General features: G+C 70.9%; 87 protein-coding genes (2 of these 87 cut by a window edge). 47 read left to right on the forward strand and 40 right to left on the reverse strand.

What is annotated here, in order from left to right; all coding sequences use genetic code 11:
- Positions 1–886, reverse strand: the 5' portion of a protein-coding gene (locus ACFO60_RS04625) for a phosphotransferase (protein ID WP_380837319.1). Its footprint begins 182 nt before the window's first position; only the first 886 of its 1,068 coding nucleotides appear in the window; its start codon is at positions 884–886; its stop codon lies beyond the left edge, outside the window.
- Positions 887–957: 71 nt separating this feature from the next.
- Here ACFO60_RS04625 and ACFO60_RS04630 point away from each other — a divergent pair, with 71 nt between their 5' ends.
- Positions 958–3,372 carry a GcvT family protein gene (locus ACFO60_RS04630; protein ID WP_380837322.1) on the forward strand — a complete coding sequence of 805 codons (2,415 nt, stop codon included), beginning with the start codon at positions 958–960 and terminating at the stop codon, positions 3,370–3,372.
- A 182-nt stretch (positions 3,373–3,554) separates the two neighbouring features.
- The gene (locus ACFO60_RS04635) at positions 3,555–4,865 is read left to right on the forward strand and encodes a cytochrome P450 family protein (protein ID WP_380837325.1); all 1,311 of its coding nucleotides are present in this window, start codon (positions 3,555–3,557) and stop codon (positions 4,863–4,865) included.
- Here the strand turns inward: ACFO60_RS04635 and ACFO60_RS04640 are convergent.
- Entirely contained in the window at positions 4,860–5,402 is a 543-nt protein-coding gene (locus ACFO60_RS04640) for an SRPBCC family protein (protein WP_380837328.1), read from the reverse strand. The genes ACFO60_RS04635 and ACFO60_RS04640 overlap by 6 nt on opposite strands.
- Positions 5,402–5,716: an ArsR/SmtB family transcription factor gene (locus ACFO60_RS04645; RefSeq protein WP_380837331.1), complete on the reverse strand. Its 315-nt coding sequence runs from the start codon at positions 5,714–5,716 to the stop codon at positions 5,402–5,404. The genes ACFO60_RS04640 and ACFO60_RS04645 overlap by 1 nt, the downstream gene beginning before the upstream one ends.
- A 412-nt stretch (positions 5,717–6,128) precedes the next feature.
- Between ACFO60_RS04645 and ACFO60_RS04650 the strand changes: the two genes are divergently transcribed.
- Entirely contained in the window at positions 6,129–6,491 is a 363-nt protein-coding gene (locus ACFO60_RS04650; RefSeq protein ID WP_380837334.1) for a peptidase inhibitor family I36 protein, read from the forward strand.
- 68 nt (positions 6,492–6,559) lie between these two features.
- On the opposite strand, the gene ACFO60_RS04655 is transcribed toward ACFO60_RS04650, so the two are convergent.
- From ACFO60_RS04655 to ACFO60_RS04665, 3 genes are all read right to left on the reverse strand, one after another.
- The gene (locus ACFO60_RS04655; protein WP_380837336.1) at positions 6,560–7,447 is read right to left on the reverse strand and encodes a sugar kinase; all 888 of its coding nucleotides are present in this window, start codon (positions 7,445–7,447) and stop codon (positions 6,560–6,562) included.
- A 257-nt stretch (positions 7,448–7,704) separates the two neighbouring features.
- Positions 7,705–8,253: a type 1 glutamine amidotransferase domain-containing protein gene (locus ACFO60_RS04660; protein ID WP_380837339.1), complete on the reverse strand. Its 549-nt coding sequence runs from the start codon at positions 8,251–8,253 to the stop codon at positions 7,705–7,707.
- An 88-nt stretch (positions 8,254–8,341) separates the two neighbouring features.
- Entirely contained in the window at positions 8,342–9,250 is a 909-nt protein-coding gene (locus ACFO60_RS04665; RefSeq protein WP_380837342.1) for a helix-turn-helix domain-containing protein, read from the reverse strand.
- Between the two features lie 263 nt (positions 9,251–9,513).
- Between ACFO60_RS04665 and ACFO60_RS04670 the strand changes: the two genes are divergently transcribed.
- Positions 9,514–10,041 (forward strand): ATP-binding protein, encoded by a 528-nt coding sequence (locus ACFO60_RS04670; protein ID WP_380837344.1) that lies wholly within the window; start codon positions 9,514–9,516, stop codon positions 10,039–10,041.
- Between the two features lie 338 nt (positions 10,042–10,379).
- On the opposite strand, the gene ACFO60_RS04675 is transcribed toward ACFO60_RS04670, so the two are convergent.
- Entirely contained in the window at positions 10,380–13,280 is a 2,901-nt protein-coding gene (locus ACFO60_RS04675; RefSeq protein ID WP_380837345.1) for a helix-turn-helix transcriptional regulator, read from the reverse strand.
- A 274-nt stretch (positions 13,281–13,554) separates the two neighbouring features.
- On the opposite strand from ACFO60_RS04675, the gene dnaK reads away from it, so the two are divergent.
- The 7 genes from dnaK to ACFO60_RS04710 all read left to right on the forward strand — a co-directional run bounded on the left by dnaK (position 13,555) and on the right by ACFO60_RS04710 (position 21,648).
- Positions 13,555–15,495 (forward strand): molecular chaperone DnaK, encoded by a 1,941-nt coding sequence (dnaK, locus tag ACFO60_RS04680; protein ID WP_380837347.1) that lies wholly within the window; start codon positions 13,555–13,557, stop codon positions 15,493–15,495.
- 10 nt (positions 15,496–15,505) lie between these two features.
- Positions 15,506–16,075 carry a nucleotide exchange factor GrpE gene (locus ACFO60_RS04685; protein ID WP_380837349.1) on the forward strand — a complete coding sequence of 190 codons (570 nt, stop codon included), beginning with the start codon at positions 15,506–15,508 and terminating at the stop codon, positions 16,073–16,075.
- Positions 16,075–17,106, forward strand: a complete 1,032-nt coding sequence (locus tag ACFO60_RS04690) for a DnaJ C-terminal domain-containing protein (RefSeq protein ID WP_380837352.1) — start codon at positions 16,075–16,077, stop codon at positions 17,104–17,106. Before ACFO60_RS04685 ends, ACFO60_RS04690 begins: the two co-directional genes overlap by 1 nt.
- Positions 17,103–17,450: a chaperone modulator CbpM gene (locus ACFO60_RS04695; protein WP_380837354.1), complete on the forward strand. Its 348-nt coding sequence runs from the start codon at positions 17,103–17,105 to the stop codon at positions 17,448–17,450. Before ACFO60_RS04690 ends, ACFO60_RS04695 begins: the two co-directional genes overlap by 4 nt.
- Positions 17,432–20,095: an ATP-dependent chaperone ClpB gene (gene clpB / locus ACFO60_RS04700; protein WP_380837357.1), complete on the forward strand. Its 2,664-nt coding sequence runs from the start codon at positions 17,432–17,434 to the stop codon at positions 20,093–20,095. The genes ACFO60_RS04695 and clpB overlap by 19 nt, the downstream gene beginning before the upstream one ends.
- A 285-nt stretch (positions 20,096–20,380) precedes the next feature.
- Complete coding sequence (locus tag ACFO60_RS04705) at positions 20,381–20,947, forward strand: ATP-dependent Clp protease proteolytic subunit (protein ID WP_380838083.1); 567 nt, start codon at positions 20,381–20,383, stop codon at positions 20,945–20,947.
- 41 nt (positions 20,948–20,988) lie between these two features.
- On the forward strand, positions 20,989–21,648 hold the full coding sequence (locus ACFO60_RS04710) for an ATP-dependent Clp protease proteolytic subunit (protein WP_380837360.1): 660 nt from the start codon (positions 20,989–20,991) through the stop codon (positions 21,646–21,648).
- A gap of 81 nt (positions 21,649–21,729) precedes the next feature.
- On the opposite strand, the gene glnII is transcribed toward ACFO60_RS04710, so the two are convergent.
- From glnII to ACFO60_RS04740, 6 genes are all read right to left on the reverse strand, one after another.
- Positions 21,730–22,743, reverse strand: coding sequence for a glutamine synthetase (gene glnII / locus ACFO60_RS04715; protein ID WP_380837363.1), 1,014 nt, complete (start codon positions 22,741–22,743; stop codon positions 21,730–21,732).
- 312 nt (positions 22,744–23,055) lie between these two features.
- Positions 23,056–24,069, reverse strand: a complete 1,014-nt coding sequence (locus tag ACFO60_RS04720) for a DNA polymerase ligase N-terminal domain-containing protein (RefSeq protein WP_380837366.1) — start codon at positions 24,067–24,069, stop codon at positions 23,056–23,058.
- 134 nt (positions 24,070–24,203) lie between these two features.
- A complete protein-coding gene (locus ACFO60_RS04725; protein WP_380837369.1) occupies positions 24,204–24,566 on the reverse strand; it encodes a DUF6114 domain-containing protein in 363 nt (120 codons plus the stop codon).
- A gap of 338 nt (positions 24,567–24,904) precedes the next feature.
- Positions 24,905–25,501, reverse strand: a complete 597-nt coding sequence (locus ACFO60_RS04730; protein ID WP_380837372.1) for a DUF6230 family protein — start codon at positions 25,499–25,501, stop codon at positions 24,905–24,907.
- Between the two features lie 385 nt (positions 25,502–25,886).
- Complete coding sequence (locus tag ACFO60_RS04735) at positions 25,887–26,354, reverse strand: VOC family protein (RefSeq protein WP_380837375.1); 468 nt, start codon at positions 26,352–26,354, stop codon at positions 25,887–25,889.
- Positions 26,351–26,599, reverse strand: a complete 249-nt coding sequence (locus ACFO60_RS04740; RefSeq protein WP_380837378.1) for an SRPBCC domain-containing protein — start codon at positions 26,597–26,599, stop codon at positions 26,351–26,353. Before ACFO60_RS04740 ends, ACFO60_RS04735 begins: the two co-directional genes overlap by 4 nt.
- Before the next feature lie 231 nt (positions 26,600–26,830).
- Here ACFO60_RS04740 and ACFO60_RS04745 point away from each other — a divergent pair, with 231 nt between their 5' ends.
- The 4 genes from ACFO60_RS04745 (at position 26,831) to ACFO60_RS04760 (ending at position 31,827) form a co-directional block, all read left to right on the forward strand.
- Positions 26,831–27,652 carry a class I SAM-dependent methyltransferase gene (locus ACFO60_RS04745; protein ID WP_380837381.1) on the forward strand — a complete coding sequence of 274 codons (822 nt, stop codon included), beginning with the start codon at positions 26,831–26,833 and terminating at the stop codon, positions 27,650–27,652.
- 863 nt (positions 27,653–28,515) lie between these two features.
- Entirely contained in the window at positions 28,516–29,841 is a 1,326-nt protein-coding gene (locus tag ACFO60_RS04750; RefSeq protein WP_380837383.1) for an MFS transporter, read from the forward strand.
- A gap of 12 nt (positions 29,842–29,853) precedes the next feature.
- On the forward strand, positions 29,854–30,177 hold the full coding sequence (locus ACFO60_RS04755) for a small ribosomal subunit Rsm22 family protein (protein ID WP_380837386.1): 324 nt from the start codon (positions 29,854–29,856) through the stop codon (positions 30,175–30,177).
- Positions 30,178–30,237: 60 nt separating this feature from the next.
- The gene (locus tag ACFO60_RS04760) at positions 30,238–31,827 is read left to right on the forward strand and encodes a flavin monoamine oxidase family protein (RefSeq protein ID WP_380837389.1); all 1,590 of its coding nucleotides are present in this window, start codon (positions 30,238–30,240) and stop codon (positions 31,825–31,827) included.
- 83 nt (positions 31,828–31,910) lie between these two features.
- Here ACFO60_RS04760 and ACFO60_RS04765 read toward each other — a convergent pair whose 3' ends face one another.
- The 4 genes from ACFO60_RS04765 to ACFO60_RS04780 all read right to left on the reverse strand — a co-directional run bounded on the left by ACFO60_RS04765 (position 31,911) and on the right by ACFO60_RS04780 (position 36,048).
- On the reverse strand, positions 31,911–33,752 hold the full coding sequence (locus ACFO60_RS04765) for an FtsX-like permease family protein (protein ID WP_380837392.1): 1,842 nt from the start codon (positions 33,750–33,752) through the stop codon (positions 31,911–31,913).
- 5 nt (positions 33,753–33,757) lie between these two features.
- Positions 33,758–34,504: an ABC transporter ATP-binding protein gene (locus tag ACFO60_RS04770; protein WP_380837394.1), complete on the reverse strand. Its 747-nt coding sequence runs from the start codon at positions 34,502–34,504 to the stop codon at positions 33,758–33,760.
- Positions 34,501–35,028: a PadR family transcriptional regulator gene (locus tag ACFO60_RS04775; protein WP_380837397.1), complete on the reverse strand. Its 528-nt coding sequence runs from the start codon at positions 35,026–35,028 to the stop codon at positions 34,501–34,503. The genes ACFO60_RS04770 and ACFO60_RS04775 overlap by 4 nt, the downstream gene beginning before the upstream one ends.
- Before the next feature lie 99 nt (positions 35,029–35,127).
- The gene (locus tag ACFO60_RS04780; RefSeq protein ID WP_380837399.1) at positions 35,128–36,048 is read right to left on the reverse strand and encodes an SMP-30/gluconolactonase/LRE family protein; all 921 of its coding nucleotides are present in this window, start codon (positions 36,046–36,048) and stop codon (positions 35,128–35,130) included.
- A gap of 128 nt (positions 36,049–36,176) precedes the next feature.
- Between ACFO60_RS04780 and ACFO60_RS04785 the strand changes: the two genes are divergently transcribed.
- Together ACFO60_RS04785 and ACFO60_RS04790 are read left to right on the forward strand one after the other, a co-directional pair.
- Positions 36,177–36,629 (forward strand): Lrp/AsnC family transcriptional regulator, encoded by a 453-nt coding sequence (locus ACFO60_RS04785; RefSeq protein ID WP_380837402.1) that lies wholly within the window; start codon positions 36,177–36,179, stop codon positions 36,627–36,629.
- 236 nt (positions 36,630–36,865) lie between these two features.
- Positions 36,866–37,831, forward strand: coding sequence for a DUF6454 family protein (locus ACFO60_RS04790; protein ID WP_380837404.1), 966 nt, complete (start codon positions 36,866–36,868; stop codon positions 37,829–37,831).
- Here the strand turns inward: ACFO60_RS04790 and ACFO60_RS04795 are convergent.
- Positions 37,828–38,568: a response regulator gene (locus ACFO60_RS04795; RefSeq protein WP_380837407.1), complete on the reverse strand. Its 741-nt coding sequence runs from the start codon at positions 38,566–38,568 to the stop codon at positions 37,828–37,830. The two genes, ACFO60_RS04790 and ACFO60_RS04795, sit on opposite strands and share 4 nt — an antisense overlap.
- Positions 38,565–40,625 carry a sensor histidine kinase gene (locus ACFO60_RS04800; RefSeq protein ID WP_380837410.1) on the reverse strand — a complete coding sequence of 687 codons (2,061 nt, stop codon included), beginning with the start codon at positions 40,623–40,625 and terminating at the stop codon, positions 38,565–38,567. Before ACFO60_RS04800 ends, ACFO60_RS04795 begins: the two co-directional genes overlap by 4 nt.
- 277 nt (positions 40,626–40,902) lie before the next feature.
- On the opposite strand from ACFO60_RS04800, the gene ACFO60_RS04805 reads away from it, so the two are divergent.
- The gene (locus tag ACFO60_RS04805; RefSeq protein WP_380837413.1) at positions 40,903–41,634 is read left to right on the forward strand and encodes a hypothetical protein; all 732 of its coding nucleotides are present in this window, start codon (positions 40,903–40,905) and stop codon (positions 41,632–41,634) included.
- A 140-nt stretch (positions 41,635–41,774) separates the two neighbouring features.
- Here the strand turns inward: ACFO60_RS04805 and ACFO60_RS04810 are convergent, their stop codons facing one another.
- Entirely contained in the window at positions 41,775–42,431 is a 657-nt protein-coding gene (locus ACFO60_RS04810; RefSeq protein ID WP_380837416.1) for an enoyl-CoA hydratase-related protein, read from the reverse strand.
- 133 nt (positions 42,432–42,564) lie between these two features.
- On the opposite strand from ACFO60_RS04810, the gene ACFO60_RS04815 reads away from it, so the two are divergent.
- Positions 42,565–43,719: a methyltransferase gene (locus tag ACFO60_RS04815; RefSeq protein WP_380837418.1), complete on the forward strand. Its 1,155-nt coding sequence runs from the start codon at positions 42,565–42,567 to the stop codon at positions 43,717–43,719.
- A gap of 102 nt (positions 43,720–43,821) precedes the next feature.
- A complete protein-coding gene (locus ACFO60_RS04820) occupies positions 43,822–45,921 on the forward strand; it encodes a BMP family ABC transporter substrate-binding protein (RefSeq protein WP_380837421.1) in 2,100 nt (699 codons plus the stop codon).
- A 31-nt stretch (positions 45,922–45,952) separates the two neighbouring features.
- On the opposite strand, the gene ACFO60_RS04825 is transcribed toward ACFO60_RS04820, so the two are convergent.
- A complete protein-coding gene (locus ACFO60_RS04825) occupies positions 45,953–48,190 on the reverse strand; it encodes an Orn/Lys/Arg family decarboxylase (RefSeq protein WP_380837424.1) in 2,238 nt (745 codons plus the stop codon).
- 402 nt (positions 48,191–48,592) lie between these two features.
- On the opposite strand from ACFO60_RS04825, the gene ACFO60_RS04830 reads away from it, so the two are divergent.
- The 3 genes from ACFO60_RS04830 (at position 48,593) to ACFO60_RS04840 (ending at position 51,477) form a co-directional block, all read left to right on the forward strand.
- Complete coding sequence (locus tag ACFO60_RS04830) at positions 48,593–50,656, forward strand: BMP family ABC transporter substrate-binding protein (RefSeq protein ID WP_380837426.1); 2,064 nt, start codon at positions 48,593–48,595, stop codon at positions 50,654–50,656.
- A 168-nt stretch (positions 50,657–50,824) separates the two neighbouring features.
- A complete protein-coding gene (locus ACFO60_RS04835) occupies positions 50,825–51,085 on the forward strand; it encodes a type II toxin-antitoxin system Phd/YefM family antitoxin (protein ID WP_380837428.1) in 261 nt (86 codons plus the stop codon).
- A complete protein-coding gene (locus ACFO60_RS04840) occupies positions 51,070–51,477 on the forward strand; it encodes a PIN domain-containing protein (protein WP_380837431.1) in 408 nt (135 codons plus the stop codon). Before ACFO60_RS04835 ends, ACFO60_RS04840 begins: the two co-directional genes overlap by 16 nt.
- Positions 51,478–51,550: 73 nt before the next feature.
- On the opposite strand, the gene ACFO60_RS04845 is transcribed toward ACFO60_RS04840, so the two are convergent.
- Both ACFO60_RS04845 and ACFO60_RS04850 read right to left on the reverse strand, forming a co-directional pair.
- A complete protein-coding gene (locus tag ACFO60_RS04845) occupies positions 51,551–51,958 on the reverse strand; it encodes a hypothetical protein (RefSeq protein ID WP_380837434.1) in 408 nt (135 codons plus the stop codon).
- A 167-nt stretch (positions 51,959–52,125) separates the two neighbouring features.
- Positions 52,126–53,595 carry an ATP-binding protein gene (locus ACFO60_RS04850; RefSeq protein ID WP_380837436.1) on the reverse strand — a complete coding sequence of 490 codons (1,470 nt, stop codon included), beginning with the start codon at positions 53,593–53,595 and terminating at the stop codon, positions 52,126–52,128.
- 1,034 nt (positions 53,596–54,629) lie between these two features.
- On the opposite strand from ACFO60_RS04850, the gene ACFO60_RS04855 reads away from it, so the two are divergent.
- Positions 54,630–55,442: a DUF6551 family protein gene (locus ACFO60_RS04855; protein ID WP_380837439.1), complete on the forward strand. Its 813-nt coding sequence runs from the start codon at positions 54,630–54,632 to the stop codon at positions 55,440–55,442.
- 465 nt (positions 55,443–55,907) lie between these two features.
- On the forward strand, positions 55,908–56,099 hold the full coding sequence (locus ACFO60_RS04860; protein WP_380837441.1) for a hypothetical protein: 192 nt from the start codon (positions 55,908–55,910) through the stop codon (positions 56,097–56,099).
- Between the two features lie 33 nt (positions 56,100–56,132).
- Here the strand turns inward: ACFO60_RS04860 and ACFO60_RS04865 are convergent, their stop codons facing one another.
- From ACFO60_RS04865 to ACFO60_RS04875, 3 genes are all read right to left on the reverse strand, one after another.
- Positions 56,133–57,074, reverse strand: a complete 942-nt coding sequence (locus ACFO60_RS04865; RefSeq protein WP_380837444.1) for an HNH endonuclease — start codon at positions 57,072–57,074, stop codon at positions 56,133–56,135.
- 603 nt (positions 57,075–57,677) lie between these two features.
- Complete coding sequence (locus ACFO60_RS04870) at positions 57,678–57,875, reverse strand: DUF397 domain-containing protein (RefSeq protein ID WP_380837446.1); 198 nt, start codon at positions 57,873–57,875, stop codon at positions 57,678–57,680.
- A complete protein-coding gene (locus ACFO60_RS04875) occupies positions 57,872–58,732 on the reverse strand; it encodes a helix-turn-helix domain-containing protein (protein WP_380837449.1) in 861 nt (286 codons plus the stop codon). Before ACFO60_RS04875 ends, ACFO60_RS04870 begins: the two co-directional genes overlap by 4 nt.
- Before the next feature lie 214 nt (positions 58,733–58,946).
- Between ACFO60_RS04875 and ACFO60_RS04880 the strand changes: the two genes are divergently transcribed.
- From ACFO60_RS04880 to ACFO60_RS04900, 5 genes are all read left to right on the forward strand, one after another.
- Positions 58,947–59,483, forward strand: coding sequence for an ATP-binding protein (locus tag ACFO60_RS04880; protein ID WP_380837452.1), 537 nt, complete (start codon positions 58,947–58,949; stop codon positions 59,481–59,483).
- Positions 59,484–60,631: 1,148 nt separating this feature from the next.
- A complete protein-coding gene (locus ACFO60_RS04885; protein WP_380837454.1) occupies positions 60,632–60,856 on the forward strand; it encodes a hypothetical protein in 225 nt (74 codons plus the stop codon).
- Positions 60,857–61,414 (forward strand): DUF6879 family protein, encoded by a 558-nt coding sequence (locus tag ACFO60_RS04890; protein ID WP_380837457.1) that lies wholly within the window; start codon positions 60,857–60,859, stop codon positions 61,412–61,414.
- 18 nt (positions 61,415–61,432) lie between these two features.
- Positions 61,433–63,553: an ATP-binding protein gene (locus ACFO60_RS04895; RefSeq protein WP_380837459.1), complete on the forward strand. Its 2,121-nt coding sequence runs from the start codon at positions 61,433–61,435 to the stop codon at positions 63,551–63,553.
- The gene (locus ACFO60_RS04900; RefSeq protein WP_380837462.1) at positions 63,550–64,116 is read left to right on the forward strand and encodes a GNAT family N-acetyltransferase; all 567 of its coding nucleotides are present in this window, start codon (positions 63,550–63,552) and stop codon (positions 64,114–64,116) included. Before ACFO60_RS04895 ends, ACFO60_RS04900 begins: the two co-directional genes overlap by 4 nt.
- 23 nt (positions 64,117–64,139) lie before the next feature.
- Here ACFO60_RS04900 and ACFO60_RS04905 read toward each other — a convergent pair whose 3' ends face one another.
- Positions 64,140–64,535: a histone-like nucleoid-structuring protein Lsr2 gene (locus ACFO60_RS04905; protein ID WP_380837465.1), complete on the reverse strand. Its 396-nt coding sequence runs from the start codon at positions 64,533–64,535 to the stop codon at positions 64,140–64,142.
- A 333-nt stretch (positions 64,536–64,868) separates the two neighbouring features.
- On the opposite strand from ACFO60_RS04905, the gene ACFO60_RS04910 reads away from it, so the two are divergent.
- A complete protein-coding gene (locus ACFO60_RS04910) occupies positions 64,869–65,813 on the forward strand; it encodes an endonuclease/exonuclease/phosphatase family protein (protein WP_380837468.1) in 945 nt (314 codons plus the stop codon).
- A 110-nt stretch (positions 65,814–65,923) separates the two neighbouring features.
- On the opposite strand, the gene ACFO60_RS04915 is transcribed toward ACFO60_RS04910, so the two are convergent.
- The 3 genes from ACFO60_RS04915 to ACFO60_RS04925 all read right to left on the reverse strand — a co-directional run bounded on the left by ACFO60_RS04915 (position 65,924) and on the right by ACFO60_RS04925 (position 70,401).
- The gene (locus ACFO60_RS04915) at positions 65,924–67,492 is read right to left on the reverse strand and encodes a hypothetical protein (RefSeq protein WP_380837471.1); all 1,569 of its coding nucleotides are present in this window, start codon (positions 67,490–67,492) and stop codon (positions 65,924–65,926) included.
- Between the two features lie 204 nt (positions 67,493–67,696).
- Entirely contained in the window at positions 67,697–68,341 is a 645-nt protein-coding gene (locus ACFO60_RS04920) for a response regulator (protein WP_380837473.1), read from the reverse strand.
- A 77-nt stretch (positions 68,342–68,418) separates the two neighbouring features.
- The gene (locus ACFO60_RS04925) at positions 68,419–70,401 is read right to left on the reverse strand and encodes a sensor histidine kinase (protein ID WP_380837476.1); all 1,983 of its coding nucleotides are present in this window, start codon (positions 70,399–70,401) and stop codon (positions 68,419–68,421) included.
- A gap of 139 nt (positions 70,402–70,540) precedes the next feature.
- On the opposite strand from ACFO60_RS04925, the gene ACFO60_RS04930 reads away from it, so the two are divergent.
- Together ACFO60_RS04930 and ACFO60_RS04935 are read left to right on the forward strand one after the other, a co-directional pair.
- Entirely contained in the window at positions 70,541–71,107 is a 567-nt protein-coding gene (locus tag ACFO60_RS04930) for a hypothetical protein (RefSeq protein WP_380837479.1), read from the forward strand.
- Positions 71,108–71,267: 160 nt separating this feature from the next.
- The gene (locus ACFO60_RS04935; RefSeq protein WP_380837482.1) at positions 71,268–72,146 is read left to right on the forward strand and encodes a M23 family metallopeptidase; all 879 of its coding nucleotides are present in this window, start codon (positions 71,268–71,270) and stop codon (positions 72,144–72,146) included.
- Between the two features lie 307 nt (positions 72,147–72,453).
- On the opposite strand, the gene ACFO60_RS04940 is transcribed toward ACFO60_RS04935, so the two are convergent.
- From ACFO60_RS04940 to ACFO60_RS04960, 5 genes are all read right to left on the reverse strand, one after another.
- Complete coding sequence (locus tag ACFO60_RS04940) at positions 72,454–73,428, reverse strand: AraC-like ligand-binding domain-containing protein (protein WP_380837484.1); 975 nt, start codon at positions 73,426–73,428, stop codon at positions 72,454–72,456.
- Between the two features lie 463 nt (positions 73,429–73,891).
- Positions 73,892–74,497, reverse strand: coding sequence for a GTP-binding protein (locus ACFO60_RS04945; protein ID WP_380837487.1), 606 nt, complete (start codon positions 74,495–74,497; stop codon positions 73,892–73,894).
- Complete coding sequence (locus tag ACFO60_RS04950) at positions 74,478–74,828, reverse strand: DUF742 domain-containing protein (protein ID WP_380837489.1); 351 nt, start codon at positions 74,826–74,828, stop codon at positions 74,478–74,480. Before ACFO60_RS04950 ends, ACFO60_RS04945 begins: the two co-directional genes overlap by 20 nt.
- Positions 74,825–75,250, reverse strand: coding sequence for a roadblock/LC7 domain-containing protein (locus tag ACFO60_RS04955; protein WP_380837492.1), 426 nt, complete (start codon positions 75,248–75,250; stop codon positions 74,825–74,827). Before ACFO60_RS04955 ends, ACFO60_RS04950 begins: the two co-directional genes overlap by 4 nt.
- 30 nt (positions 75,251–75,280) lie before the next feature.
- Positions 75,281–77,659: a sensor histidine kinase gene (locus ACFO60_RS04960; protein ID WP_380837495.1), complete on the reverse strand. Its 2,379-nt coding sequence runs from the start codon at positions 77,657–77,659 to the stop codon at positions 75,281–75,283.
- Between the two features lie 418 nt (positions 77,660–78,077).
- Here ACFO60_RS04960 and ACFO60_RS04965 point away from each other — a divergent pair, with 418 nt between their 5' ends.
- Both ACFO60_RS04965 and ACFO60_RS04970 read left to right on the forward strand, forming a co-directional pair.
- Positions 78,078–79,253, forward strand: a complete 1,176-nt coding sequence (locus tag ACFO60_RS04965; RefSeq protein WP_380837498.1) for an FAD-dependent monooxygenase — start codon at positions 78,078–78,080, stop codon at positions 79,251–79,253.
- Positions 79,254–79,608: 355 nt separating this feature from the next.
- A complete protein-coding gene (locus ACFO60_RS04970; protein ID WP_380837500.1) occupies positions 79,609–80,787 on the forward strand; it encodes a macrolide family glycosyltransferase in 1,179 nt (392 codons plus the stop codon).
- 198 nt (positions 80,788–80,985) lie between these two features.
- On the opposite strand, the gene ACFO60_RS04975 is transcribed toward ACFO60_RS04970, so the two are convergent.
- Positions 80,986–82,155, reverse strand: a complete 1,170-nt coding sequence (locus tag ACFO60_RS04975) for a BMP family lipoprotein (protein ID WP_380837502.1) — start codon at positions 82,153–82,155, stop codon at positions 80,986–80,988.
- A 289-nt stretch (positions 82,156–82,444) separates the two neighbouring features.
- Between ACFO60_RS04975 and ACFO60_RS04980 the strand changes: the two genes are divergently transcribed.
- Both ACFO60_RS04980 and ACFO60_RS04985 read left to right on the forward strand, forming a co-directional pair.
- Positions 82,445–97,108 (forward strand): hemopexin repeat-containing protein, encoded by a 14,664-nt coding sequence (locus ACFO60_RS04980; RefSeq protein WP_380837504.1) that lies wholly within the window; start codon positions 82,445–82,447, stop codon positions 97,106–97,108.
- Positions 97,109–97,135: 27 nt separating this feature from the next.
- The gene (locus ACFO60_RS04985; RefSeq protein WP_380837507.1) at positions 97,136–99,337 is read left to right on the forward strand and encodes a hypothetical protein; all 2,202 of its coding nucleotides are present in this window, start codon (positions 97,136–97,138) and stop codon (positions 99,335–99,337) included.
- A gap of 64 nt (positions 99,338–99,401) precedes the next feature.
- On the opposite strand, the gene ACFO60_RS04990 is transcribed toward ACFO60_RS04985, so the two are convergent.
- On the reverse strand, positions 99,402–100,832 hold the full coding sequence (locus ACFO60_RS04990; protein ID WP_380837510.1) for an aldehyde dehydrogenase family protein: 1,431 nt from the start codon (positions 100,830–100,832) through the stop codon (positions 99,402–99,404).
- Positions 100,833–100,884: 52 nt separating this feature from the next.
- Positions 100,885–101,055: a VOC family protein gene (locus tag ACFO60_RS04995; RefSeq protein ID WP_380837513.1), complete on the reverse strand. Its 171-nt coding sequence runs from the start codon at positions 101,053–101,055 to the stop codon at positions 100,885–100,887.
- A 128-nt stretch (positions 101,056–101,183) separates the two neighbouring features.
- Between ACFO60_RS04995 and ACFO60_RS05000 the strand changes: the two genes are divergently transcribed.
- Genes ACFO60_RS05000 through ACFO60_RS05015 form a run of 4 tightly spaced genes read left to right on the forward strand, consistent with a single transcriptional unit; the run spans position 101,184 to position 107,306 of the window.
- Entirely contained in the window at positions 101,184–101,927 is a 744-nt protein-coding gene (locus ACFO60_RS05000; protein WP_380837516.1) for a beta-phosphoglucomutase family hydrolase, read from the forward strand.
- Positions 101,924–104,278, forward strand: coding sequence for a glycoside hydrolase family 65 protein (locus ACFO60_RS05005; protein WP_380837518.1), 2,355 nt, complete (start codon positions 101,924–101,926; stop codon positions 104,276–104,278). The genes ACFO60_RS05000 and ACFO60_RS05005 overlap by 4 nt, the downstream gene beginning before the upstream one ends.
- A gap of 51 nt (positions 104,279–104,329) precedes the next feature.
- Complete coding sequence (gene pgi / locus ACFO60_RS05010; RefSeq protein WP_380837521.1) at positions 104,330–105,961, forward strand: glucose-6-phosphate isomerase; 1,632 nt, start codon at positions 104,330–104,332, stop codon at positions 105,959–105,961.
- Between the two features lie 52 nt (positions 105,962–106,013).
- The gene (locus tag ACFO60_RS05015) at positions 106,014–107,306 is read left to right on the forward strand and encodes a serpin family protein (protein WP_380837523.1); all 1,293 of its coding nucleotides are present in this window, start codon (positions 106,014–106,016) and stop codon (positions 107,304–107,306) included.
- A gap of 73 nt (positions 107,307–107,379) precedes the next feature.
- On the opposite strand, the gene ACFO60_RS05020 is transcribed toward ACFO60_RS05015, so the two are convergent.
- The gene (locus ACFO60_RS05020) at positions 107,380–110,271 is read right to left on the reverse strand and encodes a helix-turn-helix transcriptional regulator (RefSeq protein ID WP_380837525.1); all 2,892 of its coding nucleotides are present in this window, start codon (positions 110,269–110,271) and stop codon (positions 107,380–107,382) included.
- Positions 110,272–110,508: 237 nt separating this feature from the next.
- Between ACFO60_RS05020 and ACFO60_RS05025 the strand changes: the two genes are divergently transcribed.
- The 5 genes from ACFO60_RS05025 to ACFO60_RS05045 all read left to right on the forward strand — a co-directional run bounded on the left by ACFO60_RS05025 (position 110,509) and on the right by ACFO60_RS05045 (position 114,595).
- Positions 110,509–110,970 carry a PPOX class F420-dependent oxidoreductase gene (locus ACFO60_RS05025; protein ID WP_380837528.1) on the forward strand — a complete coding sequence of 154 codons (462 nt, stop codon included), beginning with the start codon at positions 110,509–110,511 and terminating at the stop codon, positions 110,968–110,970.
- Positions 110,971–111,087: 117 nt separating this feature from the next.
- Complete coding sequence (locus ACFO60_RS05030; RefSeq protein WP_380837531.1) at positions 111,088–112,068, forward strand: glycosyltransferase family 2 protein; 981 nt, start codon at positions 111,088–111,090, stop codon at positions 112,066–112,068.
- Positions 112,052–112,534: an HIT family protein gene (locus ACFO60_RS05035; protein WP_380837535.1), complete on the forward strand. Its 483-nt coding sequence runs from the start codon at positions 112,052–112,054 to the stop codon at positions 112,532–112,534. Before ACFO60_RS05030 ends, ACFO60_RS05035 begins: the two co-directional genes overlap by 17 nt.
- Before the next feature lie 198 nt (positions 112,535–112,732).
- Positions 112,733–113,590: an SAM-dependent methyltransferase gene (locus ACFO60_RS05040; protein ID WP_380837537.1), complete on the forward strand. Its 858-nt coding sequence runs from the start codon at positions 112,733–112,735 to the stop codon at positions 113,588–113,590.
- Positions 113,591–113,665: 75 nt separating this feature from the next.
- Complete coding sequence (locus ACFO60_RS05045; RefSeq protein ID WP_380837540.1) at positions 113,666–114,595, forward strand: NAD(P)-dependent oxidoreductase; 930 nt, start codon at positions 113,666–113,668, stop codon at positions 114,593–114,595.
- Here ACFO60_RS05045 and ACFO60_RS05050 read toward each other — a convergent pair.
- Positions 114,592–115,239 (reverse strand): dienelactone hydrolase family protein, encoded by a 648-nt coding sequence (locus ACFO60_RS05050; protein ID WP_380838085.1) that lies wholly within the window; start codon positions 115,237–115,239, stop codon positions 114,592–114,594. The two genes, ACFO60_RS05045 and ACFO60_RS05050, sit on opposite strands and share 4 nt — an antisense overlap.
- 17 nt (positions 115,240–115,256) lie before the next feature.
- Between ACFO60_RS05050 and ACFO60_RS05055 the strand changes: the two genes are divergently transcribed.
- Positions 115,257–115,343, forward strand: the beginning of a protein-coding gene (locus ACFO60_RS05055; RefSeq protein WP_380837543.1) for an ArsR/SmtB family transcription factor. Its footprint extends 489 nt past the window's final position; 87 of the gene's 576 nt are visible here — the first part of the coding sequence; it begins with the start codon at positions 115,257–115,259; the stop codon falls past the right edge of the window.

Consider the following 115,343-nt stretch of genomic DNA (forward strand, 5'->3'; position numbering starts at 1 on the left):
GGCCGAACCCGGGATCGTCGAGATCACGGACGGCTTGGGCGAACTTGTCGGCGGCCTCGGCCTCGTAGTCGAAGTCGGCCGCCGCGGCCTGCTCGGCGAGCAGGCCGTGATGGACGCTGAACCACAGCGTCCAGGTGAAGTTGGACATGATCAGGTAGAGCTGGACCCTTGCCGCGGGATCTTCGTCCCCGAAGTAGGCCCGCGTCAACCGTCTGACCATCGCGGGTTCGTAGTCGGCCTCGGCCGCGATGTCGCCCAGCTCGAACGCCGGGTCGTTGTTGCCCGACAGCTGGTAGTCCACGATGCGGACGGCGGTGCCGTCGAAGATGAAGTTCTCCGGCAGCAGGTCGTTGTGGCAGGGGACGGCCGGCAGGGGCCGCGCGGCCATCGCGGCCTCGATCTCGGCGACCACGGGCAGCCGGTCCTCATACCCGGCCGGGACGCGCAGCGCGTGGGCGCGGCACAGGGCGAGCAGTTCGTCGAGCTTGCGGAAGATCGAGAAGTCGGTGGCGAAGGGCGGCCCCGCGTGCAGGCGGCGGCAGGCCTCGGCGATGCCCTCGGTCATCTTCGGGTCGCGCACCGCCGTGGCGTCGAGGGTGACCCCGTCGATGTACTCCAGCAGCACCGCGCCGGGCAGGCGCAGCAGCACCTGCGCGCCCACCCCGGCCTGGGCGGCCCTGACCGTGTTGACGATCTCCAGGTCGAGCGGGATGCCGAGCCCGGCGGAGGAGACCCGCGGGTCGAGGACGCGCAGCAGCCAGCGGTCGCCGCCCTCGGCGTCGAGGCGGACGATGTGGTGGCTCAGACCGCCCTTGATCTGGGTAGGGGTGACGGGCCGGCCCGCCCAGGCCGCGACGAGTTCGAGCGCGGAGCCGAGGTCTGGCACGCGGGCCTCCTTTGGTCTACCTTCAGACCATTGATCCGATTCTGTGGGCCGGTTGTTACACGGGGGTACCGATGGTGAAACTTCCCGCCGAGGCGCAGGCCGTGGTCGTCGGCGGCGGCGTCGCCGGGTGCAGTGTCGCCTACCACCTGGCACGACTCGGCTGGACCGATGTCATCCTGCTCGAACAGCACGGGCTGACGGAAGGCACCACGTGGCATTCGGCCGGATTCGTCGGCCAGCTCAGGTCGACGGTCACCCAGACCCGCATGATCATGTATTCGGCCGGGCTGTACCCGGAGCTGCGCGAGCTGACCGGGCTCGACCCCGGCTGGCACGGCGTGGGCGGCCTGCGGCTGGCCACCACGGCCGAGCGGCACGAGGAACTGCTGCGCCAGGCCGGCGCGGCCGAGACCTACGGGCTGGACCTGGACCTCGTCTCGGCGCGCGAGGCGCAGGCCATGCTGCCGTCGCTGGAGGTCGGCGACGTGCGCGCGGCCCTGTGGCTGCCGGGTGACGGCTGGCTCGATCCGGCGAGCCTCGCCCGCGCCCTCGCCGCCGGCGCCGAGAAACTCGGCGTGCGCATCGTCACCGGCGTCCAGGTGACCGGCTTCGACGTCCGGGACGGGCGGGTGCGCGGCGTCCGGGCGGGAGAGCAGCTCATCGCCACCGAGACCGTCGTCAACGCGGCGGGAGCTGCGGCCGGCAGGCTCGGGCGGATGGCCGGGGCCGACATCCCCATCGTGCCGATCAAGCACCAGTACGTCGTCACCCGGCCGTTCGGCGTCCCGGCCTCGACGCCCACCGTCCGCGACCCGGACAACATCGTGTACTTCCGGGAGGAGGACGGCGGCATCCTCGTCGGCGGGTACATCCGCACGCCGCGGGTCTGGGAGGCGGCCACGCCGCTCGCCGAGCCGCGGACGCTGTTCGAGCCCGACATGGCCGAGTTCGCCGAGTCGTGGCGGTCGGCGCGGCGCAGGCTCCCCGGCCTGGCCGGCGCCGGCGGAGACGACGCGGCGGACTTCGCCAAGGTGGTGCACGGGCCGGAGGCGTTCACCCCCGACGGGGAGTTCCTCCTCGGCGAGACCTCGGTCGCGGGCCTCTGGGTCGCGGCCGGGTTCTGCGTGCACGGCCTCGCGGCGGCGGGCGGCGTGGGCAAGGTCATGGCCGAATGGATCGTGGACGGCACACCCGAGTACGACGTCTTCGGCATGGACGTCCGCCGGTTCGGCGCGCACGCCCGCGGCTCCCGGTGGGCTCGCGCCAAGGCGCTGGACTCCTACAGCAAGTACTACGACGTGGTCTATCCCGGCGAGGAGCGCACGGCGGCGCGCCCGCTGCGCCGGTCGCCCGCCTGGCCCCGCCACGCCGAGCTCGGGGCCGAGTTCGGCGAGAAGGCCGGCTGGGAACGGGTGAACTGGTTCGCCGGCGTGCCGGCGCCCGAGGAGGACGAGCGGTTCCGGCCGGCCGGGTGGGCCGGCCGATTCTGGTCGCCCGCCGTCCGGGCCGAGTGCCTGGCCGCCCGCGACGCCGCCGCGCTGTTCGACCAGACCTCGTTCGCCAAACTGGAGGTCACCGGGCTGGCCGGCCTGCAGCGGCTGTGCGCCAACGACCTCGACCGGCCCGCCGGCTCGGTCGTGTACACCCAGATGCTGAACGAGCGCGGGGGCATCGAGGCCGACGTGACCGTCACCCGCCTGGCCGCCGACCGCTTCCGCGTGGTCACCGGGACGGCGTTCGGGGTGCACGACGCCGCCTGGCTGCGCCGCCACGGGCTCGACGTGCGGGACGTCACTTCGGCGTACGCCTGCTACTGCCTGTGGGGCCCGAAGGCGCTCGACGTCCTCGGAGAGCTCAGCGACGACGACCTGACCTTCGGCTACATGCGGGCGCGCGAGATCAGCGTCGCGAACGTGCCGGTGCTGGCCCAGCGGGTGACCTTCGCCGGCGAGTTCGGGTGGGAGCTCTACTGTCCCTCCGAGTACGGCCTCACGTTGTGGGACGTGCTCATGGAGGCGGGCGCGCCGCACGGCGTGCGCCCGGCCGGCTACCGGGCCCTCGACTGCCTGCGGCTGGAGAAGGGGTACCGCGTCTGGGGGCTGGACATCACCCCGGAGACCACGCCGCTGGAGGCCGGTCTCGGCTTCGCCGTCGCGGCGGGCAAGGACTTCCTCGGGCGCGACGCGCTCACCGCCCCCCGCCGCTCGCTGCGCTGCCTGGTGCTCGCCGACCCGCGGCAGGTCTGCCTGGGCGGCGAGCCGGTGCGGGTCGGCGGCGTCCCCGCCTCCCGGGTCACCAGCGGGGGGTACGGCCATCGCGTCGACCGTTCGATCGCCTACGCCTACCTGCCGGCGGGCGAGCAGGAGGCGGGGGCCGCCGGGCCGGTCGAGGTGGGGGTCAACGGCGGCTGGGTGCCGGCCGAGATCGCGGCCGAGCCGCTCTACGACCCGGGCAACAAGCGGGTGCGCCACCTGCCCGGATCCTGAGGTCTGTTCACAACCGTTCCACAGTTGCGGTGCGGCAGGGTTGAAAAGCGCTCCCAGCGCGCAAGATGTACGCGGTCCTCCTGATTCCGCCGCGTCCCGACCCGGGGGTCGCCGAACACGCGGAGCGGTCGACGAGGAGGAGCCCACCACGCGTGACACCACCCGACGCCCGAGGAGGCGGCATGGGCACTGGCGCAAGCACGTCCGGCACCGGCATCACCGGCACCACGCGCGCGGCGGACCCCGCCGGCGCGGGCGAGACGGTGAACCTGATGGACGTCGAGCTCATGCGGGACCCGTTCGGCGGCTACGCGCGGCTGCGCGAGCGGGCGCCCCTGGTCCGCGGCACCTTCTTCGGGCGCGGCACGCCCATCTGGGTGGTCACCCGGTACGACGACGTCAAGAGCGTCCTCGGCGACACGCGCTTCGTCAACGACCCGACCGGCGTCCCCGGCCTGGACGTCGGGAACCTCCGCGAGCGCGAGGCGGAGGCGCGCGGCATCCCCGAGGAGTACGCGCGGTACATCTTCGACGGCATCCTGGACACCGACGGCGAGGACCACCTGCGGCTGCGCAGGCTGGTGTCGCGCACGTTCACCGCGCGCCGGGTCCTCGCGCTCAGGCCGCGCGTCGAGGAGATCACCGAGTCCCTCCTCGACCGGCTCCCCGGCCTCGCGCGAGACGACGTCGTCGACCTGATCGAGCACTTCGCCTACCCGCTGCCGATCACGGTCATCTGCGAGCTGGTCGGCATCCCGCAGGAGGACCGCCGCCAGTGGCGCGAGTGGGGCAAGGCGCTGGTGGCCCTGGAGGCGGGCGGCATGGCCGCCGCCCTGCGCGAGATGGTGGACCACATCCACGAGCTGATCGCGCGGCGCCGCGCCGCGCCCACCGGCGACCTGCTGACCGGGCTCATCCGCACCCACGACGAGGACGGCGACCGGCTCGGCGACACCGAGATGGTCACGCTCGTGCTGACCCTGGTGCTGGCGGGGCACGAGACCACCGCCCACCTGATCGGCAACGGGGTCGCCGCGCTGCTCGCCCATCCCGGCCAGCTCGCGCTGCTGCGCGAGGAGCCGGCGCTGATGCCCCGCGCCGTGCACGAGCTGATGCGCTGGTGCGGGCCCGTCCAGGGCACCCGGCTGCGGTACGCGAAGGAGGACGTCGAGATCGGCGGCATGCCGGTGCGCAAGGGCGAGGCGGTGATGGCGGTGCTGGTCGGCGCCAACCACGACCCGCGCGTGTTCGCCGAGCCGGGACGGCTCGACATCACCCGCGAGCCGGACGGCCGCAGGGAGACCCACGTGGGGTTCGGCAGCGGCCTGCACTACTGCCTGGGCGCCGCGCTCGCGCGCCAGGAGGCCGAAGTGGCCTTCGGCGGGCTGCTGCGGCGCTACCCCGGCCTCGCCCTGGCCGTCGCCCCCGAGGACCTGGACCGCGAGCTCATGCCGGGCTCCTGGCGGCTCGCCCGGCTGCCCGTCCGCCTATGAGCCCGTGACCGGGCCGTCCTCCGCCGGCATGCCGGGGACGGCGGCGCCGGACGGCATGCCCGAGGCGACGTACGCCTCGTACAACGGCTTCCACGACAGGGCGGTGGCGCTGTGCGGCCCGTGGGCCTCGGCGCCGGCCAGGTGCTTGTCCAGCTCGGCCAGGCAGACGCTCCAGCCGGCCGCGTTCCGGGCGGCGGCGTCGGTCTCGCCGAGGACGTTGACGAGCGTCAGCCGGCAGCCGTGGTCGCCGGCCGGTTCGAGGCCGAAGCGCAGCTCGTCGCCGCCCCAGGTGAAGGCCAGGAGCCGCGGCGGTTCGAACGCCACGACGGTGCCGGTCGTCGGCTCCATGTTCGGGTCGCCGGAGAAGGTGATCGTCCCTCCCTCGCGCGGTTCGAGCTCAACGGCCGACGGGAACCAGTGCGCCAGTCCTTCCGGAGTGGCGACGGCCTGCCAGACGCGTTCCACCGGATGGGCGTAGACGCGCTCGAAGCGCACGGCCGGGCGGCCCTGGTGTTCGCCGTAGGTTCCGAGATCCATCAGGTCTCCTTCGTGGTGTCGAGGTGATGCCCGAGGGCGTCGAGCCGTTCGTTCCACAGCCGCCTGTAGGGGGCGAGCCATGCGTCCAGCTCGGCCAGCGGCGCCGGCTCGATGGTGTACACCCGGCGCTGCGCGTCGCGGGCGACCCGGACGAAGCCGGCGTCGCGCAGCACGCGCAGGTGCTTGGACGTGGTGGGCTGCGACAGGCGCAGCGCGTCGACCAGTTCGCCGACGGTGCGCGGACCTTCGCGGAGAAGGTCGAGCATCGCGCGGCGGTGCGGATCTATCAGCACGGACCAGATGACATCGGGCACACCAGTCAGTATGCCGCATGAGGTATATGCCTCGCAAAGCATACAAGCGGAATGGGACGCGCGGCGGGGAGGGCGTCCCGGTCGCGGGCCGGGCGGGGGAGCGGCGGGGAGGGGGCGGGGAGGGGGCGAAATATTCATGGCGGGCGGCGCCGGTCGGCGCGCCGGCCATGGACGACACGCCGCCCGCCCGGCGGAGGCTTGACCGCCTCCGCGGCGGGTGCGTTGATGCGGAGAGCGAACCGGCTCCGAATGTGCGCATGGAGCCGGCGGCGGAGCGGCCGGAGCAAGGGGTGCGGCCGCTCCGCTTCTCGTCCGGTCGCCTTCGCCGGGCGGCGCCAGGAGACCGGGGGCGCCGATCGGGCCCGGTGGTGTGGCCGGAACAGTCCGTGATCATTTGAGAAGGGGGTACTCGATGTCCGTACGCCTAGGCGCGCGTCTCGTCTCGCTGGCCGTCGTCGCGGGAGCCGCGGTGCTGTCGCTCGCGCCGCAGGCGGCGAACGCCGCCGAAGAGGCCTGCAAGCCGGGGTCCATCTGCGCTTACAGCGGTTACAACTTCACCGGCAAGATGATCTATCTGCGGGCCGGCGCCGGATGCGTGAACACGCCGTTCCCGGTCGCCTCGATCAAGAACACCTACGGCTCGCCCGGCATCCCCGCGACGGCGGCGGTGTACTCCGCCGCCGGCTGCACGGGGAAGATCGTCGTCATCGCCGGCCAGTCGAGTTCCCAGCCGGTGGTGTGGCCGAACGGCCTCAGCGTCGGCCTGGCCTGGTAGCCCGCGGCGCCGGCCCGGCCCGGCACCCCGCGGCGCCGGCCCGGCCTTGTAGCTCCCGGCACGTCGTGTCAGAAGGTGAGCGGAGGCAGCTCCGAGCGGGTCGGCAGGCCCTGCCAGGGGCTGTGTCCCGCGATGGTGAAGGCGGCGAGGGCGGAGCCGCGGCGCAGCCGGTCGGTGGGATGGAGCTCTTCCAGCATCCCGCTGAGGTAGCCGGCGGCGAAGGCCGCGCCCGCGCCCACGGGGTCGACGACGGTCACCGGGGCGGCCTGGGCGTCGTAGCGCATGCCGTTGACGGTGGCGCTCGCGCCCTTGCCGCCGCGGGTCACCACCAGCTCACGGACCGTTCCAATGGCCGGCTCGATGAGCTGCAGCTCGTCCTGGTTCGCGAAGAGGACGTCGGCGCCGGCCGCCAGCTCGGTGAGCGCCTCGACGGCCTCCTGGCGGTCGACCCAGAGCTGCGGGCGGTGGTTCACGTCGACCGACACCGCGACCCCGGCCTCCCTGGCGAGCTTGATCGCGTGGTGGGCCGCGCTCCACGCGGTGCCGCTGAGTGCCGGGGTGATGCCGGTGACGTGCAGCACCTTGGCGGCCTGCAGGGCGCGCGCCGGGATGTCGCCCGGCCCGAGCCGCGAGCCGGCCGAGCCGCCCCGATAGTGGACGACGTGCCCAACCCGGCCGATGCGCCGCTGCCTGACGGCCAGACCGGTCGGCGCGGCGGGGTCGGTCTGCGCGTGCGAGACGTCCACCCCCTCGCCCCGCAGCACGGTGAGGATGCGGGCGCCCAGCTCGTCGGCGCCGACGCGGCCGAGCCAGGTCACGGAGTGGCCGAGCCGGGCCAGGCCGATGGCGGCGGTGAACTCGGCGCCCGCGACGTCGAGCCGGACATCGGTGTCGTGCCGGAGGCGGTCGGCGGAGACGACGCCCAGCGCCTCGCCGAGAGTGAATATCTCGGTCATGTCAGTTCTTTCGTGCCAGGCGACATGCCCATCTGCCGCTGATGGCGGCAAGCATGGCAGAGACCGATATCACTCACAACGAGATGACAGGTTTCGCTTCGCTCGTCCTCGGGCGACGCGCTGCCGTCCTCGGGCGACGCGCCGCGGGCCGGCGGCGCGGGCCCCGTGCGCCGGTCGCGGGCCGACGGGCGGGGCCTGTGCACGGGCCGCGAGCCGGCGGCGCGGGCTCTGTGCGCGGGCCGCGCCGCCGATCGGGGTCAGTTTCCGCCGAAGGCGTCGATCGCCGCCTGGCAGAAGGCCTTGAGGTCGTCGGGCTTGCGGCTGGTGATCAGCTTGTTCGGCCCGTTGGCGCAGACCACGACCTCCTGGTCGGCCCAGGACGCGCCCGCGTTGCGCAGGTCGGTCTTCAGGCTCGGCCACGACGTCACCGCGCGGTCGCCCACGACACCGGCCTCGATCAGCGTCCACGGCGCATGGCAGATCGCGGCGACCGGCTTGCCGGCGTCGAAGAAGCCGCGGGTGAACCGTACGGCGTTCTCGTGCATCCGCAGGGTGTCGGGGTTGGCGACGCCGCCGGGCAGCACCAGTCCGTCGAAGTCGTCCACGCTCACCTCGTCGACGGTCGCGTCGACGTCGAAGGCGTCGGCCTTGTCGAAGTGGTTGAACGCCTGGGCCTTGCCGTGCTGGGTGGAGATCAGGCGCGGAGTGCCCCCGGCCTGTTCGACGGCCCTCCACGGCTCGGTCAGCTCGACCTGCTCGATGCCCTCTGGGGCCACAAGAAAGGCGATCGTCTTGCCCTGGAGCATGCTGCCTCCTCTGAGCTGCGTTTTCTTCCTTCCTCGCTTTCCCGTGCCCGGCGATCGGACGAATATGCCAAGCGATATGCGGAGCGGCTCAGATCTCCTGGCGCAGCGCCTCAAGGAAGCGCCTGGACTCGGCCACGCTCGCGGCCTCCACACAGAGGCGGTCCATGACCTTCATGTACGGGTCGGTCTCTTCGCGCTTGTCCAGGTAGAGGGCGCTGGTGAGCTGCTCCATGTACACCACGTCGGGCAGGTCGCGCTCGTTGAAGCGCAGGATCGTGAAGGGGCCGCCCGCGGCCGCGTGGCCGCCCTGGCCGAAGGGCACGACCTGCACCGTGATGGTCGGCGACTCGGTGAGCTCGAGGAGGCGGTCGACCTGGGCGCGCATGATGTTCCTGCCGCCGAGCGGGCGCCGCAGCGCGGCCTCGTCCACGAGGGCCCACAGGCGCGGGCCGTCCGGGGAGATCACCTGCCGCTGCCTGGCCATGCGCAGCGCCACCCGCCGGTCGATCTCTTCGGGGGAGGCCTCGAAGTGCCCGAGCATGATCACCGAACGGGCGTAGTCCTCGGTCTGCGCGAGGCCGGGAACGAACTGGATCTCGTAGGTGCGGATCACCGAGGCGGCCTCCTCGAGGCCGACGTAGAGCTCGAACCACGTCGGCAGCAGGTCGCCGTACTTCTGCCACCAGCCGGGGGCGTTGGCCTGCTGGGCCAGCTTGAGGAACGCGGCGCGCTCTGCGGCGTCGGTGACGCCGTAGAGGGTGAGGAGGTCGGTGATGTCACGCGTCTTGAAGCCCACCCGGCCGAGCTCAAGGCGGCTGATCTTGGCGTGCGAGGCGCGGATCGCGTCGCCCGCCGCCTCGCGCGTGATGCCCCGCGAGATGCGCAGCCGACGGAGGTTGGCGCCGAGCACGATGCGCAGGGCGGTCGGCCCGCCCCGCGAGTAGGCGAGGATATGTCCGTCAGGTACTTCGTCGTCTTGTCCGAGGGCCGTGATCATGCGAGCTCCTGGAGCCACGGATGAATGAGCAGCCGACAGTGTCTCATCCCCGGCGGGTGTGCGTACACCGCGTATAACTAGCGAGGGTTTCGGCCGTCCCTTTGCGCGAAAAGGGTCGTTACCGGCTAAATGTCTGAGTTCTGTGTGAAAAAAGGTGATTTGCACGTGCATCCGTACTTGCATCGGAACGGGCGTTGAAGAAAGATTGACTGGCCCCGTCATGTCCGGACCGCGTGGACGGCCCCAACGTAGTGAGGACCTTGATGACCGCACACCAGGCACGCCGCCAGTCCGTTGTACGGGGTGAGGCTCCTTGGTGGATGCTGCCCGCGATGGAGGCCGACTCCTGGGAGCCGGTGGCGGCCGAGCTGTGCGCCCTCGGATGCACCGGTGCGACGATCAAGATGGCGCGAGACTTCACTGTAGCGACTCTGAACAACTGGGGTCTTGGCGAGCTGGCGTACGACACCCGGCTGGTGGTGTCCGAGCTGGTGACCAACGCCATGCGGCACGCCGGTGAACCCACCCGGCTCCGCCTGCTCCACCGGGCCTCCCACCTGGTCTGCGCCGTCTCCGACCCGCACGACCTGCCGCCCGTCATCACCCGCGCCGACTACTTCGCCGAGAGCGGCCGCGGGTTGCACCTGATCGAGAGCCTGAGCTGCTCGTGGGGCTGGAGGGTGACCGAGGGCCACGGCAAGCTGGTCTGGGCGGCCTTCAAAGCTCCCGTGACCGCCCCCGTCGCCTTCGGCCGCGGCCGCGCCTACGGTCCGAACCGCGCCTCCGCGTGACCCGCGCCCCCGCCTGCACCCCACCCCGCGTGAACCACATCCCCGTCTGAACCGCACCCTCGCCAGGGCCTGCGCACATCCCCGCCACGGACTGAATCACATCCCCGCGGCGCCTGAGCCGCACCCTCGCGATGCCTGAACGCGCCCCCGCCACGCCTGAACGCACCCCGTCACGCCTGAACGCACCCCGTCACGCTCGAACGCACCTGCACCGGAACGTGCAGCTGCGCCTGCAGCTGCACCGGAGCCGCGTTCCTGCCAGAGCCGGCGCGCCCCGAACCGCGCTCCGCGTCCGGGCGCCTCGGTCTCGCCCGCCCGGACGCGCGCCGCTGTAGGGCCTACTCTTGCCGGCCTGGCAGGGGGTCCTCGTGGTGCTGCTCCAGGACGAGCCGCGTCAGTTCCACGCGCGACCCGATGTCCAGCTTGCGGAAGATCTGGCGCAGATGGAAGGCGACCGTGTGGACGCTGATGAACATCTGGTCGGCGACCCGCCGATTGGTCCACCCCTGGGCGACCAGCAGGGAAACCGCGCGTTCTGTGTCGGTCAGGCTGGCCCAGCCGGTGACGGGGCGTTCGGTCGTGGCCCAGTGGCGGTGCCGCACTCCCATCCTGCGCAACCTGCGCCGCAGCCGGGCCGCGTCCCGGGCCGATCCGGCCTCGTCGTAACCGGCCAGCGCGTGGTCCAGGCTCCGCACGCACCCCTGGCGGTCGCCGGCGGCGGCCAGCGCCACGCCGAGATCCTCCGCGGCCGACGCGCGGCCCCAGGGGTCCGCGGCCTTCTCGGCGGCCGGCGCCAGCGCTTCGGGATCCCCCTCCAGCAGGCCGCGCGCGTGCGCGGCGGCGACGGTCACGACGGTGAGCCCGGGTGCCCGGCCCGCCAGGGACTCGGCCGCGGCGACCGCGAGCCGGGCGCTGGAGCGGTCTCCCGCCGCCAGGGCGACCCGGACCAGCCACGGCGACGCCGCCGGTTCCGCCGCAAGGACGCGGGGCCGTTCCCCCACCTCGCCGTACAGCGCGCCGAGCCGCTCCACCGCGGCGGCGGGGCCGTCCCGCGCCTCGGCGACCTGGGCCGTCGCGATCGCGCACCAGCCGCCGAACGTCCCGCCGTCGCAGGCCCACCGAGTGCGGCAGGCCTCGGCGTGGCCCTCCGCCGCGCGCAGGTCACCTTGGCGCAGGGCGACGGTGGCGAGGACGGCGTCGGCGGCGGGGCCGAACAGATGGGCGCCCGTCGCCTCGCTGAGCCGCGCTGCCCGCCGTGCCAGCGCCGCGGCCTCCTCCAGATGCCCGGCGACCAGTTCGACCCGCGCGGACAGCACCGCGGGGCCCGCGGCCCACGCGCCATGGCCGAGCGCGCCGGCCTCCTCCGCGGCCTCCTTGAGCCGCGCGCGGGCCTCGTCGAGCCGGCGGACGCCGGTCAGCATCGAGGCGAGCGCGAGCCGCGGGTAGACGCCGGACGCCGGCCGGCGAGGCCGTCCACGGGGTGCGGAGCCGGCCCGCGTCCGATGGACGGCCTCCTGGGCCAGCCGCAGGCCCTCGGCGAGGTGCCCGGAGTCCCACCGGACCGTCGCCAGCACGGCCGTCGCCCCCACCACGACGGCCTCCCCTCGCCGATCGGCGTCCGCGTGCTGATCGGCGTCGGCGAGGATTCTTGACGCCTCCCGCTCGGCTCGCCGCTGGTCGGGCAGGCTGGCCAGGCCGTACAGCAGGCCGAGCGTGGCGCGGTCGCGCCGGCGGGCGGGCAGCGTCGGCTCGCCGAGCGCCGCCTCGGCCACCGCGACCGCCTCGGCGGGGCGCCCGGCCAGGAACAGGATGCCGCAGAGCGCGCAGCGCACGACGGCGGCGATCGAGGCCGGCACAGGCGAGGCCGCCGCCGAGCGTGCCAGCCGTTCGGCCTCGGCGAGCCGCCCGGCCTCCGCGGTCGCCTCGACGGCCGTGACCACGCGGGCGAGCCGGCACGGGTCGGCGAGGTCGCTCAGATCGACCGCCTGGACGGCGAGGTCGGCCGCGGCGTCCGGCGAGGTGGCGAGGACTTCGGCGACCGCGTGGTCCAGGCCGGCGAGAGTGCGCGCGTCGCCCGGCCTGGTGCCTTCGAGCAGATGCCCGGCGGCCCGCACCGCCGAACCGCCCCGGTCGAGCATGGCGCGGCCGATCTGGTGGTGCAGCGCGTGCCGCATCGGCGTGGGCAGGTCGGCGACGACGGCCAGCCAGACCAGCTCGTGCCTGAACTCCAGCGTGTCGCCGGCGACGAGGACGAGCCCGGCGTCCAGGGCCTCCTCCACCGCGGGGAGCAGCGCCGCCGCGGTCGTCCCGAGCAGCTCGCCCGTGTCCTCGGGAGAGAAGCGCCGGCCGAGCACCGCCGCCACCTCGACGAACTGCCGCGCCTCCCGGCTCAGCGCGCCGAGACTCGACCGCACGAAGGCGCGCACCCGTTCGGGCGGCGCGGGCGGGTCCTCCGCCGGGCACCGGCCTCGGGGGCTCCCGCCCGCGCCGTCGTGGTCCGGTGGCCCCAGCAGGGCCCGGCCGCCGATCTCGGCGGCGGGCCGCGGCAGCGCCCGCCCGTCGCGGATCTCGGCGGCGGGCCGCAGCAGGGCCTGGCCGTCGCGGATCTCGACGGCGTTCTCCTCTCGCAGTCCTGTCAGCAGCTCCACCAGCAGGAACGGGTTGCCGTCCGCGCAGGCGGCGAAGGTCAGCAGATCGGGATCGGGCATCGCGCCCAGCACGTCGGCGGCCACCGCCGCGACCACGTCGTCCGGCAGCGGGCGCAGCCCCAGGCGGGTCGCTCCATGGTTCTCCAGGAACCGGAACAGATTCTCCGCGCCCTCCTCGGCCCGCGTTGCCGGGCACGGGCTCCTGGCGGTCGTCACCGACCGGGACAGCAGCCACACGACTTGGCGGGACCCGAGATCGCGATGCAGGGCGCGCAGCGCGGCGAGGGTCGCGGTGTCGGCCCGCTGGAGGTCGTCCAGGCCCACCAGCACGGGCCTTCCGGCCGCGTCCCGGCTCAGCCGTACGCGCAGACGGTCGACGGCGCACGTCCCGGGCGGTTCGGGCCAGGGCCGTTCGCCGCTGCCGGTGGCGAGCGCGAACCCCCGCCGGGACGCCTGCGCGGCGGCCTCGGCGAGCAGCAGGGTCTTGCCCGTGCCGGGCTCGCCCTCGATGAGCAGCGTTCCGCCGCCCCCCTGCTCGGCCGCGCTCAACAGGCGGCCGACGATGTGCCACTCGGGCTCGCGTCCACGCATTCGTCCCCCTCGGCAAGGGCCTGCGTCCTCGAGGCGGGATCTGCCGAAGCAGGAGCCGCCGTCACCGCGCCGCATGCCCCCGTGGCGGGCGGCACCTGGCTTCACCTGCTCTTTCAACACTACACAGCGGGCTTGGGCGGCCAACGACTACCCGTATTGAGGATGTGCGGACGCTCCGCGCTGACCAGTGTCGAAGGTGTGGGCGTGCACGCTGCGTGCCAGCGCCGTTAGCGTGCACGCCGCCAGTCGGGCACCTGCCCTGAGGGAGGTAGCGATGGCCAAGGCAGTCGGCATCGATCTCGGTACGACGAACTCCGTGATCGCAACGACGGAGGATGGGCAGCCGGTGGTCATCCCCAACGCCGAGGGGCAGCGGACGACGCCGTCCGTGGTCGCCTTCACCGACACCGGCGAGAGGCTCGTCGGGCAGCTCGCGCGAAGGCAGGCCATCCTCAACCCCAAGGGCACGATCTACTCCGTCAAGCGCTTCATCGGGCGCCGGTTCGACGAGGTGCAGAGCGAGCTCAACGCCGTGTCGTTCGATGTGGTGCCGGGGCCCGACGACGCGGTGCGGTTCAAGGTGAAGGACAAGCTCTACGCGCCGGAGGAGATATCCGCTCTGGTGCTGCGCAAGCTGGTGGCGGACGCCGCCAAATTCCTCGGCGAGAAGATCACCGAAGCCGTGATCACGGTGCCGGCGTACTTCAACGACGCCCAGCGGCACGCCACCCGGGACGCCGGGAAGATCGCCGGCCTGGAGGTCATGCGGATCATCAACGAGCCGACCGCGGCCGCCCTCGCCTACGGGCTCGACAAGAAGGGCAGCGAGACGGTCATGGTGTTCGACCTCGGCGGCGGCACCTTCGACGTCAGCATCCTGGACATCGGCGAGGGCGTCATCGAGGTGCGCTCCACCTCCGGCGACACCCACCTGGGCGGCGACGACTTCGACCGCCGGGTGGTCGACCACCTGGCCGACGAGTTCCAGAACCAGACCGGCATCGACCTGCGGCGCGACCCGCAGGCCCTCCAGCGGCTGTTCGAGGCCGCCGAGAAGGCCAAGGTGGAGCTGTCGTCGGTGACCCAGACCACCGTCAGCCTGCCGTTCATCACCGCGGACGCCAACGGCCCGAAGCACCTGAACGCCACCCTGATGCGCTCCACGTTCGAGGAGATCACCCGGGACCTCGTCGAGCGGACCATGGGCCCGGTCGAGCGGGCCATGGAGGACGCCAAGCTCTCCGCCGACGACCTGGACGAGGTCATCCTGGTCGGCGGTTCGACGCGCATCCCGGCCGTGCAGAGCCTCGTCCGCCGTCTCACCGGCGGCAAGGAGCCCAACATGACGGTCAACCCCGACGAGGTGGTGGCCGACGGCGCGGCGGTGCAGGCCGGCGTGCTCAAGGGCGAGGTCAAGGACGTGCTGCTGCTGGACGTCACCCCGCTGTCGCTCGGCATCGAGACGCTGGGCGGAGTGATGACCAAGGTCCTGGAGCGCAACACGACCATCCCCGCCCGCCGCACGGAGACCTTCAGCACCGCCGAGGACGACCAGAACGCCGTGGACGTGGTGGTCCTGCAAGGGGAGCGCGAGCGCGCGGCCGACAACCGCGCCCTCGGCCGGTTCCGGCTGGAGAACATCCGCCCGGCGCCCCGTGGAGCGCCGCAGATCGAGGTGACCTTCGACGTGGACGCCAACGGCATCCTGAACGTCACCGCCAAGGACAAGGACACCGAGGCCCAGCAGCGCATCACGATCAGCGAGAGCTCCAACCTGGACAAGGGCGAGATCGACCGGATGGTGCAGGACGCCGAACGGCACCGCGGCGAGGACGCGCGGGTCCGCGAGGCGATCGACGCGAGGAACGAGCTGGACTCGGTCGCCTACCAGGTCGAACGCAGGGTCGGCGAGCTGGGCGAGGCGGTCCCCGTACACGAGAAGGCGCGCGCCGAGCAGCTCGTCGCCGACGCGCGTCAGGCGATCAAGGAGGAGGCGCCGGTCGAGCGGCTGCGCGACCTCGCCTCGGAACTCCAGCAGGTCTACCACGGCCTCGCCGCCGTGTCCGCCCAGCAGGAGCGGCCCGCGGGCGCGGAGCAGGGCGCCGGGGCGTCCGCGTCCGGGGACGCTTCGCAGGGGGCCTCTCAGGGGGCCGCGCAGGGCGGTGCCAAGGGCGGTGACGACGTCATCGACGCCGAGTTCACGACGTCGGACTGAAGGAACGGACATGGCCGAGGAACGCGGCGAGCCGCCGCCGGGCACGGGGCGCCCGCCGCCCGCGGAGACACTCGTCGACCCGCTCGCGGGACCGCCCGCCGAGGACGTCGACGCCAAGATCGCTGACCTGGAGGACCGCTGGCTGAGGTCCGCCGCCGAGCTGGACAACCTGCGCAAGCGCGTGGCCAGGGACGCCGAGCGCATCCGCTCCGAGGAGCGCGCGCGGACCGTGCGGGAAGTGCTGCCGGTCGTGGACAACCTGGACCTCGCCCTGCGGCACGGCGACGCCGAGGCGGGCGCCGTCGTCGAGGGGGTGCGCGCGGTGCGCGACCAGGCCGTCGCCACCCTCGCCCGCCTGGGGTTCGAGCGCCACGAGGAGCTGGGCGTGCCGTTCGACCCCGTCCACCACGAGGCCGTGGGCACGGTGGCCGACCCCGGAGTCCCGGCTGGGACCGTCGCGGGCGTCGTGCGGCCCGGGTACGGCGACGGGGAGCGCCAGCTCCGCCCGGCCGCGGTCATCGTCGCCGTGGCGCCCGACCGGCCGGATGAGCAGGCGCCGCCGGACCGGCCGGGCGAGTGATGGCGGCCCGGGACTTCTACGAGGTGCTCGGGGTGCCGAGGACGGCCACCCAGGACGAGATCCAGCGCGCCTACCGCAAGCTCGCCCGCGCCTACCACCCCGACGTGAACAAGGACCCCGGCGCCGAGGAGAAGTTCAAGGACGTGTCGGAGGCCTACGACGTCCTGTCCGACCCCGGCAAGCGGCGGCGCTACGACGCGTTCGGCGCGGACTGGCGGTCGGTGCCCGAGGACGTCGACCCGGACGCCTGGCGCAGGGCCCGCGCGGGAGCCGGCGCGGGCCGCGGAGCGGGCGCACCGTGGGGGACGCAGGCCGGCGCGGGGGCCGGAGGGGGCTTCCGGTTCACCTCCGACCAGGCGGACATGGACATCGACCTGGAAGAGCTGCTGGGCGGCATGTTCGGACGAGGCCGCGGAGCTCGCGGAGCTCGCGGAGCCGGTGGAGCTCGCGGAGGGCGCGGAGCCCGCGGAGACCGGCGTGGCTGGGGTCCGGTCCCGGGGGCCGACCAGGAGGCCGAGATCACGCTCACCGTGGGCGAGGCCTACCACGGCGGGCGCCGCGCGATCACCATCCAAGGGCCGGGCGGGCCGCGCACCCTGCAGGTGACCATCCCCCCGGGGGTGACGGAGGGCCAGCGCATCAGGCTCGCGGGCCAGGGCGGGCACGGGGACGACGGAGGCCGGGCGGGGGACCTGTACCTGATCGTCCGCATCTCCGACCCGCGCTACCGGCTCGAGGGCCGCGACATCCACGTGACGTTGCCCCTGACCCCGTGGGAGGCGGCGCTCGGGGCGACCGTGCCGATCGACACCCCGGGTGGGGAGGCCAAGGTCAAGGTGCCGCCGGGCACCTCCTCGGGCCGCCGGCTGCGGCTGCGCGGGCGCGGCCTGCCGAACCCCAAGGGCGCGCCGGGCGACCTGTACGGCGAGGCGCGCGTCATGGTGCCGCCGACGCTCACCGACGAGGAGCGCGCCGCCTTCGAGAACCTGGCGACGGTCTCCCACTTCGACCCGAGGAAGGGGACGCCGTGACCTCGCGAAGGAGTTCGAGGGACGCCACGACGGCGCTGATCCCCGTCCCCGGCATCGGCCTGGAGTCGTTCGCGCGGGCGGGCGGCCTGCATCCGGAACTCGTGCGCAGGCTGGTCGCCCTCGGCCTGCTGGAGCCCATCGACCGGTACGGCGAGGAGCTGAGGTTCCCGCCGTCGCAGCTCGCCGTGCTCGGGCGCATCGAACGCCTGCACGCGGGCCTTTGCCTCAACTACGCCTCGCTCGGCGTGGTGCTGGACCTGCTCGACCGCATCGCGGAGCTGGAATCGGCTCTGCGCCGGCGCGTGACACCGACGGGAGAGTCATCGTGGACCCGAACCGACTGACCCAAAGATCACAGGAAGCCCTGCACGACGCGCAGACCAAGGCGATGCGTCACGGGCACACCGAGGTCGACGGCGAGCACCTGCTGCTCGCCCTGCTCGGGCAGCACGACGGGCTCGTCCCGCGGCTGCTGTCGGCGGCGGGCGGCGACCCCGACAAGCTGACGCTGGAGCTGGAGGCGGAGCTGCAGCGGCGTCCCCGGGTCAGCGGGCCCGGCGCCGCGCCCGGCGAGGTGTACGTCACGCGGCGCTTGTCGCGCCTGTTCGACGAGGCGGAGCAGGAGGCACGGCGGCTCAAGGACGAGTACGTCTCGGTCGAGCACCTGCTGCTCGCCCTGACGGGCGAGGGGATGGAGACCGAGGCCGGACGTCTTCTGCAGGGGCACGGCATGACCCGCGACCGCCTGCTGGAGGTGCTGACGCAGATCCGCGGCAACCAGCGGGTGAGCTCGGCGCATCCGGAGGTGGCCTACGAGGCGCTGGAGAAGTACGGCATGGACCTGGTCGCCGCGGCCCGGGCCGGGAAGCTGGACCCGGTCGTCGGGCGGGACGCCGAGATCCGCCGGGTCGTGCAGATCCTTTCGCGCAAGACCAAGAACAACCCGGTGCTCATCGGCGACCCGGGCGTCGGCAAGACGGCGATCGTCGAGGGGCTCGCCCAGCGCATCACCCGGGGCGACGTCCCCGAGGGGCTCAAGGACAAGACGATCTTCAGCTTGGACATGGGCTCGCTCATCGCGGGCGCCAAGTACCGCGGCGAGTTCGAGGAGCGGCTGAAGGCCGTGCTGACCGAGGTCAAGGCGTCCGAGGGCCGCATTTTGCTGTTCGTCGACGAGCTGCACAACGTCGTGGGGGCCGGGGCCTCCGAGGGGGCCATGGACGCCGGCAACATGCTCAAGCCGATGCTGGCCCGCGGCGAGCTGCACCTGATCGGCGCGACCACGATCATCGAGTACCGCAAGCACATCGAGAAGGACGCCGCCCTGGAGCGCAGGTTCCAGCCGGTCTTCGTGGAGGAGCCGTCCGTCGAGGACGCCGTGTCGATCCTGCGCGGCCTGCGGGAGCGCCTGGAGGTGTTCCATGGCGTCAAGATCCAGGACGGCGCGCTCGTGGCGGCGGTCGTCCTCAGCAACCGCTACATCTCCGACCGGTTCCTGCCGGACAAGGCGATCGACCTGGTGGACGAGGCGTGCGCGATGCTGCGCACCGAGATCGACTCGATGCCCGCCGAGCTGGACGAGCTGACGCGCCGGGTGATGCGGCTGGAGATCGAGGAAGCCGCGCTGGCAAAGGAGGACGACCCGGCGAGCGTCCAGCGTCTGGACAGCCTGCGGAGAGAGCTGGCCGATCTTCGCGCCGAGGCCGACGCGATGCGCGCGCAGTGGGAGGCCGAGCGGCACGCGCTGAAGAAGGTGCAGCAGCTCCGCCAGGAGATCGAGGCGGTGCGGCGCGAGGCCGAGGAGGCCGAGCGCGGGTACGACCTCAACCGGGCCGCCGAGCTGACGCACGGCAGGCTGCCTGAGCTGAACAGGAAGCTCCGCGCGGCCGAGGAGCAGCTGGAGGCCAAGCAGGGCGCCCGCCGGCTGCTGCGCGAGGTGGTGACCGAGGACGAGATCGCCGGCATCGTGGCCCGGTGGACCGGCATCCCGGTGCGGCGGCTGAAGGAGGGCGAGCGGGAGAAGCTGCTGCGCCTGGACGAGATCCTGCACGAGCGGGTCATCGGCCAGGACCAGGCGGTGCGGGCGGTGGCGGACGCGATCATCCGCGCTCGATCGGGCATCAAGGACCCGCGCCGGCCGATCGGCTCGTTCATCTTCCTCGGCCCGACCGGCGTCGGGAAGACCGAGCTGGCCAAGGCGCTGGCGCAGGCGCTGTTCGACACCGAGGAGAACATGGTCCGCGTCGACATGAGCGAGTACCAGGAGCGGCACACCGTCAGCCGGCTGGTCGGCGCCCCTCCCGGGTATGTCGGTTACGAGGAGGGCGGCCAGCTCACAGAGGCGGTGCGGCGCAAGCCGTACTCGGTCGTGCTGTTCGACGAGATGGAGAAGGCGCACGCGGACGTGTTCAACATCCTGCTCCAGGTGCTCGACGACGGACGGCTGACCGACGCCCAGGGCCGCACGGTCGACTTCCGCAACACCGTGATCATCATGACGTCCAACATCGGGTCGCAGTTCCTGATGGACGGCGTGACCGCCGAGGGGGAGATCGAGCCGCCGGCGCGCGACCTGGTCATGGCCGAGCTGCGCGCCCACTTCCGCCCGGAGTTCCTCAACCGGGTGGACGACACCGTGCTGTTCAAGCCGCTGACCGAGGCGGAGATCGAGCAGATCGTCTCGCTGATGTTCGACGACATCAGGGTGCGGCTGGCCGACCGGATGATGACCCTTGAGGTCACCGAGGCGGCGCGGCGCTTCATCGCCGAGCAGGGCTTCGACCCGGTCTACGGCGCCCGGCCGCTGCGCCGGTTCATCGCCCGCGAGGTCGAGACGCGCGTGGCCCGGGCGCTGATCGCCGGGGACGTCCGGGACGGGGCCGTCATCCGCGTCGACGTGACCGGCGGCGACCTCACCGTCTCCTACGACAACCCCGACGGCGGCGGCGAGGGCGTCGCGGAGCCAAGCGCCGGCGCGGACGGGAAGTGAACCGTCGGGGAATTTCGTTCCCAGCGAAATGTGGGCCCGCGTGATCCGCTGACAGCGGAAAATGCGCGGCGGGTGACGCCGACAGTGAAAAAAGCTGTCAACCGGTCGGGACGCCTGGCACCGTTGAAGATGTATTTCGCCGCGCGAAAAGGCGCGGCGATCGTGCGACCGATTCGGGAGCAGGTGGCAACGGTGACCTCCAGCATTTCTTCCATCGACCCCTTCGCGTCTTTGGGGACGGGCCGCGTCGTCGGCTCGCGCCCCACCGAAGCCCCTCCGCTGGCGATGTTCGACCCCCTCAGCCAGCGGCTGCTGCGCGAGCGCATCATCTTCCTCGGAAAGGAGGTCGATGACGAGATTGCGAACACGATCTGCGGCGAGCTTCTTCTGCTGTCCGCCGAGGACGCCAAGCGCGATATTTTCATTTACATCAACTCGCCCGGCGGCTCGGTTTCAGCGGGCATGGCAATTTATGACATCATGCAATATGTCCCGAATGACATCTCGACCGTGGCGATGGGCCTCGCCGCCTCGATGGGGCAGTTCCTCCTCTGCGCCGGAACGCCGGGCAAGCGGTACGCGCTGCCGCACACACGCATCATGATGCACCAGCCTTCCGGCGGCATCGGCGGCACGGCCGCCGACATCGCGATCCAGGCCGAGCAGATGCTCTACACCAAGAAGCTCCTGGCCGAGCGCATCGCCTTCCACACCGGCCAGTCCGTGGAGCAGATCGAGCGCGACTCCGACCACGACCGGTGGTTCACCGCCGACGAGGGCCGCGAGTACGGCTTCGTCGACCAGGTGGTGAGCAGCGCCGCGCTGGTGACCTCCGCCGGCCCGGTCTCCTGACCGCGCGACCGTCCCGACGACAGATGAGGAAGGGAAGCACAATGCCCGAACGCCGACCCGCGTTTCCCGGCCGCGTGGCCCCCATCACCGACCGCTACATCATGCCGTCCTTCACCGAGCGCACGTCGTACGGCGTCAAGGAGATGAACCCGTACAACAAGCTGTTCGAAGACCGCATCATCTTCCTCGGCGTGCAGATCGACGACACCTCGGCCAACGACGTGATGGCCCAGCTCCTGACGCTCGAGTCGCTCGATCCCGACCGCGACATCAGCATCTACATCAACTCGCCGGGCGGGTCGTTCACGGCCATGACGGCGATCTACGACACGATGCAGTTCGTCCGCCCCGAGATCCAGACCGTCTGCATCGGCCAGGCGGCCTCCGCCGCGGCCATCCTGCTGGCGGCCGGCACCCCGGGCAAGCGGGGGGCGCTGCCGCGGTCGCGCGTGCTGCTCCACCAGCCGTCCATGGAGGGCAGCTTCGGCCCTTCCAGCGACATGGAGATCCAGGCTCGCGAGATCATCCGCACGCGCGCCCTGCTCGAAGAGCTCGTCGCCAAGCACTCGGGCCGGACGCCCGAGAGCGTGCGCGCCGACATCGAGCGCGACAAGATCCTCACAGCGGAGGAGGCCAGGGCGTACGGCCTGATCGACGACGTCTTCGCCAACCGCAAGCGCACCCCCGCCCTGGCGCGCTGACCACCCGGTGAACGGAAACGGCGCCGCCCGCGGGGGAGACCCCGTGCGGGCGGCGCCGTCGCCGTGTCCTGGTGGCGCGGATCAGACCTGGCCGGCCTTCTCCAGGGCCTCGCAGCAGGTGTCCACGATGAGCCGGGTGACCACGTACGGGTCGACGTTGGCGTTCGGGCGGCGGTCCTCGATGTAACCGTGCTTGTCCACCTCGACCTGCCACGGGATGCGCACCGACGCGCCGCGGTCGGAGACGCCGTAGCTGAACTCGCTCCACGGGGCGGTCTCGTGCATGCCGGTGAGGCGGTGCTCGATGTCGGCGCCGTAGCCCTTGATGTGCTCCTGGGCCTTGGTGCCGAGCGCCTCGCAGGCGGTGATGATGGCGTCGTAGCCCTCGCGCATCGCCTTGGTCGAGAAGTTGGTGTGCGCGCCGGCGCCGTTCCAGTCGCCCTTCACGGGCTTGGGGTCGAGCGTGGCCGACACGCCGTAGTTCTCGGCGATGCGGTAGAGCAGCCAGCGGGCGATCCAGAGGTGGTCGGCCACCTCGACCGGGCCGGCCGGGCCGACCTGGAACTCCCACTGGCCGGGCATGACCTCGGCGTTGATGCCGGAGATCGCCAGGCCGGCGGTGAGGCAGGCGTCGAGGTGGGCCTCGACGATCTCGCGGCCGTACACCTCGTCCGCGCCCACGCCGCAGTAGTAGAAGCCCTGCGGGGCCGGGAAGCCGCCGACGGGGAAGCCGAGCGGGCGGCCGTCCTTGAAGAAGGTGTACTCCTGCTCGATGCCGAACCAGGAGTCCTGGGCGGCGAAGCGCTCGGCGATCGGGGTGAGCTGCGCCCGGGTGTTGGTCGGGTGCGGCGTCATGTCGGTGAGAAGGACCTCGGACAGGACGAGCACGTTGTCGCCGCCGCGGATCGGGTCCGGGCAGGAGAACACCGGCTTGAGCACGCAGTCGGACGCCTTGCCCGGAGCCTGGTTGGTGCTCGACCCGTCGAAGCCCCAGATCGGGAGCTCGGCTCCGTCGGCAAGAATCCTGGTCTTGGACCTGAGCCGCGCGGTCGGCTCGGTGCCGTCGATCCAGATGTACTCGGCCTTGTAGGTCACGACGATCCCTTCAGGAAGGCAGACTCCACACGTGTCCGCAACGCCGAGGTTTCCAACGAGCCGTTTCCGAGCTGTTGCCCGTTTATGAACGCCATGTGAAATGGTGCGTTGACAGGCGTGGTTTACCTCACACATCATAGCTGGTCAGCGCGTTGATCCACGTTTCGGCCTCTACATTTCGGGGCCGGCCGTGGCGGACGGACCCGAATCCGCGGCCTCGCCGAGACCGGACCCGACGGCGACGCCGCAGGAGGGTTTCCGGGGTACGGACAGAAGCCTGTCCGCCGGCTCGGGGCCGCCGGCCGGGGGCCGTCAGCCGGCCGGGGGCACAGGGATGCGGAGCCAGTACGGGGAGCGGGCGCCCGGGAGGTAAGGGCTGTCGAGACGCTTGGCGAGGACGGCGGGGATGCCCTGATCCCTCGCCACCTTCAGCACCGGCTTGCCGTCGCCGGGAAACCACGGCGTCGGCTGCCAGCGGCGGTCGCGCAGGGACAGGTGGTCGAGCGTCCGGCGCCGGTCCTGGTAGGTCCTGCCGAGCAGGTCGCCGGTGTTCAGCCGCAGTATGTCGAAGATCATGTAGATCGGAGCGCCGCCGACGTCGGCGATCCGTCCGTCCAGCACGGCGGGCAGGCCCCAGGCGGCCTTGCCGAGACCGTCCAGTTCCTCCAGGCCGGGGGTGGACTCCGGGGTGAGCGGCGCGCCGTCCGCGCCGATGAACCTGACTTTCCCCCCGCCAAGGATCGCCAGGGCGCGCGTCCCGCCGAGGTCGAACTCGAACCCGTAAGCCTCCTGGTCGCGGGGCAGCCGCTTGCGGTCCTCCGCCGGCATGGGACGCAGGTCGGCGGCAGGCGGCAGCCCGTCCTCCGGCGGCGGGTCCATCCGGTGGATCATCCAGTTCTTGCCGTCGGTCGGGAACAGCACGTACCGGCCGGAGACCCGGGAGCCATGGAGCACGAACATGACCTCGCGGTCGGTCCACTTCTCGGTCTCGTAGGTGCCCCGGTCCCAGATGAGCATCAGGCCGCCGCCGTACTCGCCCTGGGCGATCTCCCCCTCGAAGGTCGCGTACTCCAGGGGGTGGTCCTCGGTGTGCACGGCGAGGTGGTTGGTCTTGCGGTCGAGCGGCAGCCCCTTCGGAATCGCCCAGGACGCGAGGACGCCGTCGCGTTCGAGCCGGAGATCCCAGTGCAGGCGGCGCGCGTGGTGCTCCTGAATGACGAAGGTGTCGTCGTGCCCGGAGGGAAGCGGCCCCGGCTCGGGCACGGGCTCGGGGGTGCGGGCGGCGTCGCGCTTACTCCGATAGATATCCAGCTTGTCGGCCGACATTGCCATTTAGTACCCACACTCGGGTGGCGACGCACCCCTCTCATTGCCGTTGAATGGTGCCCCTTCGGCCGTGACGCACCCTCTCATTGCCGTTCAATACGGCCTTCCGGTGGTGAAGCACCTCTCGGTGCCGTTCAACGGCCGTTCTCCGGTGGTGGCGCGGTCTCCGGGACGGGTGTCCAGGCGGCGGTCAGCGCGCCGCCGAGCAGGCCCATGATCAGTCCGAGTAGGAAGCCGCCGACGTTCGCGTAGACGACGGAGGCGATGGACATCAGGATGGCGACGACGCCGAGGAAGACGCGTTGCGCGGGCTGGAACAGGATCAGCAGCCCAAGGACGATCATCGTGATGGCCAGCAGGTAGGCCAGCCCCGCCTCGACCGAATGGATGATCAACGGCAGCGCGTCCAGCGAGAAGGGGATGCTGAGCAGCTCCGTCCCGGCCATCAGGGTGAGCAGGCCGCCCCAGAAGGGCCGCGAGCGCCGCCACGCCTTCATGGCTCCGCGTCCACGCGGCCGCCCGGCGCGCGCGTCGGGCGCGCGGTCATGGGCGTCCGGCAAATCGCCATCGTCGCGACGGCCAGAAAGGAGGCGGTCGCCGGTCACGGCGGCATCACCGGTCACGGCATCACCGGACACGCCGGGTCCGCCGGAGGTGCCGGACGCGGACGCCCCGGACGTGGAGGAGCCGGACGCGGACGTGCTGACCGTGGAGGTGCCGGACGTGGAGGTGCGGCACGCGGACGCGCCCGACGCGGAGATGCCGTGATCGCTGGACGCGCTGGACGACCGGTGTCCGCGCTCGCGCTCGGGCCGGGGATGGGGGTCATCGGTGGTCAGAAGCATTCGTGGTCACCGAGCAGGATGCGAAGTGTCACGTCCGGCAGTTCGAGCCTGGCGGCGCTCAGCGCGAGGAAGACCTGCCTGCTGTTGCGCGAGACCACCTTGGTCGCCTGGACGCCGGGCGTCCCGGGCGGGCCGGAGACGCCCGGGACCGTGTCGAGCGTGCTGGCGTCCCTGCCGAGTTCGATGTTGGTGTAGGTCAGATCGCCGGAGAGCATGGTCGTCTTGATGACCTGCTGCTTGGCGACGACCGGCTTCCCGTTCGCGCCGGCGGTGGTCCTGACGGTCACGGGTCCGATGGGGGTCCGCAGGAGATAGCTCTGGCACAGGTTGAAGGTCTCGACGCGCCGGTTGGCGATGATGTACACGGGGATCTTCTGGCCGTCCCTGGTCTCCACGAAGCCGCCGAACTCCTCGTCGCCGTACGCCTTGATCAGGTCGGCCGACGCCTTGATCGGTGTGCCCGCGACGACGAAGGACGCGCCGACGGCGCCCTGCACCGTCGCGCCGACCAGCAGCGCCGCCGCCGCCATCGAGGGGATGAAGACCAGTCCGAAGCGCCTCCACCGCACGCGACCCTGTTCACGCATGGTCACACTCCATGTCGCCGGCAAGCCATGGCTCCTGCCGTGACGATCCGCACGGCCACCAGGCGAGCATGAAGATCTACCCCACTGCCGATCAACCGGCCACGCCGGATATCGTCGTACGTTTGCCCTGATCAGGGGCCGGTCAGTGAGAAATGGCCCGGACCGGCGAAGACCTTGACGGCGGACCGAGTTGGTCGTGACGCGACTCCAGCACGATCGCACCGGCCGCCGTCAGCCGACCACACCGGCCGCCGTCAGCCCGACCGCACCCGGTCACCGTCAGCCCGACCGCACCCGGTCACCGTCAGCCGACCGGCGCGGTGACGCCGCCCCCCGACCCGCTCCTTGGTCACCTTCCGGATGACCACCTGCGAGGGCGCCGCGTTCAGGCGCGCCAGGGCATGTGCTGGAGGGTCCAGGTGTTGCCGTCCGGGTCGGCGAAGTAGGCGTAGTAGACGCCGCCCATGTCCTCGACGGGTCCCACCTCGGTGCCGCGCGCGATGAGCGCCGCGCGCGCCTCCTCGATGTCGCTCACCACCAGATGCAGGCCGCGCAGCGAGCCGGCACGCATGTCGACCTGCGGGATGCCTTCGGTCAGGGTGATCGAGCAGGCCGAGCCGGGCGGGGTGAGCTGGACGACCCGCACGCCGTCCGCCGGCCGGACGTCGAGGTCCACGTTGAAGCCGACCTGGTCGGAGTAGAACGCCTTGGCCCGGTCGATGTCGGAGACCGGCACCGGCACCAGCTCGAGCAGCAGCGCACCAGGAAGCACAGCCAACGTGACCCCCTCGACCGTGGCCCCGTCGACCGCGACCCCCTGCGCAGCGGCACTCTCGTCCGTGGTTTCCATCATCGTGATGCACCTTTCGTCATCTCGTCGAGCAGCTCGGCGAGGCGGTCGTACGCCTCGCCCGCTCCGCGTTCCATGGGGGTGCGCAGCACACTGTCGCGCACTTCCCGCGAGGGGTGGCGCACGGTGGTCGTCATCGTGGTCCGGCCGTCCCGCTCGTCCAGGACGGTGGTGACCACCGCTTCGCCGGCGTCCCACCCGCCGTGGACCAGACCGGCTTGGACCGGCTGTTCTCCTGGTGCTCGCATGGCGAGGTGGCGACCCCCTCGTCCGGCCCGGACCGGCTGACTTACCGTACCTCGGCGGCCACGGCCGACTACTTACGCGACATGATGGACAACACCGGCGCCTGTGTGGTGTGCCGGCGGCTGTACGCGGCCCTCCGCCACGCCCCATGCGGCGGGACGGGGGAACGGGCGGACAGGTGATGCGCATGCGGCCGGAAGCCGTGCCGCGTGCCGCTGGGTGATACTTGCGGCATGGGACACGAAGGGCTCGCCGTGGAGTTCGACGCATTCGAGCGGGCCGGCTGGCGCGGTCGCAGCGAGGCGTACAGCCGAGGGGTGGCCCCGCTCACCGCCCACCTCATCGAACCGCTGCTGGACGCGGCGCGGGTCGGCGCCGGCGGCCGTGTCCTGGACGTCGGCTGCGGCCCCGGCGGGGTGAGCGCGGCCGCCGTGGCGCGCGGCGCGGACGTGACCGCCGTCGACGCCGAACCCGAGATGGTCGCGGCGACCGCGCGGCGCCTGCCGGAGGCGCGGGTCGAGCACGCGACCCTGCCGGTCCTTCCCTTCAGGGACGGCGAGTTCGACGCGGCCGTCGGCAACCTCGTCATCAACCACGTCGGCGACCCGCCCGCCGCCGTACGGGAGCTGCGCCGGGTCGTCCGCCCGGGCGGCCGGGTGGCGCTGACCTCCTGGTACTACCCGGGCATGCGCGCCACCGCCGTCTTCGACGAGGCGGTCGCCACGGTGGGGGTCGCGCGCCCGGCCGACGTCCCCGAGAGGGCCCCCTTCCAGGCGTACGGCACACCGGAGTCGTTCGCCGGGCTGCTCGAGGACGCCGGTTACACCGAAGTCCGCGCGCGGATGCTCGTATGGGAGCACAAGGTCGATCCGGCGGCATGGTGGACCGCCATCGTCACCGGAACCGCGCGCACCGCCGCCGTGATCACCCGCCAGGACCCCGCCACCATCGAACGCGTCAAGGCCGCCTACCACGCCATCCTCGCCCCCCACCTCACCGAAGACGGGCAAGCGTCCCTCCCCGCCGCCGCCCTCCTCACCTCGGCGACCGCCTGACGGCGCGCGCGGTGGGGGAAGAACGTGGTGATGTGAAGTGTGGTCACCATTGCTTCTCACCTCACACCGAAGACGGGCGGGCGTCCTTCCCCGCCGCCGCCCTCCTCACCTCGGCGACCGCCTGACGGCGCGCGCGGTGGGGGAAGAAACCTGGTGACGTGACGCGTGATCATCATTAGCCTTCTGGGCGTGTCATCCGCCCGCGTCTCGGAGGTACTCATGAGCCAGAGCAAGGTCACGGCCACCCCTTCGGCGCGAGGATGCTCCTGCTAGCACCCACCTTCGCCGGGTAGCCACCACTTTCCACCCGCGCGGCTCCCTGCCGGGAAGCCGTCCGGTTCGATGCCGCATGGCGCTTCTCAGGTCAGGCAGTCACCCATCCCAGGTGACGCTGTTCTGGCCGGGTGGCCATCTGGTTCGGTTCCGCGTGGCGCTTCAGGCCAGGTAACCACCCTCTCCACTGCCGTGGTGCCTTCTGGCCGGAAGCCATCTGGTTCGGTTCCGCGTGGCGCTTCAGGCCAGGTAACCACCCTCTCCACTGCGGTGGTGCTTTCTGGCCGGAAGCCGCCTGGTTCGGTTTCGCGTGGTGCTGCTCTGGCGGGGTAGCCGCCGCCTTCCGGTACGTACGGTGCCCTTTGTCGGCGCCGGGTCGGCGGGAGGCGGTACGGCGATGGCGGCGCCGCCGTACGGCGGGTCACCTGGCGAACGTTCGTGGACAGCGCACCTGTGGTGCCCGGTCACGGCCGTGCCCCTGCTCGGTGACGTTCGCGGACATCGCCAGGTGATCTCGTAGGCAGTCGCAGGCTCCTCGTTTCGAAGCGGTCTTCGGCCCATGACCACTTCGCTCGCTCAGGAGCTCTGTTTTGCGTGCCTTCTTGTCCGCGCGGCTCGGCGCGGACTTCCACAAGCTGTGGACCGCTTCGGCGGTGTCCAACGTCGGCGACGGCATCACCATGGCGGCGGGGCCGCTGCTCGTCGCCTCGCTCACCGGCGATCCCGCCGCCGTCGCGGGCGCCGTGTTCGCCCAGCAACTGCCATGGGTGCTCATCGCCCTGATCAGCGGCGTGTACGTCGACCGGCTCGACCGGCGGCGCCTGGTCATCGTCGTCAACGTGCTGCGCGGTCTCGCGCTGGCCGTCCTGGCGGCCGCCGTGGCCGCCTCGGCGGTGTCGCTCCCATTGATCTACGTGGTGTTCTTCTTGCTCGGCGTGGGCGAGACCCTGGCCGACACCGCGTTCTTCGCGCTGCTGCCGGCCACCGTGCGACCCGAGCAGCTCGCCACGGCGAACTCCCGGCTCGCGTCCACGACCGTCCTCGGCAACCAGATTCTCGCCAAGCCGCTGGGAGGGTGGCTGTTCGCGGTCGGCGCGGCCCTGCCGTTCGCCGCCGACGCTCTGACCTTTCTCGTCGCCGCGGTCCTCACCTCGGCGGTACGCACAGCCCGGCCAAAGCGCGTCCCCGCGTCGGATCGCGTCCCCGTCGTGGACCCCGTCCCCGTGTCGGACCGCGTTCCCGTTTCGGACCGCGCCGCCGTGGTGGATGGCATCGCGGCGCCGGACAGCGACGAGCCTGCCACGGCGACGGCGACGGCGCCCGCCGGCGTGCGCGCGGAGATGATCGCGGGGATCCGCTGGCTGTGGCGGCATCGTGTGCTCCGTACGCTCGCGGTCGTCATGGGTGTGGCCAACATCGCGTTCTGCGCCCCGTTCGCGGTATTCGCGCTTTACGTCCAGCAACGGCTGGACCTGTCCGAAGTCGGATACGGCGTCCTGCTCACCGCCTTCGGGATCGGCGGCTTGGCGGGCAGTACGCTCTCGCCCTGGCTGCAGGCGAGGTTCGGGGCGCCGGCGCTGTTGCGCGGAGGTCTGGTGGTCGAGGTCGTCACCCACGCCGTCCTGGCCGCCACGACCTGGCCCTTCGCCGCGGGGGCGATCCTCGTCGTCTTCGGCCTGCACACGGTGAACTGGGGCGTCACCGTCTCGACCCTGTTCCAGCGAGCCGTTCCTGACGAACTGCGCGGGCGGGTCGGCAGCGTGTACGCGTTCGTCCAGGTCGGCGGAGCGGCGGTCGGCTCGCTGCTGGGCGGCTTGATCGCCTGGGCGGTGACGATCACCACCCCGTTCTGGGTGGCCGCCGCGGCCATGGTGGTGGTCACCGCGGTCGCCTGGCGTCCGCTGCGCGCGGCCTGAACGGGGAACAGGATGCTCACTCCGTCGTCGAGCGCGACCCTCGGGCCGTCGCCTTCGGCCGGAGTCTGGCCGCCGCGGCGCCTCACCCGGCTGTCGGACAGGCCACCTGGCGTCATCCGTCACCCGCGCGGCCGCAAGGGGCTGATCACGCTCACGCTGTGCGCGGACGGCGTAGAGGAGAGGTGCGTCTCCAAGCGCCACGGCGACCTCTACCGTGCCGCCCGTGCCGCCACCTGGGGTGATCCCTGGCCATGGCCGGCAGGTCTCAGCGGTCACCCGGTAGCCGCAATTCACCGCAAACCCTCGCACATACGGAGAAATATGGACGAAACGTGATCGTCGGACGGCGGCAATAGATCACGCTCAGACTTTCCTCCAGAGATCTTGGAGGTGTCTGTGGACTACAGCAGGCGTGGATTCCTCACGGCCGTCGGTGCGTCAGGAGGCGCCGGCGCGCTCCTCGCCACGATGGGCGCGCTCGGCCTCGCACCCACCGCGGAGGCGGCGACCCGCACTCGCTTCGACCCACCCCAACCGTCCGACTTCACCCTCACCGGCCGGCGCGCGAAGAAGGTGATCGTCCTCGGTGCGGGCGTCGCCGGCCTGGCCACCGCCTACGAACTGGGCAAAGCGGGCTACGACTGCACCGTACTGGAAGCGCTCGACCGGGTCGGCGGCCGCAACTGGACCATCAGAGGAGGTGATCGGATAACCGAGCTGGACGGTTCCACGCAGATCGCCCGCTTCTCCGACGGCATCTACATGAACGCGGGCCCCGCACGGCTCGCGCAGTGGATGGTCACCATGGACTACTGCCGCGAGTTGGGCGTCGATCTGGAGGTCTTCACCAACTCCAACGCGCAGACCTACATCTTCAACGCCTCGGCCGGGATGACGGCCCCGGTCACCTGGCGCACCGCCAAGGCGGACGTCTACGGCTACATCTCAGAGCTCCTCGCGACCGCCACCGACGGCGGCGCGCTCGACGCCAAGCTCACCGCGCAGGACAAGGAGCGGCTCCTCACCTTCCTGCGCGGCTTCGGCGCGATCGGCACCAAGGCCAACGGCTACGCCTACACCGGCGGCGAGCGCCGGGGCTACAGCACCGACCCCGGGGCGGGGGAGCAGCCCGGCACCCCCCTCGGCCCCGTTCCCTCCCTGTCGGACGTGCTCGCCAGCGGCGTCGGCCAGCGCTTCTCCTTCGAGCTGGGCTACGACCAGGCGATGCTGATGTTCCAGCCGGTCGGCGGCATGGACGCCATCCCCAAGGCGTTCGCCGAGGCCGTGGGCAGGCACAAGATCTTGCTGCGGTCGAAGGTCACGAAGATCACCGACCTGCCTGACGGCGTCGAGGTCGAGTACCAGGACAAGCACGGCAAGACTCGCACTCTCAAGGGGGACTTCTGCGTGGCGGCCATGCCGCCGCACATTCTCGCCAAGACCCCGCACAACCTCGGCTCCGACGTCCAGGCCGCCCTGTCCACGCCGACCGTCACCTCGTCCGGCAAGATCGGCCTGGAGTACCGCCGCCGCTGGTGGGAGATGGACGAGAACATCTACGGCGGCATCACCAACACCGACCTGGACCTGTCCGTCGTGTGGTACCCGTCCTACGGATACGGCAAGCGGCGCGGCCTGGTCATCGGCTACTACAACAACGGCTCCAACCAGGACGCCTACGCCGCGCTCCCGCATCCGCAGCGGGAGAAGCGCGCCATCGAGCAGGGCGTGAAGATCCACGGCGCGAAGTACCGCGACGAGTTCGTCACCTCCGTGTCGGTGTCGTGGAGGCTCCAGCCGCACATCGAGGGCGCCTGGGTCGGCTGGCCGTCCCGCACCGGCGCCTACCAGCTCCTCAACAGACCGGCCGGTCATGTCCACTTCGCCGGCGACTGGCTCAGCTACATGATCGCCTGGCAGGCCGGCGCCCTGGAATCCGCCCGCAAGACCGTCACCGACCTCCACCAGCGCGTTCTCGCCCACTGACGGACGGTGGCGGCGGACGGGAGCTGAAGTTCGTGTGATTTGAGTAGAACGCACCATGTGTCCTACTCAAATCACACGCCCACTCAGAGACTCTCGGTCACCGGACGGCGGGCGCTGAGGCGGGCGGGAACAGCGGTGAGCGCCGCCACCACGAGCACGGTCGCCAGCACCACGACGAGCAGCTGCCCGAGCGAGGGAAGCGTGGCCCGGTCACCGTCGCCGCCGGTGATGGCGTTTATCGCGGCGAACAACAGGAAGCCTCCCGGGAAGACGCCCAAGACGGCGCCGAGGAGCGCGGGCAGCACCTGCGCGGCCGCCATCGCCACACTCACCTCACGAGGGGTCGCGCCAAGGGCGCGCGCCAGCGCCGACGAATGCCGGTTGTCGAGCACCGTCGCCCAGGTGATGACGATGGCGTTGACCGCCGCCAGGGCGAGCAGTATGACCGTCCAGACCAGGAGCACCTGGCGCAGCACCTCCACCTGAGCATCGTCATACCCACCCGTGAGTGGTTGGGCGGTGAGGAAGGCGTTGAGCACCAGCAGGACGAAGACGCCGCTGACCGTGATCGCGATGCTGACCACACCCAGCACGACCCGTCGCGGCCGGCGGGCGGCGGCCCGCAAGGCGAGAAGCAGCGGGACGGGCAGTCGTGCCGAGATCGCGATCAGCCAGCCGATGCGGCAGGGCGGGCGTGGCGAGTCGGCCAGCGCGTCGACGGTGCTGGAGCGGGCGGCGCGCACGGCCGGGACGACGGTCGCGACCACCGCGACTCCGAGGGCCACGGCGGTCACCGAACCGACCGTGGACATGGTCATCGACGGCACGCCCGCGCCGCCGACCAGGCCGGCACTGGACTCGGTGAGCAAGGGAGCCGCCAGCGATCCGACCGCCAACCCTGCCGCCGCCGCGACGATGGCCACCAGGACATACTCCGCGAGCAGCACGGCAGCGACCAGGCTCGGTGTGCCGCCGACCGCTTTCAGGAGTCCGACGCGCCTGGTCTGATCGGCCATCCGGCCGCCGACCAGCACCGACAGACCGGCCACGGCGAGCAGACCGAGCAGCCAGGCTCCGATCATCAGAAGGATCTGGGAGTCTTCGGCCAGCTCGGTGGCGTCGTCGAGGATGTTCTCCCACGTCTGCATGAACAGAGCGCCGCGTTGTTCACCGTGGTGCGCACCGGCGAACGCCTGAGCCTCGTCCGGGTCGGCCAGCTTCACGTTCATCACGTAGGACAGGGAGCCTGGATCCGGGGTGAGACTCCGCACGTCCGCCCGGGTGAGCCAGACCAGGCCGGGGTCGCGCAACAACCCCGTGGGCACCCCGGCGGCGGCCGGATCGTCGGGAACGGGGCCGCTCATGCAGCCGACCGAGACGACCAGGCAGGACGCCCCCGGATAGGGCGACGCGGCGGCGGTGACCGCGATGCCGACGACCTCGAACGACCGGCCGTCCAGGGTGACCGGATCACCGACGCGCACATGGAGCGCGCCGGCGAAGGCGGCCTCGACCACCACGCCGCCATCGCCGACCCAACCACCCTGTGTCACCTTGGGCTGGTCGACCGACGCGGGCGCGACGTCGCGCCCCACGACCTGCACATCCGAGGTTCGATCCGACGCCTGAAGCTTCGCCGGGATGACCGGGTACGGTCCGCTGTGGTCGATGACGCCGGGAGCGCCGGCCAGTTTCTCGAGCTCAGGGAGGAACTGCGCGGGCCGGCCGACGCCGGCGACCACGTCGGGTCCGTTGGTCGCCTCCCGGGTGCTCTGGTAGGGGTCGCGGGCCGCGTCGCGCAGGACGAGCCCGAGCGTCAGCGTCGTGGTGGCCGCCATGATGGCGAGCAGGAGAAGCGCGGCCTCGGTGCGGCGCCGCCGGAGGTCACGCACGGCGAGGCGGCCCGCGAGCAGGATGCGGCCCATCGCCCTCAGTCCTCCAGCCCGGCGAGGGCGCCGAGCTGCCCGGTGGCGCCACCGGTCAACCTGGTCTCGTCCACGAGCACGCCGTCGCGCATCGAGATCATCCGGTCCGCGGTGGCCGCGATCCGCACGTCGTGGGTGACGATGACCAGCGTCTGGCCGGACTCGTGCAGGCTCTCGAAGAGCCGGAGGACGTCCAGGGTGGCGGCGCTGTCCAGATTGCCGGTCGGTTCGTCGGCGAGAACGACCAGCGGTTCGTTGCTCAACGCCCGGGCGACCGCGACCCGCTGCCGTTGGCCGCCGGACAGCGCCGAGGGCAGGAAACGCGCCCGGTCCGCGAGCCCGACCCGCTCCAGCAGCTCCTCCGCACGCCGTCTGGCGTCCCGCGGCGAGCGTCCGGCCAGCAGCGCCGACAGCTCGACGTTCTCCACGGCGGTGAGCTCCTCCATCAGGTGGAAGGACTGGAAGACGAAGCCGACGGCGGTCCGTCGCATCCGGGCCAGGGCCTTCTCGCCGATGTCGTCGATGCGACGGCCGTTCAGCGACACCTCTCCACCCGAGGGCCGGTCCAGTCCTCCGAGCATGTGCAGGAGCGTGGACTTCCCACAGCCGCTGGGCCCCATGATCGCCACGGTCTCTCCGGAGCCGATGTCGAGATCGACCCCGTCGACGGCGCGCACCAGCCCTTCCGCCTTGCCGTACTCCTTTCGCAACCCGCGGGTGCGAAGCACGGGCGTTTCGGCGGCGTTGCTCACGAGCCACTCCTTCGGTGGGTCCAGTTCTTCTCACATGCCTCGAGCCAGCGCAGGTCCGCCTGAAGCCGGAGCACGATGCCCTCCAGCAACAGCGCCGCATCCGAGTGATCAGGTTCGGCCATGGCGGCGCGCTGGGCGTCACGCAGCCGGCGCAGCAGCTCGCGGCGCTGGGTGTCGACGATGGTGAGCGGGTCGGCCAGCCGGGCCGACGCGGCCGCGATCAGCTTGAGATGGAACTCCGCGAGGTCGGGTCGTGGCCAGCTCACTTCGGCGATCCACTCGGCGACTCGCTGCTGGCCGTCGGGGGTGAGCGCGTACACCTTGCGGTCCGACCTGTCGGCGCCATCGGCGGACCTCTCGACCGCCAGCAGGCCGGCCTTCTCCAGCCGGGTCAGCGTGACGTAGATCTGCCCGGCGTTCATCGCGTCACCGAGCGGGCCGAGCGCGTCGCGAAGCCGCGCGCGCAACTGGTAGCCGTGCGCGGGCTCCTTGGCCAGCATCGCCAGGACCACTTCTTGCCGCATGGGACCCCCTAACCGTTAGCCCATACGTCTAACGGTTATCCCCATCGCCGTCAAGCCCGCGCGGGACCGGTCGTGGAGAGCGTCCGCCGATGGAGTGGATCACCCACCGGTCGCCGGCGCGTAGGCGGGGCGGGCTCCGCGGACGTTGAGCATGATGGCGTAGACCGAGGTCGAGGCGGTCATGAACAGCCAGTTGCGCTTGAGCCCGCCGAAGACCAGGTTGGACGTCTTCTCGGGCAGCCGCAGCCTCCCGATCAGCGTGCCGTCGGAGGCGAAGCAGTGCACACCGTCGTGCGTGGCCGCCCAGATGCGCCCGGTGTCGTCGAGCCGGATGCCGTCGAACGAGCCGGCCGTGCACTCGGCGAGGACCTCGCCGCCGGACAGCGTGCCGTCGTCGCGCACGTCGAACACCCTGAGATGCCTCCGCCGGGTGTCCACGACGTACAGCAGTCGCTCGTCCAGCGAGAAGGCCAGGCCGTTGGGGCGCTCGAAGTCGCCCGCCACCACGCGCACCTCGCCGGTGACGGGATCCACGCGGTACACCTGGTCGGCGCCGATCTCGCTCTCGGCCCGGTGGCCCTCGTAGTCGCTGGTGATGCCGTAAGACGGATCGGTGAACCAGATGGAGCCGTCGGACCTGACGACCACGTCGTTGGGGCTGTTGAGCCGCTTGCCCTGCCAGCGGCCGGCGATGGTGGTGATCGACCCGTCGTGCTCGGTACGCGTCACCCGGCGAGTGCCCTGCTCGCACGAGATGAGCCGTCCTTGGGCGTCCAGGGTGTGCCCGTTCGTGTACCCGGCCGGCGACCGGAACGGTGCCACCGTGCCCGTCAGCTCATCCCACCGCAGCATGCGGTCGTTGGGGATGTCGCTCCACACCAGGTATCGCCCCGCGGGCACGTACACCGGCCCTTCGGCCCATCGGCAGCCCTGGTAGATGCGCTCGACGCGCTCGTCACCTCCCACCAGGGCGAACCGCTCGTCCAGCTTCTCCAGGTCGGTGGCGATGCTCTCCGTCATGTCCTCAAGCAAAGCCCACCGAACACGATCACGTCAAACGCCGATCTGGCGTGATGAAACGCTGTACATGGCCCGATACGCCGAACGATGTTCGTCGGGGCCGGGTTCGTGCCTGATATCGTCCCCTCATGGACGACATCGACAGGGTGCTGATCGGCCTCCTCCAGCAGGACGCCACCCAGTCCTACGCCGCGCTCGGCGCCGCCGTCGGCCTGTCGGGCGGAGCCGCCCACGAGCGTGTCCGCAAGCTGCGCGAGCGGGGCGTCATCCGGCGCACCACCGTGGACGTCGACCCGGTCGCCGCCGGCCGGGGCGTGCTGGCGTACGTCATGGTCGACGGCTCCACCTGGATGGGCGACACCCGCCAGGCCCTCAGTGCCATCCCCGAGGTCGAAGAGGCCCATGTCATCGCCGGCCCCGCCTCTCTCCTGCTCAAGGTACGGGCCGCCACCACCCAAGATCTCCAGGCGGTGCTACGCAAGATCTTCGAGGTCGACGGCGTGACCAGCACCCAGACCATCGTCGCGCTGGAGACCTTCTTCGAGCGGCCCCTCCACGTCCCCGCCGCGACCGCCCCGTGACCCTGCCGCCGGACGCCCGCACGTGATAGACGGAAACGGCCCGGCGCGGGTACCGGGGAGCCCTCTTCCGTAATGGCCGACCTTGCGGCGATACATGCCCTTTGAGAAATTACCGCCACAGAGTCCAACTAAGTGAACTATGCGGATAAACAAGTTCATTTAGACGTAGATGGGCATTCATTCCTATCTGTTCTACTAGCCGGCGTCTTGATGGGTTCACTGCAGGAAGGTCGATCATGCGTCTCCGCATGCCGCGACGGCTGGTGCTGTCGCTCTCTGTCGCCGTCGCCGTCGTCACCGGTACCACGGCTCTCGCGGCCGCCGCCGACAGCGGGGACGCGCAGGAACGTCACAACCGTGACAGCGCCACGGCGCAGCTCCTGACCAAGGTGGCCCGTGGCACCACCTGGACGCAGAGCGCGGCGCCGCTGGACCTGCAGTTCGACACCTTCCACCCCCAGGGCATGCTCCGGGTCGGCGACCGCTACTACATGTCGTCCGTGGAGATCATCAAGGCGACCACTCCTTGTAACCCCGCCTGCGGCGGCTACGACCGCACTCCCGGCGAGGGCATGGGGCACCTGTTCGAGTTCGACCTCGCGGGCAACCTGCTGCGCGACCTCAAGCTGAAGGACGGCGACGCCTACCACCCCGGCGGCATCGACTACGACGGCCGGTACCTGTGGGTGCCGGTCGCCGAGTACCGCCCGAACAGCAAGGCGGTCGTCTACAAGGTGGACCCGGCCACGTTCAGGGCCTCCGCGGTGATGCACGTCGACGACCACATCGGCGGCATCGTGCACGACCTGAAGAACAAGCGCCTGGTCGGCGTGAGCTGGGGCTCGCGCACGTTCTACACCTGGAACATGGACGGTCGGCTCAAGCGGACGGCGAAGAACCCCGAGCAGTTCACCGACTTCCAGGACTGCGACTACCTCGCCGAGGGCAAGGCCGCCTGCACCGGTGTCGCGAGCCTGAACGTCGGCGGCCAGTCGTTCCAGCTCGGCGCGGTCTCGCTGCTCGACCTGGACTCGCTCACCGCGATCAACACCATCCCGGTGACCGCGCTCAGCGCGGCCGGGAACTCGATCACCCGCAACCCGACCTGGCTCCAGGCGAACGGGAACGCGCTCCAGCTGTTCTCCGTCCCCGACGACGGCAAGTCCACGCTGCTCACCTACACCACCCCCGCCCTCTCCTAACAGCCGGGCGACGGGCGGGCGGAAGACGAGGGCGCGGGGGACGGCTGCGCGGGCGACGGGGCGGGACCTGGGGCGGTCGAGTGCCCCAGGCCCGCCTGGCGGGCGCGGACGATGGCCTCGGCGCGGTCGGCGACCTGGAGCTTGGCGAAGATCGCCGAGATGTGGTTGCTGACGGTCTTGGGGCTGATGGTCAGACGCCGCGCGATGTCGGCGTTGGCCCGGCCGGCGGCGATGAGATCGAGGACCTCGCGCTCGCGGCCGGTCAGATCGGGGAAAGGCTCGTCGGCCGGGACGGCGTGGGCTCCACCGGCGAAGAAGGCGATGATCCGGCGCGCCACGGTCGGGCCGAAGATGGCCTCCCCGGCGGCGACCGACCGGATCGCACGGACGATCTCGTCCTGCTGGGCGCCCTTGACGAGGTAGCCGGAGGCGCCGGCGCGCATGGCGGCGAACACCGACTCGTCGTCCTCGAACATGGTCAGAACGAGGACCCGGGTCCCGGGCACGGACCGCAGGATCGCACGGGTCGCGTCCACGCCGTTGGCGCCGGGCATGTGCAGGTCCATGATGACGACGTCGGGACGTGCGAGCTGGGCCTCCCGGTGTGCTTCGTCGCCGTCGGCGGCCTCGCCCACGACCTCGACATCGCCCAGCGACGCGATCAGGGCGCGAAGCCCCTCGCGCATCATCGGATGGTCGTCGACGATGAGGACCCGGATCGGGTCGGGCGCGGTCATCTACCCTCCAGCGGCAGCAAGGCGTGGACGCGTCCGCCTTGGTCGGTGGGCCCCGCGGTGAGCGTGCCGCCCAGCTCCGCCGCTCGTTCGCGCATGGAGCGCAGTCCGACGCCGTGCCGCCAGGGGGCGCGCCCGGACCCGTTGTCGGTGATCTCCAGGTGCAGCGCGCTGTCCATCCGCAACGTCACCTGGCAGGACGCGGCGTCGCCGTGGCGCAGCGTGTTGGTGACCGCCTCGGTCGCGATCCGGTACGCAGCGACCTCCACCGCCGCGGGCAGCGACGGCAGCGGGTCCGGAGCGTCGACGGTGACGGCGAACGGGGTGGCCTCGCGCCGCCACGACTGCTCGGCCCGCTGCCGCAGCGCAGCGACCAGGCCCAGCTCGTCGAGGTCGGGCGGGCGCAGGTCGTAGACCAGGCGGCGGATGTCGGCGATGGCGCTGGACAGGTCGGCGCGCAGGTCAAGCAGCAACTGGGACGTCCGCGGCGGATCGCTCGCCTGCAGGTTGTGCGCGGCGTCGGCTTTGAGCGTCACCGCGGTCAGCGCCGTGCCGAGGCCGTCGTGCAGATCGCGGCGTAGCCGGCGGCGCTCCTCCTCCCGGGCGGCGACGATCCGCGTACGGGACTCGCGTAGCTGCTCCGAGAGGCGCACGGCCTGCAGCGCGAGACCGATCGGGGCGGCCAGCAGGTTCAACGCCCGGCCGTCGGCGGCGGACAGGCGCGACTCGCCGGTGCGCAGACCGACCAGCAGATCCGCGGGAGGCCCGTCCGCGACCTCCAGGGCCACGGTGTGGCGCACTTCGGGACGCTCGCCGTAGGTGGCGATGAGCCTGCCGTCGGCGCTGACCGCCGCGTACGGCAAGCGCAACGCCTCGCACACCGCGCGCAGCACGCCGTCCAGGCCCGTGCCCAGGCGCACCCCGACCTGCGCCGCCGCCTGCGCCGGGTCGTGGCGCCGGCCGTACATCAGGCGATCCACCAGCGCCTGCAGCGCCGAGCGGGCCGGGGCGAACGCCACCGCGATCACCCCCGTCGCCACCAGCGAGTCGACGGACAGGCGGTCGCGCGCCAGCGCGCCGAGGCCCGCCACGATGCCCAGGTACAGGCCGATGCCGCCTAAGGTGAGCAGGCCGTAGACCAGGGACCGGTTGACGATCAGTCGGATGTCGTACAGCCGGTGCCGCACGATCGCGACCGTCGCGGCGGCGGGGATCAGCGGCAGCGTCAGCAGGAACAGGATCGGCCCCTCGGTGGTGACGATCCGCTGCGCGTTCAGGACGACGAAGACGCCCACCGCCCACAGGAGCCACAGAACCTGGAGCCGCTGCTCCCCCCGGGAACGGTAGGCCCGCAACCCGAGCGCGACGAGCGCGGCCAGCAGCACCAGCAGGTCGGCGCCGACGAACACCGGCACCAGCGCCCCCACGACGCGACCCGCGGCCTCCGGCAGCAGCGGGCTCCGGTCGGCGATCGGCTCGCCGTTGATCGCCCCCGGGGCGAGCGTCAACGTCGGGGTCAGCGCGAGCAGCGCGACCGTCGCGACGGCCACCGGCCGCCACCGGGGGGACAGCGGCCGCCCGTCCGGGAACAGCTGCAGGATCAGCGGCAGGCACACGCAAACGGCCGGAAGCCACACCGAGATGCCCACGACGTCGACCGCCCGCTCCCACGCCGGCGACAGCGCGAACACGCCCGACAGCGCACCCAGGCAGGCCACGCTCACCGCGTAGCAGGCGCCGTACGCGACGAACAGCGACCCGATGCGGTGCCGCGGCCGATGAGTCAGCACGATGGCGCCGAACGCGGTGAACGTCACCGCCATCGCACTGTTGGTCAGCAGGTACGACTCGGCCGCGTCCCCCACGGTGTAGCCGCCCGCCAGCCACGACACCCAGGCCCCAATGATCATCACCAGCACGAGGGCGAACACGACCACCGGCCAGACCCGCCCGGCTGAGTCGCCCTTCCGCCCGGCCCGCCCGGCCCGCCCGGTCAAGGTGCGCTCTGTCCCGGCTCCTTCGGCCGAGGGGTGTTCAGGCTCGGCCCCCTTGACTGACATGTGCTCATCATCAGGCACCACCACCCCGGCGGTCATGGGTGCGCACTCCCATACCGCCTAGGAGCGGCGGGAACGAGATGGGACCCCACCCTCGCGACGCCGGGGCTCCGCCACGTCCACCCTCTGACCTGACGGCACCACGGCGGCGCCTCGGACGACGCCATGACGCACGGCGCCGCGACGGCGAACCCGGACGACGCTCCACGACGCCCCACGACGCCACCAAGACGCGCCTCGGACGAGGCGGCGGACCCCGGCACGCACCTCGGAGGACGACATGAGAACCCCTGACACGGCGACGGCCGTCGACAGCCCGCGAGCCACCGGGCCGCTGCGGGACGTGCGCGGCTTCTGGCGCATCCTGCTCGCGGTCATCGCGCCGCTGCCCATGCTCGCCAAGGGCATCTACTACCTGCTCAGCCCGATCGAGGGCGGCGCCGCGTTCAAGGACGCCGTGGCCGCGTTCACGACCCGTCAGCAGCTCGCCGGCTCCCTGGTATGGCTCGACGTCGTGTTCGTCGCCGGGCTCGTCCCTGCCACCTTCGCGGTCGCCTGGGTGGCGCGGCGAGGCGCGCCGCGACTCGCCACCGCGGGCGCGGTCGTCGCGCTGCTGGGCTTCCTGACCGGCGTCAGCCTGCTCGGCGGCGTGCTGACTCCCGCCTACGTCACTGTGCGGCACGGCCTCGACATCGCCGCGATGGCGAGGCTGGACGAGGCACTGAACGGCGAGCCGCTGATACTCGTGGCAGGCCTGCTGTTCATCGTGGGCGTCGTCTTCGGCCTCGGCCTGCTCGGAGCCGCGCTATGGCGCAGCCGGGCGGTGCCCGCATGGGCGGGCATCGCTCTCATGGCCGGAGGCATCACCCACCCGTTCGTCCCCACCACCATCGGCCAAGGGGTCGGCCTCCTGATCGCCGCCGTCGGCTTCGCCGGCGCGAGCATCGTGCTCGTGCGCATGTCCAACGACGCGTTCGACCTCCCGGCCGTACGCGCGTCCGCGAAAGCGTGACGCGACCACCCGCGCAGCGACCGCGACGGCTCCCGGCCGGGCGGTCGGCGGTGACCGCCGACCGCCCGGCCTCGTGGTCGGCAGTGACCGCCGGCCGCCGACCGCCGGCCGCGTGGTCGGCGGTCGCCGCCGATGATGCCTCAGCGTGCGGTGAGCGCGGTCGCGATGGTGCCGTACATGGTCGACTTGATGCCGCCGAGCGTGGCGCGGTCCTTGCCCACCAGCGGCCGGACCCGTTCGATCGCGGCCTGGACCAGGGCGGCCTCGTCGGCGACGTCGTCGACCAGGCCGAGAGCACGGGCCTCCACCCCGCCGAAGCGCTTCCCGGTGGTCATCGAGGCGACCGCGGCGGCGGGGGTCAGCTTCCCCTGGACGAGCGCGGCCATGCCGGGGGCGAAGGGAAGCGGGATGTCGATCTCCGGGAAGCAGAAGTAGCCGCGATCGGCCCGCATGATCCGGAAGTCGTGCGCCAGCGCGAGCATCGCCCCCGCCCCGAACGCGTGCCCGTTGACCGCGGCGATCGTCGGGACGGGCAGGGTGAGCACCCTGGCCAGCAGCGCCTGCACGTCGGCGACATAGGGAACGAGCTGGTCGCCGTGGCCGGCGAGCCAGTCCAGGTCGAGCCCGTTGGAGAAGAACTTCCCCCGTCCGGCGGTGACCAGCGCCGCCGGCCCCGGGTGGTCGACGACGGAGTCGAGCAGGGAGTGGACGTTCTTCAGCCAGTCCGGCGAGAGGCGGTTCTCCTCGTCGCCCAGGTCCAGCACGAAGACGCCGTCATCCTGCCGCAGTTCAGGCATGGTCGATCCTCTCCGAAACGATTTCTACAGTGACAAGTCCCAGAACTATATTCTAGTCCGCTGGCGGGCATACGCCGATGCGGCCGTCGGGATGTGACCTGGCATGCCACGCGACTCGCTAGCCTTGGCCGCGATGAACCGTTTGACGACGTCGACAGGTGAGTTCGACCTCACCCGCTTCCCCGAGAACCCCCGCGACCCGCTGCGCGCGTGGGACGCCGCCGACGAATATCTGCTGCGGGCGCTCGAGGGGATCGACGGCGAGCCGACCGACCTGTCGGGCACCGTGGTCGTGCTGGGTGACCGGTGGGGTGCCCTGGTCACCGCGCTCGCCGATCACCGTCCCGTGCAGGTCACCGACTCCTTCCTCGCCCAGCAGGCGACCCTGGCGAACATGGGGCGCAACGGGGTCGCCGACGGCACGGTGCGGCTCCACACGACCAGGGACGCGCCTCCGGACCGCATCGACGTGCTGCTCGTCCGAGTGCCGAAGAGCCTCGCGCTCCTTGAGGACCAGCTACACCGCCTCGCGCCCCACGTGCACGCGGGCACCGTGGTCGTCGGCGCCGGGATGGTCACCGAGATCCACACCTCGACGCTGAAGCTGTTCGAACGCATCCTCGGGCCGACGAAGACGTCGCTGGCCGTGAAGAAGGCACGGCTCATCTTCTGCTCGCCCGATCCTGAGCTGCGCCGCGGCGACAACCCCTGGCCGCGGAGCTACGCGCTGCCCGAAGGCGTCGGAGCCGTCTCGAATCTGACCGTCACCAACCACGCGGGCATCTTCTGCGCCGACCGCCTCGACGTCGGCACCCGCTTCCTCCTGCGGAACCTGCCGCGGCGCCGCGGACCCGAACACGTCGTGGACCTGGGCTGCGGCAACGGGGTGATCGGACTCGCCGCGGCACTCGCCAACGGCGAAGCCCAGGTGACCTTCATCGACGAGTCCTACCAGGCGCTGGCGTCGGCGCAGGCCACGTTCCAGGCGAACGCGGACGCGAGCACCGCCGCGACGTTCCTCGCGGCCGACGGCATGGCCGGCGTGCCCGCGGCATCGGTGGACCTGGTGCTGAACAACCCGCCGTTCCACACGCACCGCGCGACGACCGACGAGACGGCCTGGCGCATGTTCAACGGCTCACGCTCCGCGCTCCGGCGCGGTGGCGAGCTGTGGGTCGTCGGCAACCGCCACCTCGGCTACCACGCCAAGCTGCGCCGCCTCTTCGGCAACTGCGAGGTCGCCGCCAGCGACCCCAAGTTCGTCGTCCTGAGAGCCGTCAAGCGCTGACGCCGGCACTCGCGTGCCCGGCGGCTCACGAGGGTGTCCGGCGACTTCCCGCGCGAGAATCACGGGATCCCCTATCGTCGGATCGACACGCTGGAGGCGTAGATGTCCGACCTATCTCCGTTACGCTCCGGTGAGCCCACCCGGTTCGGCGACTACAGAGTGCTCGGCCGCATCGGTCAGGGCGGACAGGGGACGGTGTACCTCGCCGAGTCGCCCGCGGGGGACCGGGTCGCGATCAAGGCCCTGCACGCGCACCACGCGATGGACCAGAACGCGGAGCGCCGGTTCCTGCGCGAGGTCGCCACCGCGCGGCGGGTGGCGACCTTCTCCACAGCACGGGTCATCGAGGTCGGTACGGCGGATCACCAGCCCTACATCGTCAGCGAGTACGTCCAGGGCGCCTCGCTGGAGCAACGGGTCCGGGAACGCGGGCCGCTCACCGGCGACGAACTGGTACGACTGGCGCTGGGCACGGCCGGCGCACTGGCCGCGATCCACCAGGCGGGCGTCGTGCACCGCGACTTCAAACCGAGCAACGTGCTGCTCGGCCCCGACGGCCCGCGCGTGATCGATTTCGGCATCGCCCGCGCCCTGGACTCCCTCACGGCCACCGGCAGCGGCGTCGCCGGCACCCCGACGTACATGGCGCCCGAGCAGATCGCCGGCGAGCAGGTCGGCCCGCCGGCGGACGTGTTCGGGTGGGCGGTGACCATGGTGTTCGCGGCCACCGGCCGCCGTGCCTTCGGCGGTACCAGCGTGCCGGCCGTCCTGCACGCCGTCCTCACCGCCGAACCCGACCTCAGCGAGGTGCCAGAGTCGCTGCGTTCGCTGCTCGGCCGATGCCTGGTCAAGAATCCGCAGGCCAGGCCCACGGCCGCCGAGATCATGCTCCAGTTGGTGGGGCACGGCGCCGCCCGGCCGCCCGGGCCGGCGACCAGCGAGCCGGCCCCAGCACCGTCCTCCGCCGCCTCCGCCGCCTCCGCCGCCTCCGCTCCCGCCTCCGCCGCCTTGCCGGTTCCGGTGCACGGGACCGTGCCACGCGCGGCGGCGGCCGTCACCGCTGCGGGGACGACGGGCAGTGCACCCCGGACCGGCCGCTTCCGTCGTGTCGTGTCGCGCGCGACGGTCCCCCTGCTGAGCGTGCTGCTCGCTCTCGCGGTCACGGCCGGCATCTGGCTCTGGAACTCGTCCGGCAAACACCCCTCCACCTCTGCCGGTTCCCTCACCACTCCCTCCGGCCGATCCACCTCTTCCCCCGCCGTCGTGAACAAGCTGGACAAGGTCGGCGTCGCCCTGGACATCGGCGGCCGTGGTGATCTCTGGTTCAACGATTCGGCCGCACGGGGCCTCGAACGTGCCAAGAAGGAGCTCGGCGCGGGCGAGATCAAGGAACTGGCGGCCAGTGCCGGTGAGACGGAGGAGCAGAAGGCTCAACGGCTGCGAGCGCTCGCCCGGGGCGGACACAACCCGATCGTCGCGATCGGCTACCCCTACACCATGGCGGTCAAGAGCGTCGCGGCCGAGTTCCCGAGCACCACGTTCGCGATCGTCGACAGCGGAGAGAAGGCAGGAGACAACGTCTCGAACCTCGTCTTCGCCGAGCCGGAAGGCGGGTTCCTCGCCGGTGCGGCGGCGGCACTGGCGTCCGAAAGGGGGCGTGTGGGCTTCATCGGTGCGGTCAAGGACGGGGGCCCCATCGAAAGAGCCGCCGCGGGCTTCGCCGCGGGCGCCAGGTCGATCAAGCCGGACATCGAAGTCGACGTCAAGTATGTGACCCGCGCTCCTGATTTCAGCGGCTTCGACGACCCCGCCAAGGGCAAGCTCGTTGCGACGGGCATGTTCGGCGAGGGCGCCGACGTCGTCTTCCAGGCGGCGGGCGGCTCCAACCTCGGCGTCATGCAGGCAGCCAAGGCGGCCGACGGGCACGTCATCGGCGCCGAAGGCGACGAGGCCCGCACCGCGGACGACACATTGCGGGGCGTCGTGCTGACCTCGATCATCAAGCGGGTCGACACGGTCGTCTTCGACTACCTCAAAGACTTCTCCACCGGCTCCGCCAAACCCGGCCTCACCGTCTACGGCGTCAAGGCCCACGCCTTCGCCTACACCACCACCGGCAACCAGATCGACGACATCAAGACCCGCCTGGACGAGGTGCAACAGCGCATCGCCGACGGCCGGATCACCGTCCCGAGCTCGTGATCGGTCATGTCGATGGCCGACGCTCCGGGCATCAGTCCGCCATGACCTCCACCCAGTAGCGGCCGGCGCCGTCCCGATGGGCCCCGTGGATGTCGGTGGCGAGGTCGGGGAACGCCCGGTCGAAGTCCTCCAGCGCTCGCAAGTACGTCATCAGGGGTCCGTCGGCGGGCCCGGTCGCCTCGCCCGGCATCAGCATCGGGATGCCGGGCGGCGTGACCACAACCGTGGCGGCGGCGATCCGGCCCGATAGGTCGACGAGCGGGACGCGTTCGGTCCGGCCTCGGATCAACGCCTGGTAGCAGCCGGCCGGGGTCAGGACGGGCTCGGGCAAGGTGGTGAAGACCTGGTCGAGCAGCTTGCCCGCACCGGAGTCGCGCAGCTTGTCGTGGGCTCGCGCGCAGAACCGCCGCAGCGAGATCGCGGGCGGCCCGAAGCCCGGCAGTACCTCGGCGAGGGGCAGGTCGTCGTCGTAGGCCTTCTTGAAGTCGGTGAGCGCGTCGAGCAGTGTGCCCCATTTGCCCTTGGTGATGCCCATCGAGAACAGCACCAGCAAGGTGTGGTCGCCCGTCTTCTCGACCACGATGCCGCGCCGCTCCAGGTAGGCGGCCACGATGCGGGCCGGAATGCCCCACTCGAGAGTCCCCGCGGCGGCGTCCGCGCCGGGGCAGGTGATCGTCACCTTGACCGGGTCCAGCAGGCAGTACCCCTCGGCGAGCCCGTCGAACCCGTGCCAGGCGGCGCCGGGCTCCAGCGTCCAGCATGCGGGCTCGGCGCACAGCAACGCCAGGTCCGCCTGCGCGAACGGGACGGTCTGGCCGGTGTGCGGGTCGGTGACCGAGGGGGGCTGCCAGACGCCGAAGAACCACTCCGGTCGCCGGCCGTCGTCGCGGATGCGGGCGGCAAGTCGCACCATGGCCTGCCGGAAGCGGACCGCCTCGACGATCGCCTCCTCGGTCAGGAACCGCCCGGACGGGCCGTCCATCATCGCCGCCGCCACGTCCAGCGAGGCGATCATCGGGTACAGCGGCGAGGTGGAGGCGTGCATGAGGTAGGTCTCGTTGAACCGGGCGTAGTCCACCGGCGCTCGCCCGGCGGGGCGCACGTGCAGCATCGCCGACTGCGAGAGCGCCGCCAGGAGCTTGTGCGTGGACTGGGTGGCGAACACCGTCGGACGGTCCGGGCCCGGCAGCGTGCGCTCGTCGACCGCCATGCCGTACCGGCGGTCGTAAAGCGGATGAAACCGGCCATAGGCGAACCACGCCTCGTCGAAGTGCAGCCGTGGGACGCTGGCGCCCAGCAACTCGCCGACCCGCACCGTGTCGTAGCACAGCCCGTCGTACGTCGAGTTCGTGATCGCCGCGTAGGTGGGCTCGCCGGCGACGAGGGGATGGCCGGACAGGAGCTCGCGCACCGCGCCCGCCTCCAGCGCGGCCGGCGGGATAGGCCCCGCCAACCCGAGCCCGTTGCGCTCGGGCACCAGATAGACGGGACGGGCGCCGCTGATGGTGAGCGCGTGCTGGATCGACTTGTGGCAGTTGCGGTCGATCAGCACCGTGTCGTCATAGGCGACCGCGTGATGTCCGACGATGCGGTTCGCGGTGGAGTTGCCGTTGACCACGAAGAACGTGCGGTCGGCGCCGAACACGCGGGCGGCGTTGCGCTCGGCGTCCCCGATCGGGCCGGTGTGCTCCAGGGGCGAGCCCAGCTCCGGGACGGAGATGGACAGGTCGGTGCGCAGCAGCCGCTCACCGTAGAAGTCGAAGAAGGCCCGCCCTACCGGCGACTTCAGGAACGCCACGCCCCCGGCGTGCGCGGGGGTGTGCCAGGAGTAACGATGGTTGTCCTCCAGGCGGCGCAGCGCGCCGAAGAACGGCGGAAGGATCTTCTCGGCGTACTGGTCGGCCGCGTGCGCGATGCGCCCGGCGATGAAGTGCGGAGTGTCCTCAAGCGGGAAGACGTAGCCGTGGATCACCTCGTACACCCACAGTGGAAGCTCCTGCTCCGACGTCATCAGGAACACCGGCAGGCCCCGGAACCGCTTCCCGGTGGCCCCCAGGAGCTCCTCGGCTCCCGGCGCGTCCCAGGCCGCGAGCACCGCCGTGAGCGACGCGTCCGAGCCGATCACCGCCAGCGCGTCCTCGGCCCGATGGGTCCAGCGCACCTGGAACCCGAGCTCGTCCATCGACGCGCACACCCGCCGAAGCTGCTCGGCGAGCGCCGTATCGGCATCGGCCCGCTCCGCGACCGCGGCAAGGACAGTTCGCTCCATACGCCACTCCATGATCGGGGAATCACCACTTCTCCCGACCACCATCACCCACCGTCACTAATGGTAGACGTGTGGTTACCGAATCGACATCGAACGTGCGGCGCCCGGAGACCACACCCAGGGTCGCTTGAGGGGCCGAGTAGGCGGCGAAGCGGCTCAGCTCCGCCCACTCGAAGTCCCGAGCGAAGATCTCACTGGGCTTGTCTACGCGTGCCTCCCCATGAATGGCTCTGGCTACCACACCCGCGGTTGTACAACCGGAACGGTCGTGTCGGCAGGCCATCCTTGTACTTGTCTGACCACCCACGAGGTCGCTCGAGCGGACACCGCACGCGCGTAGGCGATTCCACGCCCGGAAAGCGGGTGATCCCCTATTGTCGGACCGACACGCTGGAGGGGTGGATGTCCGACCTGTCCCCGTTACGCGCCGGTGAGCCGGGCCGGTTCGGCGACTACAGAGTGCTCGGCCGCATCGGTCAGGGCGGACAGGGCGCGGTGTACTTGGCCGAGTCGCCCGCGGGGGACCGGGTCGCCATCAAGGTCCTGCACCCGCACCACGCGATGGACCAGAACGCCGAGCAGAGGTTCCTGCGCGAGGTCGCCACCGCGCGGCGGGTGGCGACCTTCTCCACCGCCCGCGTCATCGAGGTCGGTACGGCGAACCACCAGCCGTACATCGTCAGCGAGTACGTCCAGGGCGTCTCGCTGGAGCAGCGGATCCGGGAACGTGGGCCGCTCACCGGGGACGAGCTGGTACGGCTGGCGCTGGGCACGGCCGGCGCGCTGGCCGCGATCCATCAGGCGGGCGTCGTGCACCGCGACTTCAAACCGAGCAACGTGCTGCTCGGCCCCGACGGGCCGCGCGTGATCGACTTCGGCATCGCTCGCGCCCTGGACTCGGTCACGGTCACCGGCAGCGGCGTCGCCGGCACTCCGAGGTACATGGCGCCCGAACAGATCGCCGACGAGCAGGTCGGCCCACCGGCCGACGTGTTCGCCTGGGCGGTGACCATGGTCTTCGCGGCCACCGGCCGCCGTGCCTTCGGCGGTACCAGCGTGCCGGCCGTCCTGCACGCCGTCCTCACCGCCGAACCCGACCTCACCGAGCTGCCAGACTCGCTGCGTCCTCTGCTCGGCCGATGCCTCGCCAAGAATCCGCAGGCCAGGCCCACGGCAGCCGAGATCATGCTCCAATTGGTCGGCCACGGCGCGGCCCCGCCGCCGGGCGTCACAGCCGGCGGCTCGCCCTCCACCGCCGCCGCCGCATCACCGGTCTCGCCGCCTTCGTCGCAGGTGACGGTAGCGACGGCGGGGACCACGGTCGGTCCACCCCAGACCGGACGTCACCGCCGCGTGAGGCCCCGCGCGATGATCCCCTTGCTGAGTGTGCCGCTCGCCCTCGCGGTCATGGCCGGCATCTGGCTGTGGACGTCGCCCGGCGGCCACCCCGTCGACTCCGCCGGTCTCTCCAGCACTCCCTCTGCCTCCCCCCGGGCCACCGCCTCCTCTTCCGCCATCGCCGCCGTCGCCGGCAAGCTGGACAAGGTCGGCATCGCCCTGGACATCGGCGGCCGGGGTGACATGTGGTTCAACGACTCGGCCGTCCAGGGCATCGAACGCGCCAAGCGGGAACTCGGCGCACGCGAGGTCAAGGAACTGGCGGCGAAGGCCGGTGAGGCGGAGGAGCGGAAGGCACAGCGACTGAGAGGACTCGCCAAGAGCGGGCACAACCCGATCATCGCCATCGGCTACGCCTACTCCGAGGCGGTCAAAGCCGTCGCGACCGAGTTCCCCGACACCACGTTCGCGATCGTCGACAGCGAGGAGGTGAAGGGAGGCAACATCTCCAACCTGGTCTTCGCCGAGCAGGAAGGCGGCTTCCTCGCCGGTGTGGCGGCAGCCCTGAAGTCGAAGAACGGGCACGTGGGCTTCGTCGGAGCGGTCAATGACGAGGGACCGATCGAACGGGCCGCCGCAGGCTTCGTCGCGGGCGCCCGGTCGGTCAAGCCGGACATCGAGATCGACGTGAAGTACGTGACCCGCTACCCGGACTTCGGCGGCTTCAACGACCCCGACCAAGGCCAGGCCGTCGCGGCCGGCCTGTTCCGCGCGCAGGCCGATGTGCTCTTCCAGGCGGCGGGCGACTCCAACCCCGGTGTCATGCGAGCCGCCGAGGCGGCCGGCGGGCACGTCATCGGCGCCGAGGGTGACGAGGCCAACACTGCGGACGGCGCGATGCGCGATGTCGTCCTCACCTCGATCATCAAGCGGGTCGACATGGTCGTCTTCGACTACCTCGAAGACTTCTCCACCGGCTCCGCCAAGCCCGGCCGCATCGTCTACGGCATCAAGGACCACGGCTTCGCCTACACCACGACCGGCGACCAGATCAGCGACATCACGGCCCGCCTGGACGAGGTGGAACAGGAGATCGCCAACGGTCAGATCGACGTCCCGAAGCAATGATCGGACACATCGACCTTTATGACCGCGACGCACCTCCCGACGGCACGTCCGGCCTGGCGTGCGGAAGCGAGCCACGCGGACGCGGCCACATCTAGCAGCACCGATCGCCGATGACGGCGGCCTTCGCTGGGTCATGCCGGGAGAGCGTTTATCAGATAATCTGATTCCATGAAGGTGATGACGGCAACCGAGGCATCTCGGAGCTTCGCGGCGGTTCTCGACGAGGCCGAGCGAGGCGAGACAATCGTGGTGACCCGGGGCGGAAAGCAAATCGCGGTCATCGGCCCCGCACCAACGGCGCCTGGGCGTATGGTCAAGGCGTTTCTCGCCAGAAGCGCGGGAACACTGGACGCCGACTTCGCCTCTGATGTCGCGGCGGCCCGGGAAGCGGTCGATGACGAGATGAGGAGCCTATGGCCCGACGCCTGATCCTCGACACAGGTGTGCTCATCGCCGCGGAGCGAGGCAGGGTTTCGGTGGATACGGTGATCGGCGACGCCGACGACGTGGCGATCGCGGCGATAACCGTGGCGGAGTTGCTCGTCGGCGTGGAGATGGCCGATACGGCACGCCGCCCCAACCGGCAGGCGTTCGTGGACGATGTCCTCGCCTTGATCCCGGTCGAGGAGTACAGCACGGATGTGGCACGGGTTCATGCCCGCCTCATGGCGCACGTCCGGCGGGTGGGAAAGACGCGTGGAGCATATGATCTGCTGATCGCCGCGACGGCTGCGGCGACTGCCAGAACCGTCATCACAATGGACTCCTCCGCCGCATTCGATGATCTACCGGGGGTGCGGGCACAAGTCGTCCCGCACTGAACGACCTCGGTGGCTGTTGGCCGGTCACACGTCCGATAGCCGCCCGCTCTCACCTCGGCAGATCGGACGGACTCTAGCGGTCATGCTCTGCCGGGCGGCGTCCCCAGGCTGAGATCAGCAGTGCAAGTGTCAGGTCGAGTTCGCCAGCGTGGATGGCGGCCAAGTGCGCGTCGATCTCGGTGTCGTCGGCCAGGCCGGCCGCGTGCAACTCGCCGCGCACGTGCCGGATGGTCGCCGCCTCCAGCCGGTCGCAGGCCAGCTCGCCGACCGGGAAAGAGCCCGCCGCGGCGACATCCACCAGGCCCGCCTCACGCAACGCCCGCGGCAGTGTCCGGCCGTAGCGCAGGTCCGCCCCGCGGCGCGTCAGCAGCTCCCGGACCGCGTCGCGCAGCCGGTTGGCCCGCCGCTGCGCCGGGCCGCCGTCGTCCAGGCATGCCAGTGGCTGCAGAGCGGTATCGGCTGGTAGTCGAGTGGTTACCAAATCGACGCCGATCGTGCTCCAATGACAACAGAAGCCCTATCGGGTGCGGTCGTCGGACAGGGCAGGGACCTTCCGTGGTGCCGCCGAGGAGACTTGCGGATCAGGAGACTCGGAAGCCGGTGCTCCAGGGGTGATGGGTCAGAGCATCACTGACCGCCTCGTGTGCCTCATATACCTGTGTAAAGCCGGCCCATGTCGACAAGTTGAACGGTGGGGTCGTGCTGCGCCGCGGCGCGGAGGTCGTCGCTGAAGCCGGCGCCGCTGAACAGGAGCAGCCGTGTGCGCTCGGCGTCGACGCCTTCGCGGGCGCGGAGCAGGTCGCGGATCTGGTCGAGCCGACGCAGATGGCCGAGACCCATGATGTCGTTCCATTTGCACTCACCGATGGCGAGGAGTCGCTCGCGGCCGGTCTCGTCCTGGCCGAATGCCGCGATGTCGACCTCGTGAGCGGTCCGGCCGGCCGGGTCGGGGACGGTACCGCTCGCCACGTTCGAGGCGAGGCCGCCCAGGGTGCCGGAGTCGCAGTACCAGCGGGTCCACTCGCGGCAGATGCGCTCGAAGTGAGGCCCGACGACCTTGCTGCGAAAGGTGGGCTGCAGGCGGCGCCAGACGTCCGCCGCGCGGCCGGGGCGTTCCAGATCGCCCCAGGCGGGTCGCATGACGGCATGGTAGAAGGCGAGAAGGGGCTCGGCGATCCGGTAGGCGGAGCGGTTGCGGCGGAAGGCGTCCTGCTCATGGGTGATCATGCCAACGTCCTGGAGGACGGCGAGCGGGTGAGCCAGGTCCGTCGACTTGCGGCCGAGGTAGGAGGCGATGCCGCCACGGTTGTGATTGCCGTCGGCGATCGCGGCCAGCACGGAGTGATAGAGGGCGATGTCGTGAAGCTCGGGTTCTTCGGCGAGCAGATAGCGGCCTTCACGGAAGAGCGGCCGGCCGGGGTTGAGGACGGCACGGACGATCCAGGAGTCGAAGTCGTCGGCATCGGCGGGCGTGTCACCCTGAGTGAACTCACGGCGGTAGGCGGGAGTGCCGCCCACGACGGCATTGGTCAGCGCGGCGGTGCGTGGGTCGGCGATCTCCCAGAACTGGGCGGCGAGGCGGAAGTCGAGAGTGGGCACGACCAGTTCAAGCCCGGCGCGTCCGCGCAGCGGGGCGTTGCCGGACAGGATGCGTCCCATGAAGGAAAGGGCGGACCCGCACAGCAGCAGGCGGACGGGAGTGTTGCCGCGCTGGGCGGTGGGATCCAGAGCGCGTTGGATGATGGAGGGCAGGGCGGGCGAGGCCTTGGCGAGGAACGGAAACTCATCAATGACCGCGACGGTCGGCCCAGCGGTGGCGATGCGCAGGAGCCGAGCGATGGCGTCGTCCCAGCTGGCGAAACGGAACGGGACGGGCTCACCGACGTACGCCGCCAGCGCATCGCCGAACTGCCGCAGCGCGTCAGCTTCGGTGGTCTCGGTACCGGTGAACATGAACCCGCCGGTCGCATTGGTGAGCGCGTCGAGCAAGAAGGTCTTCCCCTGTCGGCGACGCCCGGAGACCACCCCAAGGGTCGCCTGGGAGGCCGAGTAGGTGGCGAACCGACTCAGCTCCGCCCACTCGAAGTCTCGGGCGAACATCTCACTGGGCTTGTCCACGCACTACACCCCTCCACTATGTATAACCCCAGCTACTATAGCTGGACTTATACAAGGGGACGTGCCGGTGCTCGATTACCGACTGCGGAGGAGTCCCAGACCGCTTCGGCCATGACGCCAACCCGCCGTTCCTCGTAGAGGGCCTTGATCGGCGCTCGCGACCGACCGCCAGTCGGGGCGCCTCGACCATCACCATGGCCGCCTACCCCTCTCCGGAGTCACCTTCCGCGCCGCTCTCAGGGTCGCGTGGCCACGATTCTCCGTTATCTCTTTGTTACCAAACGAACGCAGCATAGCCGTCATCCGGCCTAGTCCAGAGCTTGAGAAGCCATGGCCTGGCGATGCGGACGAGACTCGCCAGGGCCGCCCTCTGGCCGCTCCGTCAAGGGCTATACGGCGCTGCAGCCGCCCAAGATGCGCACCTTGATCAGCCTTGAGCAGGCTGTTTCCTTGACGTGGGGTGAAGGCGGATTTGTCCGGTCATGCCCCTGACCTGCGTAAATCTGATTGTTGTCGAAATCTGTTGGCTATGTGGCTATGGGAGACCTTTGGTTCAGCTTGTGGCAAGTGGTGGCTTCGTCTAAGATCCTCCCAGGCCCAAGGTGTTGAGCGTAGACGCAGGGCGGCATTCCGCTGAGTATCCGTCCTGAGAGGTCATCAGACATGAACCTCAAAACCTGGAAGCTTTGGGGTCCTCTCATGGCGGCAGGAATGAATGTCGCTGTGAACCTCGCTACCGAGTGGAAGCACAACACGTGGGCATGGGCTGCTGTGCTTGCCCTGGTATTGCTGGGAGTGGTGCTTGGTCCTGTGAGTGACCAGCATGGACGGCGGCGTGAGGTAAGTCGTCGAGGGCAACACGTTCCGCCGGTTCTGCACTGGGAAGAGCAGAACGGTGACATCCGTAGGACGGTGTCCACCACTAGCGTCAAGGTCGCGACTGAGTTCCTCAAGCGTGTACCGCCCCCGCTGGACTCGTCTACGGTCCCTCGCCCGCCCCAGCTCTAGTCGTCTCACTACGGAGGTTAGCCGCAATGGCCAAGTCTCGGTTCCAATACGTACTTCCAGAGCACCGTGTTGACTACGGCGTCGAGGTTGAAATCGATTCGCTGAAGATTGACGATGACGCGCAGCGAGGACTCAATTCTAAGCGCGCGAAGAACATCGCCGACGGCATGATCGTCGACGCTCTCGGCTCGATCGTTGTCTCTGAGCGTGAGGACGGCAACCGTTACGTCGTCGATGGCATGCATCGTACGGAAGCATGCAAGCTCAAAGGTCTCCGCACGATCAAGGCGGAGATCCACTATGGCCTCAACCAGCAGCAAGAGGCGACCCTCTTTCTCATCAAGAATCGAGAGTCGGCGAAGGTCAGCACGCTCGACGAGTACAAAGTCGGTCTGACCGCAGGGGACACCCTCTGTGTGAACGTTGACCGCGTACTCAAGCACCACAGTCTCGGTCTGGGGTCGAGCTCTACGAACAGTGTGGGTGCTGTCTCGGCCGTGTTGCGCATCGCAAGGCAGCACAGTCCGGAGATCCTGGATCGCACTCTGACCGTGGTTGAGGCGGCGTGGGGCAGGGACAAGGAGTCCTGGGATGGTGTGATCCTGGGTGGCGTAGCGATGTTCCTGGGGCGCCACGGTTCGGATGTCGACGATGACGAACTTGCGAAGAAGATGCTCAAGCGCGGATTGGCGGCGCGATGGCGCTCTGAGGCGTTGACGCGAGCGTCGAATGGCGGCTACAACAACAGCGGCACGGGGTCTCGCGAGAGTCAGTGCTACCAGATGGTGATCGAGGCCTGGAACAAAGGGCGAACCGCTGCGAACCGCATCGGAAGTTGATCCAAAATGCCGGCACAGCCAGGATGCGTGAGCGACAAGTATCGGTGACTATACGCACGTGATCTTGCAGGGGTGCAATCAATGCCGCAGTTGCATCCGTACTCTGCGTTACTCCTTCTCTGTGGCAAGACGAGGCGAACACGGACAGATGGCCAAGGTCAGAGAATTCTTCAAAGTCACCTCTCCCGCGCGGCCCCACCCGACGGAGGTTGAGTGCGGCTATCAGGTCATTCGCACAGTCGAGGGTCCAGTGCTTCAGCTCAGTACCTACGGATCGGACGGTCGAATGTCCGAGAAGAAGGTGAGTCAAACCTTGCAGCTCGATCGGAAGGGCGCTGCCGAACTTTTGACTATCATCCGAGACTCTTTCCCGGATTTGTAGACGCGCCTCTTCATCGACATCGAGAGTCGGAGCGTGCGCGGTGCCGAGCGGGGTGGCCTGCAGAGCTACGACGGGCTAAGAAGGTGCTGGGCATCAAGCGGCATCTGTTGGTCGATACCCTCGGCCTGGTCTTGGTCACCTGTGTCAGCCCTGCCAACGCCGGCGACGGTGAAAGTGTGATGGTGGTGCTGCTGTACCAGGCCGCCGGGCGATTTCCCCGGTCGGAGCACCTGCGGGCTGACCTGGGCTACTGCGGGAGTCGCTTCACCCTCTAGCCAGTCGCGTGCCCTTTGGGTCGTGCGTTCTCGCTATGCGTGCGTTCTCGCGCGAAACGCCTCGTAGCGTTCTTCTAGCAGCCCTCTGTTTGGGCGGTCGGAGCGTCGACGGGGGAGCGTAATCGGGAGACCGTTCATCTCCTGGATTCCATGCTTCAGCATCGGCCCATCGATCTCCTCAAGGATGTCGGTGCGTACTTCAATGATATGGTCCGGACGAATGCCCAGGATGTGCTGGTCGTATGCGGCATGATGAATCTTGCACAAAGCCAAGCCATTCGAAACCGCCGGGACGCCACGGGCATCTCGGTCAGGGATAATGTGAGCGGCGTCAAGGAGCGAGCGGTGCCGTAAGCGGCACATCGTACACGTGGTTTCGTACGCCTGGATTACCCGCTGCCGGAAGACTGGTTGATGTAGACGTTGCTTCGTTATCCGCTCGGCATATTGTCGTTCTATAAGACTCACTGATGCGTCGACGGTTAGATGTCGCTGGGCTTCATCCAGTGCGACCGAAACTTGGGACTGTTCCGCCTCGACTGAGATGATCCATACGGGAAAGAATGGCAGATAGAGCCCAGGTTTGATGCCGTAGAACCACATCAGTGGAACGCCGAGTTCAAACGCTCGCCGCAAGCCAACATTTGTGTAATGCTGCGGCTTGCCCTGAAACTTGTATCGCAGAAGTCCATCGGGTCCAACAGCATCGTCGTAAGGTGCGCGAGCGCCGTCGGATGTGTAAGTCGTTAGAATGGACAGCGCCGCAATCATGCCTTGCGGTTTCCGGATGCCGAGTTGGTTGTCGACCAGGGGAAACGTTCGACCTTCAAACTGGAAGCCCAGTAACTCGTCGCGGCGTACTACAGGGTCTTCGGGGGTGCAACGCTGACGAAGCCATGCCATCGCCGCTGCGCGTACCCGACTGTCTAGATCATCACCCTGCGACGTAATCACAACACTGTGTTCTATACCCATTGAGGGTACGTTCGCTAGGGGATCTCGAGTGGTAGGCGACAATTGGACGCGAGACTGCGGCTATGCAGGCGTCCCGTTTTCCACTCGTCACCGGCCTGCACGTTTGAGTTGTGGACACCACCAGCGAACTCGTCATGAGCTCGCCAGCGATGCCGCCACGACCGCCGGGCGAAATGGGAACGTCCGGACGTCGAGGGGCGATCCGTCCCGGAACGTTGAAGTTGGACTCACGTAGATCATCCGGCGGCGATCATGGCGCCACGGACCATGGATCTTTCCGGGCGGGTCTTCGCCTACGCAGCCAGGGGTGTGCGGCATAGGCTGAATCGAACGATCTACATGCCCGGCCCGCGAAGCATGTGGCGGATCGGTGAAGCAACCAGGCTAGATAGGTCGCCCTGTAGCGTCACGATGGGGGGAATCTGCTTTGCGACGTCATCTGAGGTTTGCCAGTCTCTGTTGCCCCCGACGAAGTGGTCGCTGATGAGGGAGATCGCCCAGTCAGTGGCGGAGCAGTGTCATCCGCCTGTACTACGCACACGGATGAGTCGAGGTCGCCGTGCGTTGATGGCCAGTCGAGTACGCAGGTCCGGACCTGTGTACTCACTTGATCTTCGCTAGAAAGGCGCTCCACTCCTGGTGATGCAAGATGAGGATGGGGCTGTCGGGGCACTTGGAATCGCGTACTGCGACGTGTGAGCCCGTTTGGGCGACCTCTACGCAGTTCTCTCCCTGGGCTGTGCTGTGGCTGCTCTTGCGCCAGTCGGCGCGTGACAAGTCGATGTCGTGCCGATTGATCATTCTTCGCTCCCGAATTCGGACTGGACCGATTGGATGAATCTGGCAGACTCCGCTGGGCCAAGGGCGATCGCCCGTAGGTGGTCGAACATCAGCGTATATCGTGCTATTTCTTCCGTCTCCTCCAGATACAGGGCTGTTGCTGCGGTCTCCAGGTAGATGATGGGGGCGAAGAACTGCGGTGTGGGAAAGTCGAGGATGACGAACGGACCGGACAGGCCGGGGTGGGCGCCGGCCGAGGTGCGGATGACCTGCATCGTCACTCGTGGGTGCTCGCTCATGTCGATGAGCCGTTGCAACTGTTCCCGCATCGTGTCGCTGCCGCCTACGGGACGCCGGATGGCCACCTCGTCGAGTACGACCCACAGTGCCGGGCCATCGCCATCTTCCGAGAGCAACCGCTGTCGTGCCACGCGTGCTTCGGTGCGTCGTCTGACCTCCTTGGACTCCATGACGAGTGCGGTACGCATCACTGCTCGGGCGTACGCCTCGGTTTGGAGGAGTCCCGGAATGACTTGTGGTTCGAAATTCTTGATCGTGGATGCTTGGGCTTCCAGGTCAAGGTAAGAGCCGGTGAGGACATCGCGGTACTCGGTCCACCAGCCCTTCTGTCGGCTGTGTCGGGCCAGAGCGAGGAGTGCCTCTCGACGTGCCCCGTGCACCTCGTAGAGGTCCAGCAGGTCCCGAAGGTCGCCAATGCTGATCCCGGAGCGGGCGCTCTCGACTCGCCACACCTTCGTCGCGTGCCAGTCGAGTTGATCGGCGATCTCTTCCCTAGAGAAACCGGCCGCCTCGCGCAGACGTTCCAACTCGGTGGCGAGTCTGCGATGCCGGATGGTGGGATTCGTCAGTTGCGGCATTTCTAACCCTTCTGCTGCGTGGGATGATTTGGCGCTATTTGGGGCGAGGGTGATATGGGCTGTGGTGAGCGCTCCTCACTCGAGACCGGTGTTATTTCGCAGAATTTTTTGGATTACGGTTGCACTGTAGTAACCGACCGGTCACTCTCGGTAGAGCTTGCCATCGGGCCTGCCGATAGCGCAGGGAAATCGAGGATGTGGAGGTGACTGGACGATGACCATGGGTCAGGCGGAGTCCGTGACGGAGCACATCGCGTTGGCGGAGGTGATCGGTGCGCCGAGTGGGTGGAGTCTTGTGCCGAATCCGCCGGTGACCGGGGAGGCGCTGCGGGTGCGTACCTTCCGGCGGGAGACCTTCCGGGCCACTGGGGACCAGGTGTCCTGCGCGCGGCAGGTTACGCAGCAGACGCTCCTAGATCACCCGGCCGCGGAGATCGCGGTCCTGCTGGTGTCCGAGCTGACATCGAACTCCATCCGGTACAGCGGATCGTCCTTCTTCACCCTGGCCATCGTCCGGACGTTCGCCGAAGACCTGCACATCAAGGTCATGGACGAGGGGAACAACGGCCTGCCGCGGTTGCTCCGTGACGATCAGGGCGCCGAGAGCGGACGCGGCATGCGGCTCGTCGATGCGCTGGCCAAGCAGTGGGGCATCACCCGGTGGCGCGGTGACGGCATGGCCGTGTGGTTCGACGTGGACGAGAAGCTGCCCGAGACGTGGGTCGACCTGCTGCTCGTCGGTGAGAGCTGAACGGAGGCGGCCGGATGTGTCACCTCAGCGATCGAGATCGCCAGGCGCTCCGCCTGGCCGCCGAGCTGCGCAGGCGTATGCAGGAGTGGCTGGGCCACAGGGGGATTCCCGCCTCCCCGGTCGTCTCGCCGTTCGTTGACGCGGCTGGAGATGCGAGCGTCCTGATCAGGGTGAACGCTCACACGGCGCTGGCAATGATCCTTGGGTTCGAGGAGCAGCGTCGCGGGGACGCCGGGACGCGTGACGTCCGGATCTGGCCGCCGAAGAACGCCGGTGGGCGTGTCGCTGGTGAATGGTGAGGGCCCGGTGCGTGCCGGGGAGGTCGAGCGGGATGGTCTGCGGGAGATGATCGAGGCCGCCGAGTTCCAGCATGACCGGGTGGACCGTACGGCGGTCGAGCCCAAGCGCGCACTCCTGCGGAGCGTCCCATCCGGCCGTGGCTCCGTCGTGCGAGACCGGGATTGTTGGCCCTGGCCTGAGCGAGGTCGTACGTCCTTGGTGGTGAGGTGCTCGGCCACGACCGGGTCACCGTAGATCGTCAGCTGCCCGTCCACGTCATCAGGCGTGAGCTCTCGCAGCGTGACATGGTGCGAGGCAATGGTGATCAAATGCATGGCCGGGAGATCCACAGGGACCAGTTGCGAGTTCGGCCGTTCATGCCGGCGATGGAACTGTGGCTGTTGCTGCCAGGTGGCCGTGATAGTCGGCTCGGTCTGAGATATCGGTGTTCAGGAGGCTGGGCGGTGCTCATGAGTCCTTCGCGCCGCTGCAAAGCTCGTGTGCATGCTCATAGCAGTTGATGAGAAACGGCCATGAATGGAATGCCCTACGGCCGCCGTTCTGGGCTGATTTGGGATTCTTGGGGATGTAGATCGCTGAAGCGGAATAATGGGCCCTTTGGTGCTCATTCCTCAGAAACGGATCATTCGGTAAGTTGATGATCTTTGGTCGCGATCTGTGGATATGATCTTTCTCTCGTGGTGCAACGCCTCTTGCCTTGAGGTTCGGCGCTGGGTGCGTGGCTGTGGCGTCTACATAGAGGAGGCAATGGTGCACTAATGTGTATTATGGCCTATCCTTCATTGGGGTTGACCTGGAAGTCTCGCGGAGTTACATTGAAATTTGTATTCTGATCTCTAGGGGGCTGCATGAGGCTCGAAATGCTCTATAAAGACCAGAACTCGGGAGCCAATGGCTGTCCGGCCATCTACTTGGCCGAAAATGGCCAGATCGTGGTTCAGGGGGCGGCGGTCGATCAGGACACGTTCGTCAATCTCGTCAATGTTCTTCCGGGTGAGATCGCTTTGCAGATCGCTCCCGAGGTGCTCCTTGGAGCCGTCGACAGGCTCCGGGCCAAGGGTGAGGCAAGCTAAGTGGGGCGAGTATTTCGCTCTCTGGACGATGCCGAGTTTAATCGTCTTTTTACTGAGTTCCGCTTCACGGCCTATCGCCTGGAGTCGCTTCAGGTCTATGACGTCTCCTATGAAAAGGCCGCGTTCGAGCTGTTCCTGAGCGGTCAGCGGCGTGGAGAATATCCTGGGATTGCTCAGTGGATCGATGAAACGATCACGCCTGCGCGTGATTCGGGCAAGCTTGTGCACCGCGTCCACGTGGTGGAGGAGCCCCTCTCCGACTACGTGCGGTTCGAGTGTGCATGGGCGTACGCGCACACGGTGTCGGCCGGCGAGGACGTGCGGTTCATTCCGGTCCCGTCAGGGGAGTGGCCAGAGGGTCTTCCGCGCTACGACTATTGGCTCTTCGACTCGTGCCTCCTTGTCGCCATGCACTATAGGGACAATGGCGAGTTCGAGGCCGCGGAAATCTTGGACGATCCGGAGAAGATCGTCCAAGCCAATTTCTGGCGAGACATGGCGGTGCGCCGGTCCATTTCGTTCGCCACGTTCGCGGCCAGGCACGACGGTGTGTTCTAGCTAAGGTGTGGCCGGCCGATGGAGATGCAGAACTCCAGCAATAATGAGTTCATCGGCGACGCTGGTGCTGTCGTACAGATTGGCACCATGCATGGCCCGATCAGTCTGACTTCTCCGAAGCAGGCATTGCCATTGCCCCGGCAGCTTCCTCTTCCGGTGGGCGGCTTCGTCAACCGGGTCGACAGCCTTGCGATCCTCGACCACAGCCTGACGACGGAAAGCGGTACGAGCGCGGTTTCGACCGTTACCGGAGCTCCAGGAGTCGGCAAGACGGCGCTGGTCGTCCATTGGGCCCATCGGGTGAGAGGGCGCTTTCCGGACGGAGATCTCTATATTGATCTGGGCGGGTTCGGGCCGGGTGCTCCGCTGAGTGCTGCCCAAGCTCTCGACGGCTTCCTGAGGGCGCTCAACGTCCCAAAGGAGAGCATCCCAGTAACGCTGGCGGAGCGTTCGGCGCTGTTCCGCTCGCTCGTAGACGGCAAGCGGATGCTCGTAGTTCTCGACAACGCCGATAACACCGCTACAGTCCGGCCGCTGCTTCCAGGGGCACCCGGATGCTTTGTCGTGATCACAAGTAGAAGTAGCCTGTCAGGGTTGGTTACAAGGGAAGGAGCGGCTCGTGTGACCCTGCGCCTGCTCAGTCCTGCTGAAGCCGTCACCCTGCTTGGGCAAGTGATCGGTACTGCTCGCGTCGCGTCGGAGCCTGAGGCCGCCGCACATATCGCCGCACTTTGTGGATATCTTCCGCTGGTGCTGCGCGTCGTGGCGGGGCGCGTGGTGGATCGGCCGGGGCTGGCGCTGGCGGACCTGGTCGCCGAACTCGAAGGGGAACAGCACAGGCTCGATTTCCTCACATCCGGCGATGAGGACGAACTCAGCGACGTGCGTGCGGCCTTCTCGTGGTCCTACCACGCGCTTTCGCCCGAATCGCAGGAGGCGTTCCGGCTGATCGGCGTCCATCCTGGGCAGGAGTTCAGTACGGAGGCCGCCATGGCGATGTTCGATTCGATCGATCAGCGCGCCACGCGGAGACTCCTGGACACATTGTCGTCTACGCACCTCCTGCAGGAGGTCTCTTCCGGTCGTTATCGCCTGCACGACCTGCTCAGGACCTACGCGCAGGAACGTCTGCGGGAAGAGACCAGTCCGCGGGACCGGACGCTGGCGGTCCGCCGGCTGCTGAGCTGGTATCTCCTGACGGCGGACGCTGGCCGTCGGGTGATCCTTCCCCACTCGCACGAGGTCGACACGGTTCCGGTGGAACGGTTCGTCATCCCTGCGTTCACTGACGCAGAGGCGGCCATGGCGTGGTTCGAGGTGGAGCGCCGCAACATTCTGCTCGCCCTGGAACAGGCCATGGACGCCGGCCAGTACGACATCGCATGGAAACTGCCCGTCGTCACCGATGGCTTCTTCGAGCTGCACTCCTATTGGGAGGACTGGGAGAACGTCCACCGCACCGGGGCCGAGGCTGCCCGCGTTCTGGGTGACCGATTGGGGGAGGCCTCGAATCTTTTCGCGCTGGGCGATGCGGACATGCGCGGCGACAGGCGGGAAAGCGCGATCGCCAACTACGAAAGCGCTGTCGCCTACGCCAGGGAGGCCGATGACGCGTGGCTTACCGGCTTCTCCCTCAGAGGGATCGGGATGGTCCAGGAGCAGATGGGCGATCGCGAGGAGGCGCGGGAGTACTTCGAAGCCGCTCTCGAAGTGTTCCGTGGCGGGGGAGTGCCGCGAGGGGAAGGCATGGCCCTGCTCAGCCTGGGCAACCTCGCGGCGGACCTCGGTCGGCTTGATGAGGCGGTGTCACTGGGGACCCGGGCGGTCGAGGTGTTCGCCGGGATCAACGACGAGTGGAGCCAAGCCTGGGGGACGCTTCCGCTCGCCAGAGCGCTCATGGAACTCGGCCAAGGCGCCGAGGCACGCGAGTCGCTGACGCGGGCGGCCAGGACATTCGGCCGATTCAAGGACCAGCGGAGTCTTGCCATGACCGTGGCGACGCTCGGCGACGTCCACCACCGCTTGGGCGATGCCACGGCCGCGCGTGACAGTTGGCTGAGCGCCGCCGAGTTGTATGCCTTCCTCGGGGAGAACGTCGAGGGAGAGCTACTGAGGGAGAAGGCCCGCGAAGGCGCATGAGCGAGATCGTCCTGAGGGCGAAGGATGAACTTCCCCAGGAGTGGTTCAATGCCATTTGCGCCATCCATGATGCTGTGTTCCTGCAGCCGCCTTTCGCGTGGACGTCGGACACTTCGCGCGAGAACGCGGAGGACCTATGTCGCCTGGCGAAGGAGCCGACCTTTGGCGTGGTCGTTGCCTGCCACGACCGAGACCTCATCGGTTACGCGTACGGCCATCGGCTGCCCGTCGACCACGGGTGGTGGCGTGCCATCGCACAACCGCTTCCACCCGAGTTCACCAGGGAATGGGACGGCAGAACGTTCACGCTCACCGGCCTTGCCGTCCTTCCTGGCCAGCGAGGTCGGAGCCTCGGCAAGAGGCTCATCGGCCGGCTGCTCGGCTCCCGGACGGAGGAACGCGCCGTGTTGTCGGTGCAGCCTGCCGCTGTGGCGACGCAGGGCTTCTACCGGCACCTCGGGTGGCGCCTGGTCGGCAGAAACGGCCCCTTCCCCGATATCACTCCGCCTCACTGGGACGTTTACGTCATGGATCGCCTACCTCGTCAAGAGCCTGCTTGCTGATCACCGACTCCGCACCCGATCTCCTATGCTTCTCCGCCTGCTTGGTCTTCCGGCGCCGGTTGCGGGGAGGCTGCGTCGGGGTGGGCGGCTATGAACTTTTCGAGGAGGTCGTCGGCGAGTTTGCCTCGGGCGGGGACCTCCAGGCCTTCCTTGCGTGCCCATTCGCGGACGTCGGTGAGGGTGTAGCCCTGCAGGCGGGGGGAGGTGTCGGCGGTTTTCTTGGGGCGCGTCGCCTGCTTGACCTCGCGGGAGCTCTCCAGGACCTGCTCGACGAACGCGAGGGCCTCGCTCAGCCGCTGCTGGTTGGCGTCGGACAGGTCGATGGCGAAGGTCCGGTTCAGCAGCGGGAACTCCCGCCTCGCCACGTCATCGCCCTCGGAGTGGTCGAGGTCGTCAACCAGTATTACCTTCTGCGCCACGTGCAGCCCTTTCCGGATGGATCAACGTCTTGTCTGAACCGTGGCATCATACTGGTGTTCGAGAAAAGATCGTGTGATTGACGCGTGTCGAAGGGCCACCGCATACCGGCCGGCACCGGAAGTCGCCGGCATCCACTGGCCGGCCCCGCATGGCTCACCAGGGTGCGGGTGTATCAAGGCGCTCTGGTGGTTCCGCAGGAGCAACCGAGGCGTTTCATCACGGTTGATGCAGCGACCCGTACGGTCGGGCGTATGAGCATCGAAGATCGGAAGGTTCGCGCTGCGGGGAAGCGCCCTCGTCGCGTTGGCCGGTGGCGTCGGGGCGAGGCGGACGTGCCAGGCCGGGCGTCCTGGTCCTGGACGCGTGGGCGGGTCCTCGCGGCGGTCGCGGTGCTGGTGGCCGGGCTGCTGGCGTTCCCGGGCGTCGTGCCCAATACCGTGGGCAATCTCGGTAGCCTGCTGGAGACCTTTCTGCCCTGGGGTGGCCTGGCCGTTCCCGTGCTGTTGGTCTTGGCGCTGCTGCGTCGCTCGGCCACTGCGATGGTGTCCCTGGTGCTGCCCGCAGCGGTCTGGACCGCACTCTTCGGCGAGCGGCTGTTACCCGCGGATCGGGGAACGGCTCACGACCTGACCGTGCTCCAGCACAACGTCAACGACGAGAATCCCGATCCCGAAGGAACCGCGCGAGCCCTGGCACATGCCGGAGCCGACCTCATCGCTTTGGAGGAGTTGACGCCTGACGCCCTGCCCGTCTACGAGGCCGCCCTCGCGCCCGGCCATCCCCACCACGCGGTCGTGGGCACTGTCGGACTCTGGTCCAGGTATCCCCTCGCGGACTCTCGGCCGGTGGACATCAGGCCCGTGGAGGTCACAGGAGACTGGAGCCGAGGGGTGCGGTCCACCGTGGAGACGCCATCCGGCGACGTGGCCGTGTACGTCGCTCACCTGCCCTCGGTCCGTATCCGACTGCCGGACGGCTTCGGTACCGGCCGGCGGGACGAGAGCGCTGCCGCACTGGGCGCGGCCGTCGCCGCGGAAGAGCTGGACAGGATCGTCCTGCTGGGCGACTTCAACAGCACCCTCGATGACCGAGGCCTGGACCCGATCACCTCCCGCATGACCCCGGCGGAGGAGGGTTTCGGCTTCAGCTGGCCCGCCGCCTTCCCCCTGGCCCGGATCGACCACGTCATGACCCGTGCGGCGACTCCCGTCACCACCTGGACCCTGCCCGCCACCGGCAGCGACCACCTGGCGGTCGCAGCCCGCATCAAGCTCTGACATTCACCGGCGATCGGGGACCACGGTCGTCTCGCGCCTTCCCGATGAGTGGCGAGCCGGCCGGGGGGAGTGAGGTGGAGTGGCCCGGCCGGCTCGGGGGTGGGGCGGAGTCAGTCGCCTTGGAGGTAGTGGCCGTCGTTGAAGTAGGTGAAGAGGTCGGCGTTGTGGGTGGCCAGGGCCTGGGGGTGGACGCGCCAGATTCCGTACGACTCGGCGTAGAGTTCGGTGCCGCTGTTCATTCTGGCCGTATAAGGGGTCAGGTCTATCTTGATTCCCTTGGCGTTGACGTACTTGGTGAATTCCTGCTCGCGGCCCGTCGTCTTCTTGCCGGCGCGGTAATACTTCGCTCGCCACAGGGCGGCGGGGCGCTGGACGGTGCAGAAGCGGAGAACCTCGTCGTGGAAGTCGAGCCAGGGGGCGTGCTTGAGCTCGGGCAGCCGCTCCTGCTCGATGGTGGTGAAGTTCTCGGCCTTGAGGCCCGCGGCCTTGGGGCCCTTGAGGGTGATGATCAGTTCGCCGATGAACTCCATGACATCGACCATGCTGCTCCACTCGCTGAGCAGCTTCTTGCGGATCGTCGTCGCGGCGCCCGCGCCACTGCCCTCCTTCATCGCCTGGAGGGCCTGGGCATAGTCGGGCATCTTGCCGCGCCATTCGCCGATGAGCTGGTCGGCGTTCGCGGCCTTGTTCGCCACGGCCTCGTACGCGGTCTTCGCGTCGTCCGTGACGCTCTCCCAGCGCTTGAGGTCCTTGAACTTCATGTTCGTCGCGGCGGTGATGTCGTCCTGCGGCAGGACGGCGGTGCGCTGGTGGACCGTCGGAGAGACGCTCGCCAGCACCCCTAGGGCGTTGGCACGCGAGTCGGCGCGGCGCACGGCGGTCTCGATGGCGTGGCCCACCTCGTGCAGGATGACCTCGAAGCTCGGCGGCCGGGCCGGGACGCCGTCGGTGCCGCCGAAGAAGCCGACGGCGTCGTTGACGAACGCCCGGTCCGCGACGTAGATGACCCCCCACCTGCCGGAGTTGGGGCCGACCATGTGGAAGAACTGCGCCTGGGTGTGGAAGTTCTCCTCGGCGAGCTCCGGCTTGTCGGCCAGGTTGGTGACGCGCTCCAGTTCGACGCCGACGAGGGCCTCGCGGTCGGTCGCGCTGGTGAGCGCGAGCGCGCGGCTCACCTTGAGGAGCTCGCCGGCGGTCCAGGGACCGCGGATCTCACCGAGGGAGTAGGTGTTCTTGAGCGTCTGCGCGAGGGTCTCCTTGGACGAGGCGTCCGCCGGGCCGCCGAGCGGCAGGCCGCGGCCCACCAGGACCGCCCGGCCGTTGAGGTCCTGGTCGTAGGAGAGGATGACCTGGCCGACGGCGGCGCCCGGCCCACCGGCGAGCGGGAAGATCTGCCGGAACTCGGAGGCGGCCTGGTCGGGCCCGCAGAAGCCGGCGAGCAGCCACGTGAGGGCCGCCCTCTCGGTGTCGGTCAGGGCTTCCGCCGTGGTGGTGGTGACGCTGTACCTCTTGTCCCTGAGGCGGCTCTTGGCGACCCTCTCGGCCGCGACCTCGGCGTTGATGCCGACGGGCAGCGTGGGCGTCTCGAGACCATCGAATACGTAGGAGATGCGGTTCTGGAAGCACGGTGCGGACTCGTCGGTGAGCGCGCACGGTAATGCCATGCGATGTAGGGACATGTCCAGGACATTAAGCCGGTTGCGGCACTTAGTGAAGCGTTCCAATGGAGATTTCTCAGCTTTTGATCCGGGCATCAATGTCGGGTCTTTTTGTGTCGGCCAATAGTCGGCCGGATAATTCGCGTAAATCGTGATATTTCGGATATGTGCTGCCGCGTGGTGGTGCCGTCTCGCGATACCGGCGGAACGTCCGAAGGGCCCGGGCTACGCCGAGGCGCGGAGGTAGGTGAGGGTTGCGAGGACCCTGCGGTGGTCCTCGTCGGTGGTGGGGAGGCCGAGTTTGGACATGATGGAACCGATGTGGGTCTCCACGGTGCGGTCGGTGAGCCAGAGCCGGCGCGCGATTCCCACGTTGGTGCGGCCTTCGGCCATCAGGGCGAGGACCTCGCGCTCGCGGGCGGTGAGCGTGGCGAGGGGGTTGTCGCGCTGGTTGGCGTTGAGGAGCCTGGTGACGACCTCGGGGTCGAGCGCGGAGCCGCCGGAGGCGACGCGGCGCAGCGCGTCGAGGAAGTCGTCGACGTCGAAGACGCGGTCCTTGAGCAGGTAGCCGAACCCGCCCTGCGCGACGAGTTCGAGGCTGTGGCGGGTCTCGATCTGCTGGGAGAGCAGCAGGACGCCCATGGACGGCCAGCGTTGGCGCAGGGTGCGGGCGGCCCGGGCACCGTCGTCGGTGTGGTCGGGGGGCATGCGGATGTCGACGATGGCCAGGTCGGGTTCGTGGGCCTCGACGGCCGTGATCAGCGCGACGGCGTCGCCGATCTTCGCCACGATCTCGTGTCCGGCGTCGGTGAGGAGTCTGGCGAGTCCTTCGCGGAACAGGGCGGAGTCCTCGGCGATCACGATGCGCATGCCGCCACCGTTCTGGTTCGGATGGTGCGGGACAGTGGCCGGTGCCGGCGGGGGCGGGGGCGGGGAGGCAGGGGGTGTCACGAGGCGCATGGGAGGACCGCCCGTAGTGTCGTGCCCTGGCCTGAAGGGCTGTCCAGCAACAGTGCGCCGCCGGCGGCGGCCACGCGGTCGGCCAGGCCGGCGAGGCCGGAGCCGGGACTCATGCGGGCGCCTCCCCGGCCGTCGTCGGTGATCTGGACGGCGAGCCCCGCGTCCTCGTGGGCGATGCGCAGCCCGATCCACTGCGCCTCGGCGTGCTTGACGGCGTTCGTCACCGCCTCGCTGACCACGTAGTACGCGGTCGTCGTGACGTCGTCGGAGACCACGCCGATGTCGACCTCCACCGTCACCGGGATGGTGAGAGAACGCGCCAGAGTGCGGACGGCCACGTCGAGGCCGTCGTCCAGGCTGCTGGGCCGCAGGCCGTGCGCGATGGCCCGCAGCTCGGCGACCGCGCTGCCCAGTTCGGCGACGCTCTGGTCGAGCAGTCCGTCGACGTCGACGGTGCCGTCGCCGAGGTGCCGCTGGGCCAGGCGCAGCGCCATGCCGAGCGTGACCAGGCGCTGCTGGGCTCCGTCGTGCAGGTCGCGTTCCAGGCGGCGGCGTTCGCGGTACCCGGTGGCGAGCAGGCGGGACCTGCTGGACTCGACCTCGCGCAGCGCCAGGGTGAGCTCGATGCGCAGGCGCGTCACCTCCACCAGGAGCGCGGACGACGCGGCGATCTCGCGGAGGAGCTGCGCGGATCCGACGCCGCCGCGGACGAGCGCGCCGATCTGCCGTCCGCTGAGCACGATCGGGGTCAGCCGGTCGTCGGAGGCGGTGACCGTCTCGCCGGAGGCGTCGACCAGGCCGGGCGTGCCGGGGAGGCGGTAGGTCACGCGCAGGCGCGGGTCGCGCAGCGCGCGGCGCAGGACGGCTTCCAGCTCCTCCGGCTCGGCCTGACCGTCGTGGGTGCGGCGGCGAAGGTCCTCGATGGCTTCGAGGGCGGCCCTGCGCTGCGGGTACATCCGGCGGTCGAGCACGCGCTGGACGCGGGCCCGTACCGGCATCAGGGCGGCGGCGCACACGGCGGTCGCGCCGGCCGCGGTCACCGCGCCGTCCTGGCCGATGAGCAGGCCGCCGAGGAAGGAGACGAGCGTGTAGACGCCCAGCAGGACGGCGGTGACCACGCTGTAGGTGACCGCGGTGCTGATCGCCTTGTCGATGTCGTAGAGGTCGTGGCGCAGCAGGGCGATCGAGGTGGCGACCGGGATGGTGACGAACAGGCCGAACAGTCCGATCATCACCAGGTCGGGCGCGTCGATGAGCAGGTAGCTGCCCCAGCACAGCAGTAGCGTCAGGGGCAGCCACAGCGCGGCGACGGTGAACCACTTCAGCTGCGCGCGGCGGACGGGGTCTCCGGCGGCGCGCCGGAACTTGAGCGCCATCGCGGTGGCCGAGGCCACCAGCAGGCCCATGAACGCGAAGACGAGCACGAAGACCAGCGGGACGAGCGCGCCGGGCAGGTCGCCGAGGGGGTGCGGGGCGTTCTCGGCCGGTGCCTTGTAAGGCCCCGGCATCATCGCCGCGGCCAGGTCGAAGGCGACGAAGTCCACGACGAGCGCGCCCGCGACCCAGCGCCAGCGGCGGCTCGGCAGCCTGCCGTCCGGGAAGTAGAGCATCAGCAGCGCGATCGGCAGGTACATCAGCATCCACAGGCCCTGGTCGAGCGGGACCACGATGTCCGGCAGCGGCAGTGCGCCCGGGTGCGTGTACGCGGCGAGGATGTAGGTCTCCGCCGAGGGGCCGGCCGCGATCGCGAAGCCGACGAACGTCAGCAGGGCGCCGACCGGGTTGCCCGGCCGCCGGTCGGCGATCACCAGGCCGAGGCCGATGGAGGGCAGGCTCAGCAGCACTCCCGAGGCGTACCAGGAGACGGCGTCGAACGTCGCCGCGCGTCCGAGATCGGCCAGGCCGATCGCGCCGAGCACCAGCGACGCCACGCCGATCATCCCGACCAGCACGGCCACACGACGGTACATGGGGCAAGAGTACGAACGGCCCTGGAGCCCGCGCATCCGTGCTGACCCTGAGATCGGGTTCCGTGCCGGCCGCGATGCCGGAGATGTCCGCGTTCACGACTCTGGGAGGACAACGGACGGCGTCTTCGAAAGGGAGATCATGAACAGGACCATCGGGCTCGTCGGCCTGCTCGCCACGGCACTGTGGGCCGCCGGCATCGGCGTGGAGTACGTCAACCCCGGCGAGAAGTCCTCCGCCCACTGGCTCGGGGAGCTGCTCATCTGGCTCGGGTTCGTCGGCTTCGCGGTGCTCATCGTCGGCATGCTGCGCTCCGGGGCCGCCGGCCGCGGCGCCTTCGCGAAGGTCGCGCTCGGCGTCTGGGCCTTCGGACACCTGAGCATCGCCATCGGCGGCGTGGTGGAGTACCTGACAGGCGACGCCGACAACCTGTTCTACCCGGTGGGCGGTCTCGCCCAGATCGTCGGCGGCATCGCGTCCGCCGTCGTCGTCGCCCGGGCGGGCGTGCTCACGGGCTGGCGCCGCTGGACGCCGCTCGCCTGGCTGGTGACCTACCTCGGCGTATTCGCGACGTTCTTCGGCCAGACGGCGGAGATGACGGCGCTGACGCTGGCTCCGTTCGTGCTCTGGCTGGCGGCGATCGCGGTGACGTCCGTGGGGTTCGCCACGGCCGACCCGGCGCGGATCCGCGAGGCCGCCACGGCCTGACGCCGGGACCCCGTGACGGCGGGATGCCGGAGGTGGGCGCGGGCGCGCCGCGGCGTGGGGGGGCGCGCCTGTCGGGCAGAGTGAGCTTTTGTCGGGTTTCCTGGACAAGCTGATCATCTGACTGACAATCTTGCCCTTTGTGCGAACGAAGATCCTTATAGTGAGTGTTTGTGGTTCCCTGGCCGCGTTGACGGGTTCCGCGGCGGCGAACGCGGCGGTCAGCGCCGCCGGCCCCACCTTCCAGCTTCCCTTCCCCTGCGGCGAGACCTGGGTCGGCAGCAGCGGCAGCTTCGCCCACACCGGGAACGAGATCGACTTCAACGGCAGCGCCGGCGACGGCGACAGGGACAAGGGCAGGACCGTCGTCGCGGCGGCGGCCGGCACGGTCGTGATCTCCGCGTACCAGACGGGCAACGGCTTCGGCAATCTGGTCAAGATCCGCCACTCCGACGGCAGCACGACCCTCTACGCGCACCTGAGTTCGCGGTCGGTGTCCCAGGGCGCCGGCGTGGCGCAGGGGCAGAAGATCGGCGCGGTGGGCAACAGCTCCGCCAAGTACAAGCTCGTGTCGCACCTGCACTACGAGCAGCGGTCCGCCTCGGGCGGCATCGTCCGCGCGTCGTTCAACGGCGCCACCTTCAAGTACCCCGGCCAGTCGGTGACCTCCAGGAACTGCGGAGGCGGCACCGCGCAGCGGAGGAGCGCCCCCAGCGGCTCCAACCCCTACACCGCGGCGAAGGTGTGCGGCTCGGGCTTCAAGCAGGTCGACTCGGCGTCGCTCGGCTCGCAGGGCCGCGTGGTCCTCATGTACTCCTCGGCGACCGGCCAGAACTGCGTGACCACCTTGCGCGACAGCGGCAGCGGCAAGGCGAGTGCCAGCGCCTACCTGCAGGTGCGGGGCAAGGCCCGGCAGACCGACGCGGGCAGGTACCAGTACTACGCGGGCCCGGTGCGCGCCAAGGCCGCCCGCACCTGCGTCAAGTGGGGCGGCTCCATCGGCACCGCCAAGTACGACAGCCCGTTCGAGCACTGCGGCTGACAGCGGTCGCGTACGACAGCCCGTTCGAGCACTGCGGCTGACAGCGGTCGCGTACGACAGCCCGTTCGAGCACTGCGGCTGACAGCGGTCGCGTACGACAGCCCGTTCGAGCACTGCGGCTGACGGCAGTCGCGTACGGCAGCCCGTTTCGAACGCGGAGGCCGATGCCGGACGAGTGCAGCAGCCCGTTTCGTACATGAGGGCCGATGCCGGACGAGTACGGCATCGCTTCCCGCCGGCGTCGATGCCGGGCGGGGGAGCGGTGCCGTGCGCGGCGCGTCGATCGGCTCGCGCCGGCTCCCCCGGGTCAGGAGGTGGCCCGCTGGAGGGCGAGGCGGCGGTAGGCGGACGGGGGCATGCCGTAGGCCGACTGGAAGGCGCGGGTGAAGTGCGGGGGTGTGGCGAAGCCCCAGCGGGCCGCCACGGAATGGACCGTCCGGTCGCAGAGGGCGGGGTCGGCCAGGTCTCGACGGCAGCGTTCCAGTCTCTGGGCGCGGATCCAGCCGGCGACGGTGGCGTCTTCCTGTTCGAAGAGCCGGTGCAGGTGGCGCAGCGAGATCCCGTGGGCGGCGGCGACCATCGCGGGGGACAGCCTCTCGTCGGCCAGGTGCCGCTGGATGAAGGCGTGCACCGTGAGCAGCAGCGTGCGCTGGTGGACGTCCGGCGGCACGGCCGGCCGGGCGTCCAGGTGGGCGGCGAGCAGCGAGGTGACGAGGTCGGTGAGCGTGGTCCCGAGCCGCGCGAGCGTGCAGGTCCCGTACTGGCCGGGGCCGGTGGTCAGGCGGGCCAGGAAGTCCGAGAGCAGGGCGCCCACCCCTTCGTGGCCCGGCAGGGTCGTGACGGTCAGCCGCTCGATCTTCTTCGGCGGGAGGGGGATCAGGGCGCGGGGAAACTCCATCAGGAAGCCCCGCGTCTCCCCTTCTGACACCGTCGCCACCTGGTAGGGGCGGGAGGTGTCGTAAAAGGCCAGCTCGTACGGCCGCAGTTTCGCGCACCTGTGTTCCTGCGTCACCGCGGCGTCGCCCCGCACGGGGAGCACAAGCTGGAACATCTCCGGGTCTGACCGGCGGATCATCGCGGGGGTGCGGCGCAGGCCGCAGGAGGAGGTCACCGCCAGGGACGAGACCCGGACCGCGCCCATCGTGAGGACGCGCGACCGCAGGCGGAAGCGTGGCGGGTCGGCACTGATGATCTCCACCGTGCCGACCACGCGGGACATGTGCTCGCGTAACAGTTCGAACCGCTCCGGCACCGGTAGGTGCGCGGTCTGGTAGATCTCCACCGGCCTCACTCACTCTCTCGGGCGCGCTTGCGGGGGTCGTCGGACGGACGGCCCGGTCGCCAGGAGGGGCGAGAAAGAGCCCATGGTGAAGCAGGACTCCCGCTCAGAGGTGCCAGGTGTTCCTTTCGCGAGATGGTCGGATCGTCGCCCCGTGGTTTCACCGTGCGGTCCCGTCGCACAGGGGCCCGTGCGATCGCGCCGGGCCCGGTCATGTGGCGGCCCTCGATCCTCCAGAGCCGCCGGGCCGAGTCTGTGCCGCGGAGCCGCGACCTCACAAGGGAAAGGGCGCCGGGTGGGACGGTGGGACGCCGGCCACGCCCTGTACTGGCGACATGGTCCGGGGCTGGGACGGCGGGGACACCCTTTCCTGGAGGCGGGGACACACCGTCCGAGGGGAGGGGACGCCCTTTCCGGGAGGCGGGGACACCGTTTCCCGGGAGGACGGCGGGTATGCGGAGCGCTTCTAGGAGATGACGGAGTGGTCGAAGTTGTCGCCGACCGCGTAGGTGATGAGGGTGGTCAGGACGTCCCGTACGGAGTCCCTGCTGCGTACGTCGCAGAGAAGGATGGGGGCCACGCCGTCCAGTCCAAGGGCGCGGCGGACCTTGACCGGGTCGTGGCGGCGGGCGCCGTCGAAGCAGTTGACGGCGACCACGAACGGCAGGCCGCGCTGCTCGAAGTAGTCGACGGCCGGGAAGCAGTCCTCTAACCGGCGGGTGTCGGCGAGGACGACGGCGCCGAGCGCGCCGAGGGCCAGTTCGTCCCACATGAACCAGAAACGGTCCTGGCCCGGCGTGCCGAACAGGTAGAGCCACAGCCCGTCCCGGACGGTGATGCGGCCGAAGTCCAGCGCGACCGTCGTGGTGGTCTTGGCCTCGACGCCGGAGACGTCGTCCACGCCGACGCTGCGCTCACTGAGCAGCTCCTCGGTGTGCAGTGGCCGGATCTCGCTGATCGTGCCCACCATGGTCGTCTTGCCGACCCCGAAGCCGCCGGCGATCAGGATCTTGATGGCCATCGCCGGGGCGGCGCCGGTGGCGGCGGCCCGATCAGAGGCTGCGTAGCGCATGCAGCACTTCCCTGTAGATGCGTTCGTCGATCGCCTGCGCCGCAGGCTGGGGTCGGTCGATGGTCACGAGGCCCTCGCGCCGCAGGTCGCCCAGGATCACCCGGGTGATGTTGATCGGGAGCCTCAGCTGGGCGGCGACGTCCGCGACCGGGGTGGGGTTGCGGCACGTCGTCAGGATGGCGAGGTACTCCGGGGTCAGGTCCGCCTGCTCGAACGGCATACCGACGGTCGTGACGATGGCCACCAGGTTGAAGGTCTCGCCGGGTGGGCGTGCACGGCCGCCGGTCAGTCCGAAGAGCCTGACCAGCGGCCCGGGATCGTCTCCTGTCACTGCCGGACGCCGTTCCAGGCGGGCGCCGGAGCGGCTCCCCTCGGCAGCGCGGACAGGTGCTCGCCGACGCGCTTGACCATGAGGGCCATCTCGTAGGTCACCATGCCGAGCTCGGCGTCACCCGCGGCGAGCACGGCCAGCCGGGCGCCCTGCCCGGCCGCGGTGACGAACAGGAAGCCGTCCTCCATCTCGATGATGGTCTGCCGGACGCCGCCGAGCCCGAAGTGGCGTCCCGCCCCGAGGGCGAGGCTGTGGCTGCCGGCGGAGATGGCGGACAGGTGCTCGGCGTCCTCCCTGGTCAGGCCCCGCGAGCCACCCATGGCGAGGCCGTCGGCGGACAGCACGATGGCGTGCCGCACGCCGGGGACGCGCTGGGTCAGATCGTCGAGCAGCCAGCTCAGTTCAGGTCTGGTATCGGGCATCGGAATGGCCCTCCTTTCGATTGCGCGTCATTACTTCTGCTCGGCCTCGCCGCGGCCCTGCTGCCAGCCCCGCTGCATGGACGACATGATGGAGAAAAGCTCTTCGGGGGATCGCGGGGTGACTTCGCGCTGCTCGGCGGCCCGGGTCTTGCGGAGCTGGGGCGCCATGCTGGCCTGCCGCACCCTGATCGGCAGCCCGTCCAGGTCGTCCTCGTCGGTGCTCGGCACCGCCGAGGACGGCTGCGCGGCGCCCGGCGACCGGCCCGCAGGCGGCGCCTGGGCGGGGGACGACGTCCGGCCGGGGGAGAGTGGCTGGGCGGACGCCGGTGGCCCGCCGGAGGAGGACGACGTGTCCGGGGCCATCAGCGCCCGCTGCCCGCTCGGCGACGAGGTGGGCAGCTCCCGTACGGGCCGGCTCGCCGCGCCGGGCTGGCGCGGGATCGGCGTGAACAGGTCCACCCGGCCGGTCCCCGCCATGGGGTCGGGGAACCCGTGGGAACGTTCCCACGAGCCGGGAACGGCGGGAATGGGGCCGGTGCCGTGGTCCGGCGTGCCGGCGGCGGCCGGTGCGTCGGGGGTCGCGAGCAGGCCGACGGGCAGCAGCACGATGGCCGTGGTGCCCTCGTACGGGGAGCGCCGGAGCGAGACCTTGATGCCGTGCCGGGCCGCGAGCCTGGCCACGACGAACAGGCCGAGCCGGTCGCTGTCCACCAGGTCGAACTCCGGCGGGTCGGCGAGTTTGGCGTTCAGCTCGTCGAGCGCGGCCTGGCTCAGCCCGAGGCCGCGGTCCTCGACCTCCAGGGCGAACCCGTTGGCGGCCGTCATGCCCCGCACGTACACGGCGGTCTCCGGCGGCGAGAAGACGGCGGCGTTCTCCACCAGCTCCGCGATCAGGTGGATCACGTCGGCGACGGCGATGCCCAGCAGCGGCGGGGCCTGCGGCATGGGCGGCACGATGACGCGGGTGTAGTCCTCGACCTCCAGCACGGCGCTGCGCGCCACGTCGAAGATCGGCACCGGGTCGCGCCAGCGGCGGGCGGGCGCCGAGTCCGACAGGATGATCAGGTTCTCGGCGTGCCGCCGCATGCGGGTGGTCAGGTGGTCGAGCCGGAAGAGGTCCTCGAGCAGGTCCGGCTCCTCGACGCGGCGCTCCATCGTGTCGAGCAGGGTGAGCTGGCGGTGCAGCAGCGCCTGGTTGCGCCAGGCGAGGTTGAGGAACACCTGGCCGACGCCCTTGCGGAGCGTCGCCTGGCCGACCGCGGCCTCCACGGCGGTGAGCTGCACGGCCGAGAACGCCCGCACCACCCGCTCCACCTCGGCGGTGCCGGCGGAGTCCAGGGGCGGGGCCTCGGTCGCGGGGTCCACGTCGTCGCCCTTGCGCAGCCGTTCGACCAGCCGGGGGAGCCGCTGCTCGGCCAGTTCCACGGCCGACTTCTGCAGCCGCCTCAGCTCGGCGATCATGGAGCGGCCGAACCGGTAGGACAGCAGGATCGAGGCGATGACGGCCAGCAGGCCGAGACCGAGGATCAGTCCGATGCGCCAGTACGCCGCGACCTTGCTCGCCTGGCGGCCCTCCTCCGTCCAGAACAGCTCGTTCTGCGTGTCGCGGTTGATGGTCTGCAGAAGGAGGGCGGCGTCGCTCTTCCACACGTCGGGATCGACAGGGGGCACCCCGTTGGTGGACCAGTTGAAGAGCTTGTCCTCCACCTCGACGAGCCGCCTGTAGGGGACGCTGCCGACGAGGTTCTCGTACTGGACGCGCAGGGTGGGGCCCACGTCGCGGCCGGCGTTCGACATGAGCAGGCGGCGTCCGGTCATGGCGGAGACGAACGCGGCGCGGTCGGCCGGGGTCATCCGGCGCTGCACGATCGTGCTGGAGAGCACGGCGTTCTCCCTGCCGAGGTACTCGGCGGTGTTGCTGTAGGCCGTCATGCCGCGCACCACCCGGTCCGACGACACGTCGCTCAGGGCGTCCCCGCTGTTGAGCTGCCGGTTGGCGTCGTCGATCAGCCTGTTGTACGCCTCGATGATCCGCAGGGGCGGGGACAGCCTGCCGCCGTCGGCGGACCGGCGGAGCGTCTGGATCGAGTCCAGAGCCGCCACCAGGGCGCGCACCTCGGCGGGGGTGTCGTCGCCCCCGGCCTGCTGGCCGACCGACCCGATCACCTCGCGCAGCTGGTCGATCCGGTCGTCGGTCAGCCGCCGCTGCTCCGCGAGCCGCTGGTCGCTGCTGATGCTGCGGGCTTGGGCGGTGGCCTGGCGTTCCCGCTGGAGCTCGTAGACGAGCTGCAGGACCGGCGCGCCGATGGCCTGCCAGCGGCTCTGCGTGCGGGAGATGTCGGCGATCTCCGTGATGCTGGAGTACGCGATCACGCCCCAGAAGGCGACCATGGATACCAGGGGAAGCACCAGGATCCTGAGGAGCTTCGTGCGGATCGGTGGGGGCGTGCGCATTATCGTGTCCAATTTCGTGTGCGGCGTGCCGTTTGCGGACGCGGGTTGGAGCCTCTCCCCGAGTGGCGTTTCACGGCCACTTGCGCCGATGATCTGGACAACTATGCCTAGTGGGGCACAAGTGCATCAAGACGGGAAGGCGAAGATTGTGTATCGATGTCTGTCGAGAGTTGTCTACCATGCACGAAGAGTGACTGTTGTAGGGGTGTGGCCACCGTAGGTCACCGATTTCGGACACGACTCCCGCCCCCGGCCTGCCGCGCGGCTCTGGATCCTCCCCGGCGCACCGGTCAGGATGAATCCTGCAACTCCACAGGGGTGATCTACCGGGGAATCGTGGCTGGGGGCATGCGTGGGCTTACGGGTGGCGGTCGTGGGCGGTGGGCTCGGAGGACTGGCGGCGGCGCTCCACCTGCGCAGGGACGGAGTCGACGCGCAGGTGTACGAGCAGGCGCCGGCGCTGCGCGAGGTGGGGGCGGGGGTGATGGTCGCCCCCAACATGGTGCGGCAGATCACGCGGCTCGGCCTCGGCGAGGCGTTGTCGCGGTGCGCGGTCTGGCTTGAGGCGGCATGGGAGTTCCGCCGATGGCAGGACGGGCGGGTGATCTACTCCCAGCCGATGGGAGAGGCGTGCGAGCGGCTGTACGGCGCCAACGTGCACACCGTGCACCGGGCGGACCTGCTCGCGATGTTCCAGAGCGCGCTGCCCGGCGAGGTCGTCCACCTCGATCACCGTTGCGTGGCGCTCGACCAGGACGACGCCGGCGTCGAACTCACCTTCGCGCACCGGACGGGGCGCGAGACCAAGGTGCGCGCCGACGTGGTCATCGGAGCCGACGGCATCCATTCGGCCATCAGGCCACTGATCGTCACCGAGATGGCGCCCCGGTTCTCCGGCCTGAGCGCCTTCCGCGCCCTGGTCCCCGCCGAGAAGGCCCCCGAGCACGCGCGGCGGCCGGTGCAGGCGCTGTGGCTCGGCCCCGGGCGGCACCTCGTCCACTACCCGGTGTCCAGTGGGCGCCTGGTCAACGTCGTGGGCGTCGTGCCGGCCGGTGAGTGGCGCCTGGAGTCCTGGACGGCGGACGGCGACCTGTCGGACTTCGCCCGCGAGTTCGCTGAATGGGACGGCGAAGTGAGGCGGCTCATCGCGGCGGCGCCCGGCACCAAGCGCTGGGCGCTCTACGACCGCAGCCCGATGGAGCGCTGGACGAGCGGCCGCGTCACCCTGCTGGGCGACGCCGCGCACGCGATGCTGCCGTTCTTCGCCCAGGGGGCCGGCCAGGCCATCGAGGACGCCGCCGTCCTCGCCCGCTGCCTGCGCGACGCCGACCGGGACACGGCGCCGAAGGCCCTGCTCGCCTACGAGGCGACCCGCCGGCCGCGCGCCGCCCGGGTGCAGCTGATGAGCCGGGGCCGCGCCGAGTACAACCACCTGCCGGACGGGGCCGCGCAGCGCGAGCGCGACGCGGGCCTGCGGGGCGGGGACATGCTGCGGCACAACGCCTGGCTCTACGGCCACGACGCGGAGGCCGAGCCGCTGGCCGGATGACGGTTCCGCCGCGGCCGTAGTCATCCCGGGCGCGCGGGGTCGTGGCGGGGTGCGAGGCCATGGTCGGTGCGGGGGGTCGTGGTAGCCGGCGAGGTCATGGTTGGTGCGGGGCTCGTGGTGGCCGGGCGGGGGCATGGCGGGTGGGCGTCCGTTAATCGGTTGGCGGCTTCGGAGGGCGGCGCTAGGGTTGTGCCGTGATCTACTCGATTCGCATGCGCCGCGCCTGATCCGGCGCGACCGCCGGGCCGTCCCGCCGCCGGGAGGCCCCTTCTGAGTCGTCCCCCGCGGGGGCGTTTCTCCTGTCGCGCCGTCGGACCACGTCTCACGACATTCCGGAATCCGACAGGACATCATCATGCGTACGAACCGCCACATCCTCATGGTCGGGTGCACAGCGCCCAGCCACATCTATCCCTCGCTGGGACTGATCAGGGAACTCGTGTCCCGCGGTCACCGGGTGGGCTACGTGGTCGGGGACGGCCTGGCCGAGCTGGTCGCGCCCACGGGCGCCGAGATCGTCGCCCATCCGTCCTTGCTCCCTCTCGGAGAGGCCACCTGGCCGGACGACCCGGCCTCCGCGATGCGGATCTTCTTGGACGAGGCGGTCGCGGTGCTGCCGCGGCTCGCCCGACGCCACGACGACGACCGGCCCGACCTGCTGCTCTACGACATCGGCGGGTTGGCCGCTCCCGTGCTCGGGGAGCGGTACGGCGTCCCGGCCGTGCAGCTCTCACCCACGCTGGTCGCGTGGGACGGTTACGAGGAGGACATGGCCGAGGCCCTGCGGCCCATCCGCGACTCCGAGTCGGGGAAGAGCTATCACGCGGCGTACAACGCGTGGCTGCGGGAGAACGGCATCGAGCGGGACGCGTGGGAGTGGATCGCGCATCCCGAGCACGTTCTCTCGCTGATCCCGCGGGCGATGCAGCCGGAAGCCGACCGGGTGCCGGCGCGCGTGCGGTTCGTGGGGCCCTGCCTCGACCCGGTGAGGCCGGCCGACACGAGCTGGACGCCGCCGGGCGACGGGCGGCGCGTGCTGCTGGTGTCGTTCGGCACCGCGTACAACGACCGGCTCGACGTCTACCGGGCGTGCGTCGAAGGGTTCGCCGGGTCGGACTGGCACGTCGTGCTCGCGGTCGGCCGGCATGTCGACCCGGCCGATCTCGGGCCGATGCCGGCGGCGGGCTTCGAGGTGCATCGCAGCGTGCCGCAGCTCGCCGTGCTGGCGGAGGCCTCGGCCTTCGTCACCCACGCGGGGATGGGCGGGTGCACCGAGTCCCTGTGGTTCGGCGTGCCGACCGTGGCGATCCCCCAGGCCGTCGACCAGTTCGGCAACGCGGCGCGGCTGGAGGAGCTCGGCGTCGGCCGGCATCTTCCGGCCGAGGAGGTCACCGCGGCCACGCTGCGCGCCGCGGTCGAGTCCGTGGCCGGCTCGGCCGACGTGGCCGCGCGGCTGGCCGCGATCCGGGCCACGGTGCGCGCGCACGGCGGGGTCGGCCGTGCGGCCGACGCGGTGGAGTCGTTCCTGAGATGACCTGACGAGCGTGGCGGGGCGGCGGTCCAGCCTCGTCACGCTCGCCCGTCCCAGGCTGGTTCGGCCCCGGCACGCTTCCGTCCCGAGGCGGTCCAGCCTCGTCATGCTCGCCCGTCCGAGGCGGTCCGGCCCTGGCACATTCGCCCGTCCGAGGAGGTCCGGCCCCGGGACGCTCGCCCGGCCCGAGGCGGAGGCGGCTCAGGAGGGGCGGGTGGGGACGCGCACCATCCCGGTGGCGATCGCCCGCTTCCACACCTGGAGCCGGGCTTCGATGTCGAGCACCTTGCCGCCGGTGTCGGCGTAGTCGATGCCGCCCGCCTTCGCGTCGTAGACCGTGACGCCGGGCTTGGTCGCGCCGGTGATGGAGCGCTCGATGAAGTCGTACACGGCGACGTCGAACCTCTTCAGCGCCGAGGTGACGATGACCTCGTGCCCGGCGTCGCCGGCGCTCACCAGCTCGTCGACGTCGCAGCCGATGACCAGGCCGCCCGCGGCCTTGGCCGCCGCGAAGACGCCGGGGGCCGAGCCGCCCGCCGCGTGGAAGACCACGTCGGCGCCCTTCTCGAACAGGGCGCGGGCCTTGGCCTTGCCCTTCTTGGGGAGGTCGAAGCCGCCGAAGCCGGGTGCCGTGGTGATGAAGGCGCTGTCCACCTTGATGCCCGGCTCCACGGCCTTGGCGCCGGCCTGGAATCCCGCCTGATATCTCTGGGTCACCGGTTCCTTCACCGCGCCGACGAAACCGACGTGACGAGCACGCGATTTGAGCGCGGCGGCGACTCCGGCCAGGAAACCGGCCTCGTTCTCGGCGAAGAGAAGATTACTGACGTTCGGGGCTTTGACGGTGGCATCGTCCACTATTGCGAACTTTGTCCGCGGAAACTCGGCGGCGACCTTGGCCAGTGGCCGCGCGTAGGAATGGCCGACGGCGATGACCGGGTTGTGGCCCCCCTTGGCGAGGCGGCGCAGCAGTTTCGCCCGCTGTGCGTCGGTGGCGTTCTTGCTCGGCTCCTCCACGGAGTAGCCGGGGAGGAGCCCGCCGGCCCGCCAGAGGCCGGTCCTGACGCTGTCGTTCATCCCGGAGCGCGTCGCCCCGCCTGCTTGGTAGGCGATGCCGACCCTCCTCCCACGTGCCGTGGCGTTCGCCGTTCCCGTCGTGACGGGCTCGGCCGTGACGCCGCCGGCCGTGACGCCGCCGGCGGTGACGGCCTCGGTCCCGGCGGCCCCGCTCGCGTCCGTGGCGTGCCGGGCGGTCCCCGCGGCGCGGGCGGTCCCCGCCGTGGCGGGCGGGGCGCCGTACAGGGGTACGGCGAGGGTGAGGCAGATCGCGGTGCATAAAGGAAAGGCATGGCGCGCGCGGCGCGGCTGCAACGTGGTATCTCCCCGTCTGTCCTCCGATTACGACATGTCATGTCAAAAATAGCGATCAATGATTACTCGTGCCGGTCGGTTGGTGGCAGCGGGTTTGTTTAGTCCCAATATGTTTCGTTCCAAGGGGTTTGGGTGCGAGTATGACCGGGCGACGCGGAGCCGGGGACCGCGTCCCTCGTTCGCCGCACCATGCGATCTCGCGCGCCATCCGTACGGACTGACTGACGGTTCGACGTGTCAGGCCGGCGGCACGCGGTCTCGCCCCATCGGATCCGAGCTGGAGGATCTCTTGCGCGAAGAAGGCTCCTTACCGAGCTTCGACCGGCTCTTCGGGGACCTGGACTTCCAGGAGGAAGACGAGTCAGGCTCGGTCTGCTCGCCGGCGGCCTATCTGGCCGATCTGCTCCAACTCGTGGAGGACAACTTCGAGGAGCCGTCGCTGCTCGAACGGCGGCCGGGGCTCAAAAGGGTCATCCTCGACCAGGCGGGCACCTACACCGAGGTCCCTTACCTGGACATCGTCAACGAGGTGCTCGCGAGACTCGTCACGGCGGACGCTGAACCGGGCAGGACCGCCGGCTCTGGCCCGGACGCGGCCATGGACCCCGAGCCGGGTACGGCCACGGACCCGGGTACGGTCGCGGACCCGGGTACGGTCGCGGACCCGGGGCGGGAGCCGGGGCCGGGTGCGGTCGCGGAGCCGGGGCCGGGTGCGGTCGCGGAGCAGGGTACGGACGTGGAGCCGGATGCGGAGGCGTACGCGCGGCTGCGCGAGCTGCGGTTCCCGTTCGACAAGCCCTTCTCGCTGCAGGACGAGCGGTTCAGGGCGTACCTGCGCCGGTTCGAGATCGCCCCCGAGGAGTTCTACCGCGCGTTCGCGGCACGGGTGAGCGCCGACGCGGTCGCCCTCGCGTACCTGGGCCTGACCCCCGAGGACGCCGCGATCGTGACGACCCCGCTCACCGGCGAGGACGCCGTCAAGGAGTCCTACGGCCTCGGCCGGGAGGAGCCGCTCGCCGCGCTCCAGGACGTCGACCGGTTCCGCCGGGCGACCATGCTGACCGCCGCGGAGCTGCGCGACCTGCTGTTCCAGAACCTCGTCCCGCTCGCGCGCCCGCCGCACGCCGAGGCCTCGGCCTTCTTCGTCCACCAGGGCGGCGCCCCCGTGAGCGTGGACCCGGAGGGACGGCGGCTCGTGCGGGGCGACGGCACGCCGTCCGTGCCCGTGGAGTGGTTCGAGAGGGTGCGCCGGTTCGTGCGTCTGGCGCGCAAGACCGGCCTGCCGATGGCCGACCTGGACCTGATACTGAGGAGCTGTTGCGGCAACCTCCTCGACCGGCCCGCGCTGCGCGTGATCGCCGCGGCGGTGTACACGCACCGGACGCACGACCTGCCCGTGGACGTGGTCTGCGCTCTCGCCGCCCCGATGGACACGACGGGCATCCGCGACGGCGCCGACCCCCACGACCTGTTCACCCGCACGTTCAACGACGTCGTGGCGGCGCCGGGCGGCCGGGGGGACGGGGACGGCCTGATCTGGCCCTGGCCGGAACCGCCGCCGGCGATGGAGGCGCTGCGGTGCGCGGGGGACATCCTCGCGCCGCGCAACGCCGCGTACCGCCGCCGCCTGGCGCGTTCGCTGTCCGTCGGCGAGAGCGACCTCGTGGAGATCGTCACGCGCTACCGCCGCGCATACGCGGGCACACCGCTGGAGCCCGGGCCGTTCGACCGTGAGGAGATCGGTCTGGCGGCCCTGTCGCTGCTGCACCGCGTCACCGTGCTCAGCGCGGCGCTCGGCCTTTCCACGGGCGAGTTCTTCGGCGTGCTCGCGGCCGTGGAGGCCGATCCCGCGCCGCGAGGGCAGGGGTACACGCCTTTCCGCGGGCTGCCGGTCGGCGGTGATCCGGGTACGCGCGACTGCCACCGCATCCTTGAGGGCGAGGACGCCGGCGCGAGCCTGTGGCTGGCGCGGACGCTCTTCGGCGTCGTCGAGTGGATGCGAGCCGACGGGTTCGGCGTCGAGGACTTGGGCGCGATCATGGGCGGTCCCGCGGCCCTGGGCCCCGATCGCCCGTCCGCCGGCGTGGACGGGAACGCCGGCGTGGACGGGAACGCCGACCTGGGCGGGAATGTCGGCCTGGGCGGGGATGCGGGCCTGGGCGCGGTCGCTGGGCTGGGCGGGGACGCGGGCACAGGGCGGGACGGCACGCGCGCGGCGGGCGTCGGCGCGGACCTCGCCGACGACGGGATCGCGGCGGTCGCGGCCGACCTGAGCAGGGAGTTCGAGGGCGTGGCCTTCGGTCCCGGCGCCTTCGTCTCCGACCGGTTCGGGGAACGGGCGTCCGAGGTCGTCCACGACGTGCTGACGGCGTACGAGGACGGCGTGGTCTCGCCGGGCGACGACCGGGTGCTCCGTTTCGACCGCGCCAAGGCGGAGCAGGCGGCCTACGACGCGCTGAGCGACCTCGCCGTGCTCACCGTGGAGGACTTCCTGGAGCTGGGCCTCGACGAGCGGCTGACCGGGAAGATCTACGCTGATCTGGTCGCCGCCGGGTACCTGCGGGCGAGCGGCGAGCTGGAGCAGGACAGGCTTCCCGGCGAGGGGGAGGAGCTGCGCCTGGCGCGCGACTTCACCCCGCACCGCCGGGCGCTCTTCGAGGTCATCGCCCGCCTGTGCGGGGCCCCGGCGCCCGGCACGGACCCGGACCCGGACCCGGACGTGGGCGTGGGCGCGGAGATGGGTGCGGACATCGACGCGGACGTCAACGCGGACATGGACCGGGACACGGGCGCGGGCGCGGACCGGGACATGGGCGCGGGCGTGGAAACGGAGGAAGGGGTAACCGGCGACTCCGCCCTGGAGAGCGCGGAGGTCGCGGAGCTTGCGGAGGTCGCGGAGGTCGGGAACGGTCCGCTGGGGGAGGCGGGGGAGACCGCCGGGCTGTATCCGTCGGATCTGGTCTCGCTGGGACTGAGCCCCGACGAGCAGGCCGAGCTGTACGACAACCTCGTCTTCAACGGCCACATCGACCCGGAAGGCGAGATCCTCTGGCCGGAGCTCTTCAAGCAGGAGGACCCGCGGGACGCCGACATCGAACTGCTCGTCGTCAACGCCGACCTCGGGGACGTCGCCCCCGCCGTGCTCGAAAGGCTCCGCGAGCGTGTCCAGCGGTTCCGTGCCGGGCGGCTCGTCCTCGACCCCGCCGTCTTCGCGGCGCTCCCGCTGACGGCGATGCAGGTCGGCTCCCTGGTGGAGGCGCTGCGCTTCAACGGCTACCTCGACCGGGACGGCTCCTACGGCGACAAGGCGGCCCTCCTCGCCGCGGGCGCCGACGACCTGGCGCTGCCCCCCGAGTTCCACCCCCACCGCGGCGCCGTCCTTTCGGCCATGCGCGGCCAGATCGAGGAGTTCAGGGCGACGCTGTGCACGTTCGTCGCCGAGGACTTCGGCGACATCGCCGACGCGGCGGTCGCCGGCCGCGTCCTGGCCGACCTCGAGGGCGCCTTCACCGACGACGGCCTCATGCGGGTGGACGCGCTGATGGGGGCGCTGGCGGCCACGTCGGGCGCTCCGCTGCTCGGAGGGTGGTTCACCGACGCGGAGACGGCCATGGTGTCCGGCCGCGTCTCGGAGATCCTCGCGGAGCAGCGGCCGTACCGGATCGACCTCGCGGTGCTCGGGGATCTGGACTTCGACGAGCGCGAGCGCGCCCGGCTGGTGGACCTGCTCGTCGAGAAGGGCGACCTGAACCGGGCGCTGGCCGTCCCCGAGGGGCGGCTCGGGTACTTCGCCGAGGCGGGGAACGCGCTCGACTACACGGTCGCGGGCCTGGAGGACTACGCCAAGGACCTGTTCTACCTGCTTCACTCGGTGGCGATCGAGCTGTCGGCGGGGATGGCCGAGATCGCCGCGACCCTCGGCGCGCTCGCCGACCGGCAGCGGGCGCTGGTGTTCTCGCTGCTGCAGGACGCCCTCGGCGTGCCCGCGGACACCGCCGCCGCCATCTGCGCCGGTGTCACCGGCGGCGCGGCGGAGACCATGGAGGCCCTGGTGGTCCCCGCGCTCGCCGCGAGCGACGCGGGCGCGCACGATTCCGTCCCGGACGGGACACGGGCGGCCGGGGCGCACGATTCCGTCTCGGACGGGACGTGGGCGGCCGGCGCGGTGGGGCCGCGCTTCCGGCGCGCCTACCGGCGGATCCGCGGGTTCGCCCGGCTCGCGGCCAAGCTCGGCCTGGACGCCGGGGAGGTGCTGGTGGCCTTCCGCGACCAGGACCTGGTGGGCGGGTACCCCGAGCCGCTGGCGCTGCCGCCCGGCGCCGGTCGGTTCGACGCCCTGCTGGAGAGCGCCGACGGCGGCGTGCTGCTGTTCCTGGACGACGCCTACTGGGTCTACTCGCCGGGGACCTACGCCCTGGCCGACCCCCGGCCGAGGCCGCTCACCGAACTGTCGGCCAGGTTCGCCGGCCTGAGCGGCGTGGACGCCGCCTTCACCGTCGCCGGCGGCGCCGAGTGGATCGTCGGTCGCGGGAGCGACGGCGCTTCGCGGACGTTCGTCAGGGAGCCCGGCAGCACCCGCTGGGTGGAGCGGGAACGGGTGTGGGGCAAGGTCGCGAACGCGTTCGACGACCCCGAGCGCGTGGACGCCGCCTTCGTGGACGAGGAGGGCAGGGCCTACCTGTTCCGTGGCGACCAGTACGTGCGCTACTCCGGCGCGGACTACACCGCCGTGGACGAGGGGTACCCGCGGAGCATCGGCGAATGGTGGGAGGGCGAGGACCGGCGTACTCCGCTGCCCGCGACGTTCCGCCGGTCGGTCGACGCCGGCTTCCAGCACCGGGACGGCGCGGTCCACCTGTTCAGCGGGGACCGCTTCCTCACCGTCGGCGACGCGGCCGACCGTCCGATCGCCGGCACCTGGGGCAGGGTGCGCAACACGCTGGCGGGCGCGGAGCGCGTGGACGCGGCGTACGCCGACGCCTCGGGAACTGTGTATCTGTTCGCCGGCGACCAGGTGACGGCGTACGCCGACAGCGTCGAGAACGACGGCGTCCTCGCCGTCGAGGGATACCCGCGGCGCATCGAGACGCGTTTCCCCGGCGCGCCGGTCGCGTTCGAGGGTGGTCTGGAGGCGGCGTTCGCGACCGCGGACGGCGTCGTCCACCTCTTCAAGGACGGCAGGACCGTCGCCCTCCCGGACGGGACCGTCGCGGATGGGACGGGGACGGGCGGTGGGGAGCAGGACGGCTGGGGGCCCGCCGACCAGGTGGTGCCCGTCGCCGGGCGCTGGGGCGTCCTTTCCGACGTGCTGCCCAGCGGCGCCGTGGAGTCCGCGTTCGTCGGGATGGACGGCAGGACCTACCTGTTCAGCGGCGAGCGGTACCTGAGGTACTCGACCGCCGACTACTCGGTCGTGGACCAGGGCTACCCGCGTCGCGTCGAGCCCGACTGGGGCGGCCTGCGCAGGGTGGACGCCTCGTTCGTCCTGGACCGCAAGACCTACCTGTTCGGCCTGCCCGGGCGGCTGTTCGACGTCCCGCTCGACCCCGGGGACGCCGCCGCGGCCGAGGGCGAGCTGGAAACGGGCCGCGTCCCGCGCGCGCTACGCCGCAGCCTGGCCGAGCATGGGCTGCCCGTCGCGGACGACGCCCGCGCCGTTCCGGCGGCGCCTCTCCGGGCCTGGAGGCTCACCACCGAGCAGGGCATCGACGTCGAGGTCCGCGGGGAGGGCGACCGGCTGGTCGTGCACGGCGCCCCCGGGAGCGAGGCCACGTTCTACGTCCGCTACTCGACCAGGGACTACGCGACGCCCGATCCCGGCCACCCCCGCCCGCTGTCGGACGACTGGTGGAACCTGCCCGCCGCCCTTGCGCAGGACCCGGCCTTCACCAGGGTCGACGCCGTCTTCACCGGCCGCGACGAGCTGACGTACCTGTTCTCCGGCGACCGGTTCGTGGCGTTCGACAGCAGACGGCGCTGGTGGTCGGAGGTGCGCACGCTGCGCGACGACTGGGACAGCATCCCGTTCGAGCGGGTGGACGCCGCGTTCGTCGGCAAGGACGGCAAGACCTACGTCTTCTCCGGCCGCCGCTACGTCAGGTACTCCACGGCCGACTACACCCGGGTGGACGACCGCTATCCGGCGTCCGTCACGCCGTTCTGGGGCAACGTCGTCAACGCGGTCGCGCGCACGGGCCGGGTCGACGCGACGCTCGTCGCGGACACGACCGAGACCGTGGACGGCGCGGAGGTCGTGCGCACCCACACGTACCTGTTCTCCGGCGACCAGTACGTCCGCTACGAGGGTCACGACTACTCGGCGGTGCAGGACGGGTACCCGCGCCCGGTCGCCGCGCTCTCGCAGGAGCCGAGGCTGCGCAACCTGCACGTGCCGCTGGAGGGCGGCGTCGACGCGGCGTTCGCCGACCGGCGCAACGTGTACCTGTTCAAGGGCGACAGGTGCCACGTCGTCTCCGATGACCTCTACCGGCGCTACACCCATCTGGACCTGGCCGGGGTCACCTGCGCGTTCATCGAGGACGGCCGGGTGGTGGCGCAGGGGCCGGACGGCTGGCGCCACCTCGGCGCGCTGGAGGGGGTCGTCGCGACCTCGGCGCCCGTGCGGCCGAGGACGCTGCGCGCCGTCCCGCCCGAGTACCGCTCGGGCCTTTCCGCCGTGCTGCGCGGCGCCGACGGCACCACGTACCTGTTCAAGGGGGCGTTCTGCCACAACGTGCGGCTCGGACGCGACTACCCCCTCGCCGAGGAGTGGGGGTGGCCGCGCGACAACATCCACGAGCGCGGCATCGTCGACGCCGCGTTCGCCGGCCGGGACGGGAACACCTACCTGTTCAGCGGCGACCAGTTCGTCACCTACACCCCCGCCTCCGGCACTCCCGCCTCCGGCACCTCCACCTCCGGCACGTCTCCTACCGGCACGTTCGGTGGCGGCACGTCCGGCGGCGCGCCGGAGGAGGCCGGCGGCCCGCGTCCGGTGCGCGAGCACTGGGCGGGACTGTCGAGCGTGGCGCTGGCCTACGTGCGCGACGGCAGGACCTACCTGTTCGAGAAGCCGGGCCCTGACGGGCGGACGCGCTACGTCGTCTACTCCGGTGAGGACTACCGGCGCCCGGACGCCGGTTTCCCGCGCACCACCGACGCCAGCTTCTGGGACATACCGGACGCCTATCGGGCCGAGGGGTTCACCCTCCCGGCCGCGGTGCTGTTCGAGGGCGGCACCATGCTCCTGTTGCACGGGGAGGAATGCCTGCAGTACGACCAGGCCGCGGGCGTGTGGTCCTACCCCCGTCCGATCGAGCGGATCTGGCGGGGCTACGGCCGCGACCTGCGGCCGGGCGAGGTGATGCGGACGGCCTTCACCGCCAGGGACGGCGTCACGTACTTCTTCTTCACCGGCCGCTTCACCGGTTACCGGGATGGTGTCTTCTCGCCCCTCGCGCCGACCAGGGAGCGATGGGGCGGTGCGCGCGGCCTGTTCGGCCCCGCCGGCGCGCGCGGCTCCACGGACGGCGCACCGGCCTCCGGCACCCCGGCCGGCACCCCGGCCTCCGGCACTCCGGATGGCGCGACCGTGACGGCCTTCGGCTCCCCGGCCGCCTCCGGCTCCTCGGACGGTCCGGACGGGGCCGGCCAGGAGCGCGGGGCGGTGCGCGTCGACGCCGCGTTCGTGTACCGGGGGTCGACGACGTTCCTGTTCTCCGGCGACCGGTACGTGCGCTACACCGGCGCCGAGTACCGCTACGCCGATCCCGGTTACCCCAAGCCGATCATCGGCGAGCTGCGCAAGGAGGAGGCGTTCGCCAACCTGCCCGAGTCGTTCGACGACGTGCTGGCCGACCGCGTCGCCGCGGGCCATGACCGGCTGGTCGAGGCGGTGGTCGCCAACCAGCGCACCGTGTACCTGTTCGTCGGCGGAGAGTGCCACGTGGTGTCGCGCGCCGCGGCCGCCACCTACGACCTCGGGTTCGCCGGCCGGGTGCGCAACGCGCTGGCCGAGCGCGGCCGGGTGGACGCGGCGCTGGTCGCCGGCGGGCGCGCCTTCCTGTTCTCCGACGACCAGTACGTGCGCTACTCGGGCGCCGACCTCGCCTACGCCGACGAGGGGTACCCGCGGTCGATCGCCGCCGCGCTCCCGGCCGAGCTCGGGGTCGCGGCGCTGCCCGAGGAGTTCCACGACGGCATCGACGCGGCGTTCACCGGCGCCGACGGGCACGTCTACCTGTTCAAGGGCAGGAACTACCTCCGAGCCGACGACCCGGCCGCCCCCGACGTCGCCGCCACCGCCGCGGCGACCGGCGCCCCCGGAGTCCCGGACGCCGCCTCGGGAGTCCCGGATACCGCGTCCGCGGCCCCGGGCGTCCCGGCCGGCACGACCGCCGTCCCGGACGTCGCGGGCGGCGGCGGGCGGGGGCCGGTCGTGCGGCCGGTCGCCGGGGTGTGGGGGAGGGTGCGCAACGCGTTCACCGAGGGCCCGCCCGGGATCGACGCGGCGTTCGCCACCCCGGCCGGCGAGCTGTACGCCTTCCGCGGCGACCAGTACGTCCGCTATGCGCCCGGCGATCTCACGAGGGTCGAGCAGGGCCACCCGCGCGCCATCAGGAACGCCTGGGGCGACCTGCCGGCGTCCTTCGAGGCGGGCGTCGACGGGGCGTTCGTCTTCGAGGGCCGGACCTACCTCGCCAAGGGCGACCAGTACGTGCGCTACTCCGGCGCGTCAGGCCAGGCGAGCGCGCACGGCGCCGACGGAGCGGGCGAGGGAAGCCCGAACGGCGCGGGCCGGGGGAGCGCGCACGGCGCGGGCCGGTATGTCGCCGTGGACCGCACCTACCCGCAGGCGTTCGCGCGGCGCTGGTCCGCCGCGGCCGACTACCGGCTGGACGACGTCGCCACGATCGCCCGCTTCGCCGCGCTCGCCCGCGAGCACCCCGCCGGAGACGGCGGGCCGGCGGCCCGGCTCGGCGCGGGACCCGTCCCCGTCGAGGACCCCTACCGCGGCCTGGCCGGGCTGTTCGGCTGGGACGTGGAGGAGCTGAGGTGGGCCACGCGGCACCGCGACCTGCTGCCGGACGCCCCGCGCCCCGGCGACCGCCTGGAGATCGAGTTCGTCCTCCAGCTCGCCGAGCTGTTCCGGCTGGCCGACCGGCTGGGCGCCGGCCCGTCGGCGGTGTACGCCGGCGTCTGGTCGCGGGTGCACGGCGAGCACGCCTCCGCCGCCGAGCGGGACGCGGACGTGGAACGCGCCGCGTCCGTCCTGCACGGTCTGCTCGCGCGGGCGCACGGACCGGAGGAGTGGGCCGTGCTGTCCCGGCAGGTGCACGACGAGCTGAACCTGCGGAAGCGGGACGCGCTGGTCTCCGCGGTGCTCGCCGCCCGTCCCTGGCTGCGGACCTCGCGCGACCTGTTCGAGCACCTGCTGATCGACGTGGACATGGGCGCCCGCGGCACGACCTCGCGGGTCAAGGAGGCCATCGCCGCCGTCCAGCTCTACCTGCACCGCTACCTGCTGGACCTCGAGCAGGTCACCGTGTACCCCGGTCTGGACGAAGACCAGGTCCGCGCGCGGCTGCGGGCTCTGTGGGGCTGGATGCGCAACTACCGCACCTGGGAGGCCAACAGGAAGGTCTTCCTGTACCCGGAGAACTACCTGCGCCCCGAGCTGCGCGACACCAAGACCCCGGCCTTCCAGCAGCTGGAGAAGGACCTGCTCCAGGGCGAGATCACCGCCGAGGCCGTGCAGCACGCCTACAAGCGCTACCTGGACGAGTACACCGAGGTGTCGCGGCTGGCGATCGCGGGCGGCTACGTCTACGCCCCCGAGGGCGCGGGGCGGGGCACGCGCGGCCTGGTGCTGTTCGGCCGCACCAGGACCTCCCCCCGGCGGTTCTACTACCGGCGCGCCGAGTTCCGCGAGGGCGTCCGGCTCTCCACCACCTGGGGGCCGTGGCTCAAGCTCGACCTGCGCGTCGACGCCGAGAAGGTCTATCCGATCTACGCCTTCGACCGGGTGTTCGTCTTCTGGACGGGCGTGGAGGCGGTCGTCCCGCAGAACACCGCCAAGACGGCGATCACGGCCACGCGGGTGGGCGATGAGCAGAAGGTCCACGCGCCCGACGCGCCGCAACGCGTGAAGATCTTCTTCTCCTTCTACAACCTGAACGAGGAGTGGGTCCCGGCACAGGTCGTCGGGTCCGCGGACATCCTGTGGAGCGGCGCGCCGCCCGACGTCCCCCTGTCGGTGTGGTCGGGGCCGCTGCCCGGCCAGGAGTCCGGCGCCGAGCACGACGCCATCCTCGTCTCCTGCGCCCTGCCCGTCGCGCCGGGCACCGTCTCCTTCGCGCTGACTCCCGAGCTGTACGCCGTCCCTGTGACCGGGCTGACGCCGCAGACGGGCAGGCCCGGCGAGGTCGCCGACGTCCTTTCGCCCGAGGAGGCCGCCGCGATCGGGGCCGCGGCCATCGTGCGGTTCAACCGGCCGGTCTCCTCTCCCGACCGGCACTGGCTGAGCGTCGACCACAAGGGCGGCAGCTTCCTCATCAGGCCGGTCATCCCGGCCCCCGACGAGGAGACGCGCCTGGTCAAGCTGCGCGGCAACAAGGACAAGCTGCCCGTGTGGGACCGGATCGACGCCGCGTTCGAGCTGGCCGACGGCACCCGGTACTTCTTCGACAACCGGAGCGGCCGGTACACCAAGATCGCCTCCGGCCGGACCCGGTCGAACACCGACCTGTCCATCGCCGGCGACTGGGGCAGGCCGCCGGAGAACCTCACCACGACCGGCGTCGTGGACGCGGTGCTGGTGCGCGCCCGGCACGTCTATCTGTTCTCCGGCGACGAGTACGTCCGCTGCACGGGGGACGTTCCCATCGGGCCGCCCGACCCGGGCTTCCCGCAGCGGATGCGCGACAACATCGACAACCTGCCGAAATGGTCCACGGTGGACGCAGCGTTCACCGCCCCGGACGGCACGGAGTACTTCTTCTCCAAGGAGCGCGGCGGGTACGCCATGTCCGGTTCGCTGGAGACCGTCCGGCCGATGGGCGAACGCTGGACCCCGCCGCGCGACCTCACCGACGGCGCCGACGACATGGCCTTCGCCATCGACCGGCTGGACGCCGCGTTCGTCCGCGACGGCCGCACCTACATGATCTTCCACGACCGCTACCTGCGGTACACGCTCGCCGGGGACGACGGCCGGCAGCGGCTCGACGAGGGCTATCCCAAGACGCTCGCCGGCAATCCCGACGGCCTGCCCACCTGGGGCCCCGTCGGCGCGGCCCTGGTCGTCCCCGGCTTCGCCTGCTTCTTCGACAACACCGCGCAGACCTACGAGCTGCGCGCCGGGGGCGAGGCCGGCACGTACGAGACCCGCGACCTCGGCAGCCGCTGGCGCACCGTCGACGCGGCCTACGTCGAGAACGGTGTGCTGTACGTGACGAGCGGCACGGAGTTCGCCCGCTACACCCTCGGGCCGGACGGCAGGCCGTCCGGCGTCACGGACCCGGGCTACCCGCGCGCGATGGAACGGCCGGTGAACGCGGTGTTCCGCCGGTCCGGCCACCGGTACGTCTTCAGCGGCGACTCCTACGCCGTCTGGGAACCCGGGCGGGAGCTGGACGCGGTCACCGCGTACGCGCCGATCGCCGGGAACTGGGGAGAGCTGCCCGAGGACGTCGAGACCGGCCTCACCGGAGCGCTGGACACCCCGGCCGAGCTGTTCCTGTTCATGGGCGACCGTTACGTGCGCTACGCCAAGGACGCCGAGGTGGCCGTCCCGTACGAGTTCGCCACGCTCCCCCAGGAGATCGTGCGCCTGACCACGAGCACCGCGTTCGTACTGAACCGGCGGCTGCTGGCCGGCGGGGTGGCGGCCCTGCTCGCCCCCGAGACGCAGGAGACCGACGAGCTGCCCGCCTTCGGCACCGGGGCGACCGGACCCACGACCGTGCGGGTGCGCGAGGACAAGGTCACCCCCGAGCGGCTGCCCACCAGCTCCTACCTGGACTTCCAGAGCGCCAACAGCGTCTACTACTGGGAGATCTTCTTCCACGCGCCGCTGCTCATCGCGCAGGCGCTCAACGGCGCCCAGCGGTTCGAGGACGCGCGCCGCTGGTACGAGTACATCTTCGACCCGACCGGCCCGTCCGCCTACTGGCGGTTCCTGCCGTTCCTCGCGATCGACGTGCGGGCGCTCGCGGACGGCTGCGCGGGCGACCTGGCGGAGCTGCGGAGGCTCGGCGCCGAGGTGTCCAGGGCCGAGGCGGAGCTCGGCCCGGAACTGGACCGGCTGAGGTCGCTCGCGGCGGCGTTCCAGGCGCGCGCGCTGGAGGACACGGACGTCGACCACCTCAGGGACCTGGCCACCCGGGACTTCGGCGACGCCCTTTCCGCCGTCACCGGCGCCGAGACGCCCCGGGCGCGGGCGGTGCTGGCCGAGCTGCGCGAGCGCGTCGCGATGGTGGGCGGGTTGCGGCGGCAGTACGACCTGGTGGGCGACAACGGACGGCTGCTTTCGGCCTACCGCGAGGACCCGTTCGACCCGCACGCCATCGCCGCGCTGCGCCCGGCCGCTTACCGCCGCGCGGTCGTCATGGCCTACGTCGACAACCTGCTCGACTGGGGCGACATGCTGTTCCGCCAGTACACGGCCGAGAGCGTGGACGAGGCGCGGATGCTCTACATCTTCGCCCACGACCTGCTCGGAGACCGTCCCGGCCGCCTGCGCCCGGCCGTGGGGACGGGGACGGCGCGCAGCTACGCCGACCTGGAGCGGGAGGAGCGCCTGCCGGAGCTGACCGGCGGCGGCGAGATGCTCACCGGACCCGGTGCGGTGCACGCCGGGGTGGCCGACCCCTACTTCACCATCCCCGGCAACGCCGTGTTCGCCGAGTACTGGACGCGGGTCGAGGACCGGCTTCGCAAGATCAGAGAGTCGCTGGACATCATGGGGGTCAGCCGGCCGGTGCCGCTGTTCGACCCGCCGATCGACCCGGCCGCCCTGGTGAGCGCCGTCGCCGGCGGCGCCGCGCCCGGCGAGGCCGCCGCCGCGCCGCCCGTCCCGGTGCCCGAGCACCGGTTCGCGGTGCTGCTGCGCAGGGCCCAGGAACTGGTGGACAGGGTGCGCTCCTTCGGCGACGCCCTGCTCGGCGTCCTGGAGCGGCGCGACTCCGAGGAGCTCGGCCTGCTGCAGGCCCGGCAGGAGGCCGTGATCCTCACCATGACCCGCGTGCTCAAGGAGGCGCAGGTGCAGGCCGCCGAGGCGAACCTGCGCGAGGCGGAGGCCGGCCGGGACACGGTCGGCACGCGGCTCTCGCACTACCAGCGGCTCGTCGACGACGGCATGTCCCCGATCCAGCAGGCGCAGCTGTCCATCATGGCGGTCGCCGCCACGACCCACCTGGCCGCGGGCGGGCTCAAGCTGGGCGCCTCCATCGCGCACGGCGTCCCGCAGGTGCTGTTCGGCCCGTTCATCTTCGGCACCGAGTACGGCGGCAAGCAGGTAGGCAAGGCGCTGGACAAGGCGGCGGAGGTCCCCGAGCAGTTCGGCGAGTCGTTCAGCGTGCTGGGCGAGCTGCTCGGCGTGCGCTCGGAGTACGAGCGCTCCGAGCAGGACTGGCGCTTCCAGATCGACGTCGCCCGGGGCGACCTCGCGCAGGCGGACCACCAGGTGGCGAGCGCGCGGTACGCGCTGACCGCCGCGCGACGCGACCTGGACGCCCAGACCCAGGAGATCGCGCACCAGCGGGCGGTCGCCGATTTCCTGAAGGACAAGTTCTCCGGTGCCGACCTCTACCAGTGGATGGCCGGCCGCCTGTCGGGCATGTACTTCCAGGCGTACGGGATGGCGTACGAGATGGCGAGGGCCGCCGAGCGGGCCTTCCGGTTCGAGCGGGGCGTCCCCGACGGGCCCGCCTACATCCGCCCGCTGTACTGGGACAGCCGCCGCGCCGGGCTGACGGCGGGCGAGAGCCTCGGCATGGACCTCGACGTGCTCGCCAACGCCTACCTTGAGGCCGACACCCGCGACCTGGAGATCGTCAAGCGGGTGTCGCTGCTCGCTCTGGACCCGCTCGCGATGCTGCGCCTGGCGAGCACCGGCACGTGCGAGTTCGCGCTCACCGAGGCGCTGTTCGACCGCGACTTCCCCGGGCACTACCGCCGCCAGATCAGGACGGTGGGGCTGTCGTTCGAGGACGACGGCGGCGGCCGCCCCGACCTCAACGCCACGCTGACCCAGCTCGGCCACAAGACCGTGCTGGACGCCGACGCCAAGGCCGTCAAGCACCTGCTCGACCCCAAGGGCGCGGCCCCGGCCACGGTGCGCGCCGACTGGCGCGCCGGCCGGCAGATCGCCGTCTCCCACGTCGAGGACGGCGCGGACGGCGACGGCCTGTTCGAGCTGCGCTTCGACGACGACCGCTACCTGCCGTTCGAGGGCACCGGCGCGGTGTCCACCTGGCGCCTCGCGCTGTCGGGCGCCCGTCCGGCCGCCCTGCGGGACGTCGTGATCACCGTCAGGTACACCGCCAGGAACGGCGGCGCGGTCTTCGCCAACGCGGTCAAGGGCATGCTGCGGCCCTACCCGGCCGCGCGGTTCCTCGACGTCGCCCGGGACTTCCCCGGCCGGTGGGAGGAGTTCACGACCGGCGACGGGCCGTCGCTGGCGCTGCCGGTCACGGCCGAGCTGCTGCCCGGCCTGGCCGACCCGCGCGTCACCGGCGTCCAGGCGGTGCCCGACGTCGCCGGCGACGCGACCGTGCGCCTGACGCTCGACGCCGGCCGCGCGTTCGCGCTGCCCGGCGGCGCGTACGTGCCGACGCCGGGCCTGCGGGTCGCCGTCCCCGGCGGTCCCGCCTGGACGCTCACCGTGGAAGGCGACAGGAACGCGCTGCGGAACATCGGACTGGTGCTGACCTACAAGGCCGGAACGCGGTAGCCGTCCCGGAGAACTGGAGATCAGACGATGGGCAAGGACAAGAAGAAGTCGCGCGGCAAGTCCCGCAAGAAGGGCGTGAAGCACTCCGGCTCAGACGGGGGTTCCTCGTCCGACGAGGTGAAGCGGAAGGCCGTCTCATCGGACGAGGAGGACGGGACGGGTTCGCCGATGGCGCAGTCGGAAGGCGAGGAAGTCCGCAGCGACGAGAGCGAATACGAGATGGACGACTCGGACTACGAGCGATTCGTCCGTCGGTCCCCCCAGCGCGACGCACCCTCCACGGTCCGCTCCAGCGGCGCGGACGACGTGGACCAGCCGGCCCTCTCGACCGGCGGCGTGCTCGTCAGGACCAAGCAGGACCAGGTGGCGCGCCCCAGGACCGATCAGCCGGCCGTGCCCGCCTCACAGGCGCCGGGCCTGGCCGCGCTGCTGGGCACCTTCAGCCTCGACATAGCGGTTCATCTGCTCGAGTTCCTGAGCTTCTCGGACCTGCAGACTTTGCGCAGGGTGGATCAGAGCACCAAGAGGTTCGTGGACGGCATACCCGGCTGGTGGGCCGGGGACAAGCTGCGGAGGGGCGCACCGGTTCCGACTCTCCTCGGGTTCTGGCTCAGGGCCGTCCGCGGTGTCGTGCCGGGCATCTCGCCCCAGTACGTGCTGGCGGTGGCCCGCGAGATGCCCGAGCCGCGCGACCCGGCCCTGTGGCGCGAGCTCGGCGCGGTGCTCCAGGTGTCCTTCACCACGATGCCCGAGATCGTGGGGCAGCTGGCCTGGCAGCGCGGCGAGGGCGACGACGACGCCATCGTCCAGGATCTGAGGGAACTGGCCGCCGTCATCGGGTTGGACACCGATCAGGTGCTGACCCGCTACGAGGAGGTGGCCTTCACCCCCAACCCGCTCACCCTGATCAGAGGCACGGCTCCGGGCACGGGCCGGCCTCCGTCGGGATACCTCAAGAGCCGGGACGAAGAAAAGATCACGCTGGCCGTCCGCGCGAAGCTGACGGCCCTGCACGGGAAACTCGAGGGGGCCGTCCAGGCGGCCGGGAAGCTCGAATTCCGCAAGGACCTGCTGGCGAAGACCGGCTCCGGCCAGCGGGCGCTCGACCGGCTCGCCTGGGTCGTCCAGCACCTGCAGGACAGCAGGGAATGCATCGCCGTCGCCAGCGCCGGCAACGAGTTGCGGCTGTGGGCCAACAATCCCGACGCCGACATGGTCGGGCACCTGGACAGCCTCCTCGCGGCGGCGAGCGCCCAGACGCAGGAGGCCGACGCCGAACTGCAGAACCTGCTCGACGGCATCTGGGCGCTGCTCAGGACCTCCAGCCTGGACAAGCGGAAGACCACCCCGACCCTCGCCGACTGGAGGATGGCCGAGCGGCGGTTGCTGAAGACCGTTCGCTTCCTCGGCGAGCTCCAGGGCAGGTGGGGGGAGATCCAGACGAGCGCTCACACCGCACGGTACGAAATCGACAAGGTCCATGCCGAGACCAAGTTCGGCGACGCGCTCCTGCACCTGCGGAACCGGCTGCGCGAGACCAGGGACTCCCTGGACGGACCGGAGCGGGAGGTCTACGAGGAGAAACTGCGCAGGCTCGACCAGGTGCGCATCGCGGTCGGCATCTCCAAGCTGTGCTGCCTGAAATGCTGGCTCGCGCTCAGGGCGATCGCCGCCGCCGAGGGAACTCCCATCACGATCACCGGCACCCACTTCCGCACCTATGGCTGGGGGATGCCGCTGTCCCTCGCGACCGCGCCGGACGTGCTTCGGGCCTACCTCGGCCTCCCGGACGAGGCGGTGACCGCGGACGACGAAGCGCTGCTGGCGGCGATCAACGACCCCGTCAGGAGGACCGCCGTGGTGAAGGCGATCAACAATTTCGTGACCGCCGGCGCCCTGACGCCCAACGGGTACGTCTCCAGCGGCGACGAGACCGGCCTCCGGCTCACGCGGTTCGGGGGCCCGGTGTCGGACGGGGAGCGGTCCGACGCGGAGGAGGCCGTCCAGCCGGCGAAGAGACAGAAGCTCGCCGCGGACGCGTCATCGGCGGACGAGACGCCCGCTGACGAGGAGGAGGACGAGACGCCCGCGGACGAGGAGGAGGACGACGTGCTCCCGCCCTCACCGGAGGGCCCCTTCTCCGACGACGACTCCGGCTCCGACTTCGAGATGGACCTCCAGCCCGTCTCCGCGCCCGGCCCCCGCGTCACCCGCCCCCGCCGCCGCTGATCGCCCACTGGCGCCCTCGGACCGGGCCCCGCCCCGGCCGGGGGCGCGGTATCGGGATGCGGTCTCAGGGGTGCGGGGCGAGGTGGACGACCTTGGTGTGGGTCATCTCGTCCAGCAGCTCGGGGCCGTAGCCGAAGCCGTGGCCGCTGCCCCGCAAGGGCTGGGCCGCGCCGCCGGGGGCGCCGCCGAACACGGCGTTGATCTTGACGGTGCCGACGGGCAGCTCGCGCCAGGCGCGCTGGGCGTTGGCCATGGACGGGGTCAGCACCGTGGCGGCCAGGCCGTACGCGCCGCCCGCCGCCAGTTCCAGCGCCTCCTCGAAGGAGGCGACGACCCGCACGGGCGCGACCGGGCCGAAGGTCTCCTCGCGCATGATCTCCATGTCGTCGGTGCAGCCGGTGAGGATGGTGGCCGGGTAGAACGCGCCGGGGCCCTCGGTCACCCCGCCGCCGGTCAGGACCTGGGCTCCCGCCTCGACCGCCGATCGCACGTGCCGGTGGACGATCTCGCGCTGCGCGAGGTCGACGAGCGGGCCGAGGGTGGTCGCCTCGTCCAGGCCGGAGCCCATGCGCAGCTCCTCGGCGCGCTGGATGAGCGCGCCGAGGAAGGAGTCGGCAACGTCCCGGTGCACGTAGACCCGTTCGACGGAGGTGCAGATCTGCCCGGCGTTGGCGAAGCAGCCGGTCGCGGCCTGCGCGGCGGCCCACTTCGCCTCCACGCCCACGTCCACGATGAGAGGGTCCTTGCCGCCGTTCTCCAGCAGGGTCTTGGCTCCGGTGCGCGCGGCCGCCGCGGCGATCGCCCGCCCGGCCGCCGTGGAGCCGACGTGGGCGACCAGGTCGACGCCCGGGTGCCCGGCCAGCGGCTCGCCCGCCTGCTGGTCACCGGGAACCATGGTGAGCACGCCGGGCGGAAGCGCGGCGGCCATCAGCTCGGCGAGCAGGGCCCCGGTGTGCGGCGTGCGCTCGGAGGGCTTGTACACCACCGTGTTGCCGGTGACGACGGCCGCGCCGATCAGCCCGCAGGCGATCGCGACCGGGTCGTTCCACGGTGTGATCACGGCGATGACGCCGCGCGGCTCGTACACCATCAGGTCGGTCGCGTCCCAGCCGCCCTGGAGGCTGTGGCCGCGGTGCAGCGGCCCGAGCTCGGCGTACTGCCGCAGGGTCCCGACGCCGGCCTCGACGCCGCCGCGGGCGTCGCCGATGGGCTTGCCCATCTCCCTGGTCACCAGCTCGGCCAGCTCGCCGGCGCGGGCGGCGACGGCGCCGGCGGCGGCGTGCAGGCGGGCGGCCCGCTCGGCGGGGGCCGTACGCGCCCAGGCGGCGAAGGCGCGGCGGGCCGAGGCGACGGCCCGTTCGACGTCCTCGGCGCACCCGGCCGGGACGTCGCCGACGGGCTCGCCGGTCGCCGGGTCGGCGACCGTGCGCCATCCCTCGCCGGCGCTCGCCGTCCATCGGCCGTCCACCAGCACCCAGCGATCGTTCTCTCGCACAACCCGCCCCTTCCATGCTCCAGCCTCCGGAGACTACCCGTGAGCTGGACGATCACTCGGATGACCCGCCCGGCCCAGGGACGGCCGTGAAGAACTCCCAGCTGTGGCCGTCGGGGTCGCGGACGTAGACGCCGCGGCCACCGGCGAGGTGGTTGATCCGGCGGTCCCAGCCGTGTTCCGGTCCGGAGCCGCAGTCGGTCGTGGGCGCGTGTTCGAGGTGCATCTTCGGCGAGCCGTCGCCGGGAAGACGCCGAAGGTGGTGCTCGGTGAGGCGGCCGAGGCTACAGGGGTACGTTGGTGGGGAGATCTCCTCACGCTGAGGATCTGCTGGGAACGTGATCGGGAGGGCCGATGCTCGGGTTGCCCGACGGGGTCCGCGGATGCCTGTTCGACATGGACGGCGTGCTCACGCGCACGGCGACGGTGCACGCCGCCGCGTGGAAGGCGACGTTCGACGCGTTCCTGCGGCAGCGGGCCGGCCAGACGGGCGACGCGTTCGTGCCGTTCGACGAGGTGTCCGACTATGACCGGTATGTCGATGGCAGGAAGCGGCTGGACGGCACGCGCGATTTCCTCGCCTCGCGGCACATCACCCTTCCCGAAGGGACGCCGGACGACCCGCCCGACGCGCTCACGGTGCACGGGCTGAGCAACCGCAAGAACGCGCTGGTGAAGCAGATCATGGACAGGGACGGGGTGGAGGTCTTCCCCGGTTCGCTCCGGTACCTCCAGGCCGTCGAGCGCGCGGGGCTGCGCAGGGCCGTGGTGTCCTCCAGCGCCAACACCGCGCGCGTCCTCTCCGCCGCCGGCGTCGCCGGGTTCTTCGAGGCGCGCGTCGACGGCGAGGTGGCCGAGCGGCGTGACCTCGCGGGCAAGCCGGCGCCCGACATGTACCTCGCGGCCGCGCGGGCGCTCGGCCTCGCGCCCTCCGAGGCGGCGGTGTTCGAGGACGCCCTGGCCGGGGTGGCGGCCGGCCGCGCGGGCGGGTTCGCCGTCGTCGTCGGCGTCGACCGGGCCGGGCAGGCGGACGCGCTGCGCGAGAACGGCGCCGACATCGTCGTCACCGACCTCGCCGATCTGCTGGAGCCGCGATGATCCAGCATCCCGCGTTCGCGGTCGACCCCTGGGCGGTGCGCGAGCGGCACCTCCACCTGGACGTGCTCGCGCAGACCGAGTCGGTGTTCGCCCTGTCCAACGGGCACATCGGCCTGCGCGGCAACCTCGACGAGGGCGAGCCGTACGGCGAGCCGGGCACCTATCTCAACTCGGTGTACGAGCTGCGCCCGCTGCCGTACGCGGAGGCCGGCTACGGATACCCCGAGTCCGGCCAGACGGTGGTGAACGTCACCAACGGCAAGCTGATCAGGCTGATGGTGGACGACGAGCCGTTCGACGTGCGCTACGGCACTCTGCACGAGCACGAGCGCGTCCTGGACCTGCGCGCCGGGACGCTCACCCGCCGCGTCCGCTGGAGCTCCCCCACCGGGGCCGAGGTCCGCGTCACCTCCACGCGGCTGGTGTCCTTCACCCACCGCGCGGTTGCCGCGATCCACTACGAGGTCGAGCCGGTCGGCCGGTCGTGCGGCGTGGTCGTCCAGTCGGAGCTCGTCGCCAACGAGACCCTGGCGCGCCAGGTCGCCGACCCGCGCGCGGCGGCCGTGCTGGAGTCGCCGCTGGTGCTGGAGGAGAACGTCCCCGCGAAGGAGGGGACGGCCATCATGATCCACTCCACCCGGGCCAGCAGGCTGCGGGTCGCCGCCGCCATGTGCCACGACATCGACGGTCCCGAGGGGACGCGCGTCGCCGCCGACGGCGCGGGCGACATCAGCCGGGTGACCATCGCCACGCGCCTCGAAGCCGGACAGCGGCTGCGGCTGGTCAAGTACTTCTCCTACGGCTGGTCGGCCAAGCGCTCCCGTCCCGCCATGCACGACCAGGTCGTGGCCGCGCTGGCCGCCGCCAGGCTCGTCGGCTGGAAGGGCCTGCTCGCCGACCAGCGCGGCTTCCTCGACGACTTCTGGGCCGGCGCCGACGTCGAGGTGGACGGTGACGCCGAGGTGCAGCAGGCCGTCCGCTTCGGACTGTTCCACCTGGTGCAGGCGGCAGCGCGGCTGGAGGACCGGCCCATCGCCGGCAAAGGGCTGACCGGTTCGGGGTACGACGGACACGCCTTCTGGGACACCGAGATCTTCGTGCTGCCGGTGCTCACCTACACCTATCCCCGTGCCGCCGCCGACGCGCTGTCGTGGCGGCGGTCGATCCTGCCGCCGGCCCAAGATCGGGCCACCCAGCTCGGGCTGGCCGGTGCCGCCTTCCCCTGGCGCACCATCAACGGCGAGGAATGCTCGAGCTACTGGCCGGCCGGAACGGCGGCCTTCCACGTCAACGCCGACATCGCCAACGCGGTCACCCGCTACGTCGACGCGACCGAGGACACCGGCTTCGAGCGCGAGACCGGCCTGCCCCTGCTGACCGCTACGGCGCGGCTGTGGTGCGCCCTCGGCCACCACGACGCGCAGGGACGCTTCCGCATCGACGGGGTCACCGGCCCGGACGAGTACAGCGCCGTCGCCGACAACAACGTCTACACCAACCTGATGGCCGAGGAGAACCTGCGCGAGGCGGTCGAGGTCGCCACCCGCCACTTCGACCTGGCACAAACGCTCGGGATCACCCTGGAGGAGATCGCCGGCTGGCGCGACGCGGCCGCCGCCATGTACGTCCCCTACGACGAGCGGCTCGGCGTGCACTGTCAGAGCGAGGGGTTCACCGGGCACGCGGTCTGGGACTTCGACGCCACCCGGCCCGACCAGTACCCGCTGCTCCTGCACTTCCCCTACTTCGACCTCTACCGCAAGCAGGTCGTCAAGCAGGCGGACCTGGTGCTGGCGATGCACCTGCGCGGCGACGCGTTCACGGCCGAGGAGAAGGCCAGGAACTTCGCCTACTACGAGGCGATCACCGTGCGCGACTCCTCGCTGTCGGCCTGCACCCAGGCGGTGATGGCCGCCGAGGTCGGGGACCTTCAGCTCGCCCACGCCTATCTGGGCGAGGCCGCGCTGATGGATCTCGAGGACCTGGAGCGCAACACCGTCGACGGGATCCACATGGCCTCGCTGGCGGGGTCGTGGATCGCCCTGGTGTGCGGGTTCGGCGGCATGCGCTCCGGACAGGGGGAGATCTGCTTCGCCCCCAGGCTGCCGCCGGGCATCACCCGGCTGGCCTTCCGGCTGAGGTACCGAGGGAGGCTGCTGCGGGTCGGCGTCACGCACGCCTCCACGATCTACCGGCTCACTTCCGGCCCGCCGATCACGCTCACCCACCACGGGGAACGGTTCCTGCTCGACGGCAGGCCGGTCACCCGCCCTACGGTGAAGGTGAAGGCGCCGGAGGCGGGCATCCACCAGCCGCCCGGCAGAGAGCCGGCCCCGCGCCACACGCGCTGACATCGAACGGCCGCCTCGCGGCCGCCTGACCATCTACCGGAGGAAGCACCGATGACCACCACCCCGCTCCGCGAGCGCGCTTCGTGGAAGGCGCTCCAAGAGCATCACGCCGAGATCAGCGGCCGCCACCTGCGCGAGCTGTTCGCCGAGGACCCCGGGCGTGGCGAGCGCATGAACGCGGAGGCGGCCGGGCTGTACCTGGACTATTCCAAGAACCGCGTCACCGGCGAGACGCTGCGCCTGCTCGCGGACCTCGCGCGCGAGAGCGGGGTGGAGGAGCGCAGGGACCTGATGTTCCGCGGCGATCGCGTCAACACCTCGGAGAACCGCTCGGTGCTGCACGTCGCGCTGCGCATGCCGAAGGGCTCCTCGCTGGTCGTCGAGGGCGTGGACGTGGTCGCGGAGGTCCACGAGGTCCTCGACCGCATGGCCGACTTCGCCGGGCGCGTCCGTTCCGGCGCGTGGACGGGGCACACCGGCAAGCCGATCAAGAACATCGTCAACATCGGCATCGGCGGCTCCGACCTCGGCCCGGTGATGGCGTACGAGGCGCTGCGCCACTACAGCCGCCGCGACCTGACGTTCCGCTACGTCTCGAACGTCGACTCCACCGACATCGTCGAGGCCACCCGCGACCTGTCCGCCGACGAGACGCTGTTCATCGTCTCCTCCAAGACCTTCGGCACCTCCGAGACCCTGGCCAACGCCCACTCGGCGCGCGAATGGCTGCTCGCCCAGCTCGGCGACGAGGAGGCCATCGCCCGGCACTTCGTCGCGGTGTCCACCAACGCCCAGCGCGTCGCCGACTTCGGCATCGACACCGCCAACATGTTCGGCTTCTGGGACTGGGTCGGCGGCCGGTACTCCATGGACTCCGCCATCGGGCTGTCCACCATGGTCGCCATCGGGCCGGAGAACTTCCACGAGCTGCTCGCCGGCTTCCACGAGATGGACGAGCACTTCCGCACGGCGCCTCTCGGCGAGAACCTGCCGGTGCTCATGGGCATGCTCGCCGTCTGGTACGTCGACTTCTTCGACGCGCAGAGCATCGGCGTCATGCCCTACGAGCAGTACCTCAAGCGGTTCCCCGCCTACCTGCAGCAGCTCACGATGGAGTCCAACGGCAAGCGCGTGACCCGCGACGGCGACCCCGTCGACTACGACACCGGCCCGGTCTACTGGGGCGAGCCGGGCACCAACGGCCAGCACAGCTTCTACCAGCTCATCCACCAGGGCACCCATCTGATCCCGGTGGACCTGATCGGGTTCGGCAAGAGCCTCAACCCGCTGCGCGACCACCACGACCTGCTCATGGCCAACGTCTTCGCGCAGGCGCAGGCCCTGGCCTTCGGCAAGACCGAGGAGGAGGTGCGCGCGGACGGCACCGACCCGCAGGTCGCGCCGCACCGCGTCATGCCGGGCAACCGCCCCACGAACGTGCTGCTCGCCGAGCGGCTCACCCCGCGCGTGCTGGGCGCGCTCGTCGCGCTCTACGAGCACAGCGTGTTCACCCAGGGCACCGTCTGGAGCGTCGACTCCTACGACCAGTGGGGCGTCGAGCTGGGCAAGGTGCTCGCCGGCCGGATCGCGCCCGAGCTGCGGAGCGAGGGCGAACCCGACCTCGCTCACGACTCCTCCACCAACACGCTGATCCGCCGCTACCGCCACCTGAAGAACAGCTGACACTCCCGCCACCCGGGCTGAACCTCGGGCCGTCCTGACACGTCGAAGGGGTATGCCTATCGACGGGTCAGGACGGCTGCGCAGGCGGGAGTTCCTGGTGGCCGCGCTGACCGCGGCCGTCGCGACGGGGTGCGGAGGAGGGGACGCGCACGTGCTCACCGCCCGAGGTGTGAGCCGGGAGGCTCCCGCGAAGGACGCCCCGGTCGGCGAGGTCGTCCAGGGCCTCACGGCCTTCGGACACGCCCTGTACACGGCCGGCGGCGACGCGGCGCGCAACACGGTGCTGTCGCCGCTGAGCATCGCCTGCGCCTTCGCCATGGCCAGGGCGGGCGCCGCGGGCGCGGCGGCGCCGGCGCTGGACAGGGTGTTCGGCTTCCCCGCCGCCGGGCCGCACACCGCGTTCAACGCCCTCACCCGGCAGATCGTGACCGTCGAGGGCCCGCCGCCTCCACCGGACCGGCGAGCCGAGCGCGACGCCCGCGAGCAGAGCGCCGACCCCGTCGTCGGCATCGCGAACGGGCTGTTCGTCCAGCAGGGCCTGGCGGTGGGGCAGGAGTTCCTGCGCGTCCTCGCCGCGCAGTACGGCGCCGGCGCGGCCACGGTGGACTTCGGCGGCGACGCCGCCGCCGCGATCAACGCGTGGGTGGACCAGCAGACGGCCGGGCGCGTCGACAGGCTGTTCGACCGGCTGGACCAGGCGACCCGGCTGGTCATCGCCAACGCCGTGTACCTCAAGGCCGACTGGAAGCGGCCCTTCGCCGAGATCCCCGCCGAGGAGGGCGCCGTCTTCACCCGGGCCGGCGGCTCCACGGTGCGCACCGACCTCATGCGGCTGGACGCCGAGCTGATGTACGCCGACGGGCCCGGCTGGCAGGCCGTCGAGCTGCCGTACGCCAAGAGCGACCTGGTCATGTGGGTGCTCGTCCCGCGGGCGGGTGGATCTCCGGCCGGGCTGCTCACCCCGGAGAGCCTCGGCCGGGCGGCGGCGGGGCTGCGCCCGCGCGGCGTCGGACTCGCCCTGCCGCCGTGGGACTTCGCCACCGGCCTGGACCTTGCGGCGCCGCTGCGCCGGCTCGGGCTCGGCGTGGTCTTCGACCGCCCTGACTTCTCCGGCATCGCCGAGGGCGCCCGCATCGGGCGGGCGGTGCACCGGGCGAACATCAGCGTGGACAAATGGGGCACCGAGGCGGCCGCGGCGACCGGGCTGGCCATTCCCACCTCGGCCCTCGCCGACCGGCTCGTGGAGGTGCGCGCCGACCGCCCCTTCGCGTTCGCGATCGTCCACCGCCCGACGTCGGCCCCTCTGTTCATCGGCCACGTCGCCGACCCCACGGCCACCCCATAGCCCCGGCCGGCCGGGCCCTCGGAGGGGTGGGGCCCGGCCGGCCGCGAGACGCCGGCGTGGCCTTCGGGCGGTGTCAGGCGTCGAAGAGGTGGAGGCGGTGGGCCGTGGCGGCGGCCTCGCCGCGCGAGGAGACGCCGAGCTTGGCCAGGATGTTGGAGACGTGCACGCTCACCGTCTTGGCCGAGATGAACAGCTCGCCGGCGATCTCGCGGTTGCTGCCGCCGGTGGCGACCAGGCGGAGCACCTCGCGCTCGCGGGCGGTGAGCCCGAGGCCGGCCTCCTCGGAGGCGGACGGGGCGGGGACGGTGGCCTCGGGCGCGCCGACCTGGACCCTGGCCCGCCGGGCGAAGGAGTCGATCTCGGCGCCGAGCGGCACGGCGCCCAGCCTCGCGGCGAGATGCGCCGACCGCGACAGCCGCCCGGCCGCCTCGTCGCGCTCACCGGCGGCGAGCGCCGCCTGCGCCGCGCCGAACAGGCACCGCGCCTCGGCGTACGGCTGGCGCAGCGCGGCCCAGGCGTCCACGGCCTTGTCCCACGCCGGACGGTCGGAATGCCCGCAGATGCGGGCCGCCTCGGCGGCGAAGGTCAGGCTGTGCGCCTCCTGCAAGGCGCCCTGGACCTCCAGTCGCCCGGCGAGCGCCCGGAGCTCGCCGAGCAGCGGGCCCGCCGCGCGCAGGCACGTGATGAGCACCGGCCAGGCGTAACGGGGGCTGGCGGCCAGATCTTGCTCGCGCAGCGTCTGGGCGACCAGCTCGGACGCCTCGCCGTCGCGGCCGCGCGCGATCAGCAGTTCGATCTCTCTGCGAAGGTGGGGCAGGATCGCCTGGTCGCGGTAGGTGCCCATGGCGATGACCTTCGCCGTGGCGTGGAAGAGCGCCTCGGCCCGCTCGACATCGCCGCGGGCCATCATGATCTCGGCGGCGAAGCCCTGCAGGCTGGCGCGGTAGGGCGGCGGCGGCACGACCTCCACCCCGCGCTCGATCACCTCCAGGGCCTCGTCCCAGCGCCCGAGCGACATCAGCGGCTCGGCCAGGTTGATCGCCAGGAACGCCCCGGAGGTGCGCGCCAGCCCGTACGCCTCGGCGTCGGCGATGCCCCTGCGGGCGACCTTGGCCGCCTGCTCGTGCCAGCCCGCGCCCTCCAGCGCGTCGGACTCGGAGATCGCGGCCCGCATGAGCGCGTTGTAGGTGCCCGCGCGCTCGGCGATCTCTCGCGCCCGCGCGAACGCGGCCACCTGCACCTCCATCTGGGAGTACTGGCACTGCGTCCAGGTGAGGGTGATGAGCGCGTTGGCCTCGGTGCGGGCGTCCCCCACCTGCTGGGCGACGTGGATGGCCTCCTCGGCGAGGCGTTCTTTCTCGGCCCAGGTGCCCGGGTCGTGGAGCATGCGCGACAGGGTCTCGAGGATCTGGGCGCGCAGCGACGAGGGAGGGTCGGCCGGGACCAGCCCCGCGGCCTCGCGCAGGTCGTCGATGTGCCCGGCGCGGCCGAGGTCGTACCGGGTGAGGCCGCGCTGGCGCAGCAGCTTGGCCGCGCGCAGTGGGTCGGTCGCGGGGTCGATCTCGCGCAGGGCGGCCTTGGCCAGGGAGATGCTGCGCTCGAACTCGCCGGCGAGGTGCGCCACGGTGGTGGTCTGCCGCAGCACGTCGATGTAGTCGTGGCCCACGCGCTCGGCGGCGCCGGGGACGGTGTCCCAGAGCTCGAGCACGCGGGTGAGCATGCGCAGCTGCTCGTCGAAGGCCGCCGACTTGCGCGCCGCCGCCGCGGCGCGCCACGCGGCGTTCAGCGCGCAGGGAGCGTCGTGCGCGGCGTACCAGTGGTAGGCCAGCTCGATGGCGCCGCGCGTGCCGGGCAGCAGGGCGGGGTCGTGCTCGAGCGCCTTGGCGAAGCGGGTGTGCAGGCGGGCGCGCTCGCCGGGCAGCAGGTCGTCGTGGACGGCCTCGCGGATCAGCGCGTGCCTGAAGGCGTACCCCTCGCCGTCGACCAGCAGGACGTTGCCCGCCACCGCCGGGCGCAGCGCGCTCGACAGCGCGCCGTCGTCGAGGCCTGCCACCGCGGCCAGCAGGCTGTGCTCGATGCGCGCGCCGCCCGCGCTCGCCACCCGCAGCAGCTCTTGGGTCTCTTCGGGGAGGCGCTCGACGCCGGCCAGGAGCAGGTCGCGCAGCGACTCGGGCATCGGCCCGTCTTCGCCGCCGCTGAGCAGCGCCTCGACGAACAGGGGGTTGCCCTCGCTGCGCGCGTAGATCACATCGACGTCGAGGGCGGTCGGCTCGCGGGTGAGGATGCTCGCGGCCTGCTGGACCACCTCGCGGCGGGTGAGCCTGCGCAGTTCGAGCCGGGTGACCCAGTCGATGCGGGTGAGCTCGGCGAGCAGGGGCCGCAGGGGATGGGTGCGGTGCAGTTCGTCGGAGCGGTAGGTGACCAGCGTCAGCACGCGGGTGTCGGCCCGCTGGTAGCGGGTGAGGAAGGACAGCAGATCGCGGGTGGAGCGGTCGGCCCAGTGGGCGTCCTCGATCACAAGGACGGTCGGCCCCTGCTCGGCGAGCCGCTCTATCAGGCCGAGGACCTGCTCGAACAGCCGGGCGCGCGCCTCGGGCCCCTCGTCGTCGGGTTCGCCGAACTCGGGCAGCAGCCTGGCCAGCCCGCGCGTGCGGCCGCCGGGCAGCAGCGCGGCGACCCCGTCGTGCCCGAGGTCGCGGGCGAGCCGCCGGAGCACCGCCGTGAACGGGGCGAAGGGCAGGCCGTCGGTGCCAAGCTCGAGGCAGCCGCCGACGAGCACGCGGGCCTCGCCGGCCCGCTCGGCGAACTCGCGGATGAGCCGGCTCTTGCCGACGCCGGCCTCGCCCCCGATGAACACGGTCGTCGCCGCCCGGGAACGCACCCGGGCCAGGGCGTCGAGCAGGAAGGTCAGCTCGGCCGCCCGCCCGACGAACAGCGGGCTCACCTGGCCGCTCACGCCGCTCACGCCGCAGCCCCCGCTCGCGCGACGGCCCCCGCTCGCGCGACGGCCGCCCGCACCCGGGGGAAGGGGCGGTTTCGGCGGGCCGTAACGGCACCATCGCGACCGGTCACGTCAACACCGTCTCAGCCACCCGACCAGCATGCCATCTCGCGCCGACATTTCCCCACCGTGTTTTCGGCCCTCGGCGGGGACGGCGGTGCTGACCGGAAGGGGGCGGGTGATGGCCGTAGAGTGAGGACCATGAGCCCGAAGATCGCGACCGCGGACGCCGTCACCCGTGACCAGCTTCTCGACTTCGTCCGCGACCGCCATCACGCCCTGCTCATCACGACGCGGCGCGACGGCGGCCCCCAGGCGTCCCCGGTGACCTGCGGCGTGGACGATCTGGGCCGCATCGTCGTCTCCACCTACCCAGAGCGCGCCAAGTCCAAGAACGCCCGGCGCGACCCCAAGGTGAGCATCGTGATCCTGTCGGACGACTTCGACGGTCCCTGGGTCCAGATCGACGGAGCCTGCGAGGTCCTCGACCTGCCGGACGCGCTGGAGCCGCTGGTCGACTACTACAGGGCCATCGCCGGCGAGCACCCCGACTGGGACGAGTACCGCGAGGCGATGCGGCGCCAGGGCAAGTCGCTGCTGCGCATCACCCCCGCCAAGTGGGGCCCGGTCGCCACCGGCGGCTTCCCCCCACGCCTCGCCTGACGTCCCCACCCGGAAGTCGCGCCGCAGGTGACCGGCTCGGCGTCGGGGGGGTTTGCCTGGCTCGGGGGTGGGTCATGGGTCGCTACGAGGGGCTTTCGTAGCTGAGGGGTGTGGGACGTGAGGACGACGCCCGCCGAGGAGGACGAGGGGACCGGCGTCGTGCCGGTCACCGTCGTGATCGCGACCAGGAACCGGCGGGAGGAACTCCTGCGCACGCTGGGCCGTCTGCGCGCCCTCCCCGAGCGCCCACCGGTGATCGTGGTGGACAACGGCTCGTCCGACGGCACCGCCGGCCGCGTCCGCGCGGACTTCCCTGAGACCGAGGTGATCGGCCTGTCCCGCAACCTCGGCGCGCCCGCGAGGAACGTGGGAGTGCTGGCCGCCCGCACGCCCTATGTCGCCTTCAGCGACGACGACTCCTGGTGGGAGCCCGGCTCGCTGCGACTGGCCGCCGAGACCTTCGGCGCCCATCCCCGCCTCGGTCTGGTCGCCGCCCGCATGCTGGTGGGGCCGGGGCTGGTCCCCGACCCGATCAACGCGATGCTGGCGGACACGCCGCTGCGCACGGGCCCCGGCCAGGCGGGGCCGCCGGTCCTGGGGTTCTTGGCCTGCGGGTCGGTGGTTCGCCGCGAGGCGTTCCTCCAGGCCGGAGGGTTCAGCCCTGTGCTGTTCTTCCCGGGCGAGGAGCAACTGCTGGCCTACGACCTCGCGGCGCTCGGCTGGGACAGGTGCTACGTCGCGGGCGTGGGCGCCGTCCACGAGCCGTCCCCGCTGCGGATGCCGCCGGCCGGCCGGCGCCGGGTCCAGGCGCGCAACGCCCTGCTGACCGTGTGGCTGCGCCGCCCTGCCCGCGTCGTGCTGCGCGAGACCGCGCGGCTGGCCGCCCGCGCGCCCCGCGACCTCTCGTGCGGCCTTGCCCTGCTGGACGCCCTGCTCCGGCTGCCCCTCGTCGTCGCCGGACGCCGGCGGCTGCCCGCGCACGTCGAGGCCGCCGCGCGGCTCCTGGAGTCCGGCGCGCGGCCCGGCGGACGTTCCGGCACCCCGATGGCGGGTCTTTTCTCGCACAGGGGAGCATACAAATATGGGCATTACATCTGATTCATGCACTTACTGCGACATTCTTGAAGGGCGGACCGAGGCCACTCTTGTCTTCCAAGACGAGGTGGTGATCGTCGTCATGGACGAGAACCCGGTGAACCCCGGACATGCCCTCGTGGTGTCGCGCGTTCACGCCGCGGGGCTGGAGGATCTGGACGAGGAGGTCGGCGCGCACATGTGGCGCCTGGCCCAGCGGGTGGCGCGAGGGCTGCGCCGCTCCGGGCTGCGCTGCGAGGGCGTCAACATCTTCGTCGCCGACGGCGAGGCGGCGCTGCAGGAGGTCTTCCACGCCCACATTCACGTGTTCCCGCGCTTCGAGGGCGACAACGTGGTGCTCGACGCCGACTGCGAGCCCAGGGAGCGCCGGCTGCTGCTCAACGAGGCATGGGCGCTGCAGAAGGCCATGAAGCCCCTGGCCGGGACGGCCTCGGCGGAGATGTTCCCGCAGCGCGCCCCGGCGTCGTGAATTCGCGCGGCATCGGTTCGGCGATCATGCGTGTGCCGTCCGGGCCGGCATTTTCATTAACCCATGGAAAGACTTGACGGGGTCTTGACTTAATGGCACTTAGCGGGGCGATCGTCGGATATTCCGCATACGCACCGGCTACCATTCCTGTGATCCGAAATTGATTCGGCGACCGATCTGGCAGGGTGGGGAACGGGCGTGTCCGAGCGCAACGAAGACGGGGGCCGGGCGAAGAACGAGCAGGCCGGCCTGCCTCCCGGGATCGATACGAGCAGACCGAGCGTCTCGCGCGTCTACGACTACTTCCTGGCCGGCAAGGACAACTTCGCCGTCGACCGGGAGGTCGCCGAGATGGCCTTGCGCATCGCCCCCGACGCCAGGGACGCGGCGCGGGCGAACCGGGCCTTCCTGCGCCGCGTGGTGCGCCACCTGGCGGCCGATGAGGGCATCCGCCAGTTCGTCGACCTCGGGTCCGGACTGCCCACGCAGGGGAACGTCCACCAGATCGCCCAGCGGATCGACCCGTCCGCGCGGGTGGTCTACGTCGACAACGATCCGATCGTGCTGACGCACGGCAGGGCGCTTCTGGCCACCAACGGCACCACCACGGTCATCCAGGCCGACGCGTGTGATCCTGAGGCCGTTCTCGCCGACCCCACGCTGCGTGAGTTCATCGACTTCAGCCAGCCGATCGGGCTGCTGATGTTCAGCATCCTGCACCACATCAACGACGCGGACGACCCGGGCGGCATCGCCCGCACGCTGCGGGACGCGCTCCCCTCCGGCAGCTTCCTCGCCATGTCGAACTTCTGCAACCCGGGTGAGGAGAACCCCGAGGCCTCCAAGCAGGCCCTGGCGGCCGAGAAGCTCTTCAACGAGCACATGGGCACCGGCCGGTGGCGCACCCGCGAGGAGCTGACGGGCTTCTACGGCGACTTCGAGATGCTGGAGCCAGGGCTCGTCCCGCTCGCCGAATGGCGTCCAGAACCGGGAGACGAGTGGGAGACGAGCCTCACCTACTACACCTTCGTCGGCGGCGTCGCCCGCAAGCCCTGACACACCCCTGCCGCCCGGTCCTCCCGAGGGCGACCGCGACAATGGGCGTGAGGGGGGCGTGAGGGGGGATCGCATATGCGGGTGGCCGTGCTGGGGTTGGGCGCCATGGGCCGGGCGGTGGCCGGACGGCTGCTGGCCCAGGGGTATCACGTCACCGTCTGGAACCGGACGCCGGGCAGGGCGGCCGAGGTCGTCGAGTCGGGAGCCGTAGAGGCGCCGTCGCCTCCGGAGGCCGCGCGGGACGCCGAGGCGGTGCTGATGTCCCTCACCGACGATCACGCCGTCCTTTCGGTGATGGAGGCACTGACCGGTCCCGGCGCGCGGTCCCGGGACACGGCCGGCGCGGGCGTCGTGGTCGACATGAGCACCGTCTCGCCGGAGACCTCGCACCGCCTGCTCGCGATGGCCCCCGGGCGGCGGTTCCTCGCGGCGCCGATCCTCGGCGGGCCGCAGGCCGTGCTGAGCGGGTCCGCCGGAGGGCTCGTGGGCGGTGACCGGGCGCTGGCCGAGCGCCTGGAGCCGGTCTGGTCGCGGCTGTTCTCCACCCACTGGTACTGCGGAGCGAACCCCGGGGACGCCTCGGCCTTCAAGCTGCTCAACAACTACCTGCTGATGGCCGGAGTCGCGGTCACCGCCGAGGTGGTCGCCACCGCCGAGGCGGCCGGACTGGACAGGACGCTGCTGCGCGAGGTCCTGCACAGCTGGCCCACCGTGGCGCCGGGTCTGCACAACCGGCTCGACGACATCATCGCCGGGCGCCACGAGGGATGGTTCGCCACCAGGCTCGGCGCCAAGGACGTCCGGCTGCTCGCGGAGGTCGCCGAGTCCAGCGGCGTCGCGCCGCCGATCGCCCGGCTGGTCGAGCGGCGCTACGAGGAGGCGGCGTCCAGCGGCTGGGGCGACGCCGACATCACCGCCGTCGTCGAACTGCTCCGCCGCCGTCCTCAGACCCCTGACGCCCCGGCCGCCGACCCGCGGGCGGGGTATCGTCCGCCGGCCGACTAGCGCCTGCCGATGGTGGCGAGGAAGTCGAGGGTGCGGCGGGTGAGCAGCGCGGCGGCGTCGGCGTCATACGACGGCAGGCTGCTGTCGGCGAAGAGGTGCCGGTCGCCCGGGTAGAGGAACAGCTCACCGTGTCCGGTCGAGGTGAGGAGGGCGCGGGCGGCGTCGAGGTCTCCTTCGCCGGCGAAGATCGGGTCGGCGTCCATGCCGTGGACCTGGACAGGCAGGTCCGCGGGCCATGAGATCCCGAACTCCGAAGCAGGCAGGCAGGACTCGAAGAGCAGTGCGCCACGCGCGCCCGGCCGGGTCTGCGCGAGCTTCTGGGCCGGCATGACGCCGAGGGAGAAGCCGGCGTACACCAGTGCGTCGGGCAGTGCGTCGGCGGCGCGCACACCACGCTCCAGGAAGTCGTCGAAGCCGATCTTCGCCGCATAGGCCAGGCCGTCGTCCAAGCCGGCGAACGTATGCCCGTCGTAGAGGTCCGGTGTGTGCACGGTGTGCCCGGCCTGGCGTAGCTCCTCGGCGAAGCCGAGGAATCCGGCCGTCTGCCCTTGAGCGTGGTGGAACAACAAGACCTCGGCCATGTGGCGGCTTCCTTCCGAACGAGCGCTGCTGGAACGAACGAGAAATCCCGAATGATTGACGATGTTAGACTAATCGGATTATGTCGACCAACCCTTCGGTTCCGGACTACGACCTCGCCGAGGTGATCGAGCTCAGCACCCCCGAGCAGGTGCGAGCCATCGGCGAT

It is taken from the genome of Sphaerisporangium dianthi (assembly GCF_042654065.1).
GTDB classification, from domain to species: Bacteria; Actinomycetota; Actinomycetes; order Streptosporangiales; family Streptosporangiaceae; genus Sphaerisporangium; species Sphaerisporangium dianthi.

Bases quoted from the DNA above. Each gene is read 5' to 3' on its own strand.
- ACFO60_RS04790 (WP_380837404.1), top strand. From the start codon at position 36,866: ATGCGTCTCCGCATGCCGCGACGGCTGGTGCTGTCGCTCTCTGTCGCC.
- ACFO60_RS04955 (WP_380837492.1), bottom strand. From the start codon at position 75,250: ATGCCCGATACCAGACCTGAACTGAGCTGGCTGCTCGACGATCTGACC.
- ACFO60_RS04780 (WP_380837399.1), bottom strand. From the start codon at position 36,048: ATGACGGAGAGCATCGCCACCGACCTGGAGAAGCTGGACGAGCGGTTC.
- ACFO60_RS04880 (WP_380837452.1), top strand. From the start codon at position 58,947: ATGACCATGGGTCAGGCGGAGTCCGTGACGGAGCACATCGCGTTGGCG.
- dnaK (WP_380837347.1), top strand. From the start codon at position 13,555: ATGGCCAAGGCAGTCGGCATCGATCTCGGTACGACGAACTCCGTGATC.
- ACFO60_RS04835 (WP_380837428.1), top strand. From the start codon at position 50,825: ATGAAGGTGATGACGGCAACCGAGGCATCTCGGAGCTTCGCGGCGGTT.
- ACFO60_RS04875 (WP_380837449.1), bottom strand. From the start codon at position 58,732: ATGCCGCAACTGACGAATCCCACCATCCGGCATCGCAGACTCGCCACC.
- ACFO60_RS04740 (WP_380837378.1), bottom strand. From the start codon at position 26,599: ATGCGAGCACCAGGAGAACAGCCGGTCCAAGCCGGTCTGGTCCACGGC.
- ACFO60_RS04660 (WP_380837339.1), bottom strand. From the start codon at position 8,253: ATGCTCCAGGGCAAGACGATCGCCTTTCTTGTGGCCCCAGAGGGCATC.
- ACFO60_RS04930 (WP_380837479.1), top strand. From the start codon at position 70,541: ATGAACAGGACCATCGGGCTCGTCGGCCTGCTCGCCACGGCACTGTGG.
- ACFO60_RS05035 (WP_380837535.1), top strand. From the start codon at position 112,052: ATGGGCATTACATCTGATTCATGCACTTACTGCGACATTCTTGAAGGG.
- ACFO60_RS04985 (WP_380837507.1), top strand. From the start codon at position 97,136: ATGGGCAAGGACAAGAAGAAGTCGCGCGGCAAGTCCCGCAAGAAGGGC.
- ACFO60_RS04915 (WP_380837471.1), bottom strand. From the start codon at position 67,492: ATGTCCCTACATCGCATGGCATTACCGTGCGCGCTCACCGACGAGTCC.
- ACFO60_RS05000 (WP_380837516.1), top strand. From the start codon at position 101,184: ATGCTCGGGTTGCCCGACGGGGTCCGCGGATGCCTGTTCGACATGGAC.
- ACFO60_RS05005 (WP_380837518.1), top strand. From the start codon at position 101,924: ATGATCCAGCATCCCGCGTTCGCGGTCGACCCCTGGGCGGTGCGCGAG.
- ACFO60_RS04745 (WP_380837381.1), top strand. From the start codon at position 26,831: ATGGGACACGAAGGGCTCGCCGTGGAGTTCGACGCATTCGAGCGGGCC.
- ACFO60_RS04710 (WP_380837360.1), top strand. From the start codon at position 20,989: ATGCCCGAACGCCGACCCGCGTTTCCCGGCCGCGTGGCCCCCATCACC.
- ACFO60_RS04730 (WP_380837372.1), bottom strand. From the start codon at position 25,501: ATGCGTGAACAGGGTCGCGTGCGGTGGAGGCGCTTCGGACTGGTCTTC.
- ACFO60_RS04900 (WP_380837462.1), top strand. From the start codon at position 63,550: ATGAGCGAGATCGTCCTGAGGGCGAAGGATGAACTTCCCCAGGAGTGG.
- ACFO60_RS04720 (WP_380837366.1), bottom strand. From the start codon at position 24,069: ATGTCGGCCGACAAGCTGGATATCTATCGGAGTAAGCGCGACGCCGCC.
- ACFO60_RS04825 (WP_380837424.1), bottom strand. From the start codon at position 48,190: ATGGAGCGAACTGTCCTTGCCGCGGTCGCGGAGCGGGCCGATGCCGAT.
- ACFO60_RS04885 (WP_380837454.1), top strand. From the start codon at position 60,632: ATGAGGCTCGAAATGCTCTATAAAGACCAGAACTCGGGAGCCAATGGC.
- ACFO60_RS04675 (WP_380837345.1), bottom strand. From the start codon at position 13,280: ATGCGTGGACGCGAGCCCGAGTGGCACATCGTCGGCCGCCTGTTGAGC.
- pgi (WP_380837521.1), top strand. From the start codon at position 104,330: ATGACCACCACCCCGCTCCGCGAGCGCGCTTCGTGGAAGGCGCTCCAA.
- ACFO60_RS04840 (WP_380837431.1), top strand. From the start codon at position 51,070: ATGGCCCGACGCCTGATCCTCGACACAGGTGTGCTCATCGCCGCGGAG.
- ACFO60_RS04830 (WP_380837426.1), top strand. From the start codon at position 48,593: ATGTCCGACCTGTCCCCGTTACGCGCCGGTGAGCCGGGCCGGTTCGGC.
- ACFO60_RS04810 (WP_380837416.1), bottom strand. From the start codon at position 42,431: ATGCCTGAACTGCGGCAGGATGACGGCGTCTTCGTGCTGGACCTGGGC.
- ACFO60_RS04705 (WP_380838083.1), top strand. From the start codon at position 20,381: ATGTTCGACCCCCTCAGCCAGCGGCTGCTGCGCGAGCGCATCATCTTC.
- ACFO60_RS04815 (WP_380837418.1), top strand. From the start codon at position 42,565: ATGAACCGTTTGACGACGTCGACAGGTGAGTTCGACCTCACCCGCTTC.
- ACFO60_RS04995 (WP_380837513.1), bottom strand. From the start codon at position 101,055: ATGCACCTCGAACACGCGCCCACGACCGACTGCGGCTCCGGACCGGAA.
- ACFO60_RS04685 (WP_380837349.1), top strand. From the start codon at position 15,506: ATGGCCGAGGAACGCGGCGAGCCGCCGCCGGGCACGGGGCGCCCGCCG.
- ACFO60_RS04805 (WP_380837413.1), top strand. From the start codon at position 40,903: ATGAGAACCCCTGACACGGCGACGGCCGTCGACAGCCCGCGAGCCACC.
- ACFO60_RS05045 (WP_380837540.1), top strand. From the start codon at position 113,666: ATGCGGGTGGCCGTGCTGGGGTTGGGCGCCATGGGCCGGGCGGTGGCC.
- ACFO60_RS04630 (WP_380837322.1), top strand. From the start codon at position 958: ATGGTGAAACTTCCCGCCGAGGCGCAGGCCGTGGTCGTCGGCGGCGGC.
- ACFO60_RS04670 (WP_380837344.1), top strand. From the start codon at position 9,514: ATGACCGCACACCAGGCACGCCGCCAGTCCGTTGTACGGGGTGAGGCT.
- ACFO60_RS04895 (WP_380837459.1), top strand. From the start codon at position 61,433: ATGGAGATGCAGAACTCCAGCAATAATGAGTTCATCGGCGACGCTGGT.
- ACFO60_RS04775 (WP_380837397.1), bottom strand. From the start codon at position 35,028: ATGCGGCAAGAAGTGGTCCTGGCGATGCTGGCCAAGGAGCCCGCGCAC.
- ACFO60_RS04970 (WP_380837500.1), top strand. From the start codon at position 79,609: ATGCGTACGAACCGCCACATCCTCATGGTCGGGTGCACAGCGCCCAGC.
- ACFO60_RS04735 (WP_380837375.1), bottom strand. From the start codon at position 26,354: ATGATGGAAACCACGGACGAGAGTGCCGCTGCGCAGGGGGTCGCGGTC.
- ACFO60_RS04785 (WP_380837402.1), top strand. From the start codon at position 36,177: ATGGACGACATCGACAGGGTGCTGATCGGCCTCCTCCAGCAGGACGCC.
- ACFO60_RS04920 (WP_380837473.1), bottom strand. From the start codon at position 68,341: ATGCGCATCGTGATCGCCGAGGACTCCGCCCTGTTCCGCGAAGGACTC.
- ACFO60_RS04855 (WP_380837439.1), top strand. From the start codon at position 54,630: ATGGCCAAGTCTCGGTTCCAATACGTACTTCCAGAGCACCGTGTTGAC.
- ACFO60_RS04945 (WP_380837487.1), bottom strand. From the start codon at position 74,497: ATGCGCTACGCAGCCTCTGATCGGGCCGCCGCCACCGGCGCCGCCCCG.
- ACFO60_RS04665 (WP_380837342.1), bottom strand. From the start codon at position 9,250: ATGATCACGGCCCTCGGACAAGACGACGAAGTACCTGACGGACATATC.
- ACFO60_RS04765 (WP_380837392.1), bottom strand. From the start codon at position 33,752: ATGGGCCGCATCCTGCTCGCGGGCCGCCTCGCCGTGCGTGACCTCCGG.
- ACFO60_RS04650 (WP_380837334.1), top strand. From the start codon at position 6,129: ATGTCCGTACGCCTAGGCGCGCGTCTCGTCTCGCTGGCCGTCGTCGCG.
- ACFO60_RS04755 (WP_380837386.1), top strand. From the start codon at position 29,854: ATGCTCACTCCGTCGTCGAGCGCGACCCTCGGGCCGTCGCCTTCGGCC.
- ACFO60_RS04655 (WP_380837336.1), bottom strand. From the start codon at position 7,447: ATGACCGAGATATTCACTCTCGGCGAGGCGCTGGGCGTCGTCTCCGCC.
- ACFO60_RS04865 (WP_380837444.1), bottom strand. From the start codon at position 57,074: ATGGGTATAGAACACAGTGTTGTGATTACGTCGCAGGGTGATGATCTA.
- ACFO60_RS04925 (WP_380837476.1), bottom strand. From the start codon at position 70,401: ATGTACCGTCGTGTGGCCGTGCTGGTCGGGATGATCGGCGTGGCGTCG.
- ACFO60_RS04820 (WP_380837421.1), top strand. From the start codon at position 43,822: ATGTCCGACCTATCTCCGTTACGCTCCGGTGAGCCCACCCGGTTCGGC.
- ACFO60_RS04800 (WP_380837410.1), bottom strand. From the start codon at position 40,625: ATGTCAGTCAAGGGGGCCGAGCCTGAACACCCCTCGGCCGAAGGAGCC.
- ACFO60_RS04635 (WP_380837325.1), top strand. From the start codon at position 3,555: ATGGGCACTGGCGCAAGCACGTCCGGCACCGGCATCACCGGCACCACG.
- ACFO60_RS04690 (WP_380837352.1), top strand. From the start codon at position 16,075: ATGGCGGCCCGGGACTTCTACGAGGTGCTCGGGGTGCCGAGGACGGCC.
- ACFO60_RS04795 (WP_380837407.1), bottom strand. From the start codon at position 38,568: ATGACCGCGCCCGACCCGATCCGGGTCCTCATCGTCGACGACCATCCG.
- ACFO60_RS04870 (WP_380837446.1), bottom strand. From the start codon at position 57,875: ATGATCAATCGGCACGACATCGACTTGTCACGCGCCGACTGGCGCAAG.
- ACFO60_RS05015 (WP_380837523.1), top strand. From the start codon at position 106,014: ATGCCTATCGACGGGTCAGGACGGCTGCGCAGGCGGGAGTTCCTGGTG.
- ACFO60_RS04725 (WP_380837369.1), bottom strand. From the start codon at position 24,566: ATGAAGGCGTGGCGGCGCTCGCGGCCCTTCTGGGGCGGCCTGCTCACC.
- ACFO60_RS04640 (WP_380837328.1), bottom strand. From the start codon at position 5,402: ATGGATCTCGGAACCTACGGCGAACACCAGGGCCGCCCGGCCGTGCGC.
- ACFO60_RS05025 (WP_380837528.1), top strand. From the start codon at position 110,509: ATGAGCCCGAAGATCGCGACCGCGGACGCCGTCACCCGTGACCAGCTT.